Below are 111,814 nucleotides of genomic sequence, written 5' to 3' on the forward strand. Positions count from 1 at the left end.
CTCGGCCCGCTGGACGGCGACGGCGAGGGCGACGACAACGCCCGCGTGCTGCGCTACATGGCCAAGCTCACGATCAACCCGGCCATCGCCCACGGCCTGGCCCACGAGATCGGCTCCATCGAGGTCGGCAAGCTCGCCGACATCGTCCTGTGGCGGCCGGCCTTCTTCGGCGCCAAGCCCCAGCTGGTCCTCAAGTCCGGCTTCCCCGCCTACGGAGTCACCGGCGACCCCAACGCCGCCACCGACACCTGCGAACCGCTCGTCCTCGGCCCGCTGTTCGGAGCCCACGGCGCCGCGCCGGCGGACCTCTCGGTGGCCTTCGTCAGCCGGGCGGCGGCCGAGTCCGGCTCCTCCGGCGCCCCGCACGACGCCCTGGCCACCCGGCGCCGCCGGGTCGCCGTCCGCGGCACCCGCGGCATCGGCCCGCGGGACATGGTCGGCAACGCCCGCCTCGGGGACGTGCACGTGGACCCCCGCACCGGTCTCGTCACCCTCGACGGGGAGCCCCTGCGCTCGGAACCGGCCGAGCGGGTCTCCCTCAACCGCCTCTACTTCCTCTGAGGGCCCGCGGAGCCTCCGCCTCGCCGCCCTCGGTCGGCACCTTCGCCCCTCCTCGCGCTTGACTGAATTTTCAGTCGAGTGGAAGACTCCGTCAACGAAAGAAATGAGACACCTGATGTCTGGATACCGCATGCCGGCCGAGTGGTCCGAGCACGAGGGCTGCCTGATGGCCTGGCCCGTCCGCGAGGACCTGTGGGGAAGCGTGCTGGACGACGTGAAGGAGGAGTACGCCAACGTCGCCCGCGCCATCGCCGCCTTCGAGCCCGTCACGATGGTCGCCCCGCCCGGCCACGGCGAGGACGCCCGCGCCCACTGCGGGGACGACGCCGCCGTCACCGTCATCGAGCTGCCGATCGACGATTCCTGGTTCCGCGACTCCGCCCCGCTCTTCGTACTCGACGGCGACGGCAACCGCGCCGGCGTGGACTTCCGCTTCAACGCCTGGGGCGGCAAGCACCACCCGTTCGACGCCGACGACCGGATCAGCGCCCTGCTGCTGGAGCACGTCGGGGCCGACCGCCACACCTCCGACATGATCCTCGAAGGCGGAGCGATCACCGTGGACGGAGAGGGCACGCTGATCACCACCGAGCAGTGCCTGCTGCACCCCAACCGCAACCCCGGTATGACCCGCGACGGGATCGAGGCCGAACTGAAGGCCAGGCTCGGGGTCACCAAGGTCATCTGGCTGCCGTACGGCGGCCTGCTCGACACCGAGACGGACGGCCACGTGGACGGCGTCTGCGCCTTCGCCGCGCCCGGCACGGTCGTCGTCTCCCTGCCGTCCGACCCCACCCACCCCGACTACGCCCGGATGCGTGCCAACCGCGCGGTGCTGGAAGCCTCCACCGACGCCCACGGCCGCCGACTGGAGATCGTCGACGTGCCCCAGACGGCGTTCGCCGACCTCGCCGACGGCGAGATCGAGGTCTCCTACCTGAACTACTACGTCGCCAACGGCGGAGTGGTCGTCCCCGTGGCCGGGCTGCACCAGGACGAGGACGCCCTCGCGGTCATCGCCTCCGCGTACCCCGGCCGCAAGGTCGTCGGGGTACGGGCGCTCGCCATCGCGTTCGGCGGCGGCGGGGTGCACTGCATCACCCAGCAGATCCCCGCCCCCCGACGCCCGGACACCGCTTCCTGACCAGGCGCCGAACGCTCCCGGCGGACCGCCCCGGCGGTCCGCCCGCTCCTCCCCCCGCCCCCCTCACGGACCAGAGAGCGTGACGATGACGACCTCCCCACCCCGCGCGAGCAGACGCCCGTACCGTCTGCCCTCACGCCGCCCGGCGGCCCTCCCCGCCGCGACCGCCGTCCTGGCCTCCCTCGCCCTGCTCGCGGCCTGTGCGGGGCCGCCCAAGGGCGGGGGCGCCGTCACGGACGCCCACCTCTCCGCGTCCACCCCGCCGGCCCGGGGCGAGATCGACTCGTTCAGCTGGGCCGTGTACGCGGAGCCGCCCACGCTCGACTACACGGTGGCCTTCGACTACCCGCAGAACACCATCCTGTCCAACGTGTGCGAGAGCCTGATGCGCTGGACCCCGGCCCTCACCACCGAACCGGGTCTCGCCGAGAAGGCGTCCAACCCCGACCCCACCACCTGGGTGTACGACCTGCGCCCCGGCGTGCGCTTCCACGACGGCAAGGAGATGACCGCCGACGACGTGGTGTTCAGCCTCGGCCGTCAGATCGACCCCGACAACGCGGCCGCCTGGGCCCAGGTCTTCCAGAACGTCTCCGCGATCACCAAGACCGGCCCGCTCCAGGTCACCGTCACCCTCAAGAAGCCCGACTCCCAGTTCCCCCAGTACATGGCCTCGGCCGCCGGAGTGGTCGCCTCCAAGGCCGGCGTCGAGGCGGCGGGCAAGGACTACGGCACCACCGGCGGACTCGCCTGCACCGGCCCCTTCCAGCTCGGCACCTGGAACAAGGGCCAGTCGATCGAACTCGACCGCTTCGACGGCTACTGGGGCACGAAGGCCAAGGCGAAGAAGGCCGTCTTCCGCATCCTCACCGACCCCTCCGCCCGCACCAACGCGATGCTCAGCGGCGAGGTCGACGGCGGCTACCTGATCCCCACCGAGAGCTACGCCCGGCTGCGCGCCAGCGGCGCCGGCACCCTCTGGTTCGGCGAGGGCCTCAGCACCGTCAACGTCAACATCACCAACATGAACGGCCCCCTCGGGGACGTCCGCGTACGCCGGGCGCTGTCCCTGGCACTGGACCGCACCGGATTCGTCAAGGCCGGACTCGCCGGCGCCGGCACGGTCACCGGCTCCCTCACCACCCGGGCCGCCTGGGCCGCGGCCCCCGAGTCCACGCGGAAGACCGCCTTCGACGGACTGCCGCCGACCGGCCAGGACATCGAGCGGGCCAAGGCCCTGGTCAAGGAGGCCGGAGCCACCGGCAGGACACTGACCATGGCCACCAGCTCCATAGGCCAGGACGTCTCCCTCCTCGCCACCGCGGTCCAGGCGGCGGGCAGCCGGATCGGCCTCGACGTCCGCCTCAGGACCATCGCGCCCAACGCCTTCAGCGCACTGTTCACCGACCCCGGGGCGCGCGAGGGCATCGACATGTTCCCGCTCACCTACTACGACTCGATCACCGACCCCCTCGACCTGCTGTCGAACTTCAAGACCGGCGCCTACATGAACTTCGCCGGCTACAGCGACCCCGAGTACGACCGGCTCGTCGAGCAGGCCGCCGGCACCTACCCCGTCGAGGAGCGGACGGCCGTCGAGGCCGAGCTGCAGAAGCACGCGGCCGAGCAGCTGCTGTGGATCCCGGTCGCCGAATGGCCGACCGCGATGTTCCAGGGCAAGCGCATCACCGGAGCGCCCACGACGATCTCGTACATGTACCAGCCGTGGGCCGCCGGCGTGGGGGCCGCACAGTGAACTTCGTCCGCTTCGCCGTACGCCGGGTGGCGGAGATGGCCGCCACCCTCCTCGTCGCCTCGTTCGTGGTCTTCGGGGCCATGTACCTGGCGCCGGGCAGCCCGGCGAGCTTCCTGCTCGCCGGCCGGTCGGCCTCACCGGAGGCCCTCGCCTCCATCAACGCCCAGTACCACCTGGACGACCCCTTCCTCGTACGCTACTTCCGCTGGCTCGGCGACATGCTGCAGGGCGACTTCGGGCGCTCGATCACCTACCGCACCGACGTCTCGCGCCTCCTGGCCGACCGGCTCCCCGTGACGCTGTTCCTGATCGCCATGGCCCTCGTCGTGGTCGTCGCGGCCGGCCTGCTGCTGGGCCGGACCGCCGCCGTCCGGGGCGGGACGACCGACTCCGCCATCCTCGTCACCACCACGTTCGCCGTCGGCACCCCGTCCTTCGTCGCGGCGGTGCTGCTCCAGGGCCTGTTCTCCGTCCGCCTCGGCTGGTTCCCCAGCAGCGGCGGCGGCGACGGCCTCGGCGACATGCTCCGCCACCTCACGCTCCCCGCGATCGCCCTGGCCCTCTACCTCATCGGCATGCTCGCCCGGGTCACCCGCTCGGCGATGCTCGAAGCCCTCGACAGCGACCACGTCACCGTGGCCCGCAGCCGGGGGGTCCCCGAACGCCAGGTCATCCGCAGGCACGTGTTCCGCAACTCCCTCGGCACGGTCCTGACCACCGGCGGACTGATCGTCTCGACCCTGCTGGTGTGCACCATCCTGGTCGAGACCGCCTTCAGCATCGGCGGGATCGGCCAGCTCCTCGAACTGTCCACCACCACCAAGGACTTCCCGACCGTCCAGGCGATCTCCCTGATCGTCGTCGCCCTCTTCATGGTCGTGAACCTGATCGTGGACCTGCTGCTGCCCCTGGTCGACCCCCGGGTCGCCCTCGGAGCCCGGGAGGCCGCCGCATGACCGCCGTCCTGACGCGCCGACCGGGCCTGTCCCGGATCCGTGCCACCGGTTCCCCGCTCCACCTCGTCTGCCTCGGCCTCGCCGCCCTGGTCGCCGTCGCCGCCGTACTCGCGCCCTGGGTGGTGCCCCACGACCCCAACGCCGTCGACCTGGGCAACGCCCTCGCCGGACCCTCCGCCGCGCACCCGCTCGGCATGGACGCCGCCGGCCGTGACACCCTCTCCCGGCTGTTGCTCGGCGCCCGCACCTCCCTCCTCGGTCCGCTGGGCGTCGTCGTCTTCTCCACCGTCGCCGGCATCGCCATCGGCATGACCGCCGCCTGGCGGGGAGGCTGGCTCGACTCCGTCCTGTCCCGCGGCACGGAACTGGTCTTCGCCTTCCCCGGCATGCTGCTGGCCATCCTGATCATCTCGGTATACGGCGAGGGCCTGCTCGCCCCGGTCATCGCACTCGCCGTGGCCTACACGCCCTACGTGAGCCGGCTGACCCGTTCGCTGGTCCTGGCCGAGCGCGCCCGCCCGTACGTCAGCGCGTACCGGGTCCAGGGCCACTCCGCCCCGCAGATCTGCCTGCGCCACATCCTGCCCAACATCGCCCCCGTCGTCCTCGCCCAGTCCACCATCAACTTCGGCTACGCCCTGATGGACCTCGCGGGCCTGTCGTTCCTCGGACTCGGCGTCCCCGCCCTCACCCCCGACTGGGGCCGCATGGTCTTCGACGGGCAGACCGCCATCCAAGCCGGCTACCCGCTTTCCGCGGTGCTGCCCTGTGCCTTCATCGTGCTGACCGTCGTCGCCTTCAACGTGGTGGGCGAGCGGTGGGCCGACCGTGTCTCCAGGAGGGGCCGATGAGGCCGACGCCCACGCTCGACGTCCGGGGCCTGAAGGTCACCCTGCCCGGCACCGCCCGCCCCGTCCTCGACGGGGTCGACCTCACCGTCGGCGCCGGGGAGACCGTGGCCCTCGTGGGCGAATCCGGCTCGGGCAAGAGCATCACCTCCCGCAGCGCGCTGCGCCTGCTGCCGCCGGGCGCGGTCGTGGAGGGCGAGGTGCGGGTGGCGGGAGAGGACGTCCTCACCATGGACGCCGCCCGACTGCGACAGGCGCGCGCCGGCACGGTGGCCATGGTCTTCCAGGACCCGCGCGCCGCCGTCAACCCGCTGCGCCGCATCGGTGACTTCCTGACCGAGGGCGTCACCCTCGCCGGGGCCATGAGCGCTGCGCAGGCCACGGCCCGGGCGGTCGAACTCCTGGGCGCCGTCGGGCTGGACGGGTCCGTCCTGCGCAAGTACCCCGGTCAGGTCTCCGGCGGCATGCTCCAGCGCGTCGTCATCGCGGCGGCCCTGATGGGCGACCCCGTGCTCCTGATGGCCGACGAACCCACGACGGCGCTGGACGTCACCAGCCAGGCCGAGGTCATAGCCGTCCTGGCCACGCTCCGCGAACGCTTCGGCACCGGACTGCTGTTCGTCACCCACGACCTGGACCTCGCCGCCGCCATCGGCGACCGCGTCTACGTCATGTACGCGGGACGGATCGCCGAGAGCGGGCCGGCCGACGTCCTCTTCGCCCGCCCCAGACACCCCTACACGGCAGCCCTCCTCGCCTCCACCCCCAGGATGGAAGGGCCCCGGGGCCGGCTCGCCGCCATCGACGGCCAACCGCCCGACCTGCGCGAGCCGTTGAAGGGCTGCGCGTTCGCCGCCCGCTGCCCCCTCGCCACGGAGGTCTGCGACGAGCGGGCTCCGCTGCCGTCCCCGGCCCCCGGCCGGCCGGACCACAGCGCCGCCTGCCACCACAGCGACCAGCTCGAAGGGAGCGTCGTCGATGCCTGAGAACGTACTGGAGGTCACGGGACTGCGCCGTTCCTTCGGAGCCGTCCACGCCGTGGACGACGTGTCCTTCACCCTCCCCCAGGGGGGATCGCTGGGCATCGTCGGCGAGTCCGGCTCCGGCAAGACGACCACCGCCCGGATCGTCGTCGGCCTGGAGCGCGCCGACGAGGGCGAGATCCTGGTCCGGGGGCGGCCACGGGGCGGGCAGCCGCGCGGCCGGGCGGCGCGGCTGGCCCGCGCCCGTGAGATCCAGATGGTCTTCCAGGACCCGTACCTCTCCCTGGATCCGCGCACCGGCGTCGAGGCGGTCCTGCGCGAAACCCTGGGCCTGCACTTCCCCGGCCGCGATCACACCCCGCGGGTACGGGAACTGCTCGACCAGGTGGGCCTGGGCTCCCGGGCCGCCGACGCGCTCCCGCGCAACCTCTCCGGCGGCCAGCGCCAGCGCGTCGCCATCGCCCGGGCCCTCGCCGTCGAACCTGCGGTGCTCATCCTGGACGAGGCGGTCGCCGCGCTCGACGTCTCCGTCCAGGCGCAGATCCTCAACCTGCTGGCCGACATCCGCGAACAGACCGGGATCGGCTTCCTCTTCATCACCCACGACCTCGGGGTCGTCCGGTGCGTCACCGACGAGATCCTCGTGATGCGGCACGGCGCCGTGGTCGAACAGGGGAGCACCGAGGAGGTGCTCTCGGCGCCGGGCCACCCGTACACCCGGCTGCTCCTGGAGTCCGTACCCCGGCCGGGGTGGGATCCGCAGGCCATCGCCGCGGCCCGGCGGGCGCTGTAGGGGGCGCCGGTCACCCGGGAGGAGCGGGTCCCGTCCCGGCCGGGCCCCGCTCCCGGCCGGGTCAGCCGCCGGGACGCACGCCGGCGGCGATCGTACGGATCAGCGCGCGCAGCACCGGGCCGGGATCCACCGCGGAGCCCAGTGACTCCGCGGCGGCCAGGCCGTCCACGGCCGCCGCCACCGCCTCGCCCAGCGGGCGGGGGTCGACGCCCCCGCCCCGCTCGTCGGCCAACACCCCGAACAGCGTGACGAAACAGCCCCGCCAGCGGGAGTACTCGGCTTCGAGGGACTCCCGGACCCGCGCGTCGTTGAGGGCGTGCCAGTGCAACGCCGAATGGAGGTGGGAGAGTTCCGCGCCCTCGGGCCGGGACAGCAGCTCCAGCACCCGTTCGGAGCGCTGCGCGAACGACCCTTCCCCGGAGACGGCCGCCTCCAGGGGGTGGATCCACTCCGGGCGGATGTCCGCGATGACCGCCAGGACGAGATCGGTCCGGTCCTGGAAGTGGTAGTGGCACATCCCGTGCGAGACGCCGCACAGCGCCGCCACGTTGCGGGTGGTGAAGCGTTCGCTCATGCCTCCGGCGAGGAGGGTCCGTGCGGCGGCGATCAGCCGTGCCCTGGTCTGCTCGCCCTTCGCGGAGGCCCGGGGTCGTCCCGCGCGGGCGGGGGGCGTGGTCGGGGCCGGAGAGCCCTGTGCGGAAGGTGCCATGGCGTCACTCTAACGAGGCTCCAGGCCGCGACCTGGGGCTTTTCCCGATCCTCCGGAACGACCTCGTCCAAACTATTGACCGAGCGCTTGGCCAGTTTTACTTTTCGAGTCAACCCCGCTGCCAGGCGGGGGAGTTGGCATCCCCCCAAGGAGACCTCCATGAGCGATCACGCATTCCGTCCGCCCGCCCGCGGCATGGACCGGCGCAGGTTCCTCGCCGCCGCCGGTCTCACCGCCGCGGCCGCCGGGGCCACCGCGCTGACCGCGGCCGAGGGGCGCGCCTCGGCGGCCCCCCGACCCGCCCGCGCGGCGGCGGGGGCGTTCAGCGTGCCGATCGAGGACGTCCGCCACACCCGTACCTGGATGGCCTGGCCGGACAGCACCTCCATCTGGGGCGGCAGCCTCAGCGGGGTCCAGTCGGACATCGCGCTCATCGCCCGCACCATCGCCAAGTACGAGCCGGTCTACCTGTGCGCCAACTCCGGCAGCGCCGCCAGGGCCCGCCGGCTGTGCGGCCCGACGGTCACCGTCGTCACCACCATCCCCGTGGACGACTGCTGGATGCGCGACAGCGGCCCGGTCTTCCGTACCGACGGCGCCGGCGGACTGGACGCGGTCGGCCTGAACTTCAACGGCTGGGGCAACAAGCAGACCCACTCCAAGGACGCCCTGGTCGCCGGGCGGATCGCCTCCTACGCCGGCGTCCCGTTCACCGCCGCCGGCCTGGTGGGGGAGGGCGGCGCGGTCGAACAGGACGGCGCCGGCACCCTGATGGCGACCCGCAGCAGCCTGGTGAACCGCAACCGCAACCCCGACACGTCACAGGCGCAGATCGAAGCCGCTCTGTGCGCCGCCTACGGCGCCTCCAAGGTGATCTGGTTCGACGGCGTGACCGGCCAGGACATCACGGACGACCACGTCGACGCCACCTCGCGCTTCCTCGCGCCCGGGAAGGCCCTCGTCCAGATGCCGTTGGCCTCGGACAACGACGTCTACGCCGAGGACGCGCGCCGGCAGTTCCAGGTCCTGTCCGGCGCGACGACCGCGGGTGGCGCCCGCATGACCGCCGAGAAGCTCCAGGGCCCCGACTACGACCTGATCCGCTCCACCAACCGGGACTTCCTCGCCTCCTACGCCAACTACTACGTGTGCAACGGCGCCGTCATCAGCGGCCAGTTCGGCGACACCCGGGCCGACGCGGCGGCGCGGGCCACGCTGACGCGCCTGTTCCCGGGCCGCGTCGTCGAACGGCTCGACATCGACCGTCTCGGCACCGGCGGCGGCGGCATCCACTGCGTCACCCAGCAGCAGCCGGTGCCGTAGCGGACCCACCGCCCGACGGAGTGCGGGGCCGGCCCGCCCGCCCCCGGGCGCCGTTCAGCGCGGGTGCGCCCCGGGGGCGGGCGGATGGGGGAGTACCCGCGCGATGACGAGGGCGGCGTCGTCGGCCGCGTCACGGTGACGCAGGGCGGCCAGGAGCCGGTCGCAGGTCGCCTCCGGGGGGAGGTCCGGATCGGCGAGGAGGCGCAGGAGCAGGTCGAGGCGGTCGTCCAGGGCGTCGTCACGGGTTTCGACGAGACCGTCGGTGTAGAGGACCAGCCGGTCGCCGGGCAGCAGGTCGAGGACGGTGGACGTGAACCCGGCGTCGCCGAGGCCGCCCGTGCCGAGCGGCACTCCGGCCGGAAGGTCGGCCAGCGCGGGGGCCTGCCCCGACCTGACGACGACCGGGGGCGGGTGGCCTGCGAGGGCGACGCGGCAGCGCGAGCGGTGCGGGTCCCAGGTGGCGTAGACGCAGGTCGCCATGGTCCCGTCCAGTTCGGCGGTGATGTGGTCGAGGTGGCGCAGGACCCGTGCCGGGTCGAGACAGAGGTCCGCAAGGGTGCGGGTGGCCGTGCGCAGTTGGCCCATGGTGGCGGCGGCGTGGACACCGTGTCCCATCACGTCGCCGACCACGAGCGCGGTCTTGTCCCGGGGCTGACGGATCGCGTCGAACCAGTCGCCGCCTATCCCGCTCGCCGCCACCGCGGGCTGGTAGCGGTAGGCGATCTGGAGACCGGCCGCCCGCGGCGGGGGGTGGGGCAGGAGGTGCCGCTGCAGGGTCAGGGCGGTGTCGGTGGCGTGCTGGTACCAGCGGGCGTTGTCGATGGCGATGGCGGCGCGGGTGGCCAGCTCGCCGGCCAGGGTGACGTCGTCCTGGTCGAAGGGGAGCGGATTGCGGGTGCGCAGGAGGCCCAGGGCGCCGAGGACCTGGCCGCGGGCGGTCAGCGGTACGGCCAGGTAGGAGTGCGCGCCCTCCCGGCCGAGGAGCTCCGCGGCGGCCCCGTCGCGCGCGATGTGTGCCAGGTCCGCACCGGTGACGTGCGACACCAGGACGGGACGTCCGGTGCTCACGCAGCGGGTGACCAGGCGCTCGGCCGGGTACGTGGTGCGCTCGCCCACCGGGTCCGTGGCCCGGACGGCGTCCGTCCCGTAGGACGTCGCCACCGCGAGGGCCATGAAGAGCGCCTGCCCCGTCCGGGGGCCGGGCGCCGTCGCCACGCCGCCCTCCAGGACGGAGTCGAGGACGTCGACCGAGGCGAGGTCGGCCAGGTCGGCCACGACGAGGTCGGCGAGCTCGCGGGCCGTGCGCTCCAGGTCCAGGGTGGTGCCGACGGTCACCGACGCCCGGGCGATGAGGCCGAGGCGCCTGCGGGCCTCGGTGGCCTCCCTGGCCGCCCGGTAGCTGTCGGTGACGTCCACGACCACCAGGGCGACGCCGATCACACGCCCGCCCGGGTCCTCCAGCCGGTAGTACGAGCCCGACCAGGCATGCTCATGGTCCGGGTCCGCGGGTGTGCGCCCGGTGCCGTACTGGTCCAGCAGCGGTGCGCCGGTGTCCAGGACCTGACGCATGGAGGCTTCGATCGTGTCGGTGTCCAGGAACGGCAGGGCCTCGTGCGGCGTACGGCCCAGGAGCTCCTCGGAGGGCAGGCCGTTGATCCGCTCCAGCGTCGGGTTGACCAGGACGTACCGCAGGCCCGTGTCCAGCACCGCCAGCCCGAGCGGGGACTGCGCCACCAGCGGCACGGACAGCGCCAGGTCGCGCTCCACGCCCCGCAGGACGGTCTCGTCGCAGGCGATACCCAGCGCGTACACGCCGCCGTGTTCGTCCTGCAGCCGCATGTTGCGGAACTCCACCAGCCGCGAGGAACCGTCCTTGTGCCGCACGGGGAAGACGCCCGCCCAGGCGCCGCCACCCGACATGACCTTGGCGAACAGCTCCAGCACCAGGTCGACGTACTCGTCGGCGACCAGCAGCTCGGCCGCGTGGCTGCCCAGCGCGTCCTCGGCGGACCAGCCGAAGAGGTCCTGTGCCTGGGGGCTCCACAGGGTGATCCGCCCCTGGGCGTCCAGGACCACCGCGGCCACGCTCAGTACGTCCAGCAGGCCTCCGGCCTCGGAGGGAACCACTCCCACGGGGCCGGGCCCGGCCCGCAACGCCTCGGGCGTGACCATGACCGGACCTCCTTCGCCCGCTGCGGCAGGTCTCGGACCCGACGATCCGCTCCCCACTCGCCCGTCGGCCCCATCCTCCTCCCGCCTACCCCGGACGACATCCTTTACCGGCGGGCGGCTGCCCGGCCGGCGGGCTCCGACCCCGTGATGGTGTGGCCGCCGTCACATCGCAGGGGTGTCACGTCCGGCCCCACTGCCTTGTCCCCACTGCAGAAGCCGGAGAAGGGACAGTCAGAATGAAGACAGTCATCGTGTGCGCCTCCGTGTCACACGGCAATACGCGTCGTGTCGCCGACACCATGGCCCCGGTACTGGGCGCGAAGGTCGTCTCCCCCGAGGAGGCCGGCCCGGCGGAGCTGGCCGGGGCCGACCTCGTGGGATTCGGCTCGGGCGTCTTCCTCGGCAGTCTCCACCCCCGTCTGACCGACTTCGTCAAGGCGCTTCCCGCCGGGCGGGGCCGGGCGTTCGTGTTCGCCACCAGCGGGCTCCCCGAGATGCCGTTCGCGCCCTTCACCCGCCCCCTGGTCCGGCTCCTCGAAGGCAAGGGCTTCGAGGTGGACGGGAGCTTCTCCTGCCGGGCGTTCGACACGTGGACGCCCTTCAAGCTCGTCGGCGGCATCAACAAACAGCGGCCGGACGCCGAGGACCTGGCCGCCGCGCGCGCGTTCGCCGAACGGCTGCGGGGCGGGACCCGGGGGTGAGGTCCTCGAACCGGATCACCGACGTACGTCCCGACGCGTCGAAGGCGGTCCGGTCGCGGGGCGTGGGTCGCGCGGCGGGGGCGGGGGCCGGTCAGTAGACGTCACGGACGTAGCGCTTGTCGCCGGCGAGCTGCCGGACGTACGCGGCAGCCGATTCCTCGTCCATGCCGCCGTGCGCCGCGATGATCTCGTGCAGGGCCCGGTCCACGTCCTTGGCCATACGGCCGGCGTCGCCGCAGACGTAGAAGTGCGCGCCGTCCCGCAGCCACCGCCACAGACGAGGGCCGTGCTCGCGCATCCGGTCCTGCACGTAGATCTTGTTGCGCTGATCGCGCGAGAAGGCGACGTCGAGCCGGTCGAGGTGGCCGGAGGAGCGGAAGGCCGCCAGCGTCTCACGGTGGTAGAAGTCGGTGGCCTCGCGCTGCTCGCCGAAGAACAGCCAGTTGGGGCCGGTGTGTCCCTTCGCCAGGCGGTCTTCCAGGAATCCGATGAACGGTGCCACGCCGGTACCCGGACCGACCATGATCATGGGTGTGGCGGATCCGGCGGGCGGGCGGAAGTGCGGCGACCGCTGGACGAACACCTGTACGGGGCCGTCGTCGGCGCAGTCCGCCAGATAGGTGGAGCAGACGCCCGAGCGGTCGCGGCCCGTGTCGTTGGTGTAGCGGACGACGGACACCGTCAGCCGGACCTCGCCCGGGTGCGCGAGCGGGCTGGAGGAGATGGAGTACAGCCGGGGCTGGAGCCGCTTGAGGACGCCGGTCCACTCGGCGGTGGAGGCCCGGACGGGGAAGGCGCCGATGACGTCGGCGGCCTGCCGTCCCCAGCTCCATTTGGCCAACTCGCCCTTGTTGTCGGGGCGCAGCAGCCGCTGGAGGTCCCGGTCTCCGGTACGGGTGGCGACGAACCTGAGGAGTTCCGGGGTGATGCGGGCGATGTCGAAGCGGGTCCGCAGTGCCTCGCGGAGGGGCAGGTGCGCCCCGTCGGGGAAGGCGATGTCCTCGTCGGGGTCGAGGCCGGTGAGGGCGAGCCATTCGGCCACGAGGACCGAGCCGTTGGCCGGCCATACGCCGAGGGCGTCACCGGGCTCGTAGGCGAGCTCGCCGTCGCGGGTGTCGAAGGCGAACTGCCGCACCTCCTTTTGTGATCCGGGCAGGCTGAGCAGCCGGTTCCCGATCAGCAGGGTCGCGAACGGAGAGGCCTTGGAGTAGCTGCCGGGCGCCGCCGCACCTGTGGTGACGACCCCGGCGGAGGTGGCGGATGCCGTCGCGGGCTGTCGGCCGGCCGATGGGGCGAGGGCGGCGGTGATCCGGTCGAGCCACTGCCCGGTGGCTTCGTCGTAGTCGGGTTCGCAGTCGGTGCGGGGGTGCAGGCGGGTGGCACCGAGTTCCGCGAGGCGTTCGTCCAGGCGGCGCCCGTGGCCGCAGAAGTCGTCGTAGCCGGAGTCGCCGAACGCCAGCACGGCGTAGCGCAGGCCGTCCAGCCGGGCGGCATCGGGGGCGGCGAGCGCCTGCCAGAAGCCGGCGCCGTTGTCAGGACTGTCGCCGTCGCCGAAGGTGCTGGTGACGATCAGCAGGTCACTGTCGGCGGTGAGCTGCGCGGGGGTGAGGTCGGCCATGGAGAGCAGGGCCGGGGCATGGCCGGTCCCGGTGAGACGGGCGGCCGCGGTGGCGGCGAACTCCTCGGCGTTACCGGTCTGCGAGGCCCACAGCACGATGAGCCTGCGGGTCGTGACGACTTCGGGGGAAGCGGTGCCGGCCCGGTCGGGGGAGGCGGGGGCGGTGGGCGTGGTGGCCGTGTCCGTGGCCGTGCGGGAGAACATACCGGCCAGCACGCCGTCCACCCACCGCGCCGTCGCGGGGGCGAAGGGCGCGGTCGCGGGCAGTACCGGGACGCCGCCGGGCGGTGCCAGCGTGACGCCCGACAGGTATCCGGAGAGGTAGGTGCGCTCCGGCTCCTCCAGCGCCGGTCCGGTGAGGTCGGTGAGGCCGAAGAGGGCGGCGAGGGCGGACACGGCCGTGGCCACGCCTCCGGCCTGCGACTGCTGCGCCGCGACGGACGGGACGGCCGCGACGGACGGGATGGAGGGGGCGGACGGGGCGGCGGGCGCGGGCACGGCAACGGCCTCCTCGGGCTCCCGGGCGGCCACCACGCGCAGCGCCACGGCGCAGGCCTTGAACTCGGGCTGGAACGAGACCGGGTCGACGGCGTCGTTGGTGACGGCGTTGATGCTGAGGTACTCCCCGAACAGGTCGTTCCAGTGGAACGGCGCGAAGCAGTTCCCCGGGCGCACGCGGTCGGTGACGACGGCGGGCAGGACGGCGCGACCGCGCCGGGAGGCGACCTCGACGTGGTCCCCCTCCTCGGCGCCCATCGCGGCGGCGTCCTCGGGATGGAGCTCGACGAACGGGCCCGGGTTCAGCTTGTTGAGCCTGGCCACCTTGCCGGTCTTGGTGAGGGTGTGCCACTGGTGCTGCAGGCGGCCCGTGTTCAGCACGAACGGATAGTCGTCGTCGGGGAGTTCGGAGGCGGGCAGGTGGGGACGCCCCAAGAAGTGGGCACGGCCGGTGGCCGTGGGGAAGGCCAGCCGCGGCCGGGTCCCGTCCGCGCGTTCCAGGAGGGTCTGGCTGACGCCGTCGTTGAGGTAGCGGATCGGGTTGCGGTCGTCGCCGTCCTCGGACGGCGCCGGCCACTGGACCGGGGTCTCGCGCAGGCGCCGGTAGCCGACCCCGCGCAGGTCCCAGCCGGTCTTCGGGTTCCAGGCCCGCTTGAGCTCGTCGAAGACCTCCTCGGCGCTCGCGTACGTGAAGGCTCCGGTGAATCCCATCGCGCGGGCGACGCGGGCGATCAGCTGCCAGTCCGGCAGCGCCTGCCCGGGCGGGTCGACGACGCCCTGGACGAGGGTGAGGTTCCGCTCCGAGTTGACCATGACGCCGTCGGACTCCGCCCACAGCGTGGCGGGCAGCACCACGTCGGCGTACGCGTTCGTCTCCGTCTCGGCGAACACGTCCTGCGTGATGACCAGTTCGGCGGCCTCCAGGCCGGCGATGACGGACTTGCGGTTGGCGACCGACGCGACCGGGTTGGTGCAGATGATCCAGCACGCCTTGATGTCGCCCGCGGCCATCCGCTCGAACATCTCCACCGTCCCGCGCCCCACCTCGGTGCGCAGCGTTCCGGCCGCGATGCCCCACAGCTCCTCGACGAAGGCGCGCTCCTCGTCCACGAGGACGGAGCGCTGGCCGGGCAGCCCCGGGCCCATGTAGCCCATCTCGCGGCCGCCCATCGCGTTCGGCTGGCCGGTCAGCGAGAAGGGGCCGGAACCGGGGCGGCAGATCGCCCCGGTGGCGAGGTGGAGGTTGACCAGGGCGTTGGTGTTCCAGGTGCCGTGCGTGGACTGGTTGAGCCCCATGGTCCAGCAGCTCATCCACTCGCCGGCCTCGCCGATCCACCGCGCGGCCTGCCGGATGTCCGCTTCCGGTATCCCGGTGATCTCGGCGACCTTCGCCGGCGGGTAGTCCGCAAGGAAGCCGGGCATCTCCTCCCAGCCGTCCGTGAACTCGGCGATGAACGTCTCGTCCGTGTTCCCGTCCTCCACCAGCAGGTGCAGCAGCCCGTTCAGCAGCGCCAGGTCCGTTCCCGGCTTGATCTGCAGGAACAGGTCGGCCTTGTCCGCGGTGGCGTTGCGGCGCGGGTCGACGACGATCAGCTTGGCGCCGGCCGCCTTCACCCGGTCCATCATCCGCAGGAACAGGATCGGATGGCAGTCGGCCATGTTCGCGCCGATCACGAAGAAGGCGTCGGCCCGGTCGAAGTCCCGGTAGGACCCGGGGGGTCCGTCCGCGCCCAGCGAGAGTTTGTAGCCGGAGCCGGCGCTGGCCATGCACAGGCGGGAGTTGGACTCGATCTGGTTCGTCCCCACGAACCCCTTCGCCAGCTTGTTCGCCAGGTACTGCGCCTCCAGCGACATCTGCCCGGAGACGTAGAAGGACAGCGCGTCGGGGCCGTGCTCGTCGAGGATCGAGCGCAGCCGCCCGGCCACGGCCGTGATCGCCGCGTCCACGTCGGCCTCCACGGGCTCGGCGCCGCGCTCGGCGCGGACCAGAGCCGTGGCGGCCCGCCCGGCGGCGGCCATCATGTCGGCGCTGGTCGAGCCCTTCGTGCAGAGCCGCCCGAAGTTCGTCGGGTGGTTCTTGTCCCCGGAGGCCTTCTCGGCGGTCCGCCGGCCGGTGGCGGGGTCCCGGCCGATGCCGAGCAGGATGCCGCAGCCGACTCCGCAGTACGAGCAGACCGTCCGTACGCTCTCCGCCTTCGCATCCGGCGTCGTCACCGAGACTCCTTCCCCAGGGCCACCGTCCTCGCCCCGCGCGAACCGGGTGAGCCGCGGCAGGAGTGGGGAGGTCCCCACGGCCACGACCGTAGGAAGAGCGCATTACCGGGCGATCACGCCCCGCGGGTGCCGCGTGTAAACCGGCCCGCACACCGCTCGCCCCCTCGGTGTGAGCGCCACGGCGGTGACCGGCGCGACGCGCCCCGTGCGGCGCTCCACCGCCCGTGTCCCCCCGCAGGTACGCGAGCGGGCCCCCGACCGTGACCGGGGGCCCGCGCGGTCCCTACGCCTGCCGGCCGGTCACGCCCGGCGCAGTGCGGAGCGGCCCGCGTAGCGTGCCGAGTCGCCCAGTTCCTCTTCGATCCGGATCAGTTGGTTGTACTTCGCCGTGCGGTCGGAGCGGGAGAGCGAGCCGGTCTTGATCTGGCCGCAGCCGGTGGCCACCGCCAGATCCGCGATGGTGGTGTCCTCCGTCTCGCCCGAGCGGTGCGACATGACGGCCGTCCAGCCCGCCCGGTGGGCCGTGGCCACCGCGGACAGCGCCTCGGTCAGGGTTCCGATCTGGTTGACCTTGATGAGGATCGAGTTGCCGACTCCGGTGCGGATGCCCTCGCGCAGGAGCCTCTCGTCGGTGCAGAACACGTCGTCGCCGGTGAGCTGGCAGCGGTCGCCGACGCGGGCGGTCAGCTCGCGCCAGCCGTCCAGGTCGTTCTCCGCCATCGGGTCCTCGACGGAGACGATCGGGTAGGCGTCGATGAGCTTGGCCAGGTAGTCGGCGTTCTGGGAGGGGGTGCGGCGCACCCCCTCGCCGGCGTAGTCGTACACCCCGTCGCGGAAGAACTCCGACGAGGCCGGGTCCATGATCAGGCCGATGTCCGTGCCCGGGCGGTAGCCGGTGCGCTCGATGGCGGCCACCACGAAGTCGAGCGCCTCCTCGGCGGTACGCAGCGCGGGCGCGAAGCCGCCCTCGTCGCCGACGCCCGTGGAGTGCCCGGCGGCCAGCAGGTCGCGGCGCAGGGTGTGGAAGACCTCGCTGCCCATGCGGACGGCTTCGGCGAAGGTGTCCGCGCCCACGGGAGCGATCATGAACTCCTGGAAGTCCAGCGGATTGTCGGCGTGCGCCCCGCCGTTGACGATGTTCATCATCGGCAGCGGCAGGCGGTGGGCGTCGGCGCCGCCGAGGTAGCGGTAGAGCGGCTGGCGGTGGGCCGCCGCGGCGGCCTTGGCGGTGGCGAGGGAGACGCCGAGCACCGCGTTGGCGCCGAGCCGCGACTTCGTGGCGGTGCCGTCGAGGCCGACCAGCGCGGCGTCGAGCCCCGCCTGGTCCGCCGCGTCCCGGCCGCGCACGCACGCCGCGATCTCCCCGTTGACGTGGGCGACCGCGCGGTCGACGCCCTTGCCGTGCCAGCGCGCGGAGTCTCCGTCGCGCAGTTCCACGGCCTCCCGGGCGCCGGTGGAGGCGCCGGAGGGGACGGCCGCGCGCCCCAGGGACCCGTCCGTCAGGACGACGTCGACCTCGACCGTGGGGTTGCCCCGGCTGTCGATGATCCGGCGTGCGGTGACGGTCTCGATGCCGGCGTCGACGTTCCCGGCTGCCCGTGCGGACATGGTGGTTCCTCCCCGTTGTCATGTGCCGGGCCCCGGCTGCGACAGCGCTGGCGCTGGGCCCGACAAGTCCAAACCATACAGCCATGCTGTGCAGTTTTGCTGAACAGCATTGCTGTACAGCATGGCTGTGCAGGTCAGGTGCGCAGCAATGCTGCACAGCGGGGTAAAGTGCCGTATGCCCACCTCGGAAGCCGCCGCCATCGCCGCAGAACTGCGCACCGCGATGGGCAAGCTCACCCGGCGCGTCAAGCACGAGGACCGCATCCCGCTGGGCCAGGCCGCCGTGCTCGGCGCACTCGACCGCAACGGCGCCATGACCACCAGTGACCTCGCCGCCGATCAGCGGGTACGCCCCCAGTCGATGGCACGGGCGGTGGGGCTCCTCATGGAGCAGGACCTGATCACGCGCCGGGCGCACCCCACGGACGGCCGCAAGTCGCTGGTCGAGCTGTCGGACGCGGGCCGGACCGCGCTCGAAGCCGAGCGCGGCCGCAGGGCCGGCTGGCTCGCCCAGGCCATCGAGGCCGAGCTCACGGATGACGAGCGGGCGCTGCTGGCCCGGAGCGCCACCCTGCTGGAGCGGCTCGCCGCGCGCTAGAGCGCCGGAGGGGACGTCCCCTGGCCGCGCCCTCCCCGGAACCCGCGAGCGCCTCGTTCGGGGGTTTTCGGCTCGCCCCGTCGCATCTGCCCTGATATGCAGAGGCATGGTCACATTGCAGATGCCGACGTTCCCTCCCTAGCGTGTCGCACATGCGGCACCACACCGCGGGTCAGGCCGCACGTCCGCTCGGCGTGAGCCCCGACACCGCACGCCGCCGGGCCGACGCCGGCACGTTCCCGCCGACCGGGAGGGCCGTGAACGCTCGGGGCGCCGCCTCATCGACGGACGGGACCTGACGGTCCCCTTCAGTCTCAGGAGAACCAGCGACCATGCCCCGAATCCTCACCACCCGCCGCACCCGCCGCACCGCCGCCGGCCTGCTCGCCGGTGCGCTCCTGATCCCGGTGCTGGCCGCCTGCTCCGGAGACGACAGCAAGGACACCACGACCGCCGCCAGCGCCGGCAGCTCCGAGTCGGGGGTCCCGAAGGCGGACCTGACGGTCCTGGCCGCGGCCTCCCTCACCGACGTCTTCAAGGCCGCGGGCGCCGCGTACGAGAAGACGCACCCGGGCACGAAGCTCACCTTCTCCTTCGCCGGTTCGCAGGAGCTGGCCGCACAGGTCAAGCAGGGCGCGCCCGCCGACGTACTCGTCACGGCCGACACCAAGACCATGGACGGGCTGAAGGGCGACACGAACGACCCGAAGGTCATCGCGAAGAACCGTCTGGTCATCGCGACCGGCAAGGGGAACCCCCGCAAGATCGACAACCTGAAGGACCTCGCCGACACGAAGATCAAGGTCGTGCTCGCCGCACCCGAGGTCCCGGCCGGCCGCTACTCCCGGCAGATCCTCGACGCCCGGAAGATCGACGTGAAGCCGGTCTCCCAGGAGCCCAGCGTGCGCGCCGTCCTGTCCAAGATCGAGCTCGGCGAGGCCGACGCCGGCCTGGTCTACAAGACGGACGCCGCCACCGCCGAGGACAAGGTCGTCGCCGTCGACATCCCCGACGACCAGAACGCCGTCGCCTCCTACCCGGCCGCCTCCCTCAAGGGCTCGAAGCACCCCGCCGCGGCCGATGCCTTCGTGACCTGGCTCTCCGGTCCCCAGGGCCAGAAGTACCTCCAGGACGCGGGCTTCCAGAAGCCGTAGCCGGCCCGGCCGGCACGCCGAACGGGGGCCGCCCCCACGGGTGGCCCCCAGCGGCCCACCGCGCCCCGCCCCGACTCCCGCCGAGGACCGCCCTTCATGCTCCGTGGCCGCCGGATATCCGGCACCCGCCCCTCCATCGCCCTGGCGCTGCCCGCGCTGCTGGCTATCGCGTTCCTGCTGCTGCCGCTCATCGGCATCCTGGTACGCACCCAGTGGAGCGAACTCGGCACCCACCTGACCAGCCCGGGCGTGGTCGAAGCGCTCAAGCTGTCGCTGATCGTCTCCTTCGCCGCGCTCGGACTGTCCCTGGTCCTGGGCGTGCCCCTGGCGTGGCTGCTGGCCCGGGTGGAGTTCCCCGGCAAGACCCTCGTACGGTCCCTGGTCCTGCTGCCGATGGTGCTGCCGCCGACCGTCGGCGGCGTCGCCCTCCTCCTCGGCTTCGGACGGCGCGGACTGCTCGGCCCCTGGCTGGAGGACACCTTCGGGATCGTCTTCCCGTTCCACACCTCCGGCGCGGTCCTCGCCGCGACCTTCGTCGCGATGCCGTTCCTCATCATCAGCCTGGAGGGCACCCTCGCGGGCCTCAAGCCCACCTACGAGGAAACGGCGTCCTCCCTCGGCGCCTCCCCCGTCCGGGTGTTCTTCACCGTCACCCTCCCGATGGTCGCCCCCGGGCTCGCCGCCGGAGCGGCCCTCGCGTGGGCCCGCGCGCTCGGCGAGTTCGGTGCCACGATCACCTTCGCGGGGAACCTGCCGGGCGAGACCCAGACCCTGCCGCTCCAGGTCTACCTGCTCCTCCAGGACGCGCCCGAGGCCGCCACCTCCGTCTCCCTGCTCCTGCTGGCGATCGCCATGGGCGTCCTGGTCGCCCTGCGCGGCCGCTGGACCGGCTCGGTCGGCCGCCCCCGCGCCGGCTCCGCCGAGCCGGAGCCGGCCGCCGCGGTCCCGGCCGCCACCGAACCGCCGGCGCCCGTGCACACGACGGAGCCCTGGCCGCTGCACGCGGAGGTGACCGGCTTCAACGAGCTCACCCTGGACGCCGAGCCGGGCACCACCATCGCCGTCGTGGGCGAGAACGGCGCCGGCAAGACCACCCTGCTCCGGGCCCTCCTCGGCCTGACCCCGCGCGCCCACGCCGAACTCAGGCTCGGCGACCTCGACGTGACCGCCCTGCCCCCGCACAAGCGGCACGTCGCCTGGGTCCCGCAGGACGGCGCGCTCTTCCCGCACCTGAACGCCCTCGCCAACACCGCCTACGGGCTCCGCGCCCACGGCATGCCGAAGGCCGAGGCCCGCACGGAGGCCCGCCGCTGGCTCGACCGGCTCGGCGTCGGCCACCTCGCCCACCGCAAGCCCGCCGAACTCTCCGGCGGCCAGGCCCAGCGCGTCGCCCTCGCCCGCGCCCTCGCGGCCCGTCCCCGCCTGCTGCTCCTCGACGAACCGCTGGCCGCCCTCGACCAGACCACCCGCGGCCACGTACGTCACACCCTGCGCCGCCACCTCGCCGGCTTCGGCGGGGTCTGCCTCATCGTCACCCACGACCCGGTCGAGGCCGTCTCGCTCGCCGACCGGGTCCTCGTCCTCGCCGACGGCCGCACCCTCCAGGACGCTCCGCCCGCCGAAGTCACCCGCCACCCCCGCTCCCCGTGGGTGGCCCGCATGCTCGGCCGCAACGCCTGGCCCTGCACCGCCACCCGCGCAGGCCTCACCCTCGCGACCGGCGGCACCCTGGTCGCCGCCGACCCGCTCCCCGAAGGCGCCAGGGCACTGGCGATCATCGCTCCCGAGTCCGTGTCCCTCCACCGCGACAAGCCCACCGGCAGCCCCCGCAACGTGTGGCCCGGCACGGTCCGCGAGATCACCGTCGTCGGCAGCCGCCTGCGGATCCTGATCACCTCCGACCGGATCCCGGACCTCATCGCCGAGATCACCCCCCAGGCCGCCACCGAGCTCGCCCTTGCCGACGGCACCGACGTCTGGGCCGGCCTCAAGGCCACGGAGATCACCCTCGTCGAACTCTGAGCCCGGTCCGGGGCCCGGCGTCCCGCTGCCGCCGAACGGCAGTCCATGACGTCCCGGGCCAGCCGCCGCAGAGATCGGGACGGTTCCGCCGGCCCCCTCCGGCGAGGTCACGGATCGTTGGCGGGCCAGTCGAGGAGGCGGGCGCCGATGACAGCGGTCCGGAGCGTGTAGCGGTGGGCCTGGTCGGTCGGGTCGGCGCCGGTGAACCGGTGGATCCGCTCCAGCCGGTAGGTGAAGGCCCGCACGCCCGGATCTCGGCATCAGCCCGGCCACCGGATACCTCCGCCCGGTGATCGGAATCCCACCGGAGCCGGTGCCGTTCACGACCTATCCGGCCGTGCTCGCGAAACCGGCGTCGGTCTCCGCGATCACCGGCTTCACGCCCCCGGCTCCCGGCGCGCCCGCCGACACCACGGACGCCACCGGCCCCGGCGGTGGCCAGGCGTCCCTCGCAGCACGACGACGGCGACGTGCAGTCGGGACCCGATCGTGTTTCCGTCCGGGCAACAGCCGCAGATCCGGCTGCAATTGGCGCAGACCCTGGTCGGCATCCTCAACCAGACGCTCATCCTCCGGACCGGCGGGGGCCGGGTGGCCGCCTTCGAGGTGCCGGTGGGCACGGCGGCGATCCGCAACCTGATCCGCGAGGGCAAGAACCGAGTGCGAGATCTGTCACGGCGGCGCGAAGCTTGACGGCGTGCTGAAGGATTCGGTCGCGGTTCACGCACCATAGGGCGCCGACCGAGGCGCCCTCGTGGGCCATCCGGTTCCGGGCCTGTCTGGCCTTGTGCAGGGTGTCCATGTCCATGGTCCGTCTCATGGTGTGCGCGGCCAGGCTGTGCAGCGGCCGGCCGGCAGCGTGTCGGCGGGGACTGCGGCGACGGCCTCTTCGAGGGCGCCCGTTCTGGTATCACGTCGTATCCTGCGGAACTCCGTATACGGAGCTGTTCTCGCTGACGCCTTGCGGCTGGAACGACCGCTCTTCCTCGGTCGGATCTTGGTAGCACACTTACATTTACCGGCGTCGTGCTGACGGCCAGTCACAAGGAGGACGTGAACCGGCTCGCAGTTCGCGTCACCCAAGATGCCGATGAGCAGCCGTCGGCCACGCCGAACAGGCCCTGGCGGTCGATCGGCAGAAGGGTGCCTCGTCCGCATCGCCTCGGACAGGGATGGGGCGATGGTGGCCAGGGCCTCGACGGCTTCACGTGTCACCCGCCGCCCGGGGCGGCACCCGCGATGCCGTGATCCCGCAGCCAACGGGTGAGCGAGGCGCCGAAGGACGCGTGTGCCTCCTCCAGCGGGTGCTGCATCTCGCCCGTTGGGAACCGGCCGAGGATGTCCGAATAGAACGAGACGCGTGAGCTCGTCACCGAACCGCCGTACACGGTCGCCGGGTCCAGCCCGCTGAGCAGCCGTCGGCTCTGCTCGTCCTGCCGAAAGCGCAGAACGTCCCAGGCGAAGACGTATCTGCCCCGCACACCTCTGGAGCGCAGGTAACCGTCGAGCATGAGCCAGTCCAGCGCGAAGTTGGTCATGGCCCCTTGGGAGCTCCAAAGGTGACGGTAGTAAGCCTCGGACAATTGGTCCTCGATCTGGATCCGCCATCGGCTCAGGCGGTGCCAGCGCAACTCGTCGGGCAGGTCCGGCCGGAAGCCGTGCCCTTTGTCCCGCCGCCGTGTGTAGCACTCGTGACGTGAGAGGCCGGTCCACATGCAGAGCACGAGCATCTCCTCGACGGGCACCTGGTGTGCTGCGGCGAGGTGGTCGAGTTGACCGACGGTGGTTCGGACGACGCGCCGGTTCGAGCCCCCGTCGCAGCCCAGGTTGACCAACGGCACACCCAGCGCCTCGGCCACCAGGGCCGGCCACGCGTCCTGTGCGCGCTCCAGCTCTGCTCCACGGGTGTAGCTGCACCCGTTGGCGACGAGGAGGCGGACGGGGCGGGACATCACGGGGCTCAATGGACGCGCACTCCTTCCTTGTCCCCGAAGGCCTCGGCATCGCGCCAGGTGTTGACGAGCGGTTCTCCACGGGAGTTCAAGCTCGTGTTGAGGAGCATGGGGCAGCCCGTCTCGGTCTCCCACTGCCGAAGCAGCTCGTACAGGACGGGATGGTCGCGCTGGGCGACGCTCTGTACCCGGCTGGTGCCGTCCACGTGCACCACGGCGGGGAACGCTTCCGGCTCACGGCACCTGGCGGTAAACTGCATGTACGGGGTGGCCGGCACGGGTACGTCGAAGTACTCGTGCAGCAGTTCCTCCCGGATCACGGGCGCGAACGGCCTGAACTTCTCCCGGCCCTTGACTCTGTTGACACGGTCCTTCATGTTCGCCGTCCGCGGGTCCGCGAGCAGGGACCGGTTGCCCAGGGCCCTTGGCCCGAACTCGGCGGCGCCGTTGGCGACGGCGGCTACGCCGTCCGTGCTCAGGCTGGTCACCACGGCCGGGATGTCGAGGTCGCGCTCGATACGGGTCCCCAGGTACGGACCCTCCCATCGCAGGGGCTTGCGCAGCTGAGCGGCTGCGGCTCCGACGCTTGAGCCAGCGTCCCCGGGATTCGGGAAGATCCACAGCCGGGAGAAGCCCGCCTCGCGCGCGATCGCCGAGTTGGCCACGCAGTTCAGCGCCACTCCGCCCATGAGGATCAGATTGGGGGCGCCGACCTCCTTGCGCGCCCAGACGGCGGCTTCGACGAGCACCCTCTCGGTGACCGCCTGGATGCTCGCGGCGAGGTCCTCGGGGCGAGCTTCGGGCAACCATTCTCCGATGCCCCGATGGACGTTCGAGGCCAGCCGATAGCCGGGCGGATCCAGGGTGATCCAGGTGTCGAGGATCTCGTCAACGTGGCGTGGTTGTCCGTACGCGGCCATGCCCATGAGGATGTACTCGTCCTCGTTCGGCTTGAAGCCGCACCGCCGGGTGAAGGCGCTGTACAACAGCCCGAGACTATGCGGGTAGCGGCGGCGGTAGCGTAACCGGAGTCCTGATTCCAGGGAGTAGCCGAAGACCGTGAAGCAGTCGAACTCTCCGATGGCATCCGCGACTATGACGGCCGCCTCGTCGAACGCGCTCGTGGCGATCCCCGCCCAGGCGTGCGCTTCGTGGTGCCCCACGATCGAGACGGGCGTCCTGTGTGACAGGCCGGCGCTTCTCAGGTACCTGCGAGGCAGGTCGGATGCCGATGTCGCGTGGCCCCACTGCCCGGCGCGCAGATGCCGGAGTTTCTTCAATACAGGTCGCTCGTACCAGACGATTTCGTCCGGCGCGCCGAAACTCATGGCTTCTCGGATCAGTCGGGGATGCAGCAAGGCATCGTTCTTGATCCGGGAATAGCGTTCCGCGTGTGCGGCGAACGCGATCCGATTGTCCTGTACGACGGCCAGTGACGCGTCATGGGACAGCGCTGAAATCCCCCAAGTGATCACGATGTCGGCCGCATCACTTGTACATGAACGGGTCGGAACGCCGCAGACGCCATCGTCTGAGCGCCCACGCCATCCGCTGAAACAGGACGCGTGCTTTGCCGATCATGGTTCCCCCCAGTCCTGGCCGGCCGAGTCCGCGTTCGAGTGAAGCACGAAACCCCCAGGGGAACAAGAGAGTCTGTGTGGCACGGTCTGGACCCTAAAACGGCAACTGCCTAGGGTCGCGACCATGAATTCTGCCGCAGACCAGCCTTCGCGATCAGGGGTGGACGGACCCGCTTCTGAGCCCGGGGCGCCGGAGAGTCTTGCCGAGACCTCGCTCGCGAAGTCCGGCGAGCGCAGGTACCACCCCTCGCCGGAGGACTGGCGTGCGGAGGTCCTCTACTCCCTCGTCGTGGACCGATTCCAGTCCCAGCCCCTGGCGACGGTCGAGGGAGATCCCGCCGATGGCCTTTCGCGCCACGGGGGGAATCTCCGAGGCCTGTCCACACGACTCGACTACATCCGCGAGCTCGGCGGTACGGCGTTGCACCTGACCCCGGTCGCACTCAACGGCCAGGGCTCGTACCACGGATACGCGCCCCGCCATCTGATGGCGGTGGACCCGCGCCTGGGCACGATGCAGGATCTTCGGCAGCTAGTCTCCGAAGCCCACAGACGAGGCATCCGTGTCGTGCTCGACCTCGTACTCAACCACGCCGGTCCCGTCTTCGAGTACGCCGACGGCAGTAATCACTGGAGGGGCGCGGAGGTGCCGGCGGATGTGCACGGGGAGATCGGGATCCGCCCGCTCGAACTCGCTTCGCCGCAGCACTTCTCGCGGCGGGGCGTCATCGACGACTGGAACGACAACGAGCAGGAGACTCTGGGAGACTTCCCACCGGATTACCGCAGACTTGCGACGGAGAATCCGCAGACACAGAGGATTCTGGAATTCATCGCGTGCTGGTGGATCCGGGAGACTGACATCGACGGATTCCGCCTCGACGCTGTGCGGCACATGGATAGAACCTTCGTGGCCAAGCTCTGCGGGACCATCAAGAGGTACACCGCAGGTCTCGGAAAGGCGAACTTTCTCGTCATCGGTGAGCACGCGGGCGACGACGACGCTTTGATCGCCTCCTGTTTCTCGCTCGGATTGGATGCCGTCTACAACTACGGCGAATATCGACGCCAAAGCTGGGCCCTCCATGGCCGGGCGCCCGCGAGCGAACTCGAGGAGAGTCACACCACCGCGTCAAAGGCGTTCGGCCGTGATCATGGATTCACCGTCCGGTTCATCGACAACCACGACGTCTACCGGTTTCTCCGCGAGGGCGAACCGGATGGACGCCTCCGGGTCGCCCTCGCCCACGTCATCCTCTCGATCGGTATCCCCATGATCTACTACGGCACGGAGCAGGGATTCCGTCAGTGCACGGGGCGGTTGGACCCGGAGAATCTCTGTGATCCCGCCGACCCGGAGAACCGGCAGGACATGTTTCCCGAGGGGAAGTTCACCTCGCCCAGTTCCGCAGGGGACAGCTTCGACAACTCCTCCGTCTTCTTCCGGTGGACCCAGCAGCTCATCGACCTCCGTGGCCGGCGCCAGGCCCTGCACCTCGGAGAGCAGGAGGTGCTCTTCTCGGAACGGGGCAGGCCGGGACTCTACGCCTTCATGCGTCACCACGAGGGCGAGCGCATACTGATCGTGCTGAACACCCGCTCCCGCCCGGCCTCGCGTAGATTGCCCGTCGGTGTGCTCTTCGAACCGAAAGCCTCCCCCGAGCGGCATTCCCCTCTCTCGAACCCCGTCCTGCAGAGCCTCCTCCCGCCCCATCCGGCGGCCCGGGTGCACCGGACGCCCGGCGGACCGCTCGTCGCGGACATCACACTCCCCGCGTTCGGAGTAGGCGTCTTCTTGGCGCGGGCCACGTGAACATCGGGTGCATTGCGCGACCAGAACAGGGGAGTTGCCCGAGCGCTGCGATTCGTCGAAGGTATGACCGACATCGAATCGCGCATCGACACGTCCCAGCCGCACGCCGCCCGGATATGGAACTACGGGACCGGCGGCAAGGACGACTGCCCGGTCGGCCGGGGCGGCCTGTTCCCTGGCCATCGGTACCGGACTGCCGAGCGCAGGCAACACGCACGAGGTCGCCCAGTGCTTCGCTCCCGACGCACGGGGCGTGTACGCGGACAACGACCCGCGTGCTCGCCCGTGCCCTGCTCGTCGGGACGCCGTAGGGTGCACGGACGGTCGGCGCGTTCGAGGGCCGCGTAGGCAACCCCCGCGGCCCCGCGAGCGCGCCGTGAACCCCGCGCCACCCTGCCTTCGGGCGAACCGGAACGGAACCGGCTGATCGGGGTTCCCCAACAGTCTCGTTTTTGGCCTGTTCCCCTGTCGGGATTGCAGAGGCAGTGCGGGGGGAGCAACATGACCGGCCGTCTACTGCAGCACTGCCCCATGGCTCGCGATCTCGCCTGCCCCCAGCGTCTCCTGGCGGGACTCGCCGAAGGCGCTCAAAAGAGGCCGAGCTTCTTCGGGGAGTAACTGACCAGCAGGTTCTTCGTCTGCTGGTAGTGCTCCAGCATCATCTTGTGGGTCTCGCGGCCGATGCCCGACTGCTTGTACCCGCCGAAGGCGGCATGGGCCGGGTAGGCGTGGTAGCAGTTCGTCCAGACGCGGCCCGCCTGGATCGCGCGGCCCGCGCGGTAGGCCGTGTTGATGTCGCGGGTCCAGACGCCGGCCCCCAGGCCGTAGGACGTGTCGTTGGCGATGCGCACGGCGTCGTCGAAGTCCTCGAAGGACGTCACCGACACCACCGGACCGAAGATCTCCTCCTGGAAGATCCGCATCCGGTTGTCCCCCTCGAAGATGGTCGGCTGGACGTAGAAACCGCCCGCCAGGTCACCGCCGTGGTCGATGCGCCCGCCGCCCGTGAGGACCTTCGCGCCCTCCCGCTGGCCGATCTCCACGTACGACAGGACCTTCCTCAGCTGTTCCGCCGAGGCCTGCGCACCGATCATCGTGTCCGTGTCCAGGGGATGGCCCGGCACGATCAGTTCCGTACGGGCGACCGCCGCGTCCAGGAAATCGCCGTACCGGCCGCGCTCGATCAGGGCGCGCGACGGGCTCGTACAGACCTCGCCCTGGTTCAGCGCGAACATCGTGAAGCCCTCCAGGGCCTTGTCGCGCAGGTCGTCGTCCGTCGTCCAGATGTCGTCGAAGAACAGGTTCGGACTCTTGCCGCCGAGCTCCAGGGTGACCGGCTTCAGGTGCTCGGCCGCGTACTGCATGATCAGACGCCCGGTCGAGGTCTCCCCGGTGAAGGCCACCTTCGCCACGCGCGGGCTCGACGCGAGCGGCTTGCCCGCCTCCTCGCCGAAACCGTTGACGACGTTCACCACGCCCGGCGGCAGCAGGTCGGACACCAGGCTCAGCCAGTAGTGCACCGAAGCCGGCGTCTGCTCGGCCGGCTTGAGGACCACGGTGTTGCCGGCCGCGAGCGCCGGGGCGAGTTTCCACACGGCCATCAGGACGGGGAAGTTCCACGGGATGATCTGGGCGACCACGCCCAGCGGCTCGTGGAAGTGGTAGGCCACCGTGTCGTCGTCGAGCTGGCTCAGCGCCCCCTCCTGGGCGCGCAGCGCGCCCGCGAAGTAGCGGAACTGGTCGATCGCGAGGGGTATGTCCGCGGCGAGGGTCTCGCGGACCGGCTTGCCGTTCTCCCACGTCTCCGCGACCGCGAGGGCCTCCAGGTTCCGCTCCATCCGGTCCGCGATGCGCAGCAGGACCGCGGACCGCTCGGTGACCGAGGTGCGGCCCCAGGCGGGGGCCGCCGCGTGCGCCGCGTCCAGGGCCCGCTCCACGTCCTCCGCCGTGCCCCGCGCGATCTCGGTGAAGGGCCGGCCGTTCACGGGGGAGGGGTTCTCGAAGTACCGCCCCCGGGCCGGTTCGACGTACTCGCCGCCGATGAAGTGGTCGTAGCGGGACGCGTACGTCATCAGCGCGCCCTCGGTCCCGGGCGCAGCGTAACGGGCCATGGTGTTCCTCCCCTTGCCGGGCGCCGGCCACCGTCGGACGGCACTCGGGGAGGAGGCTAGGAGCGGGCGGGTTGCGGGTACGTTGCGTACCGCCGGGGCATCCGCTGCGGGCCGCCGCCCAACTCCGCGTCCAGGGCCCGTACGCGGGCCAGCGCGGCCGGCCGGCCCTCCGGCGGCAGGGCCGCCGCCAGCGCCCGCCACACCTCCGGGTCCTCCGCTCCCCACGCACTGCACACCCAGTCGGTCAGCAGCCCCGCGTCCGCGCGGGCGATCACCGCCGCCCGCGCCTGGTCCTCGATGCGCCGCCGCAGCCGTACGATGCCCGGCGCGCCGGAGGCCGGCAGCAGGGGGCCCGCGTACCGGGACAGGCCGGCCGACACCGCGCCGGCGGCCAGGTGCCGGGTGACCGCGGTGAAGTCGGCCTCCACGGGGGCGGCGGTCCGGTAGGGACGGGAGAGCAGGTTCCCGGCGCCCAGCAGCGTGCGCAGCCGGGACACTTCCGCGCGCAGGGTCACCGCCGAGACCGACTCGTTCTCGTACAGCGCGTGGGCGAGTTCCTCCCCCGACAGGCCCTCGGGGTGCTGTGCGAGCAGGGCCACGATCTCGCTGTGCCGCCGCCCCAGCACGATCCGCCGGCCGCCGAGCACCAGCAGGGCCTCGTCGCGGCCGAGCGCCGAGAGGCTGTCCCGGGCCCCGTCGGCCGGCTGCGGCGCGAGCAGCGCCAGCTGGGCCTCGGCGGCCCGGGCCACCGCCTGCACGAAGGCGAGCGAGTGGGGGTGGGCCAGTCCGTCGCCGCCGGTGATGTCGACCGCCCCCAGCACCCGTCCGGTGGCGGGATCGCGCACCGGGGCCGCCGCGCAGGTCCAGGGGTGCACGAGGCGGCTGAAGTGTTCGGCCCCGAAGACCTGGACGGGCTCCCCGAGCGCGACCGCCGTGCCGGGTGCGTTGGTCCCCATCGCGGTCTCCGCCCAGCGGGCCCCCGGTACGAAGCCCAGCCGCTCGGCCCGCCGCAGGGTCGCCGGTTCCCCCTCGACCCACAGGAGCGCGCCGCGCGCGTCGCACACCGCGAGCAGATGGGCCCCATGGGCCGCGAACGCCCCGACGAGGTCCCGGAACAGGGGCATCACCCGGGCCAGGGGGTGTGCCGCGCGGTAGTCCCGCAGGTCCGCCCCGGCCAGCTCCAGCCGGGGCGCGCACTCCGGGCTGACCCGCGCCCGCGCGCACCGCCGCCAGGACCGGGCGATCACCGCCCGGACCGGCGGTTCGACGCGCCCGTCCCGGGTGAAGGCCTCGTGCGCCCGCCGCAGGACGCGCGTGCGCTCGACGGGATCGGCCCCGCCCGGCAGCGCCAACGACGGACCGCCCATGTCACCCTCCCGAGGGGCCGTGGCGCCGCGGGTGCGCGGAGCGCCCCCATCGTCGTGCGGCTCCCGGCCCCCGGCAAGCACCACGTCGGCCACACCGCGCCGAAACCGGGTGGGGCGGGGGATCCGAGGGGGCGAGGCCAACCCGTCCCAGGGAGCCACGGGGCCGGAGCGATGCCGTGACCCGGGTCACTTCGAAGACCGCCCGGGTGGCCGGGAACGCACGGCCCCCGTGGCGCGTTGTTGCAGGTAGTGGTCGACGTGGAAGAAGGAGGTGTCCGCAGATGTCGAAGGGCGCGAAGATCGCCGTTGGCGCGGTCGTGGCAGCCATCGTGCTGTATTCCCTGCTCGGGTTCTGGGCAGGACTGGCGGTCCTGATCGGGGTCCCGGTGGTGGCGTATCTGCTGCTGGACTCCTCCCAGAAGCGTCGTCTGCGGGGCATGTCCAGGAAGCAACTCGGCCGCTGAAGGCCACAGGGGGGCGTTTTCGATGAGCAGGGCACGGATCAGGGCGGTCAGCAGCAACGCCGAGTACTCGTTCACCAAGCCCAACCGGGAGAGCATCACGCTGCTCGCGGGCCTGGGGGTGGAGGGCGACGTGCACGCGGGGGTCACGGTCAAACACCGTTCACGGGTGGCCGCCGACCCGACCCAGCCGAATCTGCGCCAGGTGCACCTGATCCACCAGGAGCTGTTCGACGAGGTGGCGGCGGCGGGATTCAGCGTCGGACCGGGCCAGCTCGGGGAGAACGTCACCACCGAGGGCATAGACCTGCACGCGCTGCCGACGGGCGCCCTCCTGCGCCTCGGCGAGGAGGCGGTGGTCGAGGTGACCGGGTTGCGCAATCCCTGCCCGCAGATCAACGCCTTCCAGGACGGGCTGCTCAAGCAGGTCGTCGGCCGGGATGAAGAGGGCCGGGTGATCCGCAAGGCCGGGATCATGGGCGTGGTCCACCGGGGAGGCACGATCCGCCCCGGCGACGCCATCACGGTGACCCTGCCCGACCTCCCGCACGTTCCGCTCGAACGCGTCTGAGACCCGGCCGGCCGGCTGCGCCGACGCGGGGCGTCGCCGGGCAGCCCGGCCGCCGGTCCGCCGGCGGGCGGCCTTCGCCGCACGCGCCGACTCGCGGCCGGGCTCCGGGCCGACCCGGAGGGCGTGGGCCCGAAGGCGCGCCGCGGGGAGTCAGGACAGCCGGCCGGCCACCCGCTCCAGGGCCGCCAGCAGCTCCGGGAGTTCGGGCAGTTCCGCGTCGCCCGCGCGCGGGACGGTCAGGACCTCGCCCGGCTCCTCGTCCAGCAGGACGAAGGCCGCGTCGTCGGTCCGGGCCACCAGGGACCAGCCGGGCCCGTCCGCCCGGATGGTCCGCACGCCCTCACCGGCGAAGGCGGACCGGACACGGCCCGGCGGTGGCGCCTGCACGGCGTATCCCGTGGCCTCCCGCAGCGCCCGCGCCAGCCCGGGGTGCGCCGCGGCGGCGGCCCCGCCGTCCGTCGCGACCCGCTCGCGCCAGTCCGCCCACTCCCGGGCGATCTGGTCCGCGCCCATGCGCCGCTGCACCGGGCCCCACGACTCCGCCGACGGCGGGGCCAGCGGCACCCGCCCGGTGCCGTCCGCGCCCTGCTCGGGGTCGTGCGGCTCCGGGATGCCCGGCGCCGCCACCGTCAGATCCAGCGGCCAGCCCGCCAGCGAGAGCACGATCGTGCTCTCGTCGGGCGACAGCTCGTACTCCATGCCGCAGTCCCAGGAGGCGATCGCGGTGGCCACGAGCGAAACGTCGTCGACGACGACCGTCCAGCGCGCACCCTCCGCGTCCTGCCCGAGCACCAGCCCGTACCCGTCGGCGACCGCCGGCACGCCCAGCAGGGCACAGGCCTGCGGAAAATCGTCGCCGAACGCCGTCGGGAACTGCGTGGGGGTCAGCAGTACGGCGGTCAGCACGAACAGCGAACCCCCATCCTCCTCAGCGGACACGTGGCCTCCCGATCGCTCTCTCGTCGGCGCACCTTAACCAGCGGGTAATACGCGCGTCGAGAGTCCACGGGAGGCGATTTCCAAGCCCGCTACCTGCACGTAGAGTTGGGCACCCGCCACAGAAAGGGACACCGGTGCAGCGTTACGACCGGCTGAGGGAGATCCTCCGGCTCGACCCCGACAAGGACTTCCTGGCCATCTACCGGCTCACCGCCACCTATGAGTTCCCGTGGGACTTCACCCGCGCCCTGGAACTCGCGCTCTTCCGCACCTACGCCGTCCCCTCCATCGGCAGCCTGCTCGCCGAGACGGCCGAATTCACCCGGCACGCCCAGAAGCGCTACGACGACACCGCGCTGCTCCTCGACGCGGTCGTCGAGCACGGCTTCGACAGCGACACGGCGCGCACCGCGATCCGCCGCGTCAACCAGATGCACCGCAGCTACGACATCTCCGACGACGACATGCGCTACGTCCTGTGCACGTTCGTCGTGATCCCCGCCCGCTGGATCGACGCCTACGGCTGGCGCCCGCTGACCCACCACGAGCGGCGGGCCTGCGCCACCTACTACGCCACCCTCGGCCGTCATCTGGGCATCAAGGACGTTCCTGGCTCCTACGAGGAGTTCGAGACCACCCTGAACGCCTACGAACGGGCGCACTTCGGCTGGGACGAAGGGGGCCGGGAGGTCGCCGACTCCACCCTCGACCTCATGGCGTCCTGGTACCCGGCACCGCTCGCCCCCGCCGTGCGCCGTGCGAGCCTCACCCTCCTCGACGAGCCGCTGCTGAGCGCCTTCCGCTACGAGCCCCCGGGCCCCGGCCTCCGACGCCTGGTCCGGGGCGCGCTGTGGCTCCGGGGCCGCGCGGTGCGGCTCCTGCCGCCCCGCCGGGCCCCCCACTACGCCCGCCAGAACCCGGAGATCAAGGGCTACCCGGACGGCTACGACGTCGGCGAGCTCGGTACGTTCCCCGTGCCCGGCGCGGGCGGCTGCCCCGTGCCGCATCCGCGCCGCCCGGCCGGAGCCGAAGCCCAGCCGCCCGCGTAGCCGCCGGGCGCCGGGGCGGCCCCGGTGCGCGGGGCGACGTAGGGTCCGAAAGGCTCAGGGGCGGCGGGCCGCCAGGACCAGGAAGTGGGCGTCCTCGTCGGCGTACGAGGTCATGTCCCAGCCCGAACCGGACAGCAGCGGGCGGAGGTTGTGCTCCGCCCGCAGGTCGTCCGGGGTCAGCTCGCGACCGTGGCGGGCGGCGAGCGCCGCTCGCCCGATCGGGTGAAACAGCGCGAGGCGGCCGCCGGGGCGGACCGCACGGGCGAGCTCGCGCAGGTTCGCCGCCGGGTCGGGCAGGTGCGCGATCAGCCCGGCCGCGAACACCGCGTCGAGGGATCCGTCGCGCAGCGGCAGCCGGGCCACGTCGGCGAGCAGCAGGGTGCCGTCGGCGTCCCGCCCGGCCTCCCGCGCGGCGGCCAGCATCCGCTCGGTGAGGTCCACGCCGAGCACGGTTCCGGAAGGGCCGACGGCCGCGCGCAGCGGGGGCAGGGCCCGGCCCGTCCCGCAGCCCGCGTCGAGCACCCGGTCGCCGGGGCCCAGGCCCAGCTCGCCCACGGCGGCCGTGAAGGCGGGCCCGTCCTCGGGGAACTTGCGGTCCCAGCCGGCGGCGCGTGTCCCGAAGAACTCCTGCACGTGTGTGTGGTCCTCGTTCGTACGGCTCATGCCCCCATGATCCCGTACCGTCGCCCGCCTGCGGGCCGTGTGCAAGCTGGCACGTGGGGTGATCGGAGATGAACGTATCTCTGTCATATTCCAGCAGTTCCAGCGGCTTTCGAAATGCTTCCCCTGTTCGTGCCCTCACCCGGACTAGCGTCCCGTGGCCATGGGACACCTGGACCACGCCGCCTATGGCTGGCTGACACCCGCACTGTCATATGTGATGGCATCGATCGGCGCCGCCCTCGGACTGCGCTGCACCGTCCGCGCGCTCGCCGCCACCGGGGCCTCCCGACGCAACTGGCTCCTCACGGCGGCCTCGGCCATCGGCACCGGCATCTGGACGATGCACTTCGTCGCGATGCTCGGCTTCCACGTCACCGGCACCGAGATCCACTACAACGTGCCGCTGACCATCCTCAGCCTGCTCGTCGCGGTGCTCGTCGTCGGCGCCGGGGTCTTCGCCGTCGGCTACGGCCCGGCCCGCGGCCGGTCCCTCGTCCTCGGCGGTCTGACCACCGGACTCGGCGTCGCGAGCATGCACTACCTCGGCATGGCGGCCCTGCGCCTGCACGGCCGGGTCGTCTACGACCCGCTCACCGTCGGGCTCTCCGTCGTCATCGCCGTCGTCGCCGCCACCGCCGCCCTCTGGGCCGCGCTCAACATCAAGTCGCCGGCGGCCGTGGCCGTCGCCTCGCTGGTGATGGGCCTCGCGGTCAGCAGCATGCACTACACCGGGATGCTGGCCGTCTCCGTCCGCGTCACCCCCTCGGACCAGGCGCTGCCCGGAGCCACCTCCCTGCAGTTCATCTTCCCGCTCGCGGTCGGGCTCGGCTCCTACCTGTTCATCACCGCCGCGTTCGTGGCGCTGTCCCCGACCGCCGACGAACGCGCCGCGTCCGCCTCGGCCTCCGGTGCCGTCACCGTCCCCTCGACCGGACCCGGGGCCCCCGGCCGACCGGGCGAGGGCGCCGTGCCCGCGCACTGAACGACCGCCCGTCCCGGCCCCGCCCCGTACCGCCCCGAACGAGGAGCCCATGCGCACATCCCGCAGAAGACCGCAGGCAGCGGCTCCGCGGCCACCCGTGCCACCGGCGCGCGGCCGCCGGGCGCACGCCGGTCCCCCCGCCGAGGAACCACCGGTCCCGGACCCGGTCCCGGATCCGCGTACCGTCCCGGCCGGGGGCGCGCCCGCCGGCACGCGCCCCCGGATCTGGCTGCGCCCCGCCACCGTCCGGGCGAAGATCGTCTCGCTGCTGATGGTCCCGGTCGTCTCCCTGCTCGGCCTGTGGGCCTTCGCCACCGTCGCCGCCGCCCAGGACGTCGCCCGGCTCAGCCGGGTCCGGCAGGCCGACGCCGAGATCCGCACCCCCGTCGCGGCCGCCCTGACCGAGCTCCAGGCCGAACGCCGGGCCGCCGTCCGCTTCCTGGCCGATCCGGCCTCCGACCAGGCGGCGGCCCTGGAACAGCAGGCCCGGCGCACGGACGACGCCGTACGCCGGCTCCGCCTCGGGAACCGGCACACCGTCGCCGACTCCGGCGACTACCACGGCGACGTGGTCACCCGACTGGACACCTTCGTCTCCCGCGCGGAAGGGCTCGGCGCGACCCGCAAGGACGTGACCGGGCGCCGCGCCACCCCGGACGGCGCCTACGCGGTCTACACCGAGGCGGCCGACTCCGCCCTCGCCGTCGAGGGCGCCCTCTCCGGCGGTCAGGACCCCGAACCCGGCCCCGACCGCCGCGTCCTGCTGGAGTTCACCCGAGCCGGCGAGATGCTCTCCCGCGAGGACGTCCTGCTCGCCGTGCCGGGACCCCGCAGCCCCGACGCGCTCCGCCGCCTGACCGGTGTGATCGAGAACCGCCGCACACTGACCGCCGCCACCGCCCCGGACCTGCCGGCGGCCCAGCGCGCCGCCTGGGAGTCCGTGGCGAAGAGCGCGTCCTACGCCGAGCTCACGGGCGCGGAGGACAAGGCCCTGGCCGCCGCCCCCGTTGCTACCGCCCCCGCCGGAGGCGCGACGGCGCAGCGGGAGGCCCCCCGCGAGGCGCCGCGCGGAGTGCCCGCCGGGTGGGAGGCGGCGTACACGAGCGTCAGCGGCTCGATGCGCGACATCCGGCTGGCCGCCGCCGCCGGGTCCGCGGGCCGGGCCGACCCGCTCGCCGAGGGCCTGCTCGGCCCCGCCGGGGCGGCGGTACTGCTGGGGCTGGCCGCCGTCGCCGCCTCGCTGGTCATCTCCGTCCGCATCGGCCGCACCCTGGTCGTCGAACTGGTCGCGCTGCGCAACACCGCCCTGGAGATCGCCCACCGCAAGCTCCCGGACGCCATGGACCGGCTCCGCGCGGGCCGGGCCGTGGACATCGACACCGGCGTCGAGGCCGGGCCCGTGCCCGGACGGACCAGCGAGGACGAGATCACACAGGTCGGTACCGCGCTGTCCACCGTCCACCGGGCGGCTCTGAGCGCCGCCGTCGAACGGGCCGAATTCGCCAGCGGGGTGAGCGGGGTCTTCGTCAACCTCGCCCGCCGCAGCCAGGTCCTCGTGCACAAGCAGCTCAACCTGCTGGACTCCATGGAGCGGCGCGCCGACGACCCCGACGAGCTCGACGACCTCTTCCGGCTCGACCACCTCACCACCCGGATGCGCCGCCACGCGGAAAGCCTGATCATCCTCTCGGGCGCCGCTCCCGGCCGGGCCTGGCGCGTGCCGGTCCCGCTCACGAACGTCGTGCGCGCCGCCGTCTCCGAGATCGAGGACTACCCGAGGGTCGAGGTCCGAGGCCTCGCCGAAGCCGCCGTCGTCGGCGCTTCGGTGGCCGACCTGACCCACCTCCTCGCCGAACTCGTCGAGAACGCCACCCAGTTCTCCCCGCCGCACACCAAGGTCCGGGTCAGCGGCGAGTCCGTCGGCGCCGGGTACGTCCTGGAGGTCGAGGACCGGGGGCTCGGCATGGGCCGCGAGGCGCTGGCCGACGCCAACCGCCGCATCGAACACTCCGAGGACCTCGACCTCTTCGACAGCGACCGCCTCGGCCTGTTCGTGGTCAGCCGTCTCTCCTCCCGCCACGGGGTGCGGGTGCGCCTGCGGCCGTCGCCCTACGGAGGCACGACCGCGGTCGTGCTGCTGCCCAACTCCCTGCTCCAGGGCGCGATCGGGCCCGGCCCCGCCTCCGCCCCCACCACCCCCGACCCCGGCCCCGTGTCCCCGGCCGGTGCGGGGCAGCCGGAGCGGCCCGCGGCCGTGAGTGTCGTACGGGAGACCGTGCGCGGCGTCCCGGCGCCCGGCCGGCCGTCCGTCCCGGCGCCCGCCTCCGGCCCGGCCCCCGTCTCCGCCGCGCCCGGCGCCCCCGGACCGCAGGGGTCGCGCCCCGCTCCGGTCGCCCCCCTCCCGCCGCGCGGCCCCGGTGGCACGGGCACCCGTACGCACCCGGTGTCCGCCCCCGCCCCGGCCCCCGTGCCCGCCCCTGCCCTCACCGCGGCGTCGGTCACCGAACTGCCGCGCCGGGTACGGCAGGCCAGCCTGGTCCCGCAGCTGCGCGAGGCGTCCGTCGCCCAGGCCCCCGGCGCCGGGAACGCCGAGGAGCCCCCGGACCGCAGCCCCGAACAGGCCCGGGACCGGATGGCCGCCTTCCGGGCGGGCTGGGCGCGCGGGACCCGGGAGACCTCGAACCCGAACGGCGGCCCCCACGCGGGCAGCGAAGGAGAAGTGTGATGATCGAACACCACGGGACGGGCCACGGGACCGGCCGCGGAACGGTCGGCCGCGGGAGCGACCGCGGGATCGGCCACGGGAACGATGCCGACCCGGTGCGCCGGTCCGGCGAGCTGGACTGGCTGCTGGACGACCTGGTGACGCGGGTCCGCGAGGTCCGGCACGCCGTCGTCCTGTCCAACGACGGCCTGGCCGTGGGCTCCTCCAGTGCGCTGAGCAGGGAGGACGCCGAGCACCTCGCCGCCGTGGCCTCCGGGTTCCACAGCCTGGCCAAGGGCGCGGGCCGGCACTTCCGCACCGGGGGCGTGCGCCAGACGATGGTGGAGATGGACGAGGGCCACCTCTTCGTCGCTGCCGCGGGCGACGGCTCCTGCCTGGCCGTCCTCAGCGCGGCCGGTGCCGACATCGGGTTGATCGCCTACGAGATGGCCCGGCTGGTCAAGCGGGTCGGCGAGCACCTGTACGCCCCGCCCCGGTTCGCGGTCCGCCCGCCGGCCGCAGGGTGAGGGCGGCGGTCCGGCGCATGGACGACCAGTGGTACGACGCCGAGGCGGGCCCGCTCGTGCGCCCGTACGCCATGACCGGCGGCCGCACGAAGCCGGGGCCCCACGGCATGCGTTTCGACCTCATCGCGCTGGTCGTGGTGGACCCGGCGGCCGGGGGAACGGGGGAGGAGGCACTGCTCGGCCCGGAACACCGGGCGTTGCTGGGGCTCTGCCGCGACGAGACCCAGTCGGTGGCCGAACTCGCCGCCGACGCGGACCTGCCGGTGGGGGTGGTGCGGGTGCTGCTCGGTGACCTGTTGGAGGCGGGGCACGTCAAGGTCAGCCGTCCGGTGCCGCCCGCCCGGCTGCCGGAGATGCGGATTCTGCGGGAAGTCATCGAGGGATTGCGAGCGCTGTGATGGGACTGCACGACAACGGACCGGCGGGGCGGGGAGGTTCCGCGACGGACGAGGAACTGGCCGCGCTCGCTCTGAAGATCCTCGTGGCGGGGGGCTTCGGCGTCGGCAAGACCACGCTCGTGGGCGCGGTCAGCGAGATCAGGCCGCTGCGGACCGAAGAGCTGCTGAGCGAGGCCGGCGAGCGGGTCGACGACACCGGCGGGGTCGACCAGAAGACCACGACCACCGTGGCCATGGACTTCGGGCGGATCACGATCCGGTCCGGCCTGTCCCTGTACCTGTTCGGGACGCCGGGGCAGGACCGGTTCTGGTTCCTGTGGGACGAGCTCGCGCTGGGCGCCCTGGGTGCGGTGGTCCTCGCCGACACCCGGCGGCTGGAGGACTGCTTCCCGGCCGTGGACTACTTCGAGCACCGGCGGATCCCGTTCGTGGTGGCCGTCAACTGCTTCACCGACGCGCGGCGTTACGGGGCCAACGACGTGGCGCGGGCCCTCGACCTGGAGCAGGGGACACCGGTGGTGCTGTGCGACGCCCGCGACAAGGACTCGGGAAAGGAAGTGCTGATCAGGCTCGTCGAGTACGCCGGGCGGGTGCACACCGCCCGGCTGCTCGATTCGGTCGGGCCGCAGGCCGATCCCGTGTGACGTCAGTCGGCGATGCCGGCGGTCGCGATCACCTTGTCGATGGGTACGCGGACGAGGAGTTCGCCGGGGACGGCGTTGCGGCGGCCGAAGGCCTCGCCGCGGTCCTCGCCCATGTAGCGGGAGCCGATCCGCGTCGCCCAGGGGAGCATCTCCTCCAGGTCCTCGCTGATCTCGGCGCGCCCCTGGAGCACGACGTAGGAGAAGGGCGGCCGGTCGTCGTCCACGCAGAGGCGACCCGGCCGTCCCGGGCCAGATTCCGCCCCTTGACGGTGTTCTTGCCGGTGTTGAAGACGAAGGCGTCACCGTCGAGAACGAACCAGATGGGAGCGATGTGCGGGCTTCCGTCCTCGCGGACCGTGGACAGCTTTCCGGTGCGGGTGGAGTGCGAGACGAACGCACGCCACTCCTCTTGAGTCATCTTCTGTGCCATGGGTCCATCCTCCTTGCCGGAAAGGGGCTGGTGGGGAAGGCTTGCGGCACGACCAAGCGGGGTGGGGCGCGGCCACGTCGGCCGCGTCAACGGGGAGGGGCTGGAAATGGCACTGGACAAGCAGCTCGACTGGTTGCTGGACGATCTGACGCGCAGGGTCCCGCAGGTCCGCCACGCGGTGGTGCTGTCCAACGACGGACTGGTGACGGCCGCCAGCGCCGGGCTGGCGCGCGAGGACGCCGAGCACCTCGCGGCGGTCGCGGCGGGGCTGCAGAGCCTGGCGAAGGGGTCGGGGCGGCACTTCAGGGCGGGGGAGGTGCGCCAGACCATGGTCGAGTACGACGAGGGCTTCCTGTTCGTCGTCGCGGCGGGTTCGGGCAGTTCCCTGTGCGCGCTGAGCGCGGCCGAGGCGGACATCGTCCAGGTGGCTTATGAGATGACGCTGCTGGTCAACCGGGTCGGGGAGCACCTGGGGGTCGCGGAGCGGCGGATCACCGGGGGCTGACCGGCGGGCGGCTGGCGCGGAGTTATCCACAGGCCTCGCGCGGGTTCGTCGCACCGAGTTACGGTCTTCACACAGAGTGATCGGCACTCGTGGGGGAGGACCGTGATGAAGGTGCGAGCGCTGGAGCGTGCGTCGGCCGGCGGGGACGGGCGGGAGCGTTCATGGCCCGGGGGCGGGGATCCGCGCGGGCCGCGCGCGGAGGTGCTGCCCGGTCCGGGCGGAGGCGGGGACGTCGGCGGAGGCGGAGGAGGCGGCGGGGACGCGGACCCGGGCGCGGGTGGGCCCCCGCCCGCCGCGCGGCCGCCGGAGCTGCTGAGCGCGCTCCGGGCCGCCGGGGAACTTGGGCTTCGCCGAAGCGAGTTCGCACGTGCCGTCCAGCTGGGGCTGGTGCGTCCAGGCCCGCGGGCGCCCGGCGGAGCCGCTCGGTTCGCCCGCGCCGAACTGGACCGGGTCAGGGCCTGTGAGGGGTACCCGCGGACACTGCGGGAGCGGATCGAGACCGTGGCCGGCGCCGACGCCGGCGCACGGGCGCTGGGGACCGGCCCGAGCCGCTTCACCCGGCTCGCGCGCTGCGGGCACCTCACCCCCGTCGGCTACCGGATCAACCGCTACCGGGCCGTCGTCTGGCTCTATCTGGCTGCCGAGCTGAGGGAGTTCGCCACCCGGGAGCCGTGGTTGCTGAGCGGGGCCGCGCCCCCGGGGGACCGGGAGATGCTGGACGCCAAAGCGGATCTGCGCCCGCGCCGGTGGCGCGGACGGCATGTGGGGCTGCTGCTGAGACGAACCGCCGATCCGTGGGAGCGGGCCGCGGTACTGGCCTCCGTACTCCCCGAACAACAGGTGCGTCAGGCCGTCCCCGATCCGGCGGAACGGATCGTCCTCGCCGCGCTCGCGCCGCCCCCGCCCTACGGCCACCCGCAGGTCCCGGCCGCGGCCGCCGTGGCCGGGCGGCTGCTGCTGGCGGAGCCGCCGGACGAGGTGCACTGGTACCGCACCAGCCTCGATTTCGCCCTGACCGGGGCACGGGGCCGGCGGAACTCGACCGGGGAGAGGGGTCAGTCGAACTCGACGGGGGAGAGGGGGCCGACGTAGACCCAGGCGCCCGCCTCGCGGGAGAAGGCACTGTGCTCGCGCAGCGAACCCGTGTGCCCGCCCTCCCGGTAGTGCGCCCGGAACTCCACCGACCCCTCCGTCTCGAACATCCCGCCGCGCTCGGTGGCCAGGATCTCCAGCCGCTCCCAGTGCTGCTCGGGATCCAGATCGAGTCGGCCCGGCCGGGTCGAGGAGTGCCAGGAGCGCATCAGGTAGGCGGTGTCGCCGACCGCGAACGCGCTGAACCGCGACCGCATCAGCAGCTCCGCGGTGGGTGCCTGCCGGGCGCCCGAGTGGAAGCGGCCGCAGCATTCCGGGTAGGCGGCGGGCAGCCCGCAGGGGCAGGGGAGGACCGGGGTGGGCATGTGCGCTCAGCTCTTCGGAGGGGAGGTGACGGGCGTACGGACGGGACCGCTGACGGAACCGCCGGCGGAGGGGTCGGCGGAGAGGCCGCCGGGACTACTGCGGGGACACGGCCGGCTTGGCCGCCTCGGCCGGGTACGGGCGGAAGAGACCCTCCTGGACGACGGAGACCAGCAGCCTGCCCTCCACGTCGTAGATGCGGCCGCGGGCCAGACCGCGGCCACCGTGCGCGATGGGTGACTCCTGGTCGTACAGGAACCACTCGTCCGCGCGGAAGGGCCGGTGGAACCACATGGCGTGGTCCAGCGAGGCCATGTCGAAACCGCGCATGCCCCACAGCGGTTCCACGGGGATGCGCACGGCGTCGAGGAGGGTCATGTCACTGGCGTAGGTGAGGGCGCAGGTGTGCACGAGCGGGTCGTCGCCCAGCGGGCCGACCGCTCGCATCCACACCGCGCTGCGCGGATCGGCGTCCTTGAGCTCCTCCGGAGTCCAGCGGAGCCGGTCCACGTACCGGATGTCGAAGGGCTGACGGCGGGCCATCCGCTCCAGCGCCTCGGGCAGCGCGCCCAGGTGCTCGCGGATCTCGTCCACGACCTTCGGGAGCGCGTCCGGGTGCGGGAAGTCGAGGCGGGGAGGCAGCTGGTGCTCGATGCTGCCCTCCTCCGGGTGATGGAAGGAGGCGGTCAGATTGAAGATGGTCTTGCCCTGCTGGACCGCGGTGACCCGGCGCGTGGTGAAGGAGCGCCCGTCGCGCACCCGTTCCACCTGGTACACGATGGGCACCCCGGGGATGCCCGGGCGCAGGAAGTACGCGTGCAGGGAGTGGACCGGCCGGTCGCTCTCGGTGGTGCGGCCGGCCGCCACCAGAGCCTGCCCGGCGACCTGTCCGCCGAACACGCGCTGGAGGGATTCCTGGGGGCTCGCGCCCCGGAAGATGTTGACCTCGATCTGCTCCAGGTCGAGCAGATCGACCAGTCTCTCGGCGGGGTTCGTCATCAGCAGCTCTCCACTGTCGGGTGCGGCGGGTCCGGCCGGCGCGGTGCGCGGGCACCGGCCGGCGGCGTGCGGGATTCGGTCAGAGCAGCCCGAGCTCGCCGACCGAGGTGACCCGGATGACGGCCCGGCCCTCCTCGTCGGACGCGGCGAGGTCGACCTCGGCGCTGATGCCCCAGCCATGGTCGCCGTTCGGGTCGGCGAACGTCTGGCGGACGCGCCACAGGCCGTGGGCGGGGTCCTCCTCGATCTGGAGGAGCTTGGGGCCGCGGGCGTCGGGGCCGGTGCCGAGGTCGTCGTACTCGTCCCAGTACCCGTCCATGGCCTCGCCCCAGGCGTCGGCGTCCCAGCCGGACCCGGCGTCCAGCTCGCCCAGCACGTTGACGTGGTCCAGCGCCGCCAGCTCGACCCGCCGGAACATCGCGTTGCGGACCAGGACACGGAAGGCGCGGGCGTTCGCCGTGACCGGCTTGACCTGGTCGGCCTTCTCCTGGGCCTGCTCCGCCGTCTCCACCTCCGGGTTCGCCAGCTGCTCCCACTCGTCGAGCAGGCTGGAGTCCACCTGGCGGACCAGCTCGCCCAGCCAGGCGATGAGGTCCTGGAGGTCCTCGGACTTCAGGTCGTCGGGGATGGTGTGGTCCAGCGCCTTGTACGCGCTCGCCAGGTAGCGCAGCACGATGCCCTCGGTGCGGGCCAGCTCGTAGAAGGAGGTGAACTCGGTGAAGGTCATCGCGCGCTCGTACATGTCGCGGATGATCGACTTCGGGGAGACCGGGTGGTCGCGGACCCACGGGTGGCTCTTGCTGTACACGTCGTAGGCGTGCAGCAGCAGTTCTTCCAGGGGCTTGGGATAGGTGACGTCCTGGAGGCGCTCCATGCGCTCCTCGTACTCGATCCCGTCGGCCTTCATCGCGCCGACCGCGATGCCGCGTTCCTTGTTCTGCTGGGCGGCCAGGATCTGGCGCGGGTCGTCCAGGGTGGACTCGACGACCGAGACCATGTCCAGCGCGTAGGACGGGGACTCCGGGTCCAGCAGGTCGAAGGAGGCCAGCGCGAAGGTGGACAGCGGCTGGTTGAGCGCGAAGTCCTGCTGGAGGTCGACGGTCAGGCGGATGGTGCGGCCCTCGGCGTCGGGGGCGTCGAGCTTCTCCACCACGCCGCCGTCCAGCAGCGAACGGTAGATCGCGAAGGCCCGCCGGATGTGCCGCAACTGGGCCTTGCGCGGCTCGTGGTTGTCCTCCAGGAGGTGGCGCATCGCCTGGAAGGCATCGCCCGGCCGGGCGATGACCGACAGCAGCATGATGTTGGTGACCTTGAAGCGCGAGGTCAGCGGCTCCGGGTCGGCGGCGATCAGCTTCTCGAAGGTGGTGTCCGACCAGGCCACGAAGCCCTCGGGGGCCTTCTTGCGGACCACCTTGCGGCGCTTCTTCGGGTCGTCGCCCGCCTTCGCGAGGGCCTTCTCGTTCTCGATGACGTGCTCGGGCGCCTGCGCGACCACGAAGCCGGCCGTGTCGAAGCCGGCCCGGCCCGCGCGTCCGGCGATCTGGTGGAACTCGCGGGCGCGCAGCGTGCGGACGCGGTTGCCGTCGTACTTGGTGAGCGCGGTGAACAGCACCGTGCGGATCGGGACGTTGACGCCGACGCCGAGGGTGTCGGTCCCGCAGATGACCTTCAGCAGACCGGCCTGGGCCAGCTTCTCCACCAGCCGCCGGTACTTGGGCAGCATGCCCGCGTGGTGCACGCCGATGCCGTGGCGGACGTAACGGGAGAGGTTCTGGCCGAACTTCGTGGTGAATCGGAAGTTGCCGATCAGCTCCGCGATCTTGTCCTTCTCCTCGCGGGTGCACATGTTGATGCTCATCAGCGACTGCGCCCGCTCGACCGCCTGGGCCTGCGTGAAGTGCACGATGTAGACCGGGGCCTGCCGGGTCTCCAGCAGTTCCGTGATGGTGTCCGTGATCGGCGTGGTCACGTACTCGTACGACAGCGGGACGGGCCGGCTCGCCGAGCGGACCACCGACGTCGGACGGCCGGTGCGCCGGGTCAGGTCCTCCTCGAAGCGCTTGACGTCGCCGAGGGTCGCCGACATCAGGACGAACTGCGCCTGGGGCAGTTCCAGCAGCGGGATCTGCCAGGCCCAGCCGCGGTCCGGCTCCGCGTAGAAGTGGAACTCGTCCATCACGACCTGGCCGATGTCGGCGTACTTGCCGTCGCGCAGGGCGATGGAGGCCAGCACTTCGGCCGTGCAGCAGATCACCGGGGCGTCGGCGTTCACGGAGGCGTCGCCGGTCAGCATGCCGACGTTCTCGGTGCCGAAGAGCTTGCACAGGTCGAAGAACTTCTCCGACACCAGCGCCTTGATCGGGGCGGTGTAGAAGGTCACCTTGTCCTGGGCCAGCGCGGTGAAGTGGGCGCCCGCCGCCACGAGGCTCTTGCCCGAGCCGGTCGGGGTCGACAGGATCACGTTCGCACCGGAGACGACCTCGATCAGGGCCTCCTCCTGCGCCGGGTACAGGGTGATGCCCTGGTCCTCCGCCCACGAGGAGAAAGCCTCGAAGAGGGCGTCGGGGTCGGCGTTCGGCGGGAGCTGATCAATGAGGGTCACACCCCCCATCTTGCCTGGCTTCCGCCCCGAAGAGGGAACCGGCCACCGGGACGAAGATCGTCACGGGTACGCTGTGCCGTCGAGGCGGCCCGACCGAAACGCTCGACGGGGCCCGACCACACACGACCGGGGCGGGACACAGACCATGATGGGGCCGGCGCACTCACTCTCCGGGGCAGCGGCCTGGCTGGGGGTGGGTGCGGCGACTGCCGCGGCCGGCCACCCGATGCCGTGGCCCGTACTGGTCGTCGGCGCGCTCATATGCGCCGGTGCGGCCCTGGCCCCCGACCTCGACCACAAGTCGGCGACGATCTCGCGCGCCTTCGGCCCCCTCTCCCGGGGCCTGTGCGAGGTGGTCGACAAGATCTCCTACGCCGTCTACAAGGCCACCCGCGCCCCGCGCGACCCCCGCCGCAGCGGGGGGCACCGCACCCTGACCCACACCTGGCTCTGGGCGGTCCTGATAGGCGCCGGGTCCTCCGCGCTCGCGGTCACCGCCGACCGCTGGGGCGTGCTCGTGCTGCTCTTCATCCATCTGGTGCTGGCCGTCGAGGGTCTCCTCTGGCGGGCGGCCCGGATGTCCAGCGACGTCCTGGTCTGGCTGCTCGGCGCCACGAGCGCCTGGATCCTGGCCGGCGTGCTCGACCAGCCGGGCAACGGCGCGGGCTGGCTCTTCACCGGCCCCGGCCAGGAGTACCTGTGGCTCGGCCTGCCGATCCTGCTCGGAGCACTCGTCCACGACATCGGCGACGCGCTCACCGTCTCCGGCTGCCCGATCCTGTGGCCCCTGCCCATCGCGGGGAAGCGCTGGTACCCGATCGGTCCCCCGAAGGCGATGCGCTTCCGCGCCGGCAGCTGGGTGGAGCTCAAGGTCCTGATGCCGGTCTTCATGCTCCTCGGCGGCTTCGGCGGCGCCGCGGCCCTCGGCTTCATCTAGACCCGCACTCCCAGACCCGTACTCCGCGAGAAGGCGCCCCGGGTCCGGGTGCCCGGCTCTCGCGAGCCGGGCACCGCGGGGCGGGTCAGCCGTGCCAGGAGCGCCAGAGGGCCGCGTACGCCCCGTCCGCCGCCACGAGCTCGTCGTGCGAGCCCAGCTCACTGATCCGGCCGCCCTCGACCACCGCGATCACGTCCGCGTCGTGCGCCGTGTGGAGCCGGTGGGCGATCGCGATGACCGTACGGCCGTCCAGCACCCGCGCGAGCGAACGCTCCAGGTGCCGGGCGGCCCGAGGGTCCAGCAGCGAGGTCGCCTCGTCCAGCACCAGCGTGTGCGGGTCCGCCAGTACCAGCCGGGCCAGCGCGACCTGCTGGGCCTGCGCCGGAGTCAGCGCGCTCCCCCCGGACCCCACCTCGGTGTCCAGTCCCGCCTCCAGGGCCCGCGCCCAGCCGTCCGCGTCCACCGCGCCCAACGCCGCCCACAGTTCGGTGTCGGCCGCACCCGACCGGGCCAGACGCAGATTGTCCCGCAGCGACCCGACGAAGACGTGGTGCTCCTGGTTGACGAGCGCCACGTGCTCGCGCACCCGCTCCGCCGGCATCCGCGACAGCCTCGCGCCACCGAGCGTGACCTCGCCGGTCCGGGGCGCGTAGATGCCCGCCAGCAGCCTGCCCAGGGTGGACTTGCCCGCGCCCGAGGGACCGACCAGAGCCATCCGGGTGCCCGGCGGCACCGACATCGACACCTGGTGCAGGACGTCCACGCCCTCCTTGTAACCGAACCGGACCTCCTGCGCCCGCACCTCCCGGCCCCCGGGGGCGACGGTGCCGTCCCCGGAGTCCGGCTCGATCTCGCGCACGCCCACCAGCCGGGCCAGCGAGACCTGGGCGACCTGGAGCTCGTCGTACCAGCGCAGGATCAGGCTGATCGGGTCGCCCATCATCTGCGCCAGCAGCGCCCCCGTGGTCAGCTGCCCGACCGTCATCCAGCCCTTCAGCACGCAGTACCCGCCGATCATCAGCACGGAGCCGAGGATCGTCACGTAGGTGATGTTGACGACGGGGAAGAGGACCGTCCGCAGGTACAGCGTGTACCGCTCCCAGGCCGTCCACTCCTTGATCCGCCGCTCCGACAGCGAGATCCGGCGCCGCCCCAGCCGGTGCGCCTCCACGGTCCGTCCCGCGTCCACCGTCTCGGTGAGCGCCGCCGCGACCGCCGCGTACCCGGCGGCCTCCGAGCGGTACGCCGAGGGCGCCCGCCGGAAGTACCAGCGGCAGCCGAGGACCAGGACCGGCAGCGCCACCAGCGCGGCCAGCGCCAGCGGCGGAGCGGTGACCACCAGGGCCCCGTAGAGCAGCCCGGCCCAGACAACGCCGATGGTCAGCTGCGGCACGGCCTCGCGCATCGCGTTGGCCAGCCGGTCGACGTCGGTGGTGATCCGCGAGAGCAGGTCGCCGGTGCCGGCGCGTTCCAGGACGCCCGGGGGCAGACCGACCGACCGCACCAGGAAGTCCTCGCGCAGATCGGCCAGCATCTCCTCGCCGAGCATCGCCCCGCGCAACCGCACCATCCGTACGAAGAACGTCTGGACGGCCAGCGCCAGCGCGAACAGCAGCGCCACGCGCCCCAGATGGAGCTCATGCGCCCCCGACGAGAGCTCGTCCACGACCCGCCCCAGCAGGGAGGGGCCGGCCATGGACGCGACCACCGCGACCGTGTTGACCCCCACCAGCACGACGAAGGCCCGCCGGTGACGGCGCAGCAGGCCGCGCACGTAGCCCCGTACGGTCGCCGACGTGCCCACGGGCAGGGTCGCGGCCGTCTCGGGGGCCGCCGGATCGTACTCCGGGGGCGCCACGCCGATCATGCGGATTCCTCGATCCCTGTGAGTTCCTCTGCCGGCCCCGCCAGGCCGATCCCGGCGCGCCGCTGTTCCTCGTCCGTCTCGCGGGTGACGACCGCCCGGTAGCGCGGTTCGCCGTGCAGCAGCTCGCGGTGCGTGCCCGCGGGCAGGGCCCGGCCCTCGTGGACCAGGACGACCCGGTCGGCACGGTCCAGCAGCAGCGGCGAGGACGCCAGCACCACCGTCGTGCGCCCGGAGCGCAGGGCCGCGATCCCGTCGGCGATCCGCGCCTCGGTGTGCGAGTCCACCGCCGAGGTCGGCTCGTCCAGCACCAGTACCTCCGGGTCGGTCACCAGCGACCTGGCCAGCGCCAGCCGCTGGCGCTGCCCGCCGGACAGCGAGCGGCCGCGTTCGGTGATGCGGGCGTCCATCGGGTCCCGCACCGCGTCGGGGGCCGACTGCAGCAGCGCGTCCAGGACGTCGTCGCACTGCGCGGCCCCCAGCGCCGCCGCCGGCGTCACGGACCCCGAGGCCGGTACGTCGAACAGCTCGCGCAGCGTCCCGGACAGCAGCACCGGGTCCTTGTCCTGTACGAGGACCAGCTCGCGGGCCGTGTCCAGCGCGAGCTCGTCCAGCGCGACCCCGCCGAGCAGCGCGGAGCGCGCCCCGGCGACGGAGTCCGTCGGATGGCCCCCCAGCCGCTCCGCCAGCCGGCCCGCCAGGTCCGGGTCCCCGCACACCACCGCCGTGAAGGCACCGGCCGGGGCCAGCACGCCCGTCTCGGCGTCGTACAGGTCCCCGCCCGGCGCCGGAGCCCGTACGGCCCCCGCCGTGCCGGAGCCGGCCGGGCCCTCGTCCCCGGTGCGCGTCAGCGACAGCACCCGCGCCGCCCGTGCGGCGGAGGGCCGGGAGAAGGAGTAGGCCATCGCGATCTCCTGGAAGTGCCGCAGCGGGTACAGCATCGTGGCCACCGCGCTGAAGGCCGCCACGAGTTCGCCCACCGCGAGCCGTCCGTGCGTCACGAGCCCGGCCCCGTACCAGACCACCGTGATCATCAGGGCGCCCGGGAGCAGCACCTGCACGGCCGCGATCAGCGCCCACATCCGGGCACTGCGCACGGCGGCCCTGCGGACCTCCTGCGAGGCCTCCCGGTAGCGTCCGAGGAACAGTTCCTCACCGCCGATGCCCCGCAGGACGCGCAGGCCGGCGACGGTGTCGGAGGCCAGCTCGGTGGCCTTGCCCGCCTTCTCGCGCTGGACGTCCGCGCGGCGGGTGGCGCGCGGCAGCAACGGCAGGACGGACAGGGCGAGCACCGGGACGCCCACGGCGACGACCACGCCGATCGCGGGCGCGTAGAAGAGCAGGCCGACGCAGATCGCGGCGACGGTCAGGGCGGCGGCGAGGAACCGGGAGACGGCCTCGACGAACCATCCGATCTTTTCGACGTCACCCGTTGAAACGGACACCACTTCGCCCGCCGCGACCCGGCGGGTCAGGGCGGAGCCCAGTTCGGCGGTCTTGCGGGCCAGCAACTGCTGGACCCGTGCGGCCGCCGTGATCCAGTTGGTGACGGCGGTGCGGTGCAGCATCGCGTCGCCGAGCGAGATGGCGATGCCGAGCAGCAGGAGCAGCACGCCGACGCGGAGCAGTCCGCCGCCGTCACGGCGCACGACCGCGTCCACGCCGAGTCCCACGGCGTACGGCAGCCCGGCGACGCCGCCGAAGTGGAGGAGCCCCCAGGCCAGGCTGCGGGCCTGGCCGCCGAGTTGCCCCCGGCCCAGCCACAGCAGGAACCTCGGGCCGGTACGGGCGTCCGGTACTCCGGGATCCGGATACGGAAGATCGCTGATCTGCATGACGCCCCATGACTGGTCGAGTAGGCCGAACCCCGCAAGGTTCGTCTTCCCGGACCGGCCCCGGCAATCGATTTTCCGGTGGGCGGGGGGTGCGCCCCGCGCGTGTTGCGGGGGAACCGGACGACCGGCGTCCGGCGCGGCCCGGCGCCCGCGCCGGGCGCGTTCAGGGGCGCGTGGCACGCTCCAGCGCGAGCAGCGCCGAGGAGTAGCTCCGTCCCGTGGCCCGGTCCATGCCCACCTCGCACATGCGGTTCGCCGACAGGTGCGCGTCGAACTGCCGGGCCCTCACCTCCGCGGCCTCGCGGGCCGTCGCCGATTCCGTCAGCTCCGGGTGCAGCATCCCCCGGTCGCCCGCGAAGGCGCAGCAGCCCGCGTCGTCCGGGACGACCACCTCGTCGGCGCAGGCCTCGGCCACCGCGCGCAGTTCGGCCTCGTCACCCAGACGGCGCATCGAACAGGTGGGGTGGAGGACGGCGGACCCGACCGTGCGCAGCACCTCCAGCCGTGGCAGCAGTTCGTGGGCCGCCCAGACGACGGAGTCGACGACCCGCAGTTCCGCGTGCAGGGCCCGGTTGTCCTCCGTCAGGTACGGGACCACCTCGTGCGCGATGCCGAGCGTGCAGGAGGACGCGTCGACCACCAGGGGCAGCCGGCCCCCGGCCGTCCAGCCCCAGGCGGCCTCCACGATCCGGTTGGCCATCACCCGGTTGCCGTCCTCGTACCCCTTGGAGTTCCAGATCGTCGCGCAGCAGGTGCCGGTGACGTCGCGGGGGATCCACACCGGCCTCCCGGCCCGCTCCGACACGGCCACCACCGCTTCCGGCAGGGAGGGCCCGGGATCGCCGGCGGGTCCGCCGAAGATGCGGTTGACGCAGGCCGGGTAGTAGACCGCGGCCGCGCCCACGCGCCGGGTCGCGGGCATTCCGCGGGCGGCGGCACCGGGGATCTGCGGCAGCCAGAGCGGCACCAGGTCGGGCCGTACGGCCTTGCGCGCTGCCTCCGTCGCCACCGTCAGGGGGCGGTCGCCGACCGTGGAGGTGATCTTGTCGGCGGCGGCCACGGCCAGCCGCGCGGCCGCCTCGACGGTCCGGAACCGCCGGGCGGCCAGGGCGGCGGCCCGTTCCTCGCGCGGGCCGTGCCGCAGGCGGCGGAAGTCCTTCATCAGGGCGCCGGTGTCGATGCCGACGGGGCAGGCGAGGGCACAGGCCGAGTCGCCCGCGCAGGTGTCGACGGCGTCGTGGCCGTAGGAGTCGAGCAGGCCGTCGAGGACGGGGGAGCCGGGCGGCTGGCGCATCATCTCGCGGCGCAACACGATCCGCTGGCGCGGTGTGGTCGTCAGGTGCTCGCTGGGACAGACCGGTTCGCAGAAGCCGCACTCGATGCAGGGGTCCGCCACGGCCTCGACCCGCGGGATCGTCTTCAGCCCGCGCAGATGGGCCCGGGGGTCACGGTCGAGGAGGATGCGCGGGGCGAGGACGAGGTCCGGGTCGACGAGCCGCTTGGTGCGCCACATCAGGTCGGTGGCCCGCGGGCCCCATTCGAGTTCGAGGAAGGGGGCCATGTTGCGGCCCGTGGAGTGCTCGGCCTTCAGCGAGCCGTCGAACCGTTCGACCGTGAGCCGGCAGAAGGCCTCCATGAAGGCGGCGTACCGGTCGACGTCGGCGGGCACGGAGGCGTCGAAGGCGAGCAGGAAGTGCAGGTTGCCGTGGGCGGCGTGGCCCGCGACGGCCGCGTCGAACCCGTGCTCAGCCTGGAGCGCGAGGAGCGACTCGCAGGCCTCGGCGAGCCGGGACGGGGGGACCGCGAAGTCCTCGGTGATCAGGGTGGTGCCGGGGGCGCGGGCCCCGCCGACGGCGGTGACGAAGGCCTTGCGGGCCTTCCAGTAGCCGGAGACGACCGCGGGATCGCCGGTGAAGGTGTTGGTGACGGAGGCGACGGGGGCCACCAGCTCCAGTCCGGCCAGCACCCCGGCCGCACGCCGCTCGTGCTCCGCGCGGCCCGCCGCGTCCGGGGCCCGGAACTCCACCAGCAGCGCTGCCGTGTCCTTGGGCAGCTCCGCCCAGTCGGCCGGCACGCCCGCGACGCTGACGGAGGCGCGCAGGGTGTTGCCGTCCATCAGCTCCACGGCGAGGGCCCCGGCCGCGTTGAACAGCGGTACGGCCGCGGCCGCGGCGGGCAGGGAGGGGAAGAAGAGCAGGCCGGTGGTGAGCTCGCGGTCCAGGGGGACGGTGTCGAAGACGACCTCGGAGATGAAGCCGAGGGTGCCTTCGGAGCCGACCATCAGGCCGCGCAGGACCTCCACGGGGGTGGTGCCGTCGAGGTAGGCGTCGAGCCGGTAGCCGGTGGTGTTCTTGATCTCGTACTTGGCGCGGATCCGGGCGACGAGGTCCGGGTCGGCCTCGATCTCCCGCTTGATCTCCATCAGCCCCTGGCACAGGGCCGGCTCGGCGCGGGCCAGTTCCTCGTCCGCGAGCGGGTCGGCGGTGTCGACGACGGTTCCGGTCGGCAGCACGAGGGTGAGGGAGGAAAGGGTGCGGTACGCGTTCCTCGTGGTCCCCGCCGTCATGCCGGAGGCGTTGTTCGCGACCACTCCGCCGAGGGTGCAGGCGATGGCGCTGGCCGGGTCGGGCCCGAGGACACGGCCGTGCCGGGCCAGGGCGGCGTTGGCCCGCAGGACGGTGGTGCCGGGCCCGATGCGGGCGCGCCGGCCGTCGTCCAGGACCTCGATCCCGGCCCAGTGGCGGCGGACGTCGACCAGGATGTCCTCGCCCTGGGCCTGGCCGTTGAGCGAGGTTCCGGCGGCGCGGAAGACCACCTCGCGCTGTCTGCCGTGGGCGTAGGACAGGACGGCGGAGATGTCGTCGATGTCCTCGGCGATCACCACGACCTGCGGCACGAACCGGTACGGGGAGGCGTCCGTGGCGTAGCGGACCAGGTCGGAGACCTTCCAGAGCACCTTCTCGGCGCCGAGCAGCCCGGTCAGCTCGGTGCGCAGCACCGAGGGGGTGCCCGGGGCCATGCGGTCGGGGACCCGGTCGGGGGCCGGGGCGCCGGGGCTGTGCGGGCGCAGCGCGCCCGGCTTCGGTTCCAGCAGCGGCATGTGGGGCCCCTCCGTGTCCTGGTCCGTCCGTCAGCCGGGCGCCGGCGGCTCCCGGCTCAGCAGCCGCCCTGGGCCGGGGCGTCGGCCAGCGCGTTCAGCAGGCCGCCGAGCACCTCGCGCTGTGGCGCGGTCAACGGAGCCAGGATCTCCTCTGCGGCGTCGGTCCGCGCGCTGCGCAGACGGCGCAGCGTGGCGCGACCGGTTTCGGTGAGCTCGATCCGGATGACGCGGCGGTTGGCCGGGTCGGGGGCGCGGCGCACGCAGTCGGCCGCCTCCAGGCCGTCCACGAGGGTGGTCACGGCCCGGGGCACGACCTCCAGGCGCGTGGCCAGATCGGCCATACGGGGCGGCCGGTCACCTCCGTAGTGGGCGACGAGCCGCAGCAGCCGGCCCTGGGCCGGGGTGATCCCGAGCGGCTCCATGTGGCGCTTCTGGATGCGGTGGAGCCGCCGCGTGAGGCGCAGCAGCTGCTCGGCGAGTACGCCGTCGGTGGAGTCGGGGGCGGGGGCGGGGTCGGCGGCGGAGTCGCGGATGTCGGTCTCGGAACCGGTGCTCATACTGGGAAACAGTACCAGGACCGGATTCATTGTGAGCATAGGTAACAATGAGCTATGCTCATCGGAGTCTCGTCAGAAGGAGGCCCATGCGCCCCGAAGAACCGAAGTGGACCCCATCGAACGAATCCCTCGACCCCACCCGTCCGGCTCCGGCGGACCGGCCTCGCGAGCTGCGGCGGATCCTCGCCCTGTTCCGGCCCTATCGCGGGCGCCTGGCCGTGGTCGGCGCCCTGGTCGGCGCCTCCTCGCTGGTCGGCGTCGCCTCGCCGTTCCTGCTCAAGGCGATCCTGGACGTCGCGATCCCCGAGGGGCGTACGGGCCTGTTGAGCCTGCTCGCGCTGGGCATGATCCTCACGGCCGTCGTCACCAGCGTGTTCGGTGTGCTCCAGACCCTGATCTCCACCACCGTCGGCCAGCGCGTCATGCACGACCTGCGCACCGCCGTCTACGCCCAGCTCCAGCGGATGCCACTGGCCTTCTTCACCCGCACCCGCACCGGCGAGGTGCAGTCACGGATAGCCAACGACATCGGCGGCATGCAGGCGACGGTCACCTCGACGGCGACCTCGCTCGTGTCGAACCTGACCGCCGTCATCGCCACGGTCGTCGCCATGCTCGCGCTCGACTGGCGGCTCACGCTGGTCTCCCTGCTCCTGCTGCCGCTCTTCGTGTGGATCAGCCGCCGCGTGGGCCGCGAGCGCAAGAAGATCACCACGCAGCGTCAGAAGCAGATGGCGGCCATGGCGGCCACCGTCACCGAATCCCTCTCCGTGAGCGGCATCCTCCTCGGCCGCACCATGGGCCGGTCCGATTCCCTGACCAAGGCCTTCTCCGAGGAGTCCGAGAAGCTCGTCGGGCTGGAGGTGCGCTCCAGCATGGCCGGGCGCTGGCGGATGTCGACCATCGGCATCGTCATGGCCGCCATGCCCGCGCTCATCTACTGGGCTGCGGGCATAGCCCTGCAGACCGGTGCCCCCTCGCTCTCCGTCGGCACCCTCGTCGCCTTCGTCACGCTCCAGCAGGGCCTGTTCCGGCCCGCCGTGAGCCTCCTTTCGACGGGTGTGCAGATCCAGACCTCGCTCGCCCTGTTCGCCCGGATCTTCGAGTACCTCGACCTGCCGGTGGACATCACCGAGCGCGAGGCTCCCGTGAAGCTGGACCGGGCGAAGGGTGAGATCCGCCTGGAGGACGTGCACTTCTCCTACGAGGCCAAGGACGGCCCGACCCTCACCGGCATCGACATCACCGTCCCGGCCGGCGGCTCCCTCGCCGTCGTGGGCCCGACCGGTTCGGGCAAGAGCACCCTGAGCTACCTGGTGCCCCGGCTCTACGACGTGACCGGTGGCCGGGTCGCCCTCGACGGGGTGGACGTGCGCGACCTCGACTTCGACTCGCTGGCCCGCTCCATAGGCGTGGTCTCCCAGGAGACCTACCTCTTCCACGCCTCCGTGGGGGACAACCTGCGCTTCGCCAAACCGGACGCCACCGATGAGGAGATCGCCGAGGCGGCGCGGGCGGCCCAGATCCACGACCACATCGAATCCCTGCCCGACGGGTACGACACCCTGGTCGGCGAGCGCGGCTACCGCTTCTCCGGAGGTGAGAAGCAGCGCCTGGCCATCGCCCGTACGATCCTGCGCGATCCGCCAGTGCTCATCCTCGACGAGGCGACCAGCGCCCTCGACACCCGCACCGAGCACGCCGTGCAGCGGGCCATCGACAACCTGTCCCGGGGTCGCACCACCATCACCATCGCGCACCGGCTCTCCACCGTCCGGGACGCCGACCAGATCGTGGTCCTGGACGCGGGCAGGATCGCCGAGCGCGGCACGCACGAGGAACTGCTGGGGGCCGGAGGCCGCTACGCCGCCCTGGTCCGCCGGGATCGCGACGCAGCACAGGCGACGCCCGGAGTGCGCGAGCCTGTCGCGGGCACGACCGAGGGCACGACCGAGGGCGCAACCGAAAGCACGACCGAAAGCGCGACCGAAAGTACGGCCGTGGACCCGGCCGAAGGCGCGGGCCGGGGAATGCCGGGGGAGCCCATGCCGACTCCGGTGAACGTGTGATCGTATGACTTGCGTGGGTGGGTAATGCCGCAAAGGCGGCGGTATGCGGTTTAGCGTGCCCGTATGCATGATGAGTCCCGGCCGCCACCACGCCGTTCCCGGCTCACCCGCCGGGGCCGCCTGGCGCTCTTCCTCGGCATGCTGCTCGGGCTCGGGGCGGCCGTCCTGATCCCGCTGCTGCCCCGTGAGGAACCGCCGGAGAAACCGCGCCAGTTGCTGATCCCCGAAGGCTGGCGGGCCCCGCAGGTCTACGCCGCCATCGACCGCGAGCTCCGGCTCCCCCTCGGTGCCACGAAGAAGGCCGTCGCCACGGCCGCACTGGCCCTGCCGGCGGAGGCCAAGGGCAACCCGGAGGGCTACCTCTTCCCGGCCACCTACCCGGTGACCTCGAAGTCCACCCCGACCGCGCTGCTCGCGTACATGGTGGAGACGGCGAACCGGAACCTCGCCACGAAAGCCGTCGCCGACGGCGGCAAGGCGCACGGGATGACCCCGTACCAGACGGCCACCCTCGCCAGCATCATCGAGGCGGAGGCCCAGACCCCGGCGGACATGGGCAAGGTCGCGCGCGTCGTGCACAACCGGCTGGCGAAGTCGATGCCGCTGCAGATGGACTCCACCCTCAACTATGCGCTCAACCGCAGCACCCTCGACACCAAGCTGAGCGACACCCGGATCGACCACCCGTTCAACACCTACGAACGCCAGGGTCTGCCCCCCACCCCGATCGACAGCCCCGGGCTGCGCGCCATGGCGGCGGCGGTCGCGCCGACCCCCGGCGACTGGCTGTTCTTCGTCACGGTGAAACCGGGCGACACCCGCTTCTCGGCCACCTATGAGGAGCACAAGAAGCACGTGGCGGAGTTCAACCGTCTCCGGGCGGCGGCGGGGGCGCCCGCGCCCCGGGGTTCCTGAGCCCCGGGGCCGGGTCAGGGGCCGGAGCCCCGGCCCCGGCGGACGTTCCGTGCATCCGCGCGGGTTCTCAGTCGGCGCCGCCGACCCGTGCGGCGGCCGGCTCCCGGTCCAGCAGGCGACGGATCTCGCGGACGGCGGTGGCGCCCGCGCGGTTGGCGCCGATCGTCGAGGCCGACGGGCCGTAGCCGACCAGGTGGACGCGCTCGTCCCGTACGGCCCTGGTGCCCTCGACCCGGATGCCGCCGCCCGGCTCGCGCAGCCGCAGCGGGGCCAGGTGGTCGACGGCGGCCCGGAAGCCGGTGGCCCAGAGGATCACGTCGGCCTCCACCCGGCCGCCGTCCGCCCAGGCGGCCCCGGAGGCGGTGAGGTGGTCGAAGACGGGCCGTCGCTCCAGGACCCCGGAGGCGAGCCCCGCCCGGACGGCCTCGTTGAGGGGCAGGCCGGTCACGCTGACCACGCTCTGCGGGGGCAGACCGCGCCGGACCCGTTCCTCCACGAGTGCCACCGCCGCCCGGCCCTCGGCCTCCCCGAAGGTCCCCTCGCGGAATACGGGGGGCCTGCGCGTGACCCACGTGGTCTCCGCCGCCACCTCGGCGATCTCCAGCAGGTGCTGCACCGCCGAGGTGCCGCCGCCGACCACGATGACGCGGGCCCCGGCGAACTCCCGCGGGCCGGGGTAGTTCGCCGTGTGCAGCTGCCGGCCCCGGAACAGTTCCTGGCCCGGGTAACGCGGCCAGAACGGCCGGTCCCAGGTGCCGGTGGCGTTGACCAGCGCCCGCGCCGACCAGGTGCCCGCCGTCGATTCGACGAGCAGCCGGCCGGCCGGGCCGTCGCCGGCGTCGCGCACCGCCGTCACGTCCACGGGCCGGCGGACGCGCAGGCCGAAGCGCTCCTCGTACGCCGCGAAGTACGCGCCGATCACCTCGGACGAGGGCCGCAGCGGATCGGCGTCGACCAGTTCCATGCCGGGCAGGGCGTGCATGCCGTGGACCTTGCCGTAGGTGAGCGAGGGCCAGCGGAACTGCCAGGCGCCGCCCGGCCGCGGGGCGTGGTCCAGGACCACGTGTTCGATCCCCGCCCTGGCCAGGTGGTAGGCGCCGGACAGGCCCGCCTGTCCGGCCCCGACGACCACCACGTCCACCTCTGCCGCGTCCCGCACCATTTCGTTCACAGTTCTACTAACTCGGGGCGGCCCCCCGCTCTTCCCCGCCCGCCGGCAGGCCGCCACACGGACGCCCCGTCTCCGCCGCCGGAACGGGGCGTGCCGCGCGAAGCCCCCGTGCGGCGGCGGGGGAACGTCGCCGCACGGGGGCTTCGCGCCACGTCGCGCGCGGTGCGCCGGCGTGCCGTTTCGGGTGCGCCGGAGGTCAGGCGGAATCCGCTATCCAGGCGGCCAGTTGCTCCGGTGTCGTGGACGGGTCCGCCACCAGGGTGGCGAGTTCGTCCTCCCGGAAGGTGGCCGTGGTGACGGCCGGGCAGCGGTGGCAGGCGGCCACCCCCGACTGCTGCCACCACTGGCACCGCGTACGCAGGTGGCACCGCGGGACCGCACGGGTGTCCGCCGTGGCCGAGGGCAGGGTCAGGACCCGCTCCACCAGGGAGCAGTCGTCGCCCCGCCGGTTGGCGCAGGCGGAGACGCAGTGCGAGGCGAAGCGCAGGACCCGGGTCGGCTCGATCCCCTCGGGGAGGGTGCCGAGCACCTCGGACGCCGGGACCGGATCGGCGAGGTAGACCACCTGGCCGTCAGCCGCCGAACGCACGCCGAGGACCACGGACTCGGGGGCCCGTGCCTCGCCGCTGGGGCACCAGGTCGCCGGTGCCGTCGCCGTCTGGTCGCTTCCCACGGTGCTCACCCGGCCCGTCAGCCGTCGACGGCGTCGCTCGACGCCAGGACCTCACGGCCGACGGGGTCGCCGAGGGTGCCCTGGAGTCCGAGGGCCTGCTCCCGCTCCACCGCCTGCGCGAGGTTCTGGTGCAGCTGCTCCACCGAGGTGATGCGGGCGCCGCCCGGAGCCGCGTTCGCCGTGCCGACCGCGGTCATCGCGATACCCGCCGCCATCACGACCGCGGCGCCGCCGGCCGCCAGTTTGTTCCGGTTCATTTCCATCGAGCCCTCTCCTGGTCCGGGCGGCGTGCTCTCCCGCCGCCGAGGGCCCGAGCGTAGGAGCGGCGGGCGGGCCGAGGGGGCAGTTCCCTGGGGCAGTTCAAGCCGTTCTTCGACCCCGGCGGCGGGGCCCGGGAGGGCTGGGGAGGGGCTCAGGCGGAGGTGCGGGAGAACAGCCACGCGCGGGCCTTCTCCGCGCTGAACTCCCGCTGCCCGCCCGCGAAGAGCAGGCCCGCGCCGGCGAAGGCCGGATCGCCGGCGGTGTCCGGAACGTAGGGGACCGCCAGGCAGTCCATGCCGGCGGCGTGCGCGGCGCGGGCCCCCGGAGCCGCGTCCTCCACGACCACGCAGTCGGCCGGCGCGGCGCCGAGCCGGCGGGCCGCCTCCAGGAACACGTCCGGGGCGGGTTTGCCCCGCGCGACCTCCTCGGCCGAGACCACCGTGGTCAGCAGTGCGTCCAGCCCGGTGCCCGCCAGTACCGCGTCGATCGCCTCGCGCGAGGAGCCGGAGGCCACCGCCATCGGAACGCCCCGCGCGTGCAGCAGCTCCACGAACCTCCGCATCTCCGGGTACGCCTCGGTGCGGGCGCGGGCCAGCTCCAGGTAGGCGGCGTTCTGCTCCGCGAGCAGCTGCTCCACCGGGGCGTCGAGCCCGTGGCGTTCCTTGAGGACCTCCAGTGTCTCCAGGGTGCCGATGCCGATGAAGCGGGAGTGCTGCTCCCAGGTGAAATCGGGGACCCCGTGACGTTCCAGCGTGAGGCGGCCCGATTCGTAGTAGTTCGGCTCGCTGTCCACGAGGGTGCCATCGAGATCGAATATGACGGAAATCATCCGTTCTGCCTGTCCTGTCCGTCGCGTACCTGTCCACGCCATCCTGTCAGGGTTTGCGGACCGCTCGCCCCGCCGCTTCCCGGCCCACGGACTCGACCAGCGGCAGCAGTCGGTGGGCCACCCGCTCGCGCAGGGCCACCTCGGTACGGGTGCGGACCACCCCCGGCAGCCGGATCAGCTGCTGGATCACGTCCTCCAGATGGGCGTTGTCCCGGGCCGCCACACGGGTCAGCAGGTCCCCGCCGCCGGTGATCGAGAAGGCCTCGATGATCTCCGGGACGGCGGCGAGCGCGTCGCCGACCTCGTCCAGGTGCCCCTGGGTGACCTCGATGTGCACGAAGGCCAGGACGGGGTGGCCCAGTGCGGCGGGCGAGAGGGCGGGGCCGGTTCCGGTGATCACCCCGGTCCGCTCCAGCCGGTCCAGCCGGGCCTGGAGGGTGCCGCGGGCCACGCCGAGGATCCGGGCGTACTCGCGGACGCTGGTGCGCGGCTGCTCGATCAGCAGGCGCAGGATCAGGGTGTCGAGTTCGTCCACCGCCATGCCAGGACTGTACCAATGGCCCGGGATCACCCCTTTCCGGCGCGACCGGGACCCCGGATGTCGCCCCGCTTCGGCGGCCACGGCAGGAACCCGCTGGTCCGGGCCCGGTACGCGGCGTAGCCCGGCCGGTCTGCCATGTGCCGCTCCAGCAGCCGCTTCCCGCTTCCCGCGATCAGCAGGTACGACATCACCAGCGGGGACACGACGGACACCGCGGCCGCCTGCGCCGACCCGCACGCGATCAGGAAGAGCCCCCACCAGACGCAGAAGTCGCCGAAGTAGTTCGGATGCCGGGTCCACGACCACAGCCCCCGGTCCATGATCCTGCCCCGGTTCGCGGGATCCGCGGTGAACCGGGCCAGCTGGTGGTCGCCCACCGCCTCGAAGACGATCCCGCAGAGCCACAGCAGGCTCCCCGCCACCGCGAGCCCGACCGGGCCACCCGGACCGCCGGCCCCACCCGGGCCACCGGTCCCACCCGGGCCACCGGCCCCACCCGGGCCACCGGTCCCACCCGGACCGCCGTACCCGCCCGGCACACCGGCCCCGCCCCACCCGTGGTCCACGTACGCACCCGCCTGCACCGGCAGCGACACCAGCCACACCAGCGCCGCCTGAAGCAGGTACACCATCCGCAGCGCGTACAGGTTCCGGCTCCCCGGGGCCCGCGCCAGCATCCGCTCGTACCGGGGGTCCTCCCCGCGCCCCCGTCCCCGCCACGCGATGTGCCCGGCCAGCCGCAGCCCCCACACCACCGTGAGCACGGTCAGCAGCAGTCCGCGCCCGCCGCCCCCGCCCGACATCCCGTACGTGGCCACCGCGACGGCGGCGAAGCCCAGGCCCCACGCCACGTCCACCACCCGGTGGGTGCCCCTGCGCACCCCCACCGCGAACGCGAGCAGCATGACGCCCACGGCCGCGCCGGCCGCCACGGCCAGGTTGACCCCGAAGGGACCCCAGTTCACCGTCCGCCGCCTTCTCCGCCGGTGAGCAGGAACTGGTGCACGTCCAGGTACCCGGAGGCGAACCCGGCCTCGCAGTAGGCGAGGTAGAAGGTCCACATCCGCCGGAACCGCTCGTCGAAGCCGAGCTCCGCCACCCGCTCGGACCGCTCCGCGAACCGTTCCCGCCACAGCCGCAGGGTCTGCGCGTAGTGGGCCCCGTAGCCCTCGCACCGTACGACCCGCAGCCCGGTGTGCGCCCGCGCCATCTCCTCCACCGCCCGCACCGAGGGCAGCATCCCGCCGGGGAAGATGTACTTCTGGATCCAGGTGTACGTGTCCTTCGTGGCCAGCATCCGTTCGTGCGGCATGGTGATCGCCTGGAGGGCCACCCGTCCGCCCGGCTCCAGCAGCCGGTCCAGCGCGCGGAAGTACGCCGGCCAGTACTCGACGCCGACCGCCTCGATCATCTCCACACTGACGATCGCGTCGTACCAGCCGTGCGCGTCCCGGTAGTCGCACAGCCGCACCTCCACCCGGTCCGCCACACCCGCCGCCGCGATCCGCCGCAGCGCCAGCTCGCGCTGCTCCCGCGAGAGCGTCAGGGTCACCACGCGGGCACCGCGCCGGGCCGCCCGGACCGCGAGTTCGCCCCAGCCCGTGCCGATCTCCAGCAGCCGGGTGTCCGGGCCCACCCCGGCCAGGTCCAGCAGCATGTCGATCTTCCGGTGCTGGGCGGCGGGGAGTTCGGCCTCCGTGGCGGGCAGGGCGCGGAACACCGCCGAGGAGTACGTCATCGTCGGGTCGAGGAACTGGGCGAACAGTTCGTTGGACAGGTCGTAGTGCCACTCGACGTTGGTACGGGAACCGGTCCGGGTGTTGCGCCGCTCCACCGGCTGCCGGGCCGCCCACAGCCCCCGCAGCCGCTGGAGCGGAGCCGGGACCAGCGCGGAGACGTGCCCGGCCAGGACGGTCAGCACCGCCACCGGGTCGCGGGCGTCCCACTCCCCGGCGACGTACGACTCGCCGAACCCGATCAGTCCCTCCGCGGTGATCCGGCGCTCGAAGGCGGCCGGGTCGTGGACCGCCATCGCCGGCCCGCCCCGCCCCAGGAGGCCCTCGGGTCCCATGTTCACCTGGAGCGGGAGCCGGTCCAGCGCCCGGCGGATGATCAGCCGGCCCACCGCCGCCCTCGTCCGGGAACAGGGCGGCACGTCCGGAAGCGTCGTCAGCGTCACTTCACACCCTCCTGGGGTACGTGGCGGGGCCGCGGCAGCACGGGCAGCCCGCGCAGCCACAGCCGGACGCCGTGGAAACGGATGCCCACCGCCACCGCGGCCGTGGGCCAGGGGCGGCGCACCAGGGCGCGCAGCAGGCCGCGCGCACCCGCGCGGCGGCGCCGGCCGCGCACGGTCGCCGTCAGCCGGGCGCCGTCGGCCCCGCCCGCCAGCCGGACCGTCAGGTCGAGGCGTTCGCCCGGCTCGGGCAGCCGCATCCGGTAGTCCCCGTCCACTTCCAGGAAGGGGGAGACGTGGAACTCCTTGGGGACGCGGGCCTCCCGGGAGGCCTCCGGGCCGAGGAGGTAGCAGTGCCGCTCCCCGTACGTGTTGTGCACCTCGGCGACGATCTGCCGCAGCGCCCCGTCCGGGCCGTGGCACCAGTACACCGAGAGCGGGTTGAAGACGTACCCGAACACCCGGGCGTGCGCCAGCATCAGCACCCTCGACCCCGGCGGCAGAGCGGCCCCGCGCGCCGCGAGGAAGCCGTCCAGGCCGGCCCGGATCGAGGGGAGGCCGCCGCCGAAGTGGTCCCGCGCGTCGAACCGGGCCAGCGCCCGCAGCGGCGGGGGCAGCACGGGCAGCGCGTCCAGGTCCACGAGCCACAGGAAGGTGCGGTGGCGCAGGGCGTAGCGGTGCCCGCCGGTGCGCACGTGCCGGACGTCGGCCTCGTACAGCGCGCCGCCCGCCGCCCGGGGCCCGCCCGGCCCGCCCCTCACCAGTCCACCCCCAGCGCGGCGGCCGCCGCCACGCCAGAACGGCAGCCGTCCTCGTGGAAGCCCCAGCCGTGGTAGGCCCCCGCGTAGGCCGTCACCGGCCCCGACAGCTCGGGCAGCCGCCGCTGCGCCGCCACCGAGTCCGGCGTGTACAGCGGGTGTTCGTAGTCCATCTCCGCCACCACCCGGTCCGGCCGCACCCGCCCGGTCCCGGCGTTCAGGGTGACCACGTACGGTTCCGGAGCCGCCAGCCCCTGGAGCCGGTCCATGTCGTAGCTGACCTGCACCGGCACCTCTTCGGCCGGCCGGCATCCGGACAGCCGGTAGTTCCAGCAGCCCCGCGCCCCCGCGGCACCCGGCAGCACGGAGCCGTCGGTGTGCAGCACCGTGCGGTTGCGGGAGTAGCGGAAGGCCCCGAGCACCGCCAGCTCGGCGTCGGTGGGGTCGGCCAGCATGCGCAGCGCCTGGTCGGCGTGGACGGCGACCACCACCGAGTCGTACGCGGCCGACGCCCCGTCGGCGGTGGTGAGCCAGACCCCGCCCGGGGTGCGGGCCAGGGACCGCACCCGGACGCCGGAACGGACCGCGCCCGGACCCAGCGCCTCGCGGACCCGCTCCACGTACCGCGCCGAACCGCCCTCGACCGTACGCCAGCTCGGGGAGCCGCCGACCGACAGCATGCCGTGGTGGGAGAGGAACCGGAACAGGTAGCGGGCCGGATGCGCGAGCGCCCCGCCCGGCGGGCAGGACCACACCGAGGCCACCAGCGGTATCGCGAAGTGCCCGGTGAAGTACGGTCCGAAGCCGCCCCGCTCCAGGAACTCGCCCAGCGTCGGCTCCGGTCCGGCCCCGGGCGGCGTGGCCAGCAGCCGCCGGGCCCGCCGGTGGAAGACCGGCACCTGGGCGAGCATCCGCAGGTAGGCGGGCCGCAGCGCGCTCCCGGGCCGGGCGAACAGCCCCCTCGGCCCGCGCGCCCCCGCGTACTCCAGCCCGCAGCCCTCGCAGTGCACCGACAGGCTCATGGTCGTGGGACGGGTGGCCACTCCCAGCTCACCGAAGAGCCGCAGCAGGTGCGGGTAGGTGCGGTCGTTGTGGACGATGAAACCGGAATCGACACCCCGGACCAGGCCGTCGGGGCCCTTCACCGGATGGGTGTGGGCGTGCCCGCCCAGCCGGTCGTCGGCCTCGTACAGGGTCACCGCATGGCTCCTGGCCAGCACGTACGCCGCCGTCAGCCCGGACACGCCCCCGCCGATCACGGCCGTGCGCGGTCGTCCTCGCTCGGTCATCTCGCTCCCTCCTTCACGCTCACTTCGGAGCCGGAGGGGGTGTCGGATGTGTCGTGGGGCGAAACCGTACGGAGGAAGGCAGGCTGGGTCCCGTACACGCCGCCCCCGGTGCGCCGGAGCGTCACCGACGCCTCACCGTGAGGCGTCACCGTCCGGGAGGGCCGCGCCGGGTCCGGCCCCGCCGCATCCGAAAGCGCCGCTCCACCCGAATTCCCTACGGGCCCGTGAGGGGCCCGGGGGCGGCCGACGGCGGGGGAACGACGAGCGGAGACAGCCCATGACAGGCGCGCACTGCCTGGTCACCGGGGCCACCGGATACATCGGAGGCCGCCTGGTGCCCGAACTCCTCGACTCCGGACACCGCGTCCGCTGCCTGGCCCGCTCCCCGGAGCGGCTGCGCGACCACCCCTGGGCCGGCCGCGCCGAGGTGGTGCGCGGGGACGTCACCGACCCCGCGTCGCTGGCGGCGGCCCTGCGCGGCATCGACGTCGCCTACTACCTCGTCCACGCCCTCGGCACCGGCCACGGCTTCGAGGACCGCGACCGCGCCGCCGCCCGGACCTTCGCCGAAGAGGCCCGCGCGGCCGGAGTCCGCCGGATCGTCTACCTCGGCGGCCTCGTTCCCGCGGACGTACCCCGCGACGCGCTCTCCCCGCACCTGCGCTCGCGCGCCGAGGTCGGTGAGATCCTCCTCGCCTCCGGGGTGCCCACCACCGTCCTGCGCGCCGCCGTCATCATCGGCTCCGGCTCCGCCTCCTTCGAGATGCTGCGCTACCTCACCGAGCGGCTGCCCGTCATGGTCACCCCCAGCTGGGTCGGCACCCGCATCCAGCCCATCGCCGTCCGCGACGTCCTGCGCTACCTCGTCGGCAGCGCCGCCATGCCCCCCGAGGTCAGCCGGACCTTCGACATCGGCGGACCGGACGTGGTCACGTACGAGGAGATGATGCGCCGCTACGCCGTCGTGGCCGAGCTTCCCAAACGGCTCATCGTGCGCGTCCCCATGCTGACGCCGCGGCTCTCCAGCCACTGGATCGGTCTCGTCACGCCCGTCCCGCGCTCGCTCGCCCGGCCGCTCGCCGAATCCCTGCGCCACGAGGTGGTCTGCGACGAGCACGACATCGCCGCCTACGTCCCCGACCCGCCCGGCTCCCCGATCGGCTTCGACCAGGCCCTCGCACTGGCCCTCCAGCGGGTGCGCGAGGCCAAGGTCACCACCCGCTGGTCCTCCGCCTCCCTGCCCGGCGCGCCCAGCGACCCGCTGCCCACCGACCCCGACTGGGCGGGCGGCAGCCTCTACACCGACGAGCGGGAACTGCCCGTCGACGCCCCGCCGGACGCGCTGTGGCGGGTGGTGGAGGGCATCGGCGGGGAGAACGGCTGGTACTCCTTCCCCCTGGCCTGGGCCGTACGGGGCTGGCTGGACCGGCTCGTCGGAGGGGCCGGCATCCGGCGCGGCCGCCGCGACGCCGCCCGGCTCCGGGTGGGCGACTCCCTCGACTTCTGGCGGGTCGAGGAGATCGAAGCGGGCCGTCTGCTGCGGCTGCGCGCCGAGATGCGGCTGCCGGGGCTGGCCTGGCTGGAGCTGTACGCCGACCCGCGCGCGTCCGGCTCCGCCGCGGCCCCGGGCTCCGCCGCGGCCCCGGGCTCCGCCGCGGCCCCGGGCCCTTCCCCGGCCCCGGGCCCGTCCGCGGCCCCCGCCCCGCCGCGCGCCCTGTACCGGCAGCGGGCCCTGTTCCACCCGCACGGGCTGCTCGGACACCTGTACTGGTGGAGCGTGTCCCCCTTCCACGCCGTCGTCTTCGGCGGCATGGCCCGCAACATCGCCGGCGCCGCCGAACGGGCCGCGTCGGGATCCGGGCCCGCGCCGTCCCCCGCCCCCGGGCCCGCTTCACCCCCCGCAGCCGCATCCGGAACGGCCCCCCGCGCAGAAGAACCCCCGACAACCGATGCCCACAGCCCTGACGCGGAGCCGAGAGCATGAACACCGCCGTGGTCCTGTACACCTCCGACCTGCGCCTGCACGACCATCCACCCCTGCGGGCCGCCCTCTCCTCCGGCGACCGGGTCGTCCCGCTCTTCGTCCGCGACCGCGTCATCGAGGACTCCGCCTTCGCCGCACCCAACCGGCTGGCCTTCCTCGCCGACTGCCTCGCCGACCTCGACGCCGCCCTGCGCGAGCGCGGAGGCCGCCTCCTGCTGCGCTCCGGGGACGTCGTCGCCGAGGTCTGCGCCCTGGTCCAGGAAGCCGACGCCGACGAGGTGCACATGGCCGCCGGGGTCAGCGGCTACGCCCACGCCCGCGAGGAACGCCTGCGCGAGGCCCTCGAAGCCCAGGGCCGACGGCTCTACGTCCACGACACCGTGGTCACCGCGGTGGCCCCGGGGACGGTGCTGCCGTCGGGCTCCCGAGCCGACCACTTCGCCGTCTTCACCCCGTACCTGCGCCGCTGGACGGAACTGCCCCTCAGGCCGGTCGAGCCCGCGCCCCGCACCGTACGGGTCCCCGAAGACCTGGGCTCCGAGCCGCTGCCCCGCCGCTCCGCCGTCACCGGCACCTCCCCGGGCCTCGCCCGCGGCGGCGAGACCGAGGCCCGCCGGCTGCTGACCAACTGGCTCCGCTCGGGCATCACCCGGTACGAGGACACCCACGACGACCTCGCCGGCGACGCCACCTCGAAGCTCTCCCCGCACCTGCACTTCGGCACCCTCTCGCCCACCGAGGCCGTCCACCGCGCCCGCGCCGCGGGCGGCCCCGGCGCCGAGGCCTTCGTCCGCCAGCTGTGCTGGCGCGACTTCCACCACCAGGTCCTCGCCGCCCGCCCCGACACCGCGACCGAGGACTACCGGGCCCGCCAGGACCGCTGGCGCACCGGACCCGACGCCGAGGAAGAGGTCCAGGCCTGGAAGGACGGCCGCACCGGCTACCCGGTCGTCGACGCCGCCATGCGCCAGCTGCGCCACGAGGGCTGGATGCACAACCGGGGCCGCCTGCTGGCCGCCAGCTTCCTCGCCAAGACCCTCTACGTGGACTGGCGCACCGGCGCCCGCCACTTCATGGACCTCCTCGTCGACGGGGACGTGGCCAACAACCAGCTCAACTGGCAGTGGGTGGCCGGCACCGGCACCGACACCCGCCCCAACCGCGTCCTCAACCCCGTCCGCCAGGGCCTGCGCCACGACCCCGAGGGCCGCTACGTCCACCGCTGGGTGCCCGAACTCGCCGACCTGCCCGCGCCCCGCGTCCACGAGCCCTGGCGGCTGCCCGGCCTGGAACGGGCCCGCTTCGACTACCCGGACCCCGTCGTGGACCTCGCCGACGGCCTCGGCCGCTTCCGCGAGGGGCGGCCCGGCACCGTATCGTGAGCCGGGTGGACCCCGTGCCGGCCCCCGTGCCGCCGCCCCCCGAACCCGCCCTGAGCACGGGCGCCGTCGCCCGCCGCCTGGGGGTCTCGCCGACCACCCTGCGCTCCTGGGAACGCCGCTACGCCATCGGCCCGGCCCGCCGCGAGGACGGCCGGCACCGCCGCTGGACCCCCGAGGACATCGCCCGCCTCGACGAGATGTGCCGGCTCACCGCGCGGGGCGTGCCCCCGTCCGAGGCGGCGCGGGCCGCGCTCGGCGAAGCACCCGCCGCCCGCGCGGGGGAGGAGGCGGCGGCCGTGACGCCGGGCGGGCCCGGGGCCCTCCCCCTCGGGGAGGTGCGGCCGGAGGCCAGGGGGCTCGCGCGGGCCGCCGTACGCCTGGACGCGCCGGCGGTGGCGGACCTGCTGGAGGCCGCTGTCGCGGAACACGGCCCGGTCACCGCGTGGGAGGAGATCATCGCGCCGACCCTGCACGCCGTGGGCCGCAAATGGGCCTCGGCGGGGGAGCGGTACGTCGAGGTGGAGCACCTGCTGTCCTGGCACGTCTCCGCCGCCCTGCACCGGGTGCGTCCCGCCCCCGAGCGGGCGCACACACCCCCGGTGCTCCTCGCCTGCGCGCCCGGAGAGCTGCACAGCCTGCCGATCGAGGCACTGGCCGCCGCGCTCGGGGAACTGGGCGTGCCGGTACGGATGTTCGGCCCGGCCCTGCCCGCCGAGGCGCTGCGGGACGCGGTACGGCGTACCGGGCCCTGCGCGGCCGTGCTCTGGTCGCAGTCCCGTACGACGGCGGACCGGACCCTGGCCCGTTCGGTGGCCGGCATCGCGTGGGGGCCGCCCGGGGCGCGGGGCCAGTCGGCGCTGCTGCTGGCCGGACCCGGCTGGGACGGGCCGCATCCGCAGCCGCGCACCGAGCGGCTGTTCGGGCTGCGGTCGGGCGTCGCCGTCATCGCGGCGCTGGCAGCCGGGCCGGGACCGGGGCAGCGGGCCGGTCGGGGTCCAGCGCCTGCCGCAGGACGCGCAGCGCCCGCCGCATGTGGCTCTTGACGGTGCCCAGCGGAAGCCCGGTCCGGGCGGCGATCTGGCTCTGGCTCAGGTCGGCGTAGAACGCCAGCCACAGCACGTGCCGCTGCGCCGACGGCAGCCGGGCCAGCTCCCCGGCCACCAGCAGCCGGTCCAGGGCCTGTTCCGGGCCGGGCCATCCGGCCGCGCCGTGCGTGCCGGGGTGCGGGCCGGGCGGGTGCGGCCCGCCGGCGAGGGCGACGGCGGCGGCCGCCACCGTACGGGCCCGCCGGGCACGGGCCTCCAGGGCGTCGGCCACCTTGTGCCGGGTGATCCCGGTGAGCCAGGCGCCGAGCCCGCCCGGACCGGGCCGGTAGCCGTCGCGGCCGCGCCAGGCTGCCAGGAACACCTGCTGGGTCACGTCCTCGGCCTCGCGGTCGTCGCCCAGGGAACGCCGGGCCAGGGAGTGCACCAGGGGCCGCCAGCGCCGGTAGACCGCCTCCACGGCGCCCTCGTCCCCCGCCGCGAACCCGGCGGAGAGGGCGGTGTCCCGTTCGATGGTGCGGGGAGGGTCGTCCATGCCACGAGCGTCGCCACCACCGGGGACGGAGGAAAGTTGCAGCGTTTTCGCAGCGAATGACGGCAGGGGCGCGAACGGGCCGCAGGGGCCGACGGTGCGCGCACGGCCGCAGGGGCGCGGTCGCCGGGCTACCGGGTGTGCAGCAGCGGCAACAAGGACCGGTGCACCACCGTCACCCCCGCCACCACCACCGCCGCCGGGAGCAGCACCTCGCCCACGCTCCATCCGGCCCGCACCAGCAGCGCCCCCGCCAGTCCGCCCGAGAACATGGCCAGTACCGCCAGTCCCCGCCGCGCCCAGGCCCCGCTCCCGTATCCGAAGGCACTGTCGCGCCCCAGCGCCGAGCCGGCCATCAGGCCGGTCATGGACCGGGTCACCAGCGTGGTCGGCACACCGGGCACGTTCACCCGCATGCTCGTCACGTTCCGGATGCCCATGGCCACCGACAGCAGCCCGGCCTCCACCAGGTGCGGCGCCCCCGGATCGCCGAACCGCGGGGTCACCCGCCACCCGGCGACGGCCGCGGCGACGATCAGCGCCGTCTCGGCGTACAGCCCCAGGCACATCCAGCGCCAGCCCCGGCCCTCCGCGGCCGACTCCATCCGCGCCCCGCACACCGCGCCCAGCGCGAAGGCCACCAGAGAGACGGCCGCCGGCAGCGAGGGCAGGTTCCCCTGATGGGCCGCCCCGAAGGCCAGAAAGAGGACGTTGCCGGTCTGCATCGCCGTGAACACCGGTCCCAGGGCGAGCAGGCTCACCGCCTCGATCAGTCCGGTGACCGCGGTCAGAGCGAGCATGAGCGCCGTCAGGGAGGGCCGCAGCGCCCGCGCGTCCACCCCTCAGCCCCCGGCCCGGGCGGCACGCGGGAGGGGCCGGCGGGGGTTCACGTCCATGACGCCCGACGGTGGCACGGCCCCCGCCCCGACAGAAGACGACATGCGGGAGCGGGTCGGGGACTTCGCGGAGATGCCCTAGGGTCCGGAGCATGAGTGATCTTCTGCTGGTGCGTCACGGGGAGACGGCCTGGAGCGCCAACGGGCGGCACACGGGCCTCACCGACGTGCCCCTGACCGCGCGCGGGGTCGAGGAGGCCATCTCGCTGGCGCCCTTCTTCCGCGACCGGCAACCCGCCCTGGTGCTGACCAGCCCGCTGAGCCGGGCCGTGGCCACCGCCCGGCTCGCCGGGCTCCACGACGGGGTCCCCGACCCGGACCTCCACGAATGGGACTACGGCGGCTACGAGGGCGTCACCACCGCCGAGATCCAACGCACCGTGCCCCACTGGTCGCTGTGGACCGACGGGGTCCCGCAGGGCGACGCCCACCACCCCGGGGAGAGCGCCGCCCAGGTCGGCGCCCGCGCGGACCGGGTGCTGGCGCGGGCCGGCACGGTGCTGACCGAGGACCGGGGCGACGTGGTGCTCGTCGCCCACGGACACTTCCTGCGCGTCCTGACAGCCCGCTACCTCGGTCTCTCCCCGCAGGACGGCCGGCTCTTCCTGCTGCGCACCGGCACGGTCAGCGTGCTGTCCACGGAACACGGACTTCCGGTCGTGGCCGGGTGGAACACCCGCCCCTGAACCGCGGCACCGCGCGTCCCCGGCCCGGCCCGTCCGCCTCGCGCGGCCGGGCCGGGTGCGTGACGATGCGTACATGGACGACGGCGACCACGGCGCACCGGGCAGCACCCTCCCCGACGCCGACGCGAGCCTGAAGGCCAACGCCATCGGCTTCCTCGACGCCCTCGTCATCGGTCTGAACTCCACCTCGCCGGCCTACTCCCTGGCCGCCGTCATCGGACCGATCGTGGCCCTGGTGGGGGTCTACGCGCCGGGCGTGATGCTCGCGTCCTTCGTCCCGATGCTGCTGATCGCCGCCGCCTTCTACTACCTCAACAAGGTCGACCAGGACTGCGGCACGACCTTCTCCTGGGTGACCCGCGCCATGGGCCCCTGGGCGGGCTGGCTCGGCGGCTGGGCCATCACCATGACCGGCGTACTCGTCATCGGCTCCCTCGCGGACGTCGCCGTCCACTTCGGCCTGCTCGCCGCCGGGCTCGACGGCCTCGCCGCGAACCAGCTGGTCCGGCAGGGCCTGAGCGTCCTGGTGATCCTCGCGATGACCGCCATCTGCGTCATCGGCACCGAGATGTCCGCCCGGCTCCAGGACGTCCTGATCCTCGCCCAGGTCTTCTTCCTGCTCGCGTTCGCCGTGGTCGCCCTCTACCGCGTCTACGCCGGCACCAGCACCCTCGGCGGCACCCCGCCCTCCCTGAGCTGGCTCAACCCCTTCGGCGCCGGCGGCACCGCGCTCACCGCGGGGCTGCTGCTCGGCGTCTTCATCTACTGGGGCTGGGAGTCGGCCGTGAACCTCACCGAGGAGGTCGAGGACTCCGCCACCGCGCCCGGCAAGGCGGGCATCTGGTCCACCATCGTCCTCCTGGTGACCTACCTGTCCGTCGGCTACGCCGTCGTCGCCTACGCCGGTACGCAGTTCCTCGCCCAGAACGCCGGCGAGGAAGAGGCCGTCTTCGCCGTCCTCGCGCACGAGGTGATGGGCGGCTGGGACTGGATGGTGCTCCTCGCCGTCTGCACCTCCGCCCTCGCCTCCACCCAGACGACGATCATCCCCGCCTCCCGGACCGCCCTGTCGATGGCCCGCCGGCACGCCCTCCCACCGCACCTCGCGCACATCCACCCCCGCTTCCGCACCCCCGACGTGAGCACCTGGTGGGTGGCCGCCATCGCCATCGTCTGGTACCTCGCCGTCAACCAGATCAGCGAGAACGCCCTCCTCGACTCCCTCACCGCGCTCTCCCTGCTCATCGCCTTCTACTACGGCCTCACCGGTGTGGCCTGCGCCGTCTACTACCGCCGCCACCTGCTGGAGAACGCGCACAACTTCCTCCTCATCGGCCTCGGCCCGCTGGTCGGCGCGGGCCTGCTGACCTGGCTGCTGGTGGAGTCCGTGGGAGACATGTCGAACCCGGCGAACTCCGCGGGCGGGGTCTCCTGGTTCGGCCTCGGCCCGCCCCTCGTCATCGGCATCGGGATCGCCGTCGCCGGCTTCCTCCTCATGTGCTTCTGGCGGATCCGCGACGGCCGGTTCTGGCAGGAGCGCCGGGGCGTGGTCGACCCGGCCCTCGTACGCGGCAGGAAGTCCTGAGGAGGCCGGATGTCCGTGGTCCTGGGTTACGACGAGTCCCCCGGCGCCGAACGTGCCCTGCGCGTCGCGCTGGAGGTCGCCACCGCCTTCGGGGAACCGCTGGTCCTCGTCTACGGAGCCGCCGCGCCCGGAGCCACCGGCGAGGAGTACCGGGCCCACCGCGAGGCCCTCCTCCAGGCCGGCCGCAGCGCCCTGGCGCGGGCCGTCGAGGCCGCCGACGAGGCCGGGGTCCCCTCCACCGTCGAGGTGGTCGACGACAAGCCCGCCCAGGCGCTGCTGGACGCCGCCGCACGCCACGACGCCCGGGTCATCATCGTCGGCACCTGGGGCGACAGCCCGATCCGCGGCGCCCTCCTCGGCTCCACCCCGCACAAGCTGCTGCACCTCTCGCCCGTCCCGGTGCTCTGCGTGCCGACGGCGGACGAAGCGTAGGCCGGGGGAGGGCGCGATGGCGAAGCCGGCGGGGGCGAGCGGGAGGCGCGGGCTCTTCCACGGCCGGGACCGGGCGGTGATCGCGGCCGCCGCGATCTCGATGCTGCTGGTCCAGATGGACTGGTTCGCCCTCAACCTGATGCTCCCCGTCATCGGGCGCGAGTTCGACACCCCCACCACCAACCTCCAATGGCTGGTCAGCGGTTACATGCTCACCCTCGGCGCCCTGATGGTCACCGGCGGCCGGTCCGCCGACCTCTTCGGCAGGCGGCGGGTACTCGTCTGCGGGCTCACCGGCTTCGCCCTCGTCTCGGTGGTGTGCGCCGCCGCGCAGAACACCGCCTGGCTCACCGCAGGACGCTTCGTGCAGGGGTGCACCGCCGCACTGATCCTTCCCGTGTCCGTCGCCGTGGTCACCGCGTACTTCCGCGACGAACGGCAGGGCCGCGCCGTCGGCACCGTCCTCGCCTTCAGCGCCATCGGCACCGCCCTGGGACCCTTCGTCGGCGGGGCCTTCGCCGAACACGTCAGCTGGCGCGCCGTGTTCCTGCTCAACGTGCCCTTCGCCCTCGCCGCGGCCCTGCTCCTGCTGCGCTTCGTTCCCGAGACGCGGGACGAGGAGGCCGGACGCGGCCTGGACCTGCCCGGCGTGGTGACGCTCGCGGGCGGCCTGACGGCCCTGATGACCGGCGTGGACCAGGGCGCGCACTGGGGGTGGGGCTCCCCGGCGACCCTGTGCTGCCTCGTGGGCGGTGCGGTCCTGCTGGCCGTGTTCGTCCTGGTCGAGCGGCGCAGTCCGCAGCCCCTGCTGGACCTGGAACTCCTGCACAACGGCCCCTTCGTCGCCGTCACCCTCGCCGGATCCCTGTCCAACGTCGTGTACTGCCTCGTCGCCGTGTTCTCGGCCCTCTACCTCCAGCAGGCGCGCGGGCTCTCGCCCCTGGACTCCGGGCTGATCTTCCTGGCCCTGTCCGTCGGCGCCGGAGCCGCCAGCTACTGGTCCGGCCACCTCGCCCTGCGCGTGCGCCCCGAGCGGCTGATGGCCGCCGGGATGCTGCTGAGCGGAGTCAGCCTGTTCGTCCTGACGCTGGTCACCTCGCTCGTCGTCTACACGGCCGTGTTCGCGGTGGTCGGCGTCGGCGTCGGGCTCGCCTGGGCACTGACCAACGTCGCCACCCAGTCCTACGTCCCGCCCGGTCGCCTCGCGGCCGCCTCCGGGCTCGTGCTGACCTCCCTCGTCCTGCTGGGGGCCGTCGCGGTGGCCGTCGCCTCCACCGTCCTGGAGGTGATCAGCGGCTCCGTCGCGGGGGCCGCCTCGGACGGCCCCGCCATCGAGACCGTCCTGCGCGCGGCCGCCCTGCTGGCCGTGCTGGGCGCAGCCGGGATGGCCGCCGTCGTCCGCCGGGTTGCGGCCCCGGCCGTGGTCCCGGAGAGTTCCTAGGACCGCCACCGGGTGACACGGCTCCGGTGACACGGCTCCGGTGACACGGCCCGGGTGGCCCGGCCCCGCTGACACGGCCCGGACGGCCCGGCCCCGGAAGCTCAGCCCCCGGTGGCTCGGCTTCCGAACACCCCCGACAGGTACGCCGACAGCTCCCCGGCCGTCGGCGGGCACAGCCGGGCCCCGAGGTGGCCGTCCGGCCGGACCACGAAGGCGGTCGGCTCCCGGACCCCGTAGACCCGGCGGAACTCGCCGAGCCCGTCGAGGTACACCGGCATCGGGGCCCAGGCGGGCGCGGTCCCGCCCTCGGTGAGGACCGCGTACGCCGTGAGCCGTCCCGCGGGCAACCCGCCGGTCAGTGCGGCGAGTCCGGGGACGCAAGGGGCCTGCGGGCCGTCGGCGCAGACCAGCAGCACGTGCTCGCTGCCGCGCAACAGCTCGTACAGGCGCAAGGGCCCGCTCTCGATGCGCCCGATCAGCCCGGCGCAGTCGGGGGCGCGATCGCCGGGGCGCGGTCCGGGGCCGGCGCCGTCCGGATCCGGCGGGCGCACGAGCGGGCTGTCCGGGTAGCTGACGAGCAGCTGCGCCTCGCGCATCAGTACGGTGGTCAGGTCCTCGCCACCGGCCCGCACGCCCTGGCCGGCGTGCCGAACGGTCCGCCCGACGACCTCCTCGCCGACCGGCCGGCGCTCGGCGTCGTAACTGGCCGTCAACCGCGGGTGCGCGGCCCCGTCGACGGCCAGGGCCAGCTTCCAGGCCAGGTTCCAGGCGTCCTGGATACCGGTGTTCATGCCCTGCGCGCCGGTCGGCGGGTGGATGTGCGCCGCGTCCCCGGCGACGAAGACCCGCCCGTCCCCGTACCGGTCGACGATCCGGTGGCTGATCCGGAAGATCGAGGACCAGCGCAGGCCGGAGGCGGTCACCGGCTGCGGCGAGAGACGGTCCAGGACCGCCTGCACGTGGGACAGCCCGGGAGCCCGGCCGCCCTCCAGACCGTGAGCCACCCCGTCCTCGCCGACCGACGGGGAGGACAGCTCCGGCGGCACCAGCATCGACGCCCGGTACCGGCCCGGACCCGGCAGCGGAATGCACACCAGCAGGTCGTCCAGGGCGCCGCCGGCATCGTGGTGCAGGGACCGGACCCCGTACGCGTGGGGCAGGTCCCAGTCCACCACCACGTCGGCCAGCATGTACTCCTCGGGGAACGCCGCGCCCTCGAAGGTGAGTCCGAGCCCCTTGCGGACCGTGCTGTGGGCCCCGTCGCACCCCACCAGGAACCGGGTGCGCACCTCCTCCTCGCCGTCCGGTCCGACGAGCCGGCAGGTCACCCCGTCGGCGTCCTGCGCGAAGGAGACCAGTTCGGTGCGCCGCTCGATGCGGGTGTCGAAACGGGCGAGGAACTCCTCCAGGATCCGCTCGGTCTCGTTCTGCGGCAGCGCGGCGAAACCGAAGGGGACGTCGGCCGGCAGCGCCAACTCCAGCCGGTCCTGCTCGCGGCCGTCGACGTACACCAGCTGTCCGCGCATCGGGATCGCGGCGTCCAGCACGGTCCGCACCAGCCCCATCCGGTCCCACAGTTCCAGCGTGCGCGGCTGGATGCCCACCGCCTTCGCGTACGGCATCCGCTCCGGCAGCCGGTCCACGAGCCGGCAGCCGACCCCGCGCCGGCGCAACTCGATCGCCGCGGTCAGCCCCACCGGGCCCGCGCCCGCGACCAGAACGTCCACCGGTGCGCCGTGCACCCTCTCATGGTCGCCGCAGCTGCGGCCCCCGGCGACCGGGGCGGCGTCCGGCCTCCTGGAGTCCGGGTCGCGTTCAGACCTCGTCCTGTGTGCGGATGGCCTCCCGGAGCCGGCGGGCCGCCCGACCCGGCTCGCCGCGCTGCTGCTCCAGCAGCGCGGCGGCGATCGCGTCGAGCTTCTGCTGGATCGCGTGTTCGGCGCGGCGTTCGGCGTTCTTCAGCAGGGCCAGCAGCAGCAGCGACACGGCCGCCATCGTGTCCCCGGCGAACAGCTGCCAGCTCAGCGGCAGGCCCGCGAGGTGCACCGCCACGAATCCGCCGACCAGCACCAGGCACACGGCGGAGAACGCCGCCGAGCTCGTGAAATTGGAGGCGAGCTCGGCCATCTTCCCGAAACGGCCGATCCGCCCGTCGCCGTGCCTCTCCGCCGGATGCTCGAAGCTCATACCCGGCGGCTGCCCGCGGCGGAGCCCGGTACACCTCGCACGGGCCCCGGGGGCGATCGCGGCCCGGCGGGGGCGGGCCGCGGGACCGCGAGCGCCTCCGGCCCGGTTGCCGGGAGCCGCGCCGGGTAGCCGCGGACCAGGGGCGAAACCGCCGACCGAGGGGTGGCGCCGTGACGGGGCTGGATGCCTTCACCGACGCGCTGGACGGCCCGATGTACGTGGTCACGGCCGCGGCCGACGGCGCGAGGGCGGGCTGCCTGGTCGGCTTCGCCTCCCAGTGCTCCATCGCCCCGCCGCGCTTCGTCGTCTGGCTGTCCACGGCGAACCACACGTACCGGGTCGCGCGCGGGGCGGCGTACCTGACCGTGCACCTGCTGTCGCGGGACCAACGGGCACCGGCGGAGCTCTTCGGCGGGCGGACGGGGGACCGGGAGGACAAGTTCGTCCGGACCGGCTGGCGGCCGGGACGGGAGGGAAGCCCGGTGCTGACCGAGGTGCGCCCCTGGTTCACCGGCCGTGTCGAGCGGTGCGTCGGGGGCGGGGACCACGTGGGCTTCGTCCTGTCGCCCGTCGAGGAGTGCCCGCCTGGGCAGGGTGCGCCGCCCCCGGTGCTGCGCTACCGGGACGTCCGTGACCTGCGTCCCGGTCACCCCGCCTGACCACGGTTCGGTCACCCCGCCTGACCCCGTCCCGGTCACCCCGCCTGACCGGCGGGCCTCTCCACCGGGGCGCCACACGTGCCATGCTCGTCGCATGGACAGCGATGCTGCGTCCGTCGGCAGCGGCACGGCACCCGAGGTCCTCGCACTGGCCAGGACCGTCGCCAGGCTGCGCTCGGAGGTCGTGGACCTGAAGGGCGCCATCGCGACCGCGGTGGTCGTGGAGCGGGCCGAAGGCGTGCTCATGGGCAGGCTGGGGATCTCCGCCGAGGCCGCCCACGAGCGGCTCGTCGAGCATGCCGCGCTGCGCGGCCGGAGCGTCCTGGAAGAGTGCTGGATCACCCTGGCACGGGCGGGCGCGGACTCCCCGCCGCCGTCCCCGCCGTCCCCGCCGGATCGGCCCGCGCCGGTGCCCGTGCCGACGCCGGCCACGTCGTCCCGCCGTGACCGCGCAGCCCCCGGCCCGGCAGCCGCCGCCACGCTCCTGGCCCGGCTGGCCGAAGGGCTGGTGGGCGCGCGCACCGGCGACGACGTCGCCGAGCTGCTCCGCGGGGAGCTGGCCCCGGCGGAGGTCCCGGACCTGGACGGGGTGATGATCTACGTGACGGACCCCGGCGGCGCCCTGGAGCTGGTGGGCCACGCCGGCGTGGGCGACGCGGTGGCCGGTCAATGGCGCCACCTCCCGCCGATCGGAGGGCTCGCGGCCCTCCAGGCCCTCACCACGGGCGAGCCGGTGTGGCTGCAGGATCCTGTCCGCGACGCCCGGAGCCACCTGCTGATAGGCCCACCGGACCGCTGGCCCGCGCGCGCCTGGCTGCCCGTGTCCCGAGACGGTGCGCCCGGAGCCGTCATCGGCTTCCTGCTGACCGGACCGGGGCCCTTCGACCCGTCCACCAGGGACCTGCTGCGGCGTGCCGTACGGCTCTGCGGCGGCCCGCTCCGCGCGTTCGGGCACTCCGGCCCCGCCGCGGCCGACGGCACGGCGGAGCCCGCCGGGGCCCCTGCCGACACGGACGCCGTCCAGCGGATCCTGGACGCCCTGTCCGGGCCCGCCGTCCTGCTCACCCCCCTGCGCGGGGCCTCCGGCGAAGTGGAGGACTACCGGATCGACGCGGCCGCCCCCGGCTCGGTCGACGTGGCCGGACGCCGGGGCCGGGAACTCGTGGGCCTGCGCGTCCTGGAGACGTATCCCACCGTGGCGGGCACCGCCGTGTGGGACGGCTACCTGGACGTGCTGACGACGGGGAGTCCCTACGAGGGAGAACCGTTCACCTACGAGGAGGTGCTCGCCGGGGTGCAGAAGCGGTCCGTGTACTCGGTCCGGGCGACCGCGCTGGGCGAGCGGCTGGTCGTGTCCTGGGTCCGCCACGACGTCGACGAGCGGGAAGTCCGGCGCCTGGCGGACATGCAGCGGCTGGGCAACCTCGGCTGGGCCGGCTGGAACCCGGTGACGGGCACCGCCGTCTGGTCCGACCAGGTCTACGCGATCTTCGACCGCGACCCCGCCCTGGGCCCCGTACGGCTGGAGGACCTGTCCCGGCACCTGCCGACCGCGGACCGGCCCGCGGTGAGCGCGGCCCTCGCCCGGCTGCTGGGCCGGGGGGAGCCCGTGGACGAGGTCTTCCGCATCACCACCGCCCACGGCGTGCGCCACGTCCGGATGGTCGCCGAGGCACAGGCGGACGCCCACGGTCACCCGGTCGAGGTCCACGGACTCCTCCAGGACGTCACGGCCCGGCAGGACGCCGAACGCGCCCTGGTCGAGAGCGAACGCGACGTCCTCGTCCAACGCGGCAGGTTCGAGGCGGAGCGCGCGCTCGCCGCCAGCCTCCAGAACACCCTGCTGCCGATCCCCGAACAGTCCCTGGAACTCGCCGGTCTCTGCGTCGATGTCGCCTACGCGCCCGCCGACAGCGGCATCAACGTCGGCGGGGACTGGTACAGCGCCATCGAACTCCCCGACCGCAGCGCCCTGTTCGTCGTCGGGGACGTGGCCGGCCACGGGCTGCCCGCCGTCGGCACCATGGCCCAGCTGCGGTTCACCGCCAAGGGAATGACCGTCACGGGGTCGGCGCTGCCCGACGTCCTGGCCAGGCTCAACCGGCTGCTGCTCCACACCGCCGCCGACCCGTCCGGGGGCGCCACCGCCACCATGGTGATGGGCCGCTACCGGCCCTCGGACGGGCGCCTGACCTGGGTGCGGGCCGGGCATCTGCCGCCCCTGCTGATCCGCGGCGACGAGGCGGGCTTCCTCCCGCAGCCCAGGGGCGTCCTCCTCGGCGCCGCCTTCGGGTCCGAGTACGGGCAGTCCGTGACCGATCTGCTGCCCGGGGACCACCTGCTGCTGTACACCGACGGCCTCGTGGAGGATCCGGGGGAGGACATCGAAACCGGCCTCGCCCGGCTCGCCGACACCGCCCTGCGCCTCGTGCGCGAGGGCCGGGGCGAAACCCTGGCCCGGACCCTCGCCGCCCTGCGGCCGCCCCACCGCGACGACATGTGCGTACTGCACCTCCACGTCCCCGACGACGCCTGAACGGGCTGCCGGGGGTCAGGTCTTGAGCAGGCGGTTGAAGAAGGAGCGGTAGCGCTGCAGCGCCAGGCGCAGGTCCTCGGTCGGCACCCGCTCGCCGCGGTCCCACTGCCCCTCCAGCTCCCGCTTGTGCGTGGAGAAGCTGCTCGCCAGGGTCCGCATGACCTCCGCCACCAGGTTGTCCGCCGATTCGACGGCCTCCTTCGGGTCGTCGACGAAGCGGCCCTGGATCTCGCTCCACGACGTGCGGTAGGCGTCCGCGTCCGCGGGGGAGAGCAGCGGCTCGTCGGCGGTGCCGGGCTCGTGGGCCTCCTCGGCGGCGGTCCCTTCCACCGCGTCACCCGCCTCGGCCCCGTCCGTCCCGCCGGTGCCCGCCGGCCCGTCCGCCCTGTCCTTCCCGTCCGCCCCGTCCGGTCCCACCGACGTGGCCTCGCCCGGGTAGACGGCTGCCTTCCGCTCCTCCGTTTCCGCGCCCGTCTCCGGACGGGCCAGGTCCTCGGTCGTCAGCGCTCCCGGTTCGGGAGCCCGGATCTGCTTGCCTTCGTTCGTGTGCATGTCATCGACTCCTCTGGTCCGTCAGGAGGTCGTCGAACAGGGCGCGGTAGTGCACCATCGCCCCGCGCAGCTCCTCCGTCGTCGCCCCGTCCGTCCCGCTGCGCACCTTGACGTCGTGCGCGGCGCGGTAGTGGTCGAGGGTGCGTCCGTGCTCCACCGACAGGTCGCGCAGCTGTCCGTCGTACCCCTCCGTGGGGTAGCCGCGCTCGCGCATCAGCCGGGAGACCAGCGCGTCGGCCTCGGCGACCGAACCCTCGGGGCGGTCCACGAAGTGCTCCTGGACACTGCCCCACGAGTCGGTGTACTCACGGCGCCGCTCGGCGGGCAACTCCCTGATGTCGAGCCGGTCGTGGCGTTGCTCGCGGGCGTGCAGGTCGCGTTCGGCGGCCAGCGCGCCACCCTTCTCCTCGACGGTGCGTTCGTACTCCGGCCCGAACCGGTCGCGCAGGTGCCGCCGTCGGGCCAGCACCCACATCGTCGCGGTCACCGCGATCACCAGGACCGCCGCGACGACGATCACCACTGTCAACGTGCTCGTGGACATCTCCGGCCTCCGATCCGGGGCCCCCGCGCAGGGTGCGTGCCCCACGTGCGTGTGATGGTTCGGCTGCCCGCGTTGCCGCCCGGCAAACCCGGGAGGGGCAACCGGGACGGGCCGGAAGGCGGCGGGAAGGTGCCGTCGGGAGCCCCCGTCGGGGCGTCTCGCCGGGGACGGCGCACGCAGGGGGCCCGGACACCGGGGACCTCCGGTGTCCGGGCCCGTGGGGGCTCGACGGCTGCGGCGGACGCGCCGGGCAGGCCGGCTACGCGGCTTCGGGGCTCAGGGCCTTGTCGCCATGGGCCTGCACCGCGGAGCGGAAGGCCGTCATGCAGGGAGCGCAGTAGCGTTCGCCGGTCGTCTCGACGGATATGGCGGGGACGGCGGGCGGTGGCGGGGCGTGTCGGCCGCAGAGGGTGCCGGAGGAGGGTTCCTTGGCGAGGACGTGCCACAGGAGCTCACCTCGGCCGTCCGGGGATTCAGCGCGCATTTCGTACATGAGGACGCCTTTCCGCGCTTGCGTGGGTGGGCGGAAAACCGCCCGCTGTCCCATGAGAGCCCCCGATCGGCCGAGCGGCCACCGGACTTCGGCCGACCGGGGGAATCCGTCACGCGGGAGGTTTGACGCCGGTCCGGGGCGTCCCGGTCCGGAGGCCCCGCTCCGCCGTCCGGCCCCCCGGTCCGGGGGTCAGACGGCGAGGCCGGTCCCGTCCATTCCCCGCGGAGCGTGGTGGGCGCCGTCCGCGAGGCGGAGTTCCGCGGCGCGGAGGGCCTCGTGCGCCGTGGGGCGGCCCATCAGCACGCACAGCGTGTACGTGGCGTCGTCCATCGCCCGGCGGGCACCCGCGTCCGCCGGGTCGGCCCACAGCCACGCCCGGCATCCCCGGAAGCGGCCGAGGGCCTCCTGCGTCCGCTCCCGGCTGGGCACCAGCGGCCGGGCCGGAACGGTCCCCGCCCCCTCGGCCCCCGCCGTCCTGGCCGCCTCGACGGCCCGCCGCAGGGCCCGCTCCACTCCCTTGGGAGCCTTCACCCCCCACGCCGCGGCGGCCATCGCCGCCGCCAGCCCCTCGACGCCGATGTGCGCCGCCGCGGCCGCGGCGGCCAGTACGCGGTGCGCCTCCCGTGCCGGACAGGGAGTCACCACCATCACCACGCCCACCGCCCACGCGGTTGCGCACGGGGCGGAGGCTTCGCGTCCGCCGATCTGAGGAATGTGAGGAAACGCCACCGGATGATCCCTTCAACCCAAGGCCGAGCGCGCACATGTCCGCACGTATGAAAGGTATGCCCGCCTTGAAACCGGTCGGCACCCACACGTCGCCCCGGCTCCCCCCGGGCGGCGTTCCCCGCCGCCCCGGCCGTCGTACGGCGCGCTGCGTCCGATCGGGCGGGTGCTGCCGAGCCTCACCGTCCGTACGGTCCGGCAGGGCTACGGTGGGCCGGTTCCGTACGCCGCGCGGCAGAGGAGACGTGGGACCGGTGTCGACATCCAGCCATGAGCTCGCGGGCGTGCCCTGCTGGGTCAGCCTGATGACCCGGGACCTTCCGGCGGCCCAGGAGTTCTACGCCGCCGTGATGGGGTGGGAGTTCCGCGACACCGGGGACGGCCTCTCGGTCGCCTTCCGGAACGGGACGCCCGTCGCGGGCATCGGCGCGCCGGCCCCCTCGCCCGGTCTCCCCGTGGGCTGGACCCCCTACTTCGCCGTCGACGACGCCGACGTGACCGCCGCGCGCGTGCGCGAACGCGGCGCGACCGTGGCCGTCGGCCCGCTCCCCTTCGGTACAGGCCGCGCCGCGCTGGCGGCCGACCCCGACGGCGCCGTCTTCGGCTTCTGGCAGGGCGGGGTCATCCCCGACTGGAGCGTCGGACGGGGCTCCGCCCCCGCCTGGCTCGAACTGCGCACCCGCGACGCCTTCGCCGCCGCGATCTTCTACGGCCAGGTCCTCGACTGGGCCGACGACAGTCCCGGCTGCTGCACCGTCTCCTACGAGCACGACCGCGTGGTCCTGCGGCACGGCCGGGACACCGTCGCCCGGATCACCGGCGGCGCCGTCGAGGAGGACCCCGACCCGCACGTACGCCCCCGCTGGCACACCCACTTCCACGTCCCCGACCTCGAAGCCGCCGTCGAGCGCGCGACGGCCCTCGGCGGGACCGTCGCCTCCCCGGTCCACACCACGAGCACCAGCCGCTCCGTCACCCTGCGCGACCCCGACGGAGCCCTCTTCACGGCGGTGGCCCCCAATACCGCCTGACGCCCCCGCGCGGCCCGCCGGAGTGCGGCCCCCGTCGCAGCCTCGGTGGCCAGAGCCGCACCCCGTACGGCCGAACGTACCCGCCCTCGGGCCGTCCTGGTCCGCCGGCCGGATCCCGGTCGATTTCCGGCCGCTGCGGCTGTACCAATGGCCCAGTGGCACGGGGCCCGCTTGAGCCAGTGGGCCTCCGGATGGTTATCTGTGGCGTATCCATGTACTTACGGCGCCACGCAGCGCCGGACGGCAACGAGGCCGGTCCGGACCGTGGCGCCTTCGCCGTGCCCCCACACCGCCCACCACCCCCGGGCGGCGGGCGGCCCGGCGTGCTCCATCGCAAGGGGGGCGGCACACCGCCGTGAAGAGAATGTTCGTGGCTCCGGACCCGGGGCGCACCAGACTCAGGAACTCACTGCGCGCGGTCGTCGGCGTGGGACTCGCCGTCGTCGCGGCCGAACTGGCGGGCCTCTCCCTGACCGCCTCCATCACCGGCGGACTCGCCGCCCTGCTCGCGCTGTTCACCGTCCTCGACGCGGACGTGCGCGCCCAGCGGGTGACCACCGCCCTGCTGCCCGCCGCCGGTTTCCCGGTCCTGGCGCTGGCCACCACCCTGCACGGGATGCCGCAGGCCCGGGACGCGGGCTTCCTCGCCGTGGTCTTCGCCGGGGTGTACGCCCGCCGCTGGGGACCGCGCGGCCACGCCCTCGGCGTCTTCGCCTTCATGATGTTCTTCGTCACCCAGTTCCTGCACGCCGTGCCCGCCCAGCTCCCGGAACTGTTCGCGGCCGTCGGGCTGGCGCTCCTGTCCGCGGGGGCCGCGCGCTTCGTCCTGTGGCCCATCGAGCGCCGCACCCCGCCCCCGGCCGCCCCGCCGGGCCTGCCCGGCACCGGTCTGGCCCGGCCCACCACCCGGCAGGCCTTCCAGGCCACCGCCGCCTGCGGCTTCGCGCTCGCCGTCGGCCAGGCGCTGTCCGAGGACCGCTGGTACTGGGCCGTCGGCACCGCCTGGTGGATCTTCGTCAACACCGCCTCGCGCGGCGAGACCCTGGTCCGCGGTTTCCGCCGGGTGCTGGGCACCGTCATCGGCATCGCGGCCGGACTGCTGATCGCCGTACCGCTGCACGGAGCGCCCGCGCCCACCGCCGCCCTCGTCGCGGTGTGCGTCTTCGGCATCTTCTACACGGCCGCGCCCTCGTACTCCTGGATGATGTTCTTCGTCACCGTCATGGCGGGCCTCCTCTACGGGCTCCTCGGCGTGCTGCACCCCGGCCTGCTGCTGCTCCGCTTCCAGGAGACGGCCGTCGGCGCCCTGGGCGCGTCGCTCGCCGTGATCCTGGTCCTCCCGGTCACCACGCACGCCGCCAACGACGCCTGGATCCAGCGCGCGCTGCACTGCGTACGGGCGTCCACCGCCGCCTCCCTCGACCGGCTCGCGGGCGATCCGGACGCCGATCCGGCCCCCCACGCCGCCGAGCTGGAGCTGCTGCTGGGCCGGGTGCGGATGGCCCTCGCGCCGCTGGTCCACCCGCTGAGCCCGCTGCGCGCCCGCAAGGCCCGCGCCCGGCAGGTGCTGGCGCTGCTCGACGACTGCGCCCGCGAGGTGCGCGGGCTCGTGGCCGTCGCCGCCGACCCGCAGGCCTCGCACGACGCGCGGCTCGCCGCCGCCTGCTGGCGCGTGGAGGCGGCCGTCGAGGCGCTCACCGCCCCGCAGGGCACCGCCGGGCCCGCCGCCCCGCGGACCGCGCCCCGTCCGGCCGCAGCGGAGCCCGCGCTGGCGCACCTGCACGGCCTGGAGGAGGCCCTGACGGCCCTCGCCGCGCCCCTGCGCACCGACCCCCGCGCCCCGCTGGCTACCGTCGGGGCATGACGCTCCAGTACCGCACCGCCAGGCCCGGGGACCGGAAGGCGATGGAGGCCCTCGACGGGTCCTTCCACACGGACACCGTGTTCGAGGTGACCCGTTCCGAGGACGGCTTCGCCGTGCGGGAGGTTCCCGTCGATCCGCCGCTGCACAAGGTGTTCCCGCCCGAAGAGGGCGGCGTCGACCTCCCGGACGGCGGCGGCGGGGACGCGGAGGAGGACGCCCGGACCTTCGTCGCCCTGGACGGCGGGGTCCTGTGCGGTTTCGCGGCCGTCGGCTACGCCTCCTGGAACCGGCGGCTCACGGTCGAGGACATCGAGGTCGCCCCCGGCCACCGGGGCCGGGGGATCGGCCGGGCCCTCATGGACCTCGCCGCCGGCTTCGCCCGCGAACGGGGTGCCGCGCACCTCTGGCTGGAGGTCAGCAGCGTCAACACGCCCGCCGTGCACGCCTACCGGCGCATGGGCTTCACCCTCTGCGGCCTGGACACGGCCCTCTACGACGGCACGCCCGCGGCGGGGGAGCGCGCCCTGTTCATGAGCCGTCCCTGCGACTGACGGCCGGCCGCCGGCCGCCCCGGCCCACGGCCCGCCCGGCTCCCGGGCTGCGGCGGATAATACGACCGCTGGAGCCCTCACCGCACGACAACGGGCGAAGACCACTCGGACGAGTGTTCCGCGCTCGCCCCGCTCACGGCATTGACCTGCGACATGTACAACGGGTGATTGTTCATTGCACATTCATCCGGCACGTACAGGGTGGATCTGGTCGGACAGGGGGTAACCGGTCGGAATGGAAATTCTCCAGCAGTACGCGAGCGCCGCGCAGGTGTGGGAAGAAGCCGAGGAGTTCATCCGGCTCTTCCACCGGGAGAATCCGGAGGCGGGCGATCCGCGGGCCCGCCTCGCCGAGGTGCGGGGGGAGCTCGCGGACACCGGCACCTACCGGCACACCCCTCAGGAACTGGTCCACGGTGCCCGCGTGGCCTGGCGCAACAGCAACCGCTGCATAGGCCGGCTCTACTGGAACTCGCTGCGCGTGCGCGACCGCCGCGCGCTCACCGAGGCCGAGGACATAGCCGACGAGTGCTTCGAGCACCTGCGCGAGGCCACCAACGGCGGCCGGGTCCGCCCCACGATCACGGTCTTCGCCCCGGACGCCCCGGACCGCCCCGGCCCGCTGATCTGGAACGAGCAGCTGGTGCGCTACGCCGGCTACGGCGACCACCACTCCATAACCGTCGGGGACGCCCGCAACGCCCCGCTCACCGAGGCCCTCCTGCGGCACGGCTGGGCGGGCGGGGCCGGCACCCCCTTCGATCTCCTCCCGCTGGTGGTCCAGGGCGTCGACGACAAGCCCCGCTGGTTCGACACCCCCGCCGACGCCGTGCTGGAGGTGCCGATCCGGCATCCGGACGGGCAGGACGACTGGGGCGACTGGGACCTGCGCTGGCACGCCGTTCCCGCCATCTCCAACATGTGCCTGGAGATCGGCGGGGTGCACTATCCGGCCGCCCCCTTCAACGGCTGGTACATGGGCACCGAGATCGGTGCCCGCAACCTGGCCGACACCGACCGCTACAACCTCCTGCCGGCCGTGGCCCGCAGGCTCGGCCTGGCCACCACCAGCGACCGCTCGCTGTGGAAGGACCGCGCTCTGGTCGAACTCAACCGGGCCGTGCTGCACTCCTTCGACGAGGCCGGGGTCACCATCGCCGACCACCACACCGAGTCCCGGAGGTTCCTCTCCCACCTGGAGAGGGAGGAGCGCAAGGGGCGCGAGGTGGGCGCGGACTGGTCCTGGATCGTCCCGCCGATCTCCGGTGCGGCGACCCCGGTCTTCCACCGGACCTACGAGGACCGGCCGAGCGCCACCGCGTACGTGCACCACGCCGGTGCCCAGGAACGCGCCAGAGGCGAGGACTTGGTCTAGACCCTTCTGTTACGGTCGGCGCGTACGGATCGGGAACGGCGGAGAAGGGGCACCCGTGGACGACGCGGACAGTACGGACCACAGCGGCGGACACCGGGCCTACATCGGCTCGTTCACCTCGGGGGGCGGCCGCGGCATCACCACCGCGGCCGTGGATCCGGCCACCGGGGCGCTGACCCCGCTGGCGGCCGAGGGCTCCCTGCCGGACCCCTCCTACCTCGCGCTCGACCGCGGCACCGGCGTGCTCTACGCGGTCGGCGAGAGCGAACAGGGCGCGGCGGCCGCCTTCCGCCCCGTGGCCGGGGGGCTGGCACCCCTGGGCGCGCCCGTCCGCGTCGGCGGCTCGGGACCCACCCACCTCGCCCCGGCCGGGCGCCGGCTGCTCACCGCCAACTACGGCTCGGGCAGCGTCAGCAGCCTGGCCCTCACCCCGGACGGCGCCCTGCGCGGGCCCGCCTCCGTCCTCACCCACCGGGGCACCGGCCCCGACGCCGACCGGCAGGAGGCGCCCCACGCCCACCAGGTGCTCCCCGACCCCACCGGCCGGTGGGTGCTCAGCGTGGACCTGGGCACCGACTCGGTACGGATCTGCGCGCTCGACCCGGCCACCGGCGCGCTGCGCGTGCACGGGGAGACCGTGCTGCGCGCCGGCACCGGGCCGCGCCACCTCGCCTTCCACCCGTCGGGGGAGGTGGTCTACGTACTGCACGAGCTGGAGCCGCAGCTGACCGTCTGCCGCTGGAACGCGCTCTCCGGGCACCTGGAACCGGTCGGCGAGGTTCCGGTCGCCTCAGCGGGCGCCTCGGGGGCCGCACGGGCCTGCCCCTCCGCGATCGTGGCCTCGTCCGACGGGCGCTTCGTATGGGCCGCCGTCCGCGGCGCCGACACCCTCGTGACCTTCTCGCTCGCCGGAGACCCGGAAAAGCCGCAGCTCACCGGCACGGTCGCCTGTGGCGGCCACTGGCCGCGCGATCTCGCGGCCGATCCTTCGGGGCGCCGGCTCTACGCGGCCAACGAGCGCTCCGGCGACGTCACCTGGTTCGAGATCGACCCGTTGACCGGGCATCCGCGCCGCGCCGGTTCCGTCGCCGTACCGGCCGCCTCCTGCGTGGTCTTCGGCTGACCCGCGGAGCCGGAGCCGTGGGCCCCGGCGACGGTCCACGGACGCGGCGAGGGCCCGCCCCGGATCCGGGGCGGGCCCTCGCCGCGTCGTACGGGACCTCAGTGCGCGGCGGCGCCCAGCGTGATCCCGAGGGCGGCGCTGTACTGGGCGACGGCGAGCTTGCCGAGCGCCGGGTAGGCGCCGAGCACCTCGGCGGCGGCGCAGTCGGCCTCCTTGCCGGCGGTGTCCAGCAGCCCCTCGGCGGCCTCGGGGCCGATCAGGTAGGGCGCCAGGGCCAGCTGGCCGGATCCGGAGCCGCGGAGCTCGGCGGCGACGGCGGCCACCGAGCCCTCCTGGTCCAGGGCGGCGGCGATCACGGGCACCGCGAGGCGGGCGGCCAGCAGCATGCCGGTGATCCCGGCGGCCTGGACGGCCTCCTCGCCGCCGGTGGTGGCCAGGATGATGCCGTCGGCCGCGGTGGCCACGGTGAACAGGCGGGCCCGGTCGGCGCGGGCCAGGCCGGCCTCGGAGAGCCGTACGTGCAGGCCCTCGGCGAGCAACGGGTGCGGACCGAGTACGTCGGCCAGCTCGGCGGCGGCGGAGGAGTCCATCAGCGCCTGGCGGACCCGGCGCAGCAGGTCGCCGTCGGGGCCGGCCAGCAGGGGCACGACCACGGCGTCGGGGCCGGTCGGCGCGGGCACTTCGTGCCCGGCGGCGCGGGCGAACTCGGCGCGCGCGGTCCGCTCGTTCGCGACGGCGGTCAGCACGCCGGAGAGCGAGGGGAACTCGGCCCCCTCGGCGTCGTCGCCTTCGAGGTACCCGATCCGGGCGTCCAGGCCGGGCAGCTCGGAGCGGCCGATGCTGATGATCTCTTCCGCGAGACCGCGCGAGGCGGCGGAGGGGGCACCGGGCACGGCGAGCACCAGCGCGGGCGCGCCCTCGGGCGCCACCGCGGGCTCGGGCCGGCGGTGCCGCCCGGTCTGGCGGGGTCGCGGCATTCGTACGGGCAGGCCGTTGGCGGGCCCAGTGGGGGAGCTCATGGCGCCGCATGCTACTGGTTTATCGGAACGAGGTGTTCGGGCAGGGCCTCTTCGGGCGGCTTCTGTCCGTATTTATCCGTGGAATGTCGTAGCTCAATGTCATATAAGGTTCAACTGACCGCCGGAAGGTGCCAGTCGACGGGCTCCGCACCCTGGCGGACCAGCAGCTCATTGGTCTTGCTGAAGGGCCGGGAGCCGAAGAAGCCGTTGGCCGCGGACATCGGGGAGGGGTGGACCGACTCCACGGCGGGCAGCTCGCCCAGCAGCGGCCGGAGATTGCGGGCGTCACGCCCCCACAGCACGGACACCAGCGGCTTGCCGCGCGCCGCCAGAGCGCGGATCGCCTGCTCGGTGACCGCCTCCCAGCCCTTGCCGCGGTGACCGCCGGTCTTGCGGGGGGCGGTGGTGAGCGCGCGGTTCAGCAGCAGGACGCCCTGCCGGGTCCACGGGGTCAGGTCGCCGTTCAGCGGCCGGCCGGTGCCGAGGTCCGCGTGCAGCTCGCGGAAGATGTTGTCCAGGCTGGGCGGCCACGGGCTCACCTCGGGCGCCACGGAGAAGGACAGGCCCATCGCGTGCCCCGGGGTGGGGTACGGGTCCTGCCCGACGATGAGCACCTTCACCTCGTCGAAGGGCTGCTGGAAGGCGCGCAGGACGTTCGCGCCGGAGGGGACGTACGTCCTCCCGGCCGCGATCTCCCCGCGCAGGAAGTCGCCCATCGCGGCGATCTGACCCGCCACCGGCTCCAGGGCCCGGGCCCAGCCCGGCTCGACGATCTCGTTCAACGGTCTTGCTGCCATGGGTGATCACTCTACTGGCCCACACCGACAGCCGGTCCCGTTCAGTGCAGTACGGCGGCCCGGACGCACAGGACGTCGGGGAGGTGGGCGGCCAGCTGCCGCCAGCTGTCTCCGTCGTCGTGGCTGGCGTACAGCTCGCCGTTGCGGTTGCCGAAGTAGATGCCGGCCGGGTCGGCGTCGTCGGTGCACAGGGCGTCGCGCAGCACCGTGCCGTAGTGGTCCCCGGACGGCAGCCCTTTCGAGAGCGGCTCCCAGTGGGTTCCCGCGTCCTCGGTGCGGAAGACCCGGCACCGGTGCTGTGCCGGGACCCGGTCGGAGTCGGCGTTGAGCGGGAAGACGTAGGCGGTGTCGGGGCGGTGGGGGTGGGCGGCCACGGCGAAGCCGAAGTCGGAGGGCAGTCCGGCGCCGATGTCGGTCCACTCGGCGCCGGCGTCGTCGCTGCGGTACACGCCCCAGTGGTTCTGGAGGTAGAGCCGGCCGGAGGTCCCGGCGTCCCGGGCGATCTTGTGGACGCACTGGCCGAACTCGGGGTGCTGGTCGGGCAGGAACACCGCCGAGACCCCGTGGTTGGACGGCTGCCAGCGGGCCCCGCCGTCGCGGGTGCGGAAGACCCCGGCGGTGGAGACGGCCACCGTCACCGCCGCCGGATCGGCCGGGTCGGTGATCACCGTGTGCAGGCCCTCGCCCCCGCCGCCCGGAACCCAGGCGGAGCGGGTCGGGTGCTCCCACAGTGGCCGCACCAGCTCGAACGAGGCGCCGCGGTCGGTGGAGCGGAACAGGGCGGCCGGCTCGGTCCCGGCGTAGACCACGTCCGGGGCCTCGGGGCCCGCGGGGTGCAGCTGCCAGATCCGCTCCAGGGAGGCGCCCGTGTCCTTGGGGAACCTCACGGCGGGTGCGGCCGGCTCCTGCCAGGTGGCTCCCAGGTCGTCGGAGGTGAAGACGGACGGCCCCCAGTGCGAGCTGTCCCCGCCGGCCAGGAGCCGGGGCGCGGGCCCCCGTCCGTCGATGGCCACGGCGGACACGGCCTGGGCGTTGAAGAGGGGCCCTTCGAGCTCCCAGGGGCCGGCGTCCCGGCGGCGGCCGATGAACAGCCCCTTGCGCGTTCCCGCGAGCAACAGCACGTCGGTCATGGCCGGCACCTCCGGACGCCCTCGTCCACCGCTGTGGCTTTCCCGCCAGTCTGCACCCGTCCGCCGGCACCGGCCGGACGGCGCGCGGCGCCCCGGCGCACTGCTTGTACGTGAAGTCTCGTACTACGAGGGATTTCGTAGTACGGTGTTTCTCGTACTTAGCGCCGGCCCCCGGCGCGCGTCCGGTGACATCTGGAGAGCCCCCATGAGTGCTGCACCCGCCGCCTTCGCCGCCCTTTTCCAGCCCTACACCCTGCGGTCGGTGACCGTGCCGAACCGCGTCTGGATGGCGCCGATGTGCCAGTACAGCGCCGAGCCCTCCGGTCCCGACGCCGGTGTGGCCCACGACTGGCACTTCACGCACTACGCGGCCCGCGCCACCGGCGGCACCGGACTGATCGTCCAGGAGGCCACGGCCGTCTCTCCCGAGGGCCGGATCAGCCCCTACGACCTGGGCATCTGGAACGACACCCAGGTCGCGGCCCTGCGCCGGATCACCGACTTCGTGAAGTCCCAGGGCGCCGTTCCCGGTATCCAGATCGGTCATGCCGGCCGCAAGGCGTCCACCGAGCGGCCCTGGAAGGGCGGCCGCCCCGTCGGGCCCGAAGCGCACGGCTGGACGCCGGTCGCGCCGAGCGCCGTGCCGTTCGGCGACGGCGACCCGGAGCCGCGGGCCCTCACCGTGGAGGAGATCCGCGAGATCACCGAGCAGTTCGCCGCCGCCGCCGGGCGCGCGCTGGCCGCCGGGTACCAGGTGCTGGAGATCCACGGCGCCCACGGCTACCTGATCGGACAGTTCCTCTCCCCGCACAGCAACCGGCGCACCGACTCCTACGGCGGCTCCTTCGAGAACCGCACCCGCTTCGCCCTCGAAGTCGTCGACGCCGTACGGGAGGTGTGGCCCGGGGAGCTGCCGCTGCTCTTCCGCATCTCCGCCACCGACTGGCTGGACGGGGACGGCTGGACCGCCGACGACACCGTCCGGCTGTCCGCCCTGCTCCTGGAGCACGGGGTGGACCTGCTCGACGTCTCCACGGGCGGCCTCGCCCCGCACGCGAAGATCCCCGTCGGCCCCGACTACCAGGTGCCCTTCGCGGCCCGCGTCAAGAACGAGACGGCGCTCCCCGTGGCCGCCGTCGGCCTGATCACCGAGCCGGAACAGGCCGAGAAGATCCTGGCCAACGGAGAGGCGGACGCCGTCCTCCTCGGCCGCGAGCTGCTGCGCGACCCCTACTGGGCCCGCCGCGCGGCCGCCGAACTCGGCGGGGAACTGCGCATGCCCGCCCAGTACCACCGCTCCTGGTGAACCGGGTGCGGCGCGGGAGTTCCCCACGCCCGCGCCGCACCCCCACCCGTCCTACGACGGTTCTCGTACGATGGGGTCCGCCGCCGCCCGGCGGAGGCCGATCCGAACGAGAGGAGCCGGACATGACGGAACGGGACACCGCCCGCACCCTGGCCCACCCCGAGCCGGACGAGATCCGCCTCGAAGGCGTCCTGCACGCCCTGTCCGACCCGGTGAGGCTGTCCATCGTGCGCGATCTCGCGGCCACCGGAGCCGAACTCTCCTGCTCGCACTTCGACCTGCCGGTCACCAAGTCCACGACCACCCACCACTTCCGCGTCCTGCGCGAGAGCGGGGTCGTGCGCCAGACCTACCGCGGCACGGCCAAGATGAACGGTCTGCGCCGCACGGAACTCCACGCGCTCTTCCCCGGTCTCCTGGACGGCGTCCTGCTGGCCGCCGCCGCCGAAGAGGCCCGGCTCGGCCACCGGGCCTCCGCCCCGGGCGCGTCCTCGGCGTAGGGGCATCGGGTCGGGGAGATCCGTGTAGGAGGGCTCAGGCGATGCCCGCCGCGGCGCGCAGGCCCGGCCAGTCGGGGATCTTGACCGAGCGGCGGCCCAGCGAGCGGCCCAGGTCCTCCTCGGCCGCCTCGATGGCCAGCCAGCCCGGCCATTCCACGGGGTGCAGGCCGGCCGCGCGCAGGGCGGTGAGCGGATCGGCCGGCAGCTCGCGCCGGGCCAGCGGGCCCGCGTCCTGGAGCAGCGAGGACACCGTCTCCTTGGCGCACGGCCGGTTGGTGCCGATGACCCCGGTCGGCCCCCGCTTGATCCAGCCCGCCACGTACTCGCCGACCGAGGCCCGGCCCGCGCGCAGCACCCGGCCCGCCGCGTGCGGCACCGTCCCGGTGGCGGCGTCGAAGGGCAGCCCGGCCGGCGGCACGCCCAGGTAGCCCACCGAGCGCAGCACCAGTTCGGCGTCGAGGTCCTCGTACGCGCCCGTGCCCCGCACCCCGCCCCGGCCGTCCGGGGCGGTCCGCTCGAAGCGGACCGCGCGCACCCGGTCCCCGGGGCCGCCGAGCAGCTCGACCGGGCGCAGGTAGAAGCGCAGCGAGATCGACCGCCGTGCGCCGGGGTCCGGCGCCGCCCGGGCCCATCCGCGCAGCACCTCCACGTTCCGCCGGGCCACGGCGGGCAGGGCGGCCGCCGCGGCCGGTTCGGCCGGTTCGGCGCAGGCCGGGTCGAGGGCCAGCTCGGCCGGGTCCACCCGGGTGTCCACCTCCGCCAGCGTGCCCAGTTCGCGGAGTTCCTTGGTGGTGAACCTGCCCTGCGACGGGCCGCGCCGGGCCACCATCGTCACCGTCCGCAGCCCGCTGTCGGCCAGCACGCCCAGGGCCGGCTGCGGCATGTCGGTCGGCCGCAGCTCGGGCACGCCCCGGGCCAGGATCCGGGTCACGTCCACCGCGACGTTCCCGGCCCCGACCACCACCGCCGAGCGGACCCCGGCCAGGTCGAAGGGCCGGGCGTCGGGGTGTCCGCTGTACCAGGACACGAACTCCGTCGCGGAGTGCACCCCGGCCAGTTCCTCGCCGGGGATGCCCAGCGTCCGGTCGCGCGCCGCGCCCACGCAGTACACCACCGCGTGGTACAGCTCCAACAGCCGGGCGGTGGAGAGGAGTCCACCGCCGACCTCCACGTTCCCGAGGAAGCGGATCCGCTCGTCCTCCAGCACCGACCGCAGGCTTCCGGTCAGCGACTTGATCTTCTCGTGGTCGGGGGCCACCCCGTACCGTACGAGGCCGTACGGCGCCGGCAGCCGGTCCAGCACGTCGACGCGGACGCCCGGTACCTCCCGCTGCTGGACCAGTGCCTGAGCGGCGTAGACCCCACTGGGACCCGAACCGACGACGGCGACACGAAGCACGGCGGAGCTCCTCCCGCAGGTGCTCCCAGCATGACACCGGGGCCCCGGCCCGTCAGCCCATCGCGCGCATCCGGTGGATCTCGGCGGTCTGGGTGGCCACCACCTCGTTCGCCATCTCCTCGACGGCCCCGTTGTTGCCCCCGGCCAGCGCCTCGCCGGCCATCTTCACGGCGCCCTCGTGGTGGGCGGTCATCAGCTTCAGGAAGAGCCGGTCGAAGTCGGTGCCCCTGGCCCCGGTCAGCTCCTCGATCTGCTGCTCCGTGGCCATGCCGGGCATCGCGCCGTGGTCGTGGGCCGCGGCGCCGGAGCCGGGTGACGGGTAACGGGAGAGCCATTTCTCCATGGCCCCGATCTCGGGCCGCTGTGCGGCCGTGATGCGCTCGGCGAGGCGTTTGACGGCGTCCGAGGAGGCCCGGTCGGGGGCGAGGGCGCTCATCGTCAGGGCCTGGCGGTGGTGTTCGGTCATGTGGCGCACGTAGGTCTGGTCGGCGGCGTTGGGGGTGTCGTCGGGGCGTTCCCTCGCGGCCTGTTCGGGGGAGAGGGTGCGGGACTTCTCGCCCGGTTTGCCGGGGGCCACGACCACCGCGGCGTCTTCGCCGGCCCGTCCGCCGCCGCCGTCGTCGTCCTGGCAGCCGGTGAGTGTGAGGAGGAGTGCGGCGGCCAGAGCCGCCCCCAGGAATCGGCCGAGTAATGCGTTTGCCATGTCCATGGAAAGGAAGATACTGCCGGGGTCCAGGTTCCGTTCCCAGGAGGAGCGAAACGTTCGGGCCCCCACGGGAGGCACAGTGACCACGCTGCACACCGTCAGAGTGCGCCACCGGAGTCTGGGGGTGGCCCTGGCCGCCGCCGGACTCCTCACCACGCTCCTGGCCACCGCCGGACCGGCGGCCGCCACCCCCGACCCCGGCGACCTCACACCGGGAGCGGGTTCCCGGCAGAGCGCCGGCCCCGCGCAGGACCGCGAACTCGCACCCGGAGAGATCCCCGGCAAGGACGAGATCGTGCACAGCCGCAACGTCAAGCCCTTGGCCAACATCCCGAGCGCCAACCCCAACACCATCAACTCAGACCTGGCGTTCCAGGGGAACTACGCCTACGCCGGCAACTACGACGGCTTCACGATCTACGACATCGCCGATCCCAAGTCCCCGAAGGTGGTCACCCGGGTCCTGTGCCCCGGCGGCCAGAACGACGTCTCCGTCTCCGGCGACCTGCTCTTCCTCTCCACCGACTCCTCGCGCAGCGACGACTCGTGCAACAGCGTCTCGCAGCCCGCCACGGAGAAGTCGTCGTGGGAGGGCATCAAGATCTTCGACATCAAGGACAAGAAGAACCCCAAGTACATCAAGTCCGTCGAGACCGCCTGCGGTTCCCACACCCACACCCTGGTGCCGGGGGGCCGCGACATCTACCTCTACGTCGCCTCCTACTCGCCCAGCGAGGCCTTCCCGGACTGCCGGCCGCCGCACGACGGCATCTCGGTCGTCAAGGTCCCGAAGAAGGCGCCGACCCAGGCCGCCGTCGTCGCCTTCCCGGTGCTCTTCCCGGACGGCGGAAACCCCGGCGCGCCCACCAACCCCGGAGTCTCCAAGACCACCGGCTGCCACGACATCACCGTGCTGCCGTCCCAGGACCTGGCCGCCGGAGCCTGCATGGGCGACGGCATCCTCTTCGACATCAGCGAGCCCGAGCGGCCCCGCGTCATCGACAGGGTGCAGGACAACGTCAACTTCTCGTTCTGGCACTCCGCGACCTTCAACGAGCGCGCGGACAAGGTGGTGTTCACCGACGAGCTGGGCGGCGGGGGCGGCGCCACCTGCAACGCGGCCACCGGGCCCAACCGGGGCGCCGACGGCATCTACGACATCACCGGCCGCGGAGACCAGCGCAAACTGGTCTTCAAGGGCTACTTCAAGATCCCGCGCGCCCAGGCCGACACCGAGAACTGCGTGGCCCACAACGGCTCGCTGATCCCGGTCGGCGGAGGCCGCGACATCATGGTCCAGGCCTGGTACCAGGGCGGTGTGTCCGTCTGGGACTTCACCGACTCCACCAGCCCCAAGGAGATCGGCTACTTCGAGCGCGGCCCGCTGAGCACCGACCAGCTCGGCATCGGCGGTTCCTGGTCGGCGTACTACTACAACGGCCACATCTACTCGAACGACATAGCCAAGGGCCTGGACGTGCTGCGGCTCGACGACTGGCGCACCGAGAGCGCCAAGTGGGTCCGGATGGACCGGCTCAACGTGCAGAGCCAGCCCGAGTACCACTGACGGGCCCCGCCCGGAACTACCGGGAGAACGTTCCGCCGGGCGGTCCGCCGTCCGGCGGAACGCCCAGCTCCCAGTCCAGCCCGTACCGCTGGAACAGCTCCGCCCGCAGCCGGGACGCGGGCATCGGCGCCCCCGGCAGCAGCACCGCCACCACCGCCCCCATCAGCAGCGCCCGCAGCAGCGGATAGTCCGTGTCCACGTCCTGCGAGCCGTACCGGACCACGGTGTCGCGCAGCAGCGCCGCGAGCCGCTGCTGCTCGGGGCACTGGATGAACCCGTCCGCCTGGAGGATCCCCGCCATGTGCGTCCGCATCAGCCGCGGCTGGTCGCGGGCCAGCCCCAGGATCGCGTCGACGGCACGGGCGAGCCGCTCGCGGCCGTCGTCGCTGCGCGGCTCGCGCTCCAGCCCCGCCTCCAGCGTCAGGTGCATCAGCCGGTGCACGGCCGACTGCAGCAGCTGCCGCTTGCCGGGGAAGTAGTACGAGACCAGGCCGCGGGCCGCGCCCGCCCGGTCGGCGATGTCGCCGAGCTTGGTCGCCTCGTAGCCGCGCTCGGCGACCAGTTCGACCGTCGCCTGCAGCAGCCGCTCCCGGGAACGTCTGCGCAATTCTTCATTGACCGATGCGCTGCGCGGGGACATGCTTACTCCTGCGTTGACTGGCTCCGAGCCAATATACTCAGCGCGCGGGACCGTCTGCCCGGGGTGACGCGGGGGATCACCCCGGGCAGGCACCCCTTCCCCCCTTCCTTGCGTTCCCTCCTCTCCGCGCTCCGGCCGTCCTCCACCACGGCTCCAGCGGAACCCTTCCTTCCATGCCGCCGTGCCACCGCCGCCGGGCGGGCGACCGCGCACGGGCGCATTCTGGCCAGGTGGAGCGCTCTGCCGAGCCGGAGGAGGAAAGCGACGTGGACGCGGTACTCGAAGGAACGGTCGCCCTGGTCACGGGCGCCTCCAGCGGCATCGGCGCCGCCACGGCCGAGGTCCTGACGGCCCACGGCGCGGCCGTGGCGCTCGTCGCCCGGCGCGCCGACCGGCTGGACGAACTCTCCGCGCGCCTGCGCGCCGCCGGGGGGACCGCGCTCGTCATCGCCGCCGACATGGCGTTCGAGGCCCAGGTGCGCGAGGCCGTCGAGCGGACGGTCACGGAACTGGGCCGGCTCGACACCCTCGTCAACAACGCGGGCCTGATGATCCTCGGGCCGGCCGCCGCCGCCACGACCGACGAGTGGCGGCGCATGATCGACATCAACCTGACCGGACTGATGAACACCACCCACGCGGCCCTGCCCCACCTGGCCGCGGCCGCCGCCGAGGGCTCCCGGCGGGTCGCCGACGTCGTCAACGTCTCCTCGGTCGCCGGCCGCGTCGCCTTCGCCGGCAGCAGCGCCTACTGCGCCACCAAGTACGGGGTCGTCGCCTTCAGCGAGGCCCTGCGCCAGGAGACCGCCGGCCGGCACGTCCGGGTGTCCGTGGTGGAGCCGGGCAGCGTGGACACCGAGCTGCGCGACCACAACAGCCCCGAGGTCCAGGAGGCGCTCACGCGCCGGTTCGGCGCGATCGAACGGCTCCAGGCCCGGGACGTCGCCGACACGATCGGCTACGTCGTCACCCGCCCCCGGCACGTGGCGGTGGCCGAGCTGCTGGTGCGCCCCACCGAGCAGGTCTGACCCGGCCCGCCCCGGGCGCCGTCCTACGCCAGCGCGCTGAGCCCCGGTACGAAGGCCACCAGCAGCGGCACCGCGGGCGCCAGGGTGGCCAGGGCCGTCAGCCGCAGCCTGCGGCCCGCGGAGAGACGGGGTGCGGGGGTCAGCAGCCGGCGCACCCGCTGCGGTACGTGGGCCTGCGTCGGGCAGGGGCCGAAGACGCCCCGGTCCTCGTTCAGCCCGACCAGCGCCAGGGCCACCGTCAGCCGCCCGTAACGCCGCGAGGCCATGTCGTCGGCGGCCAGCTCCACCAGCCGGTGCATCTCCGCCTCGAACGCCGCGAACACCGGCACCTGGGGGAACCCCTGGGACAGCGCCCGCGAGCAGTGCAGCAGCCAGTCGTGCCGCGCCGTCACGTGGCCCTGCTCGTGCGCGAGCACCGCGTCCAGCTGGCTGCCCTTGAGCCGGCCCAGCGCCGCGGTGGTCACCACCAGCCGGGGAGCGGCTCCCGGCTGCCACCAGGCTTCCGGACGCGGGCCCTCCAAGACCACCAGCTTCGTCCCCGCGGGGTCCTCGCCGGGCAACAGCGGGGCGCGCAGCTCCAGTTCGGCCCCGCTCGTGCGCCGCCGGGCCCGTGCCCGCAGCACCTCCCGGGTCAGCATCGCCCCGGTCCACAGCCCTCCGCAGGCCAGTGCGAGGGCCGTCCCGGTGGCCCACCGTCCGCCTCCGGCCCCCAGCCCGTACGCGTCGACCACCCCGTGGGGCGCCGCCGCGAAGAGCCGGCCGCGCACCGCCTGCCAGGCGGCGGCCGCGCTGAGCAGCATGGACAGCGCCAGGCACAACAGGGTGGCACCCACCACGCACTGCCACGCCCACAGCGCGACGACGGGTTCACGCTCGGGCCATCGGGCCCGGGCCAGCAGGCGGGGCGCGAGGAACGCGGTCAGAGCGCCGAGCAGCAGAAGGGCGGCGGGGACCATCATGTCCGCCAGCCTATGAGTGGCGCACTTCCCGCGGGTACGCTCCCGGGACATTGGTGACGCAGGACACGTTCGGCTCCCGGTCCGGCGGGGCCTCACATGGTCAGCAGCATCGCCAACATCCCCGTCCCCATGGCGAGTCGGCAGGCCCGCGCGAGGTCGTCCACGCCGCTTTCCGCGTCCACCCCGCTTTCCGTGTCCGCCCCGCTTCCCCCGGCCGCGCGGATCCCGGCCCCCGCCCCCGCCGCGCTCCCCGCCCCCGCCGCGGCGGGCAGGGCGCCGGCGCCCGCCGTCACCAGCCGCGCCCCGCCGAGCAGCACGTACCCGGCGTAGTAGACGAGGAGCGCACCCGTCACCGATGGCAGCCCCGCCCGGACGTGCCCGTGCTCAGGCCCGCCGCCGAGCGTCAGCGCCATGTAGGCCATCGCGAGCGAGCCGACCAGGTGGTGCGCGTGGTGCACCCCGTCGCGCAGCAGCCACAGGGCGTGGACCGAGGCCGCGCAGAAGACCGCCAGCAGGACCGGCGGCCCCCAGGATCCCGTCCCCACCGGCACGGCCATCACCGCCATCCCCAGGCCCATCACCGCCTCGCCCCCCGCCGCCCCGCGCGCCCGTCGCTCCGCTCTGCGCGCCCGCAGCAGACAGTACGTACCGCTCACGGCGCACAGCAGGACCAGCAGCCAGGCGGAGACGGCGGAGGCGGAGAAGGGGGAGAGGGGCATCGCGGGACCGTGCACGGCGGAACCTCCCGGTTCGTCGGCGTCACCGGAAGGGATGCCCGCCCGGCGGCCCTCTCACGCAGCGCTCACGGGGCCCCGCGTTAGGCTCTCCCTGCCGCACCCGGCGCGCCCGTGCGCGCCGCCGCACCGAACGGAGCCCTCCCGATGCCGACCGCCCCCTCCGCAGCCCTGAGTTTCCGCGGCGCCGTGGACGCCGACGTACCGGAGCTGGTGGCTCTCGTCGAGTCCGCCTACCGGGGGGACGCGAGCCGGGCCGGCTGGACCACCGAGGCCGACTTCCTCGACGGGCAGCGCACCGACCCCGACGGAGTCCGCGCGGTCATCGCCAACGCGGACGCCGTCCTCCTCGTCGTCGAGCGGGCCGGCGAGCTGATCGCCTGCTGCCAGCTCGAACACCGTGGTGACCACGTCTACTTCGGCATGTTCGCCGTCCGCCCCGGGCTCCAGGGCGGCGGCCTAGGCAAGGAGATCATGGCGGAGGCCGAGCGCCGCGCCCGCGAGACGTGGGACGCCAAGGAGATGCGGATGACGGTGGTCAACGTACGGGAGGAGCTCATCGCCTACTACGTGCGCCGCGGCTACGAGCGCACCGGCGAACTGAGCCCCTTCCCCTACGGTGACGAGCGCTTCGGCGTGCCGCTCCGCGACGACCTGGCCTTCGAGCTGCTCGTCAAGGCCCTCTGAGGACCGCTGCCGGGACCGCTCCGGAGGTTCCGGCGTTCCGGCGATTCCGGCCGCTCACGCCGTGAAGCGGCCCGTGCTGCGGATCTCCGGGAAGTCGGTGGCGGCGCCGTCCAGTTGCAGGGCCCGCGCCAGCCGCAGCTGGTCCAGCGTGTTGACCGTCCAGCCCGTCACCCGCAGTCCGGCCGCGTGCGCCGCCTCCACCGTCTCCAGGGAGATCCGGCGGATGTCGAGCGCGAGGGTCCGTGCCCCCGCCGCCCGGCCCAGGTCCACGACGTCCTCCCGGTGCCCGGCGACCCGCAGGACGGTGCGGACGCCCGGGGCCCGGTCGGCGACGGAGGTGAGGAGGCCGCCGTCACCGGAGGCCACCTCCACCCGTGAGGTCAGGTCCCGGCGCACGACCAGCTCCGCGAGCGCCCGGGCGGCGCCCCGGTCGTGCACCGCCACCAGGAGCGGGGGCCGCACGGCGTCGAGCACCTCGTCCAGGAGCGGTACGCGTTCGCCGTCGCCGGCGTCCAGTCCGCGCAGTTCGGCCAGGGTCAGGTCGGCGACGGCGCCCGCGCCGTCGGTGGTGCGGTCGACCTCGGCGTCGTGCAGGACGACGAGGGCGCCGTCCTTGCTGAGACGGACGTCCAGCGCGATCACGTCCATCCCGCAGCGTTCCGCGCGGACGAACGACCGCACGGTGTTCTCCGGTTCGACGCCCATGACCCCGCGGTGACCGATGGTGAGGAAAGTCAAGGTTCTCTCGCTTCCGTCGACGGCGGCTCGGCGCGCGTTCGCGGTGTCCCTTCCGGCCGCGCGCGCGGTGAGGTCGCATGCTAGTGCGCCGCGGTCACGAGGGGACCGGCCGTGCAAGGCCTCGCGGAAGCCCCCCGGCCGCTTCCCGACAGGGCCGTGCGCGCCGGGCGGCGCCGGGGAGCCCCTGCCGCGTCACCCGGGCGTGGGCGAGTCCCCGTCGGCTTGACGGCCGGGGTCCGCGAGGGCCCCGGCGGCCGGGTCGGCGGGCCCGGCCTGCGCGAGGTCCGCCAGCAGGGCCTCGGCGAGTTCCAGTTCGGCCAGGTGCTGGCGCTCGCTCCAGCGCAGGGCCAGCGCGGGGAAGGCCCACTCCGGGACCTCCGTCGCGTGCGCCATGGCCTCCCGTACGGCGGCCAGCTCGGCCAGCGTCCGGTCCATGTGCTCCTCCACCATCGCGCGCAGCCGCTCCGGCTCCGACAGGTGCCCGAGCCAGACGCGCAGCAGCAGCCCGTGCTTGAGCACCGGCGGGCCCGCCTCGGCCGTGTCCGAGGCCCAGCCGGCCAGGGCGGCGCGCCCCGCGTCGGTGATGGCGTAGCGGCGCTTGGCGCGGACCTCCTCGGGTCCCGAGCGCACGGAGGCCGCGTAGCCGAGCTCCTCCAGCCGCCGCAGTTCCGCGTAGATCTGGCTGATGGCCGGAGACCAGTAGAAGAAGCGCAGGGAGGAGTCCGCCCACTTCTTCAGTTCGTACCCGGTGCGCTCCCCGGGGAACGACAGCAGGCCGAGGACGGCCCACGCGGTCGGCGGGAGCTCTTGCTTGTTCGAGGTCTGACTACTAGTCATATTTCGAATAGAAGTGAGTCCGGGCAGTGGACGCGATCCTGGAGGCACCGTGATTTTCTCCGTCATCTTCGAAGCTCAGCTCGCCGACCCGACCGTGGAACGGGAGCACCAGGTGATCCGCGACTGCGTCGAGCAGGCGGTGCTCGCCGAACGCATGGGATTCGACCGGATCTGGGCCGTGGAACACCACTCCTTGAAGTGGTACTCCCACCTGTCCGCCCCGGAGGTCTTCCTGAGCTACGTCGCGGCCCGGACGCACACCATACGCATCGGGCACGGCGTCGTGTGCATGCCCTTCAACTTCAACCATCCGGTCCGGGTCGCCGAGCGCGCCGCCATGCTCGACCTGCTCTCCGGCGGCCGCCTCGACCTGGGCGCCGGGCGCGGTGGCACCGCGCAGGAGACCTCGCTCTGCGGGGTCGACCCGCTGCGCACCACCGCCGAGGTGGAGGAGGCGCTGCGGATCATCGGCAAGGCCTGGCAGGAGGACGAGCTGGAGTACCACGGCCCGCTCGTGGACATCGACCCGCACCCGATCCTGCCGCGCCCGGCCCAGAGGCCGCACCCGCCGCTCTTCCTCGCGTGCAGCCGGGGCGAGACCCTGGTGCGGGCCGCCGAGCTGGGGGTCGGGGTGCTGGTGATGGGCTTCGCCGGGCCGGAGGCGGTCGCGGGGATGCGGGCCGTGTACGACGGGGCGCGCGAGGCCCGGGACGGCGGCGCGTTCGTCTCGACGGTCGTCAACGACCACTTCTCCGTGCTCTGCCCGACGATCGTGCTCGACGATCCCGAGGAGGCCCGGCGGATCGGGGTGCGGGGCCAGCGCTTCTTCGCGCAGTCCATCGGCCACTGGTACGGGGGAGCCGGCGTCCCGGACGAGGCGGTGGAGGAGAGGGGTGACGAGGAGGCCCGGATGCGCGGGGCCGCCGAGCAGGTCGTGGCCCGGCTGCACGAGCTGGACATCCCGGTCCGGCCCACCGCCACCGCCACCTTCAACGCCGATCACGCCTATGGGAGCGCGGAGGAGGCCATCGCGTACGTGGAGCGCCTGCGGCGGGCGGGCGCCGACGAGGTGATGTGCCTGATCCAGATGGGCACGGTGCCGCAGGAGGCCTGCCTGGAGACCATTCGGCAGTGGGGGGAGAAGGTGATCCCGCACTTCACGGGCAAAACGGGCGCTCGGGGTCCCTCTGTCAGCGGTGTGTGAGGTATTCCACCGACGGCGCTCCAGGCACCCCGGATACCCCTTCGAGTCTTGGAGCGTCTAGGCGGAGTGGTGGCCTCCACCCATACGGACGGGAAGAATTTCGGTGGAGAAGGGGGTCGGGCAGGATAATTTCCCGCATTCCCTCTTGAGTGGGAGAGCCACGCATGCATACGCTGTCTTGACGTGAGGTTCTCCTGTGGAGGAAGTGACATGACGGAAACTCTTGTGCCGGGTGCCGGCGGTGCCGTGATAACCGCTGGGACGCGGGTGGTCGACCACCCTGCGTGGCTCGCGCTCAAGGCCGCCGTGGAGGAGATCCGCCCCTGGCAGTCCAAGGACGGTTCGATCGACTTCGAGGCGGCCGGAGCCCCCGCCCCGGTCGACGTCGAGTCCGCCGTGGAGCGGGCCGTCGACGCCGTGGAGACGCTGTCCCCGCTGCTGCCGCACGCCGCCGTGTACCACCGTGCGCTCGTCGCCGACCTGCGCAAGTGGGTCGCGGACGGCTTCAGGGTGCCGGACTTCCTGGACTCCCTGCTGGCCTTCCACCCGGCCGCTGAGCGCGCCGACGGGCTCCAGCACCTCGTCGTCTTCCCCATGTACACGCAGAACGGCAACCTCGACCGCAACTTCGAGGCCGTCGTCCTGAAGATGGTGTGGCCCGAGTGGCTCTCCGAGCTGGAGCGCACCCGGTACGACAACCCGCTGTTCCTCGGCATCACCTTCGAGGACTTCACCCCGGGCTACGACACCCACTCCGCCGTGCTCTTCCCGGAGACCATCGCCGTCCGCGAGGCCCCCGAGCGCTTCACCTGGGGCGGCATCTTCTGCGACCGCGAGGCCGCCCGCTACCGCAAGGTGACCGAGGCCGCCGTCGACATCCTCGGCATCGAGCTGCCCGAGGACATCGCCCGCATGGTCGAGGACCAGGAGCGCTGCGAGAAGGCCTTCGTCCTGTGGGACATGGTCCACGACCGCACGCACAGCCACGGCGACCTGCCGTTCGACCCCTTCATGATCAAGCAGCGCCAGCCGTTCTGGATGTACGGCCTGGAAGAGCTGCGCTGCGACCTCACCGCCTTCAAGGAGGCCGTGAAGCTGGAGTCCGAGGGCAACGAGCACGGCCGTGACGTCCAGTACGCCGTCCTCTTCGACCGGATGTTCCGCTTCCCGGTCTCGGGCGACCGCAACCGCAACTACGACGGCCTCGGCGGCCAGCTGCTCTTCGCGTACCTCCACAAGCACGACGTCGTGCGCTGGACGGACAACAAGCTGAAGATCGACTGGATGCGGGCCCCGCAGGTCACCAACCAGCTGTGCGCCGAGATCGAGGACCTCTACCGGGCCGGCATCGACCGCCCGAAGCTCGTCCACTGGTTCAAGGCGTACGAGCTCGTCTCCACCTACCTCGCCCCGCACCCGGGCTCCAAGTGGGCCAAGGGTCCCGACGCCCTCGACCTGACGCAGCCGCCGCGCAAGCTCGTCGACGACGTGCTCGCGGACGAGTTTCCGCTCAGCATGTTCTATGAGGCCCTCGCCAAGAAGCTCAAGGGTGTGATCGCCTCGACCAAGGGCATCACCGCCCTGAACGCCGCAACGGCCGAGCGGGCCGACGCGTGAGCACTCGCCCTCAGGAGGCTGCACAGATGAACGGCTCCGGGAACGGCAACGGCGCGCTCCGTGGAGCGGTGGTGGCGGTGGCCGGGGCCGCCGGCCCCGCCGGCCGCGCCACCCTGCTCCGCCTGGCCGAGGCGGGCGCCACCGTGGTCGCCGCCGACGCGGACGCGGCACGGCTCGCGGAGGCCGTCGACGCGGCCCGCTACGCCCACGGCGGCGCGACCGTCACCGGCGACACCGTCGACCTGCTCGACCTGGAGGCCACCAAGGCCTGGGCCGAGCGCACGGAGAAGGAGTTCGGCCGGATCGACGGCGTCGTCCACTTGGTCGGCGGCTGGCGCGGCAGCAAGACCTTCACCGACGTGGACCTCGCGGACTGGGGCTTCCTGGAGAAGCTCCTCATCCGCACCGTCCAGCACACCTCGCTCGCCTTCCACGACGGCCTGCTGCGCAGCGACCGTGGACGCTACGTGCTGATCAGCCAGTCCGGCGCGCACAAGCCGGTCGCCAACAACGCCGCGTACAACGCGGGCAAGGCGGCCGCCGAGGCCTGGACCCTGGCCATGGCGGATTCCTTCCGCAAGGCCGGGGGCGAGGACGGTCCGAGCGCCGCGGCTGCGATCCTGGTCATCAAGGCACTGGTGCACGACGCGATGCGCGCCGAGCGTCCCAATGCGAAGTTCGCGGGCTTCACCGACGTCAAGGAGCTGGCCGAGGCCATCGCCGGCGTGTGGGAGCGGCCCGCCTCCGAAGTGAACGGACAGCGTCTGTGGCTCACCCCGCAACCGTGAGGACCGAGACCGGCAAGACCGACGCCCGGCGTCACCACGACCCGGCCGTGCGCGGATTCGCCAGCGACAACTACGCGGGCGTGCACCCCGAGGTGCTCGCCGCCGTCGCGCTCGCCAACGGTGGCCACCAGGTCTCCTACGGCGAGGACGAGTACACCGAACACCTGCAGAAGATCTTCCGCAGTCACTTCGGGCCGTCCGCGCAGGCCTTCCCGGTCTTCAACGGCACCGGCGCCAACGTCACGGCCCTCCAGGCCATGACCGACCGCTGGGGCGCGGTGATCTGCGCCAAGACCGCCCACATCAACGTGGACGAGGGCGGCGCGCCCGAGCGGATGGCGGGCATCAAGCTGCTCGCCGTACCGACGCCGGACGGCAAGCTCACCCCGGAGCTGATCGACCAGGAGGCCTGGGGCTTCGAGGACGAGCACCGGGCGATGCCCCAGGTCGTCTCGATCACGCAGAACACCGAGCTCGGCACGGTCTACACCCCGGACGAGATCAGGGCGATCTGCGAGCACGCGCACGGCCTCGGCATGAAGGTGCACCTCGACGGTGCCCGGATAGCCAACGCCGCGGCCTCGCTCGACGTGCCGATGCGCACCTTCACCAACGCGGTCGGCGTGGACGTGCTGTCGTACGGCGGCACGAAGAACGGCATGATGTTCGGCGAGGCCGTGGTGGTGCTGAACCCGGACGCGGTCCGGCAGATGAAGCACATCCGCAAGATGTCGATGCAGCTCGCCTCCAAGATGCGGTTCGTCTCGGTGCAGCTGGAAGCGCTGCTCGCGAAGGACCTGTGGCTGCGCAACGCCCGCCACGGCAACGCGATGGCGCAGCGGCTCGCGGCCGGTGTGCGCGAGACCGACGGGGTGGAGATCCTCTACCCGGTGCAGGCCAACGCCGTCTTCGCGCGGCTCCCGCACGAGGTCACGCGCCGGCTCCAGCAGCGCTACCGCTTCTACTTCTGGGACGAGGCGGCCGGTGACGTCCGCTGGATGTGCGGCTTCGACACCCAGGAGGAGGACGTCGACGGCTTCCTCCAGGCGCTCAAGGAGGAGCTGGCCCGGTAGCCACCTCCCCGCACAAAACTGAATACGTATGCCTCCGACCGCAAATCTATTGATCTGCGGTCGGAGGCATGCCTATGCTGCGGATCATGGAACTCATCCAGCAGGACCCGGATATCCACGCCTATTTGGCGTCCGACGAAGCCATCGACCACTGGCATCCCCTGGTGCAAGAAACCGCCGACGTCCTCTGGATCGCCACCGGCGACGCATATTCATACGCCGAAGCCGCCTTCGAATTCGTCCGCGACACGATCCCGCACTCCGCCGACTCCGGGGACACGCGGGTCTCCTGGCGCGCCTCCGACGTGCTGGGCACGCGCAACGGCATCTGCTACGCCAAATCCCACGCCCTCGTCGCCCTGCTGCGCGCCCAGGGGATCCCCGCGGGCCTCTGCTACCAGCTGCTCGCCGACGACGACGGCTCCCGTGCGGTGGTCCACGGCCTGGTGGCCCTGCGGCTGCCCGGCGGCGAACGCTGGGCCCGCGTCGACCCCCGGGGCAACAAGCCCGGTGTCGACGCCCGGTTCACCCTCGACCACGAGCGGCTCGCCTTCCCCGTGCGCCCGGAACTCGGCGAGGTCGACTACCCCGAGCTCCACGCGGCCCCGCACCCCGCCGCGCTCAAGGCCCTCCGGGAGTCCGCCGACCGGCAGGAGCTGTGGCGGAAGCTGCCGGCCGCCCTGTAGCCGGGACCCGTGCCACCCGCCCGCGCGCCGACACCAGCAGGTGCAGTGCGGCGGCCGCGAGCTGCAGCACGGCGATCCCGAGCAGCAGCGTCCACGGAGGCGCACCGGCGGCCAGCCCGACCAGGGCGGCACCCGACGAAGCCGCCGTCACCTTCAGCCCCGCCCCCAGGGTGAACACCTGGGCCCGCACCGCGCCCGGGGCGTGCTCCGAGCGGATCCGCAGCGTGGCCGTCAGAAGCGGCCCGTCGCACACCCCCGCCGCCGCGAACGCGGCCGCCGTCAGCGCGACCGACGGCGCGAACGCCGCCACCCCGAGAGCGGCCCCCGTCCCCGCCATGGCCCAGCGGGCCAGCCGGCCCGGCGCCACCGACGTCAGCCGGCCCAACGTCAGCGACCCGGCCAGCGCACCCACCGCGAAGGCCGTCATCAACACCCCGCCCGCGCCGGGCCGGCCGAGCCCGCGGGCCAGCAGCACCGAGGTGGTGGTCAGCGCCCCGACACCGACGAAGGCCAGTGTCGTCGCCGAGGTGATCGCCCGCAGCTCCCGGACCCGCCACAGCGTGGCCAGCCCCGCGCCCAGACCGGCCCTGGGCGCCTTGCCCGGCGGGCCCGCGCCCGGGCCCTCGTACGCGTCCCCCCGGGGGCTCCCGTTCGGCCCCTCGTACGGCAGGGACGCGGCCAGGGCCGCCGCCAGTGCCGCGGAGACCGCCAGCACCCCCATCGCGGGCCCCGCCGAGACCATCGCCCCGGCCAGGCCGACCGCCGCCGGGGCCGTGACCGAGGCCGCGTTGTACGTGGAGGCGTCCCAGCCGTACGCCCGGTCGCGCCCCGGGCCCTGCGGGACCAGCCCCGCCACCAGGCTCGACAGCCCGCCCGTCACCACCGGCCCGCAGGAACCGCCCAGTACCGCCACCGCGATCACCACCGGCACCGGGGCCCGGCCCAGCAGCGCAGCCAGGGCCGCCACGGCGGCCGTGAAACCGGCCAGCGCGCCCGCGTAGAACAGCCGGGGCCGGCGCGCCCGCGCCGCGGCGGCGCCCGCCAGCGGCGCGGCCAGCACGTGCGGGGCCATCCAGGCCGTCAGTACGAACGCCCCGTGCGCGGCGCTCCCCGTCCGCTCCAGGGCCAGCAGCACCACACCCATGCCCATGCCCTCGGAGGCGAAGCGAGCGGCGAGTGCCGCTGCCAGATACCGCCCGAACCCGCCCACCGGCGAACCCCCTCCGCGTCCCGGTCACGTGCTGCGTGATCAGGACGTTACGCCGGACGGGTGAAGGGCGGAAGGATCCTCGGGGGGCGCCCGGTGGGCTCGAACATCGGCACGGGGAGTGAGCCGGCCGACGGCGCGTGCGCGGCCGGAGCGCCCCGGTGGACCGCCCCCGCCGGGAGGTGGGTCAGCCGGCTTCCTTGACCTGCGCCGCCGTCGGGGCCGTGCCGCCGAGGTGCGCGGGCAGCCACCAGGAGTCCTCGGGGCCCTTGGGCTTGGCCGGGTAGGCGGCCTGCGCGGCGTCCAGCAGCTCCTGCACGCGCTCGCGCAGACGGCGCGTGATGGCGCCCGCGTACTGGTCGGCCGGGGCCTCCAGGGGCTCGCCGACGCGCATCGTCACCGGGATGTGGCTGCGCTTGAGGTCCTTGGGCCGGCCCTTGGTCCACAGCCGCTGGGTACCCCACAGCGCGACCGGGATCAGCGGGACACCGGCCTCCTGCGCCATGCGCGCGGCACCGGACTTGAAGCTCTTGAGGGTGAAGGACTGGGAGATCGTCGCCTCCGGGAACACCCCGATGATCTCGCCGGAGCGCAGCGAGTCCAGCGCGCGCTGGTAGGCGTCCTCACCCTGCTTGCGGTCCACCGGGATGTGCTTCATCGCGCGCATCAGGGGGCCGGACACCTTGTGCCGGAACACCGACTCCTTGGCCATGAAGCGGACCAGGCGCTTCTGCGGCCGCGCGGTCAGGCCCGCGAAGATGAAGTCGAGGTACCCGATGTGGTTCGACACCAGGACCGCCCCACCCTTGCGCGGGATGTTCTCGGTGCCCTTCATGTCGATGCGGATGTCCAGCGCACGGAAGAGGGTGTGCGCGGCGCCGATCACTGGGGGGTAGACGAGCTCAGCCATGGTGGGGAGACCCCGCTTTCTGCCTGGGGAGGTGCTCCCGGCCGGAAGTTACGGAAGCGTAGGTACGCGACCATGGGGATGGTGCCCCAAACGCGGCGCGCTGGCCAGCCCAGACGCCCGCGCCCGGGGAGATTCTCGTCACGCGGGGAATGCGCGGCGACGGACGAGTGCTGCGATCAGCGTACGTACATACGGACGGGGCGGACGGGAGCGGGCGTGCAGGGGCGCGAACAGGGTGGTCGGGGCGCGGGCGGACAGGGCCCGCTGGGCGCCGCCGAGCTGGGGGAGGAGCCGGGGGAGCGGGCGAGTCTGGTCCAGTTCTCCAGCGCCTTCTGCCAGCCCTGCCGGGCCACCCGGCGGATCCTCTCCGAGGTCGCCGCCATGGTCGACGGGGTCGCGCACATCGAGATCGACGCCGAGCGCAACCTCCCCCTGGTGCGGGCCCTCGGCATCGAGAAGACCCCGACCGTGCTCGTCCTGGACTCCGCCGGGCGGATCGTCCGGCGTGCGGCGGGGATGCCGCGCAAGGCGGACGTGATCGCGGCCCTGGGGGCCGCGGTATGACGGGCGCGCCGGTCCGTGCGCCCGCACGCAGCGTGACGCGCCTGACATCTGACCGTCGCGGCTTGACTGTGTACACGTGAGATCGCCAGGCTGACGACATGCGGTATGAACTCCTGCTCCACGGGCGGGTCCACGTGGACCTCGTCCGCCACGCGAGCGCGCGCTGTCGGGACCACTGAACGCCCCCGGCCCCCGATCCCTCGACTGCGCCCGCGATCCCCGCGGCAGAAGGAAGTCTTCCCATGACGGCCCCGACGCTCCCGACGGCCTCGTACGCACCTTTCGCCCCTGACGCCTCCGCCGCATCCGACGCCACCGGCGGTGCGGACCGGGCGGCCCCCGTCGGGGCCGTCGACGGGTCCCCCGGTCCCCGGGGCGGCCCGGCCCGGCCCGGATCGCCGGAGCTGCTGCGCTCGGTCTTCCGCCGCCACGCCGCCGGTGTCGCCGTGATCACCGCGGAGTCCGGCGGCCGGCCCGCCGGATTCACCGCGACCTCGCTGAACTCCGTCTCGGCGGAACCCCCGCTGCTCTCGTTCACCATCGGCACCGGCTCCTCCAGCTGGCCCGCCGTACGGGACTGCGAGTACCTCGGCGTCCACATACTCGGTGAGCACCAGCGGGAGCTGGCCGGCCTCTTCGCGCGCAGCGGGGCGGACCGCTTCGGCCCGGGCACCGGCTGGGCCGCGGGGCCGCACGGCGTGCCGCTGCTCGACGGGGTGCTGGCGTGGCTGGTGTGCCGGGTGGTGGCCAGGGTGCCAGCCGGTGAGCATCGTGTGATCATCGCGGAAGCGGTGGCCGGGGACCCGGCGGGCGAGGGCCGGCCGCTGCTGTACCACCAGGGACGCTTCAACGCGTTGCGCGACTGAATCGTCCCTGCTGGGGTGGGTTCGGGCGGCGTTGGCCAGATCACAGTTCAGTGGCCTTGCCTCCGGGGAGGACCCGTTGTGTACTGACGAGTAACATTCCCTTCGGAGCGCGGGCCGCCCCGACCGGGATCCGCCCCACAAGGCGCCTATGCTGCCTGCACAAGGCGGTACCAGTAAAAGACGATGCGGTAGGAGAGTCGGCGTGAGCCTGAGGATCGTTGTCTGTGTGAAGTACGTGCCCGACGCCACCGGTGACCGGCACTTCGCCGATGACCTGACCGTGGACCGCGACGACGTCGACGGCCTGCTGTCGGAGCTCGACGAGTACGCCGTCGAGCAGGCGCTGCAGATCGCCGACGAGGCGGACGACGCCGAGATCACCGTTCTGACGGTGGGCCCCGAGGACGCCAAGGACGCGCTGCGCAAGGCGCTGTCGATGGGCGCCGACAAGGCCATCCACGTCGAGGACGACGACCTGCACGGCAGCGACGTCATGGGCACCTCCCTGGTGCTCGCCAAGGCGATCGAGAAGGCCGGCTACGACCTGGTCATCACCGGCATGGCGTCGACGGACGGCACCATGGGTGTCCTCCCGGCGATCCTGGCCGAGCGCCTGGGCGTCCCGCAGGTCACGCTGCTCTCCGAGGTCAAGGTCGAGGACGGCACCGTGACCGGCCGTCGCGACGGTGACTCCGCGAGCGAGCAGCTCGAGGCCTCCCTCCCCGCCGTCGTCTCCGTGACCGACCAGTCCGGTGAGGCCCGCTACCCGTCCTTCAAGGGCATCATGGCCGCCAAGAAGAAGCCGGTGGAGTCCTGGGACCTGGACGAGCTGGACATCGAGGCCG

At 73.4% G+C, this 111,814-nt stretch carries 100 protein-coding genes and 4 pseudogenes (1 of these 104 cut by a window edge); 56 read left to right on the plus strand and 48 right to left on the minus strand.

The genetic code is table 11. The features are described from left to right. The 7 genes from ACZ5D2_RS13675 to ACZ5D2_RS13705 all read left to right on the plus strand — a co-directional run. On the plus strand, positions 1–561 hold a 561-nt coding region (locus ACZ5D2_RS13675), incomplete at its 5' end, for an amidohydrolase family protein (RefSeq protein WP_468929090.1). A gap of 115 nt (positions 562–676) precedes the next feature. Beyond that, positions 677–1,705: an agmatine deiminase family protein gene (locus ACZ5D2_RS13680; RefSeq protein WP_371679925.1), complete on the plus strand. Its 1,029-nt coding sequence runs from the start codon at positions 677–679 to the stop codon at positions 1,703–1,705. 85 nt (positions 1,706–1,790) lie between these two features. After that, entirely contained in the window at positions 1,791–3,461 is a 1,671-nt protein-coding gene (locus ACZ5D2_RS13685) for an ABC transporter substrate-binding protein (RefSeq protein ID WP_371679926.1), read from the plus strand. After that, positions 3,458–4,417: an ABC transporter permease gene (locus tag ACZ5D2_RS13690; RefSeq protein WP_371679927.1), complete on the plus strand. Its 960-nt coding sequence runs from the start codon at positions 3,458–3,460 to the stop codon at positions 4,415–4,417. The genes ACZ5D2_RS13685 and ACZ5D2_RS13690 overlap by 4 nt, the downstream gene beginning before the upstream one ends. After that, positions 4,414–5,268, plus strand: coding sequence for an ABC transporter permease (locus tag ACZ5D2_RS13695; RefSeq protein WP_371679928.1), 855 nt, complete (start codon positions 4,414–4,416; stop codon positions 5,266–5,268). Before ACZ5D2_RS13690 ends, ACZ5D2_RS13695 begins: the two co-directional genes overlap by 4 nt. Further along, a complete protein-coding gene (locus ACZ5D2_RS13700; RefSeq protein ID WP_371679930.1) occupies positions 5,265–6,251 on the plus strand; it encodes an ABC transporter ATP-binding protein in 987 nt (328 codons plus the stop codon). Before ACZ5D2_RS13695 ends, ACZ5D2_RS13700 begins: the two co-directional genes overlap by 4 nt. Next, entirely contained in the window at positions 6,244–7,041 is a 798-nt protein-coding gene (locus ACZ5D2_RS13705) for an ABC transporter ATP-binding protein (RefSeq protein WP_371679932.1), read from the plus strand. The genes ACZ5D2_RS13700 and ACZ5D2_RS13705 overlap by 8 nt, the downstream gene beginning before the upstream one ends. Positions 7,042–7,102: 61 nt before the next feature. Here the strand turns inward: ACZ5D2_RS13705 and ACZ5D2_RS13710 are convergent, their stop codons facing one another. Beyond that, positions 7,103–7,750: a TetR/AcrR family transcriptional regulator gene (locus ACZ5D2_RS13710; RefSeq protein WP_371679933.1), complete on the minus strand. Its 648-nt coding sequence runs from the start codon at positions 7,748–7,750 to the stop codon at positions 7,103–7,105. 159 nt (positions 7,751–7,909) lie between these two features. Here ACZ5D2_RS13710 and ACZ5D2_RS13715 point away from each other — a divergent pair, with 159 nt between their 5' ends. Continuing rightward, the gene (locus ACZ5D2_RS13715) at positions 7,910–9,073 is read left to right on the plus strand and encodes an agmatine deiminase family protein (RefSeq protein ID WP_371679934.1); all 1,164 of its coding nucleotides are present in this window, start codon (positions 7,910–7,912) and stop codon (positions 9,071–9,073) included. Between the two features lie 54 nt (positions 9,074–9,127). Here ACZ5D2_RS13715 and ACZ5D2_RS13720 read toward each other — a convergent pair whose 3' ends face one another. Continuing rightward, positions 9,128–11,245 carry a SpoIIE family protein phosphatase gene (locus ACZ5D2_RS13720; protein WP_371679935.1) on the minus strand — a complete coding sequence of 706 codons (2,118 nt, stop codon included), beginning with the start codon at positions 11,243–11,245 and terminating at the stop codon, positions 9,128–9,130. Positions 11,246–11,481: 236 nt separating this feature from the next. On the opposite strand from ACZ5D2_RS13720, the gene ACZ5D2_RS13725 reads away from it, so the two are divergent. Then, positions 11,482–11,946, plus strand: coding sequence for a flavodoxin family protein (locus ACZ5D2_RS13725; RefSeq protein WP_371679936.1), 465 nt, complete (start codon positions 11,482–11,484; stop codon positions 11,944–11,946). Positions 11,947–12,037: 91 nt separating this feature from the next. Here ACZ5D2_RS13725 and ACZ5D2_RS13730 read toward each other — a convergent pair whose 3' ends face one another. Beyond that, positions 12,038–16,276 carry a molybdopterin-dependent oxidoreductase gene (locus ACZ5D2_RS13730; protein ID WP_371679937.1) on the minus strand — a complete coding sequence of 1,413 codons (4,239 nt, stop codon included), beginning with the start codon at positions 16,274–16,276 and terminating at the stop codon, positions 12,038–12,040. 300 nt (positions 16,277–16,576) lie between these two features. Further along, entirely contained in the window at positions 16,577–17,884 is a 1,308-nt protein-coding gene (gene eno, locus ACZ5D2_RS13735; RefSeq protein WP_371679938.1) for a phosphopyruvate hydratase, read from the minus strand. Between the two features lie 175 nt (positions 17,885–18,059). Here eno and ACZ5D2_RS13740 point away from each other — a divergent pair, with 175 nt between their 5' ends. From ACZ5D2_RS13740 to ACZ5D2_RS13755, 4 genes and pseudogenes are all read left to right on the plus strand, one after another. Beyond that, a complete protein-coding gene (locus ACZ5D2_RS13740) occupies positions 18,060–18,482 on the plus strand; it encodes a MarR family winged helix-turn-helix transcriptional regulator (RefSeq protein WP_371679939.1) in 423 nt (140 codons plus the stop codon). A gap of 143 nt (positions 18,483–18,625) precedes the next feature. Further along, positions 18,626–18,780: pseudogene (locus ACZ5D2_RS13745) on the plus strand (MerR family transcriptional regulator); the annotation flags it as partial. A gap of 34 nt (positions 18,781–18,814) precedes the next feature. Continuing rightward, positions 18,815–19,636: a molybdate ABC transporter substrate-binding protein gene (gene modA, locus ACZ5D2_RS13750; protein ID WP_468929095.1), complete on the plus strand. Its 822-nt coding sequence runs from the start codon at positions 18,815–18,817 to the stop codon at positions 19,634–19,636. 96 nt (positions 19,637–19,732) lie between these two features. Then, positions 19,733–21,658, plus strand: a complete 1,926-nt coding sequence (locus ACZ5D2_RS13755; protein WP_371679941.1) for an ABC transporter permease — start codon at positions 19,733–19,735, stop codon at positions 21,656–21,658. Between the two features lie 107 nt (positions 21,659–21,765). Here ACZ5D2_RS13755 and ACZ5D2_RS13760 read toward each other — a convergent pair. Further along, a pseudogene (locus tag ACZ5D2_RS13760) lies at positions 21,766–21,903 on the minus strand (PucR family transcriptional regulator); the annotation flags it as partial. Between the two features lie 244 nt (positions 21,904–22,147). On the opposite strand from ACZ5D2_RS13760, the gene ACZ5D2_RS13765 reads away from it, so the two are divergent. Next, positions 22,148–22,351 (plus strand): hypothetical protein, encoded by a 204-nt coding sequence (locus tag ACZ5D2_RS13765; protein ID WP_371679942.1) that lies wholly within the window; start codon positions 22,148–22,150, stop codon positions 22,349–22,351. Between the two features lie 518 nt (positions 22,352–22,869). On the opposite strand, the gene ACZ5D2_RS13770 is transcribed toward ACZ5D2_RS13765, so the two are convergent. Next, positions 22,870–23,613 carry a DUF6071 family protein gene (locus ACZ5D2_RS13770; RefSeq protein ID WP_371681361.1) on the minus strand — a complete coding sequence of 248 codons (744 nt, stop codon included), beginning with the start codon at positions 23,611–23,613 and terminating at the stop codon, positions 22,870–22,872. A gap of 5 nt (positions 23,614–23,618) precedes the next feature. Continuing rightward, positions 23,619–25,085, minus strand: a complete 1,467-nt coding sequence (locus ACZ5D2_RS13775) for a carbamoyltransferase C-terminal domain-containing protein (RefSeq protein WP_371679943.1) — start codon at positions 25,083–25,085, stop codon at positions 23,619–23,621. A 229-nt stretch (positions 25,086–25,314) separates the two neighbouring features. Here ACZ5D2_RS13775 and ACZ5D2_RS13780 point away from each other — a divergent pair, with 229 nt between their 5' ends. Together ACZ5D2_RS13780 and ACZ5D2_RS13785 are read left to right on the plus strand one after the other, a co-directional pair. After that, positions 25,315–27,003: an alpha-amylase family glycosyl hydrolase gene (locus tag ACZ5D2_RS13780; RefSeq protein WP_371679944.1), complete on the plus strand. Its 1,689-nt coding sequence runs from the start codon at positions 25,315–25,317 to the stop codon at positions 27,001–27,003. Positions 27,004–27,138: 135 nt separating this feature from the next. Continuing rightward, positions 27,139–27,430: pseudogene (locus ACZ5D2_RS13785) on the plus strand (SAM-dependent methyltransferase); the annotation flags it as partial. A gap of 160 nt (positions 27,431–27,590) precedes the next feature. On the opposite strand, the gene exaC reads toward ACZ5D2_RS13785, so the two are convergent. Together exaC and ACZ5D2_RS13795 are read right to left on the minus strand one after the other, a co-directional pair. Next, positions 27,591–29,114 (minus strand): acetaldehyde dehydrogenase ExaC, encoded by a 1,524-nt coding sequence (gene exaC / locus ACZ5D2_RS13790; protein ID WP_468929098.1) that lies wholly within the window; start codon positions 29,112–29,114, stop codon positions 27,591–27,593. A 56-nt stretch (positions 29,115–29,170) separates the two neighbouring features. After that, a complete protein-coding gene (locus ACZ5D2_RS13795; RefSeq protein ID WP_371679946.1) occupies positions 29,171–30,481 on the minus strand; it encodes a GAF domain-containing protein in 1,311 nt (436 codons plus the stop codon). Positions 30,482–30,762: 281 nt separating this feature from the next. Here ACZ5D2_RS13795 and ACZ5D2_RS13800 point away from each other — a divergent pair, with 281 nt between their 5' ends. Continuing rightward, positions 30,763–30,945: a hypothetical protein gene (locus tag ACZ5D2_RS13800; RefSeq protein WP_030232626.1), complete on the plus strand. Its 183-nt coding sequence runs from the start codon at positions 30,763–30,765 to the stop codon at positions 30,943–30,945. 22 nt (positions 30,946–30,967) lie between these two features. Beyond that, entirely contained in the window at positions 30,968–31,513 is a 546-nt protein-coding gene (locus tag ACZ5D2_RS13805; protein ID WP_371679947.1) for an MOSC domain-containing protein, read from the plus strand. A 150-nt stretch (positions 31,514–31,663) separates the two neighbouring features. Here the strand turns inward: ACZ5D2_RS13805 and ACZ5D2_RS13810 are convergent, their stop codons facing one another. Continuing rightward, a complete protein-coding gene (locus ACZ5D2_RS13810) occupies positions 31,664–32,452 on the minus strand; it encodes a hypothetical protein (RefSeq protein WP_371679948.1) in 789 nt (262 codons plus the stop codon). Positions 32,453–32,586: 134 nt separating this feature from the next. Between ACZ5D2_RS13810 and ACZ5D2_RS13815 the strand changes: the two genes are divergently transcribed. After that, positions 32,587–33,501, plus strand: coding sequence for an oxygenase MpaB family protein (locus ACZ5D2_RS13815; RefSeq protein ID WP_371679949.1), 915 nt, complete (start codon positions 32,587–32,589; stop codon positions 33,499–33,501). Positions 33,502–33,555: 54 nt separating this feature from the next. On the opposite strand, the gene ACZ5D2_RS13820 is transcribed toward ACZ5D2_RS13815, so the two are convergent. After that, positions 33,556–34,164 carry a class I SAM-dependent methyltransferase gene (locus tag ACZ5D2_RS13820; RefSeq protein ID WP_371679950.1) on the minus strand — a complete coding sequence of 203 codons (609 nt, stop codon included), beginning with the start codon at positions 34,162–34,164 and terminating at the stop codon, positions 33,556–33,558. Between the two features lie 160 nt (positions 34,165–34,324). Between ACZ5D2_RS13820 and ACZ5D2_RS13825 the strand changes: the two genes are divergently transcribed. The 5 genes from ACZ5D2_RS13825 to ACZ5D2_RS13845 are packed head-to-tail and all read left to right on the plus strand — an operon-like array spanning position 34,325 to position 39,419. Further along, on the plus strand, positions 34,325–35,146 hold the full coding sequence (locus ACZ5D2_RS13825; RefSeq protein WP_371679951.1) for an MHYT domain-containing protein: 822 nt from the start codon (positions 34,325–34,327) through the stop codon (positions 35,144–35,146). Between the two features lie 49 nt (positions 35,147–35,195). Continuing rightward, positions 35,196–37,871 carry a sensor histidine kinase gene (locus tag ACZ5D2_RS13830; RefSeq protein ID WP_468929102.1) on the plus strand — a complete coding sequence of 892 codons (2,676 nt, stop codon included), beginning with the start codon at positions 35,196–35,198 and terminating at the stop codon, positions 37,869–37,871. Then, on the plus strand, positions 37,871–38,377 hold the full coding sequence (locus ACZ5D2_RS13835; RefSeq protein ID WP_468929104.1) for a roadblock/LC7 domain-containing protein: 507 nt from the start codon (positions 37,871–37,873) through the stop codon (positions 38,375–38,377). The genes ACZ5D2_RS13830 and ACZ5D2_RS13835 overlap by 1 nt, the downstream gene beginning before the upstream one ends. 17 nt (positions 38,378–38,394) lie before the next feature. Continuing rightward, complete coding sequence (locus ACZ5D2_RS13840) at positions 38,395–38,775, plus strand: DUF742 domain-containing protein (RefSeq protein WP_468929107.1); 381 nt, start codon at positions 38,395–38,397, stop codon at positions 38,773–38,775. Then, a complete protein-coding gene (locus tag ACZ5D2_RS13845; protein ID WP_371679955.1) occupies positions 38,775–39,419 on the plus strand; it encodes a GTP-binding protein in 645 nt (214 codons plus the stop codon). The genes ACZ5D2_RS13840 and ACZ5D2_RS13845 overlap by 1 nt, the downstream gene beginning before the upstream one ends. A gap of 2 nt (positions 39,420–39,421) precedes the next feature. Here the strand turns inward: ACZ5D2_RS13845 and ACZ5D2_RS13850 are convergent. Then, positions 39,422–39,849, minus strand: a pseudogene (locus ACZ5D2_RS13850) (PPOX class F420-dependent oxidoreductase). 106 nt (positions 39,850–39,955) lie between these two features. Here ACZ5D2_RS13850 and ACZ5D2_RS13855 point away from each other — a divergent pair. After that, the gene (locus ACZ5D2_RS13855) at positions 39,956–40,354 is read left to right on the plus strand and encodes a roadblock/LC7 domain-containing protein (protein WP_042809302.1); all 399 of its coding nucleotides are present in this window, start codon (positions 39,956–39,958) and stop codon (positions 40,352–40,354) included. A 105-nt stretch (positions 40,355–40,459) separates the two neighbouring features. After that, complete coding sequence (locus ACZ5D2_RS13860; RefSeq protein ID WP_468929112.1) at positions 40,460–41,446, plus strand: DUF6397 family protein; 987 nt, start codon at positions 40,460–40,462, stop codon at positions 41,444–41,446. Here the strand turns inward: ACZ5D2_RS13860 and ACZ5D2_RS13865 are convergent. The 3 genes from ACZ5D2_RS13865 to ACZ5D2_RS13875 form a co-directional block, all read right to left on the minus strand. Beyond that, positions 41,410–41,811 carry a YchJ family protein gene (locus ACZ5D2_RS13865; protein WP_371679959.1) on the minus strand — a complete coding sequence of 134 codons (402 nt, stop codon included), beginning with the start codon at positions 41,809–41,811 and terminating at the stop codon, positions 41,410–41,412. The genes ACZ5D2_RS13860 and ACZ5D2_RS13865 overlap by 37 nt on opposite strands. Positions 41,812–41,905: 94 nt before the next feature. Further along, positions 41,906–42,808, minus strand: coding sequence for an acyl-CoA thioesterase (locus ACZ5D2_RS13870; RefSeq protein WP_266837259.1), 903 nt, complete (start codon positions 42,806–42,808; stop codon positions 41,906–41,908). A gap of 79 nt (positions 42,809–42,887) precedes the next feature. Continuing rightward, entirely contained in the window at positions 42,888–45,410 is a 2,523-nt protein-coding gene (locus ACZ5D2_RS13875) for a DEAD/DEAH box helicase (protein ID WP_371679960.1), read from the minus strand. 145 nt (positions 45,411–45,555) lie between these two features. Here ACZ5D2_RS13875 and ACZ5D2_RS13880 point away from each other — a divergent pair, with 145 nt between their 5' ends. After that, entirely contained in the window at positions 45,556–46,347 is a 792-nt protein-coding gene (locus ACZ5D2_RS13880) for a metal-dependent hydrolase (protein WP_371679961.1), read from the plus strand. Between the two features lie 85 nt (positions 46,348–46,432). Here the strand turns inward: ACZ5D2_RS13880 and ACZ5D2_RS13885 are convergent, their stop codons facing one another. The 4 genes from ACZ5D2_RS13885 to ACZ5D2_RS13900 all read right to left on the minus strand — a co-directional run bounded on the left by ACZ5D2_RS13885 (position 46,433) and on the right by ACZ5D2_RS13900 (position 53,703). After that, on the minus strand, positions 46,433–48,214 hold the full coding sequence (locus ACZ5D2_RS13885) for an ABC transporter ATP-binding protein (protein ID WP_371679962.1): 1,782 nt from the start codon (positions 48,212–48,214) through the stop codon (positions 46,433–46,435). Beyond that, a complete protein-coding gene (locus tag ACZ5D2_RS13890; protein ID WP_371679964.1) occupies positions 48,211–50,046 on the minus strand; it encodes an ABC transporter transmembrane domain-containing protein in 1,836 nt (611 codons plus the stop codon). Before ACZ5D2_RS13890 ends, ACZ5D2_RS13885 begins: the two co-directional genes overlap by 4 nt. A gap of 163 nt (positions 50,047–50,209) precedes the next feature. After that, entirely contained in the window at positions 50,210–53,146 is a 2,937-nt protein-coding gene (locus tag ACZ5D2_RS13895) for an FAD-binding and (Fe-S)-binding domain-containing protein (RefSeq protein ID WP_468929118.1), read from the minus strand. Between the two features lie 56 nt (positions 53,147–53,202). Next, the gene (locus ACZ5D2_RS13900) at positions 53,203–53,703 is read right to left on the minus strand and encodes a MarR family winged helix-turn-helix transcriptional regulator (protein WP_468929121.1); all 501 of its coding nucleotides are present in this window, start codon (positions 53,701–53,703) and stop codon (positions 53,203–53,205) included. 86 nt (positions 53,704–53,789) lie between these two features. On the opposite strand from ACZ5D2_RS13900, the gene ACZ5D2_RS13905 reads away from it, so the two are divergent. After that, positions 53,790–55,772 (plus strand): ABC transporter ATP-binding protein, encoded by a 1,983-nt coding sequence (locus ACZ5D2_RS13905; RefSeq protein WP_468929124.1) that lies wholly within the window; start codon positions 53,790–53,792, stop codon positions 55,770–55,772. 63 nt (positions 55,773–55,835) lie between these two features. Then, entirely contained in the window at positions 55,836–56,687 is an 852-nt protein-coding gene (mltG, locus tag ACZ5D2_RS13910; protein ID WP_371679968.1) for an endolytic transglycosylase MltG, read from the plus strand. A gap of 67 nt (positions 56,688–56,754) precedes the next feature. On the opposite strand, the gene ACZ5D2_RS13915 is transcribed toward mltG, so the two are convergent. The 9 genes from ACZ5D2_RS13915 to ACZ5D2_RS13955 form a co-directional block, all read right to left on the minus strand. Beyond that, the gene (locus tag ACZ5D2_RS13915; protein WP_371679969.1) at positions 56,755–57,858 is read right to left on the minus strand and encodes an FAD-dependent oxidoreductase; all 1,104 of its coding nucleotides are present in this window, start codon (positions 57,856–57,858) and stop codon (positions 56,755–56,757) included. Between the two features lie 196 nt (positions 57,859–58,054). Then, complete coding sequence (locus ACZ5D2_RS13920; protein ID WP_371679970.1) at positions 58,055–58,531, minus strand: hypothetical protein; 477 nt, start codon at positions 58,529–58,531, stop codon at positions 58,055–58,057. A gap of 17 nt (positions 58,532–58,548) precedes the next feature. Continuing rightward, entirely contained in the window at positions 58,549–58,794 is a 246-nt protein-coding gene (locus ACZ5D2_RS13925; protein ID WP_371679971.1) for a hypothetical protein, read from the minus strand. 149 nt (positions 58,795–58,943) lie between these two features. Then, positions 58,944–59,621 carry an HAD family hydrolase gene (locus ACZ5D2_RS13930; protein WP_468929129.1) on the minus strand — a complete coding sequence of 226 codons (678 nt, stop codon included), beginning with the start codon at positions 59,619–59,621 and terminating at the stop codon, positions 58,944–58,946. A 46-nt stretch (positions 59,622–59,667) separates the two neighbouring features. Continuing rightward, a complete protein-coding gene (locus tag ACZ5D2_RS13935) occupies positions 59,668–60,162 on the minus strand; it encodes an Lrp/AsnC family transcriptional regulator (RefSeq protein ID WP_442269783.1) in 495 nt (164 codons plus the stop codon). 26 nt (positions 60,163–60,188) lie between these two features. Further along, the gene (locus tag ACZ5D2_RS13940) at positions 60,189–61,067 is read right to left on the minus strand and encodes a DUF1295 domain-containing protein (RefSeq protein ID WP_468929316.1); all 879 of its coding nucleotides are present in this window, start codon (positions 61,065–61,067) and stop codon (positions 60,189–60,191) included. A gap of 56 nt (positions 61,068–61,123) precedes the next feature. Next, positions 61,124–62,341, minus strand: a complete 1,218-nt coding sequence (locus tag ACZ5D2_RS13945; RefSeq protein WP_371679974.1) for a class I SAM-dependent methyltransferase — start codon at positions 62,339–62,341, stop codon at positions 61,124–61,126. Next, entirely contained in the window at positions 62,338–63,099 is a 762-nt protein-coding gene (locus ACZ5D2_RS13950; RefSeq protein WP_468929134.1) for a DUF1365 domain-containing protein, read from the minus strand. The genes ACZ5D2_RS13945 and ACZ5D2_RS13950 overlap by 4 nt, the downstream gene beginning before the upstream one ends. Further along, positions 63,096–64,385 (minus strand): NAD(P)/FAD-dependent oxidoreductase, encoded by a 1,290-nt coding sequence (locus ACZ5D2_RS13955; protein WP_371679976.1) that lies wholly within the window; start codon positions 64,383–64,385, stop codon positions 63,096–63,098. Before ACZ5D2_RS13955 ends, ACZ5D2_RS13950 begins: the two co-directional genes overlap by 4 nt. Before the next feature lie 277 nt (positions 64,386–64,662). Between ACZ5D2_RS13955 and ACZ5D2_RS13960 the strand changes: the two genes are divergently transcribed. From ACZ5D2_RS13960 to ACZ5D2_RS13970, 3 genes are read left to right on the plus strand one after another with little or no spacing between them, the layout of a single operon-like run. Next, positions 64,663–66,369: an SDR family oxidoreductase gene (locus ACZ5D2_RS13960; RefSeq protein ID WP_468929138.1), complete on the plus strand. Its 1,707-nt coding sequence runs from the start codon at positions 64,663–64,665 to the stop codon at positions 66,367–66,369. Continuing rightward, positions 66,366–67,751, plus strand: coding sequence for a cryptochrome/photolyase family protein (locus tag ACZ5D2_RS13965; protein ID WP_468929140.1), 1,386 nt, complete (start codon positions 66,366–66,368; stop codon positions 67,749–67,751). The genes ACZ5D2_RS13960 and ACZ5D2_RS13965 overlap by 4 nt, the downstream gene beginning before the upstream one ends. 5 nt (positions 67,752–67,756) lie before the next feature. Beyond that, positions 67,757–68,794, plus strand: coding sequence for a MerR family transcriptional regulator (locus ACZ5D2_RS13970; protein WP_371679979.1), 1,038 nt, complete (start codon positions 67,757–67,759; stop codon positions 68,792–68,794). On the opposite strand, the gene ACZ5D2_RS13975 is transcribed toward ACZ5D2_RS13970, so the two are convergent. Both ACZ5D2_RS13975 and ACZ5D2_RS13980 read right to left on the minus strand, forming a co-directional pair. Continuing rightward, on the minus strand, positions 68,694–69,329 hold the full coding sequence (locus ACZ5D2_RS13975; protein ID WP_468929143.1) for an RNA polymerase sigma factor: 636 nt from the start codon (positions 69,327–69,329) through the stop codon (positions 68,694–68,696). The two genes, ACZ5D2_RS13970 and ACZ5D2_RS13975, sit on opposite strands and share 101 nt — an antisense overlap. Before the next feature lie 128 nt (positions 69,330–69,457). Further along, the gene (locus ACZ5D2_RS13980; protein WP_371679981.1) at positions 69,458–70,165 is read right to left on the minus strand and encodes a YoaK family protein; all 708 of its coding nucleotides are present in this window, start codon (positions 70,163–70,165) and stop codon (positions 69,458–69,460) included. A gap of 149 nt (positions 70,166–70,314) precedes the next feature. Between ACZ5D2_RS13980 and ACZ5D2_RS13985 the strand changes: the two genes are divergently transcribed. From ACZ5D2_RS13985 to ACZ5D2_RS14000, 4 genes are all read left to right on the plus strand, one after another. Then, on the plus strand, positions 70,315–70,908 hold the full coding sequence (locus ACZ5D2_RS13985) for a histidine phosphatase family protein (protein ID WP_371679982.1): 594 nt from the start codon (positions 70,315–70,317) through the stop codon (positions 70,906–70,908). Between the two features lie 73 nt (positions 70,909–70,981). Beyond that, entirely contained in the window at positions 70,982–72,493 is a 1,512-nt protein-coding gene (locus ACZ5D2_RS13990) for an APC family permease (protein ID WP_371679983.1), read from the plus strand. Positions 72,494–72,502: 9 nt separating this feature from the next. Then, positions 72,503–72,925, plus strand: a complete 423-nt coding sequence (locus ACZ5D2_RS13995; protein WP_371679984.1) for a universal stress protein — start codon at positions 72,503–72,505, stop codon at positions 72,923–72,925. A 16-nt stretch (positions 72,926–72,941) separates the two neighbouring features. Next, positions 72,942–74,366: an MFS transporter gene (locus tag ACZ5D2_RS14000; protein ID WP_371679985.1), complete on the plus strand. Its 1,425-nt coding sequence runs from the start codon at positions 72,942–72,944 to the stop codon at positions 74,364–74,366. Positions 74,367–74,467: 101 nt separating this feature from the next. On the opposite strand, the gene ACZ5D2_RS14005 is transcribed toward ACZ5D2_RS14000, so the two are convergent. Continuing rightward, positions 74,468–76,108 carry an FAD-dependent monooxygenase gene (locus ACZ5D2_RS14005; RefSeq protein WP_371679986.1) on the minus strand — a complete coding sequence of 547 codons (1,641 nt, stop codon included), beginning with the start codon at positions 76,106–76,108 and terminating at the stop codon, positions 74,468–74,470. A gap of 73 nt (positions 76,109–76,181) precedes the next feature. After that, complete coding sequence (locus ACZ5D2_RS14010; protein WP_371679987.1) at positions 76,182–76,553, minus strand: hypothetical protein; 372 nt, start codon at positions 76,551–76,553, stop codon at positions 76,182–76,184. Positions 76,554–76,723: 170 nt separating this feature from the next. Between ACZ5D2_RS14010 and ACZ5D2_RS14015 the strand changes: the two genes are divergently transcribed. Further along, positions 76,724–77,212 carry a flavin reductase family protein gene (locus tag ACZ5D2_RS14015; protein ID WP_371679988.1) on the plus strand — a complete coding sequence of 163 codons (489 nt, stop codon included), beginning with the start codon at positions 76,724–76,726 and terminating at the stop codon, positions 77,210–77,212. Positions 77,213–77,306: 94 nt separating this feature from the next. Next, positions 77,307–79,748, plus strand: a complete 2,442-nt coding sequence (locus tag ACZ5D2_RS14020; RefSeq protein WP_371679989.1) for a SpoIIE family protein phosphatase — start codon at positions 77,307–77,309, stop codon at positions 79,746–79,748. 15 nt (positions 79,749–79,763) lie between these two features. On the opposite strand, the gene ACZ5D2_RS14025 is transcribed toward ACZ5D2_RS14020, so the two are convergent. From ACZ5D2_RS14025 to ACZ5D2_RS14040, 4 genes are all read right to left on the minus strand, one after another. Continuing rightward, the gene (locus ACZ5D2_RS14025) at positions 79,764–80,300 is read right to left on the minus strand and encodes a hypothetical protein (protein WP_371679990.1); all 537 of its coding nucleotides are present in this window, start codon (positions 80,298–80,300) and stop codon (positions 79,764–79,766) included. A 1-nt stretch (position 80,301) separates the two neighbouring features. Then, complete coding sequence (locus ACZ5D2_RS14030) at positions 80,302–80,844, minus strand: hypothetical protein (RefSeq protein ID WP_371679991.1); 543 nt, start codon at positions 80,842–80,844, stop codon at positions 80,302–80,304. 259 nt (positions 80,845–81,103) lie between these two features. Continuing rightward, positions 81,104–81,328, minus strand: a complete 225-nt coding sequence (locus tag ACZ5D2_RS14035; RefSeq protein WP_371679992.1) for a hypothetical protein — start codon at positions 81,326–81,328, stop codon at positions 81,104–81,106. 198 nt (positions 81,329–81,526) lie between these two features. Further along, complete coding sequence (locus tag ACZ5D2_RS14040) at positions 81,527–81,985, minus strand: DUF5133 domain-containing protein (protein WP_468929155.1); 459 nt, start codon at positions 81,983–81,985, stop codon at positions 81,527–81,529. A gap of 383 nt (positions 81,986–82,368) precedes the next feature. Here ACZ5D2_RS14040 and ACZ5D2_RS14045 point away from each other — a divergent pair, with 383 nt between their 5' ends. The 5 genes from ACZ5D2_RS14045 (at position 82,369) to ACZ5D2_RS14065 (ending at position 88,007) form a co-directional block, all read left to right on the plus strand. Next, on the plus strand, positions 82,369–83,094 hold the full coding sequence (locus ACZ5D2_RS14045) for a VOC family protein (protein WP_371681364.1): 726 nt from the start codon (positions 82,369–82,371) through the stop codon (positions 83,092–83,094). Positions 83,095–83,458: 364 nt separating this feature from the next. After that, the gene (locus ACZ5D2_RS14050) at positions 83,459–84,958 is read left to right on the plus strand and encodes an FUSC family protein (protein ID WP_371681365.1); all 1,500 of its coding nucleotides are present in this window, start codon (positions 83,459–83,461) and stop codon (positions 84,956–84,958) included. Further along, on the plus strand, positions 84,955–85,509 hold the full coding sequence (locus ACZ5D2_RS14055; RefSeq protein WP_371679994.1) for a GNAT family N-acetyltransferase: 555 nt from the start codon (positions 84,955–84,957) through the stop codon (positions 85,507–85,509). The genes ACZ5D2_RS14050 and ACZ5D2_RS14055 overlap by 4 nt, the downstream gene beginning before the upstream one ends. A 235-nt stretch (positions 85,510–85,744) precedes the next feature. Next, positions 85,745–86,884 (plus strand): nitric oxide synthase oxygenase, encoded by a 1,140-nt coding sequence (locus ACZ5D2_RS14060; protein ID WP_371679995.1) that lies wholly within the window; start codon positions 85,745–85,747, stop codon positions 86,882–86,884. Positions 86,885–86,939: 55 nt separating this feature from the next. Further along, entirely contained in the window at positions 86,940–88,007 is a 1,068-nt protein-coding gene (locus ACZ5D2_RS14065; RefSeq protein ID WP_371679997.1) for a lactonase family protein, read from the plus strand. A gap of 98 nt (positions 88,008–88,105) precedes the next feature. Here ACZ5D2_RS14065 and ACZ5D2_RS14070 read toward each other — a convergent pair whose 3' ends face one another. The 3 genes from ACZ5D2_RS14070 to ACZ5D2_RS14080 form a co-directional block, all read right to left on the minus strand. After that, on the minus strand, positions 88,106–89,026 hold the full coding sequence (locus ACZ5D2_RS14070; RefSeq protein ID WP_371679998.1) for a sirohydrochlorin chelatase: 921 nt from the start codon (positions 89,024–89,026) through the stop codon (positions 88,106–88,108). 110 nt (positions 89,027–89,136) lie between these two features. Then, positions 89,137–89,823 (minus strand): uracil-DNA glycosylase, encoded by a 687-nt coding sequence (locus ACZ5D2_RS14075; RefSeq protein WP_371679999.1) that lies wholly within the window; start codon positions 89,821–89,823, stop codon positions 89,137–89,139. 41 nt (positions 89,824–89,864) lie between these two features. Then, complete coding sequence (locus tag ACZ5D2_RS14080; RefSeq protein WP_371680000.1) at positions 89,865–90,953, minus strand: WD40/YVTN/BNR-like repeat-containing protein; 1,089 nt, start codon at positions 90,951–90,953, stop codon at positions 89,865–89,867. 205 nt (positions 90,954–91,158) lie between these two features. On the opposite strand from ACZ5D2_RS14080, the gene ACZ5D2_RS14085 reads away from it, so the two are divergent. Beyond that, positions 91,159–92,259 carry an NADH:flavin oxidoreductase/NADH oxidase gene (locus ACZ5D2_RS14085; protein ID WP_371680001.1) on the plus strand — a complete coding sequence of 367 codons (1,101 nt, stop codon included), beginning with the start codon at positions 91,159–91,161 and terminating at the stop codon, positions 92,257–92,259. A gap of 122 nt (positions 92,260–92,381) precedes the next feature. Beyond that, positions 92,382–92,759, plus strand: a complete 378-nt coding sequence (locus ACZ5D2_RS14090) for an ArsR/SmtB family transcription factor (RefSeq protein WP_371680002.1) — start codon at positions 92,382–92,384, stop codon at positions 92,757–92,759. 34 nt (positions 92,760–92,793) lie between these two features. Here the strand turns inward: ACZ5D2_RS14090 and ACZ5D2_RS14095 are convergent, their stop codons facing one another. Next, on the minus strand, positions 92,794–94,158 hold the full coding sequence (locus ACZ5D2_RS14095; protein ID WP_371680003.1) for an FAD-dependent oxidoreductase: 1,365 nt from the start codon (positions 94,156–94,158) through the stop codon (positions 92,794–92,796). A gap of 52 nt (positions 94,159–94,210) precedes the next feature. Further along, a complete protein-coding gene (locus ACZ5D2_RS14100) occupies positions 94,211–94,867 on the minus strand; it encodes a DUF305 domain-containing protein (protein ID WP_371680005.1) in 657 nt (218 codons plus the stop codon). Positions 94,868–94,943: 76 nt separating this feature from the next. Between ACZ5D2_RS14100 and ACZ5D2_RS14105 the strand changes: the two genes are divergently transcribed. Then, positions 94,944–96,431, plus strand: coding sequence for an LVIVD repeat-containing protein (locus ACZ5D2_RS14105; RefSeq protein WP_371680006.1), 1,488 nt, complete (start codon positions 94,944–94,946; stop codon positions 96,429–96,431). A 16-nt stretch (positions 96,432–96,447) separates the two neighbouring features. Here the strand turns inward: ACZ5D2_RS14105 and ACZ5D2_RS14110 are convergent, their stop codons facing one another. Beyond that, complete coding sequence (locus ACZ5D2_RS14110) at positions 96,448–97,071, minus strand: TetR/AcrR family transcriptional regulator (RefSeq protein ID WP_371680007.1); 624 nt, start codon at positions 97,069–97,071, stop codon at positions 96,448–96,450. Positions 97,072–97,301: 230 nt separating this feature from the next. Between ACZ5D2_RS14110 and ACZ5D2_RS14115 the strand changes: the two genes are divergently transcribed. Beyond that, positions 97,302–98,099 (plus strand): SDR family NAD(P)-dependent oxidoreductase, encoded by a 798-nt coding sequence (locus ACZ5D2_RS14115; RefSeq protein WP_371680008.1) that lies wholly within the window; start codon positions 97,302–97,304, stop codon positions 98,097–98,099. 23 nt (positions 98,100–98,122) lie between these two features. On the opposite strand, the gene ACZ5D2_RS14120 is transcribed toward ACZ5D2_RS14115, so the two are convergent. Together ACZ5D2_RS14120 and ACZ5D2_RS14125 are read right to left on the minus strand one after the other, a co-directional pair. After that, on the minus strand, positions 98,123–99,058 hold the full coding sequence (locus ACZ5D2_RS14120) for a M56 family metallopeptidase (protein ID WP_371680009.1): 936 nt from the start codon (positions 99,056–99,058) through the stop codon (positions 98,123–98,125). Positions 99,059–99,150: 92 nt separating this feature from the next. After that, positions 99,151–99,777, minus strand: coding sequence for a DUF5134 domain-containing protein (locus ACZ5D2_RS14125; RefSeq protein WP_371680010.1), 627 nt, complete (start codon positions 99,775–99,777; stop codon positions 99,151–99,153). Between the two features lie 162 nt (positions 99,778–99,939). Here ACZ5D2_RS14125 and ACZ5D2_RS14130 point away from each other — a divergent pair, with 162 nt between their 5' ends. Further along, a complete protein-coding gene (locus ACZ5D2_RS14130; RefSeq protein WP_371680011.1) occupies positions 99,940–100,479 on the plus strand; it encodes a GNAT family N-acetyltransferase in 540 nt (179 codons plus the stop codon). Between the two features lie 54 nt (positions 100,480–100,533). On the opposite strand, the gene ACZ5D2_RS14135 is transcribed toward ACZ5D2_RS14130, so the two are convergent. Together ACZ5D2_RS14135 and ACZ5D2_RS14140 are read right to left on the minus strand one after the other, a co-directional pair. Continuing rightward, a complete protein-coding gene (locus ACZ5D2_RS14135) occupies positions 100,534–101,217 on the minus strand; it encodes a glycerophosphodiester phosphodiesterase (protein WP_468929168.1) in 684 nt (227 codons plus the stop codon). Positions 101,218–101,409: 192 nt separating this feature from the next. Continuing rightward, positions 101,410–102,054, minus strand: a complete 645-nt coding sequence (locus ACZ5D2_RS14140; protein WP_371680014.1) for a PadR family transcriptional regulator — start codon at positions 102,052–102,054, stop codon at positions 101,410–101,412. 49 nt (positions 102,055–102,103) lie between these two features. Here ACZ5D2_RS14140 and ACZ5D2_RS14145 point away from each other — a divergent pair, with 49 nt between their 5' ends. The 5 genes from ACZ5D2_RS14145 (at position 102,104) to ACZ5D2_RS14165 (ending at position 107,422) form a co-directional block, all read left to right on the plus strand. Then, on the plus strand, positions 102,104–103,258 hold the full coding sequence (locus ACZ5D2_RS14145) for an LLM class flavin-dependent oxidoreductase (RefSeq protein WP_468929172.1): 1,155 nt from the start codon (positions 102,104–102,106) through the stop codon (positions 103,256–103,258). Between the two features lie 210 nt (positions 103,259–103,468). Beyond that, a complete protein-coding gene (locus ACZ5D2_RS14150; protein ID WP_468929175.1) occupies positions 103,469–104,875 on the plus strand; it encodes a DUF6421 family protein in 1,407 nt (468 codons plus the stop codon). Positions 104,876–104,901: 26 nt separating this feature from the next. Next, positions 104,902–105,663: an SDR family NAD(P)-dependent oxidoreductase gene (locus ACZ5D2_RS14155; RefSeq protein WP_371680017.1), complete on the plus strand. Its 762-nt coding sequence runs from the start codon at positions 104,902–104,904 to the stop codon at positions 105,661–105,663. Next, the gene (locus tag ACZ5D2_RS14160; RefSeq protein ID WP_371680018.1) at positions 105,642–106,736 is read left to right on the plus strand and encodes a threonine aldolase family protein; all 1,095 of its coding nucleotides are present in this window, start codon (positions 105,642–105,644) and stop codon (positions 106,734–106,736) included. The genes ACZ5D2_RS14155 and ACZ5D2_RS14160 overlap by 22 nt, the downstream gene beginning before the upstream one ends. An 86-nt stretch (positions 106,737–106,822) precedes the next feature. Then, positions 106,823–107,422: a transglutaminase-like domain-containing protein gene (locus ACZ5D2_RS14165; protein WP_371680019.1), complete on the plus strand. Its 600-nt coding sequence runs from the start codon at positions 106,823–106,825 to the stop codon at positions 107,420–107,422. Here ACZ5D2_RS14165 and ACZ5D2_RS14170 read toward each other — a convergent pair. Next, positions 107,358–108,632 carry an MFS transporter gene (locus ACZ5D2_RS14170; protein ID WP_468929180.1) on the minus strand — a complete coding sequence of 425 codons (1,275 nt, stop codon included), beginning with the start codon at positions 108,630–108,632 and terminating at the stop codon, positions 107,358–107,360. The two genes, ACZ5D2_RS14165 and ACZ5D2_RS14170, sit on opposite strands and share 65 nt — an antisense overlap. Before the next feature lie 184 nt (positions 108,633–108,816). Then, positions 108,817–109,539, minus strand: coding sequence for a lysophospholipid acyltransferase family protein (locus ACZ5D2_RS14175; RefSeq protein WP_371680021.1), 723 nt, complete (start codon positions 109,537–109,539; stop codon positions 108,817–108,819). Between the two features lie 216 nt (positions 109,540–109,755). On the opposite strand from ACZ5D2_RS14175, the gene ACZ5D2_RS14180 reads away from it, so the two are divergent. The 3 genes from ACZ5D2_RS14180 to ACZ5D2_RS14190 form a co-directional block, all read left to right on the plus strand. Continuing rightward, positions 109,756–110,103, plus strand: coding sequence for a thioredoxin family protein (locus tag ACZ5D2_RS14180; protein ID WP_371680022.1), 348 nt, complete (start codon positions 109,756–109,758; stop codon positions 110,101–110,103). A 242-nt stretch (positions 110,104–110,345) separates the two neighbouring features. Further along, positions 110,346–110,969, plus strand: a complete 624-nt coding sequence (locus ACZ5D2_RS14185) for a flavin reductase family protein (protein WP_468929184.1) — start codon at positions 110,346–110,348, stop codon at positions 110,967–110,969. Between the two features lie 202 nt (positions 110,970–111,171). Next, positions 111,172–111,814, plus strand: the 5' portion of a protein-coding gene (locus ACZ5D2_RS14190) for an electron transfer flavoprotein subunit beta/FixA family protein (protein ID WP_030232828.1). 143 nt of this gene lie beyond the right edge of the window; the window shows 643 of its 786 coding nt (coding positions 1–643); its start codon is at positions 111,172–111,174; its stop codon lies beyond the right edge, outside the window.

It is taken from the genome of Streptomyces sp. NPDC031479, assembly GCF_055581065.1.

What these genes read in the sequence shown, in the direction of transcription:
- ACZ5D2_RS13680 (WP_371679925.1), top strand. Translation starts at nt 677, where the DNA reads ATGTCTGGATACCGCATGCCGGCCGAGTGGTCCGAGCACGAGGGCTGC.
- ACZ5D2_RS13685 (WP_371679926.1), top strand. Translation starts at nt 1,791, where the DNA reads ATGACGACCTCCCCACCCCGCGCGAGCAGACGCCCGTACCGTCTGCCC.
- ACZ5D2_RS13695 (WP_371679928.1), top strand. Translation starts at nt 4,414, where the DNA reads ATGACCGCCGTCCTGACGCGCCGACCGGGCCTGTCCCGGATCCGTGCC.
- ACZ5D2_RS13700 (WP_371679930.1), top strand. Translation starts at nt 5,265, where the DNA reads ATGAGGCCGACGCCCACGCTCGACGTCCGGGGCCTGAAGGTCACCCTG.
- ACZ5D2_RS13705 (WP_371679932.1), top strand. Translation starts at nt 6,244, where the DNA reads ATGCCTGAGAACGTACTGGAGGTCACGGGACTGCGCCGTTCCTTCGGA.
- ACZ5D2_RS13710 (WP_371679933.1), bottom strand. Translation starts at nt 7,750, where the DNA reads ATGGCACCTTCCGCACAGGGCTCTCCGGCCCCGACCACGCCCCCCGCC.
- ACZ5D2_RS13715 (WP_371679934.1), top strand. Translation starts at nt 7,910, where the DNA reads ATGAGCGATCACGCATTCCGTCCGCCCGCCCGCGGCATGGACCGGCGC.
- ACZ5D2_RS13720 (WP_371679935.1), bottom strand. Translation starts at nt 11,245, where the DNA reads ATGGTCACGCCCGAGGCGTTGCGGGCCGGGCCCGGCCCCGTGGGAGTG.
- ACZ5D2_RS13725 (WP_371679936.1), top strand. Translation starts at nt 11,482, where the DNA reads ATGAAGACAGTCATCGTGTGCGCCTCCGTGTCACACGGCAATACGCGT.
- eno (WP_371679938.1), bottom strand. Translation starts at nt 17,884, where the DNA reads ATGTCCGCACGGGCAGCCGGGAACGTCGACGCCGGCATCGAGACCGTC.
- ACZ5D2_RS13740 (WP_371679939.1), top strand. Translation starts at nt 18,060, where the DNA reads ATGCCCACCTCGGAAGCCGCCGCCATCGCCGCAGAACTGCGCACCGCG.
- modA (WP_468929095.1), top strand. Translation starts at nt 18,815, where the DNA reads ATGCCCCGAATCCTCACCACCCGCCGCACCCGCCGCACCGCCGCCGGC.
- ACZ5D2_RS13755 (WP_371679941.1), top strand. Translation starts at nt 19,733, where the DNA reads ATGCTCCGTGGCCGCCGGATATCCGGCACCCGCCCCTCCATCGCCCTG.
- ACZ5D2_RS13780 (WP_371679944.1), top strand. Translation starts at nt 25,315, where the DNA reads ATGAATTCTGCCGCAGACCAGCCTTCGCGATCAGGGGTGGACGGACCC.
- exaC (WP_468929098.1), bottom strand. Translation starts at nt 29,114, where the DNA reads ATGGCCCGTTACGCTGCGCCCGGGACCGAGGGCGCGCTGATGACGTAC.
- ACZ5D2_RS13795 (WP_371679946.1), bottom strand. Translation starts at nt 30,481, where the DNA reads ATGGGCGGTCCGTCGTTGGCGCTGCCGGGCGGGGCCGATCCCGTCGAG.
- ACZ5D2_RS13800 (WP_030232626.1), top strand. Translation starts at nt 30,763, where the DNA reads ATGTCGAAGGGCGCGAAGATCGCCGTTGGCGCGGTCGTGGCAGCCATC.
- ACZ5D2_RS13805 (WP_371679947.1), top strand. Translation starts at nt 30,968, where the DNA reads ATGAGCAGGGCACGGATCAGGGCGGTCAGCAGCAACGCCGAGTACTCG.
- ACZ5D2_RS13820 (WP_371679950.1), bottom strand. Translation starts at nt 34,164, where the DNA reads ATGAGCCGTACGAACGAGGACCACACACACGTGCAGGAGTTCTTCGGG.
- ACZ5D2_RS13825 (WP_371679951.1), top strand. Translation starts at nt 34,325, where the DNA reads ATGGGACACCTGGACCACGCCGCCTATGGCTGGCTGACACCCGCACTG.
- ACZ5D2_RS13830 (WP_468929102.1), top strand. Translation starts at nt 35,196, where the DNA reads ATGCGCACATCCCGCAGAAGACCGCAGGCAGCGGCTCCGCGGCCACCC.
- ACZ5D2_RS13835 (WP_468929104.1), top strand. Translation starts at nt 37,871, where the DNA reads ATGATCGAACACCACGGGACGGGCCACGGGACCGGCCGCGGAACGGTC.
- ACZ5D2_RS13840 (WP_468929107.1), top strand. Translation starts at nt 38,395, where the DNA reads ATGGACGACCAGTGGTACGACGCCGAGGCGGGCCCGCTCGTGCGCCCG.
- ACZ5D2_RS13845 (WP_371679955.1), top strand. Translation starts at nt 38,775, where the DNA reads ATGGGACTGCACGACAACGGACCGGCGGGGCGGGGAGGTTCCGCGACG.
- ACZ5D2_RS13855 (WP_042809302.1), top strand. Translation starts at nt 39,956, where the DNA reads ATGGCACTGGACAAGCAGCTCGACTGGTTGCTGGACGATCTGACGCGC.
- ACZ5D2_RS13860 (WP_468929112.1), top strand. Translation starts at nt 40,460, where the DNA reads ATGAAGGTGCGAGCGCTGGAGCGTGCGTCGGCCGGCGGGGACGGGCGG.
- ACZ5D2_RS13865 (WP_371679959.1), bottom strand. Translation starts at nt 41,811, where the DNA reads ATGCCCACCCCGGTCCTCCCCTGCCCCTGCGGGCTGCCCGCCGCCTAC.
- ACZ5D2_RS13870 (WP_266837259.1), bottom strand. Translation starts at nt 42,808, where the DNA reads ATGACGAACCCCGCCGAGAGACTGGTCGATCTGCTCGACCTGGAGCAG.
- ACZ5D2_RS13880 (WP_371679961.1), top strand. Translation starts at nt 45,556, where the DNA reads ATGATGGGGCCGGCGCACTCACTCTCCGGGGCAGCGGCCTGGCTGGGG.
- ACZ5D2_RS13885 (WP_371679962.1), bottom strand. Translation starts at nt 48,214, where the DNA reads ATGATCGGCGTGGCGCCCCCGGAGTACGATCCGGCGGCCCCCGAGACG.
- ACZ5D2_RS13890 (WP_371679964.1), bottom strand. Translation starts at nt 50,046, where the DNA reads ATGCAGATCAGCGATCTTCCGTATCCGGATCCCGGAGTACCGGACGCC.
- ACZ5D2_RS13895 (WP_468929118.1), bottom strand. Translation starts at nt 53,146, where the DNA reads ATGCCGCTGCTGGAACCGAAGCCGGGCGCGCTGCGCCCGCACAGCCCC.
- ACZ5D2_RS13900 (WP_468929121.1), bottom strand. Translation starts at nt 53,703, where the DNA reads ATGAGCACCGGTTCCGAGACCGACATCCGCGACTCCGCCGCCGACCCC.
- ACZ5D2_RS13905 (WP_468929124.1), top strand. Translation starts at nt 53,790, where the DNA reads ATGCGCCCCGAAGAACCGAAGTGGACCCCATCGAACGAATCCCTCGAC.
- mltG (WP_371679968.1), top strand. Translation starts at nt 55,836, where the DNA reads ATGCATGATGAGTCCCGGCCGCCACCACGCCGTTCCCGGCTCACCCGC.
- ACZ5D2_RS13925 (WP_371679971.1), bottom strand. Translation starts at nt 58,794, where the DNA reads ATGGAAATGAACCGGAACAAACTGGCGGCCGGCGGCGCCGCGGTCGTG.
- ACZ5D2_RS13930 (WP_468929129.1), bottom strand. Translation starts at nt 59,621, where the DNA reads ATGATTTCCGTCATATTCGATCTCGATGGCACCCTCGTGGACAGCGAG.
- ACZ5D2_RS13935 (WP_442269783.1), bottom strand. Translation starts at nt 60,162, where the DNA reads ATGGCGGTGGACGAACTCGACACCCTGATCCTGCGCCTGCTGATCGAG.
- ACZ5D2_RS13940 (WP_468929316.1), bottom strand. Translation starts at nt 61,067, where the DNA reads ATGCTGCTCGCGTTCGCGGTGGGGGTGCGCAGGGGCACCCACCGGGTG.
- ACZ5D2_RS13955 (WP_371679976.1), bottom strand. Translation starts at nt 64,385, where the DNA reads ATGACCGAGCGAGGACGACCGCGCACGGCCGTGATCGGCGGGGGCGTG.
- ACZ5D2_RS13960 (WP_468929138.1), top strand. Translation starts at nt 64,663, where the DNA reads ATGACAGGCGCGCACTGCCTGGTCACCGGGGCCACCGGATACATCGGA.
- ACZ5D2_RS13965 (WP_468929140.1), top strand. Translation starts at nt 66,366, where the DNA reads ATGAACACCGCCGTGGTCCTGTACACCTCCGACCTGCGCCTGCACGAC.
- ACZ5D2_RS13975 (WP_468929143.1), bottom strand. Translation starts at nt 69,329, where the DNA reads ATGGACGACCCTCCCCGCACCATCGAACGGGACACCGCCCTCTCCGCC.
- ACZ5D2_RS13985 (WP_371679982.1), top strand. Translation starts at nt 70,315, where the DNA reads ATGAGTGATCTTCTGCTGGTGCGTCACGGGGAGACGGCCTGGAGCGCC.
- ACZ5D2_RS13990 (WP_371679983.1), top strand. Translation starts at nt 70,982, where the DNA reads ATGGACGACGGCGACCACGGCGCACCGGGCAGCACCCTCCCCGACGCC.
- ACZ5D2_RS13995 (WP_371679984.1), top strand. Translation starts at nt 72,503, where the DNA reads ATGTCCGTGGTCCTGGGTTACGACGAGTCCCCCGGCGCCGAACGTGCC.
- ACZ5D2_RS14000 (WP_371679985.1), top strand. Translation starts at nt 72,942, where the DNA reads ATGGCGAAGCCGGCGGGGGCGAGCGGGAGGCGCGGGCTCTTCCACGGC.
- ACZ5D2_RS14010 (WP_371679987.1), bottom strand. Translation starts at nt 76,553, where the DNA reads ATGAGCTTCGAGCATCCGGCGGAGAGGCACGGCGACGGGCGGATCGGC.
- ACZ5D2_RS14020 (WP_371679989.1), top strand. Translation starts at nt 77,307, where the DNA reads ATGGACAGCGATGCTGCGTCCGTCGGCAGCGGCACGGCACCCGAGGTC.
- ACZ5D2_RS14025 (WP_371679990.1), bottom strand. Translation starts at nt 80,300, where the DNA reads ATGCACACGAACGAAGGCAAGCAGATCCGGGCTCCCGAACCGGGAGCG.
- ACZ5D2_RS14030 (WP_371679991.1), bottom strand. Translation starts at nt 80,844, where the DNA reads ATGTCCACGAGCACGTTGACAGTGGTGATCGTCGTCGCGGCGGTCCTG.
- ACZ5D2_RS14035 (WP_371679992.1), bottom strand. Translation starts at nt 81,328, where the DNA reads ATGCGCGCTGAATCCCCGGACGGCCGAGGTGAGCTCCTGTGGCACGTC.
- ACZ5D2_RS14040 (WP_468929155.1), bottom strand. Translation starts at nt 81,985, where the DNA reads ATGGTGGTGACTCCCTGTCCGGCACGGGAGGCGCACCGCGTACTGGCC.
- ACZ5D2_RS14045 (WP_371681364.1), top strand. Translation starts at nt 82,369, where the DNA reads ATGACCCGGGACCTTCCGGCGGCCCAGGAGTTCTACGCCGCCGTGATG.
- ACZ5D2_RS14050 (WP_371681365.1), top strand. Translation starts at nt 83,459, where the DNA reads ATGTTCGTGGCTCCGGACCCGGGGCGCACCAGACTCAGGAACTCACTG.
- ACZ5D2_RS14055 (WP_371679994.1), top strand. Translation starts at nt 84,955, where the DNA reads ATGACGCTCCAGTACCGCACCGCCAGGCCCGGGGACCGGAAGGCGATG.
- ACZ5D2_RS14060 (WP_371679995.1), top strand. Translation starts at nt 85,745, where the DNA reads ATGGAAATTCTCCAGCAGTACGCGAGCGCCGCGCAGGTGTGGGAAGAA.
- ACZ5D2_RS14070 (WP_371679998.1), bottom strand. Translation starts at nt 89,026, where the DNA reads ATGAGCTCCCCCACTGGGCCCGCCAACGGCCTGCCCGTACGAATGCCG.
- ACZ5D2_RS14075 (WP_371679999.1), bottom strand. Translation starts at nt 89,823, where the DNA reads ATGGCAGCAAGACCGTTGAACGAGATCGTCGAGCCGGGCTGGGCCCGG.
- ACZ5D2_RS14080 (WP_371680000.1), bottom strand. Translation starts at nt 90,953, where the DNA reads ATGACCGACGTGCTGTTGCTCGCGGGAACGCGCAAGGGGCTGTTCATC.
- ACZ5D2_RS14085 (WP_371680001.1), top strand. Translation starts at nt 91,159, where the DNA reads ATGAGTGCTGCACCCGCCGCCTTCGCCGCCCTTTTCCAGCCCTACACC.
- ACZ5D2_RS14090 (WP_371680002.1), top strand. Translation starts at nt 92,382, where the DNA reads ATGACGGAACGGGACACCGCCCGCACCCTGGCCCACCCCGAGCCGGAC.
- ACZ5D2_RS14100 (WP_371680005.1), bottom strand. Translation starts at nt 94,867, where the DNA reads ATGGACATGGCAAACGCATTACTCGGCCGATTCCTGGGGGCGGCTCTG.
- ACZ5D2_RS14110 (WP_371680007.1), bottom strand. Translation starts at nt 97,071, where the DNA reads ATGTCCCCGCGCAGCGCATCGGTCAATGAAGAATTGCGCAGACGTTCC.
- ACZ5D2_RS14120 (WP_371680009.1), bottom strand. Translation starts at nt 99,058, where the DNA reads ATGATGGTCCCCGCCGCCCTTCTGCTGCTCGGCGCTCTGACCGCGTTC.
- ACZ5D2_RS14125 (WP_371680010.1), bottom strand. Translation starts at nt 99,777, where the DNA reads ATGCCCCTCTCCCCCTTCTCCGCCTCCGCCGTCTCCGCCTGGCTGCTG.
- ACZ5D2_RS14130 (WP_371680011.1), top strand. Translation starts at nt 99,940, where the DNA reads ATGCCGACCGCCCCCTCCGCAGCCCTGAGTTTCCGCGGCGCCGTGGAC.
- ACZ5D2_RS14140 (WP_371680014.1), bottom strand. Translation starts at nt 102,054, where the DNA reads ATGACTAGTAGTCAGACCTCGAACAAGCAAGAGCTCCCGCCGACCGCG.
- ACZ5D2_RS14150 (WP_468929175.1), top strand. Translation starts at nt 103,469, where the DNA reads ATGACGGAAACTCTTGTGCCGGGTGCCGGCGGTGCCGTGATAACCGCT.
- ACZ5D2_RS14155 (WP_371680017.1), top strand. Translation starts at nt 104,902, where the DNA reads ATGAACGGCTCCGGGAACGGCAACGGCGCGCTCCGTGGAGCGGTGGTG.
- ACZ5D2_RS14165 (WP_371680019.1), top strand. Translation starts at nt 106,823, where the DNA reads ATGGAACTCATCCAGCAGGACCCGGATATCCACGCCTATTTGGCGTCC.
- ACZ5D2_RS14175 (WP_371680021.1), bottom strand. Translation starts at nt 109,539, where the DNA reads ATGGCTGAGCTCGTCTACCCCCCAGTGATCGGCGCCGCGCACACCCTC.
- ACZ5D2_RS14185 (WP_468929184.1), top strand. Translation starts at nt 110,346, where the DNA reads ATGACGGCCCCGACGCTCCCGACGGCCTCGTACGCACCTTTCGCCCCT.